The organism is Erysipelothrix urinaevulpis, from assembly GCF_009828835.1.
Lineage (GTDB): Bacteria > Bacillota_I > Bacilli_A > Erysipelotrichales > Erysipelotrichaceae > Erysipelothrix > Erysipelothrix urinaevulpis.
The window spans coordinates 1-115343 of sequence record NZ_WTTB01000004.1; the positions used below are offsets into that span (position 1 = coordinate 1).

A 115343-nucleotide genomic window follows, 5' to 3' on the forward strand; every position below is an offset into this window, starting at 1 on the left:
ACACCAAATGACCTAGAAGAAAAAATAGGAAGGCTTAATACAAGACCACGTAAGTGTATAAATTTCTATACACCTCAAGAAATATTATTTGAGAACGAAGTGTTGCGCTTAATTTGACAATTAATCAAATAAAAAAAACAAGGAATATATCCTTGTTAATTTGACGTTGGAAGCACGCGATTGACTTCGCCAGCTAGATTAGAAATTGGCAAGGTTTGTAGTTTAACAAGCCCAGGTCCAGTTAACTTAGCAAGGAAGAATCCTTCACCACCAAAGAGTTTATTCCCAAGTCCTTTTACAGTTTGAATATCAAATTTGACACTTTCTTCAAACATAAACAAGTTTCCTTGATCTACTAAGAGGACTTCGCCATCCTTTAAATTGTAATCAATCAAAGAACCATCTGCTTCAAGAAAAAGATGCCCTGTTCCGGAAAATTTTTGAAGTATAAACCCTTCCCCTCCAAAAAGACCAGTACTGATTTTTTTTGTAAAAAATGTATCAAATGTCACGGTGTCTTCAGATGCCAAAAAAGCACTCTTTTGAACAATGTAATTTTTCGTTCCATCCAAATAATGGGGATCAATGACGCCTGGCATCGTCATAGCAAAAGCAATTTCTTGATTATCGTCTTTCGCCGTGTACTGATTTTGAAAAAAACCTTCGCCTGTGAATGCACGGCCAAATGATTTTTTTATACCACCAGATTGTACTTTATAATCCATACCACTTGTCATCCACGACATATTACCTGCACTGGTAATAATTGTTTCATCACGTTCTAAATAACATCTCAACACTGGATATGTTCCTTCTATCTTATACTTCATAAAACCCTCCTTTTATATAGTATATCATTATATCGATTCACTCGATAACAGTTTTTGTGAGGAATGGTCAATAAAGTAAGCTGCGAGTGGTGCGGTTAAAACGATAGAAAAACTTGCTAATGCTAGGATATGCTCTCCTTTTGCTACACCATATGATAAAGGAATACCTGCTAGGGCTGCCTGAACAGTTGCTTTGGGTGTATTCGCAATCATAATAAATACTTTTTCCTTTCGGTTGAGATGACTTCCTAACAATGAAAGTGTAACGCCAATCATTCGAAATACAAGTCCAAAGATGATGAGGAATAATGAACTAAAACGAATCAAATGTAAGGATTCAAGATTAATGCTTGCCCCTAAAAGCATAAATAAAACGATTTCACCCACTGCCCAAATTGTATTCAGGTAATTTTTTAGTTCTAATGATTCAATAACTCTAAAATGATTGATCCCTAAGCCAAATGCTATGATGGCAAGATAGGAAGAAATAGGCAGATTTGTTTCCAACCATAATAATAAAAATGCAGACAATAAAATAAACAGTTTAGGTATTTTGAGAAAGTGTCTAAGGTGTTTTAAGCAAAATGCCAACAGCGAACCAATCACAATCCCCCCCATTACCGTCAATGGTACATGGAGTAAAGTTTTAGCGATTGATGATGATTGACCTGAATATATATTTAAAATGATCGTAAAAATAGTCATGACAAAAATATCATCAAGCGATGCTGCACCTAAAATAATATCTGGAATGTTTTTATTTGTCCCTAAGTTTTTATCTTTTAATTTAATCATTGCAGGAATGACGACTGCAGGTGAAACGGCTGAAATAATAAATGCTAACATTAAGCTTTCGATCAAACTAAACTCTGTTAGTAAGAGCATCGATAACGTGATCGCGAATGCTTCAAATAAAGCTGGAACAAAACTTAATAAAATGCTTTCTGCTTGCATTGCTTTAAGACTACTTATTTCTAAACTCGTTCCCGCACGCAAGAGAATAATGGCTAGAGCAAGTTTTCTAAGTGTATTCGATTGAGCTAGCACACCCCCTTCAAACACATTCAACCCAAATGGACCTAAAAGGATACCAACCAGCATATAAAAAATAAGTGGCGGAATTTTAGTTTTTGTTATTCCTTTTCGAACCCATAAACAAACGACAACTGCAAGGATAAATTTCATCTTTCTTACCTCCATAAAAAAACTCCTACACCAAAAATGATGTAGGAGTTATTAGCGTTAAGCGGTTAATGGAGAACCCCATCTCCGTTTTATTCTATTTGTATTATATCATACTGTTAATGTTTTTCATCATCAAATTGACTGTTATATAAATCAGCATAGAAACCACCTTGTTTGAGTAACGTTTCATGATTTCCAATTTCAATAATATTTCCATCACGCATAACTAGGATTTTATCTGCATTTTTAATGGTTGATAGACGATGAGCAATCACAAAGCTTGTTCTCCCTTCCATGAGGCGAGCCATCGCTTCTTGTATCATTGCATCCAAACGCGTATCAACAGAACTTGTCGCTTCATCTAAAATCAAGATACGTGGATCAGACAAAATTGCTCGAGCAATCGTCAACAATTGTTTCTCACCATTGGATATATTTGATGATTCTTCATTTAATTCCATATCATAGCCATTTGGCAATGTCGTAATAAAGTGATGAACATTCGCTTCTTTTGCTGCTTCAATAATTTCAGATTCACTCGCATTGGGTTTTCCATAAGCAATGTTATCCTTGATTTTCCCACTAAAGAGCCATGTATCTTGTAAGACCATACCAAATAGTGAACGCAAGTCATCACGTCTCATATCACGGATATCAGTCCCATCAATTAAGATTGAGCCAGAATCAACATCGTAAAAACGCATGAGTAGGTTGATAATTGTTGTTTTTCCTGCACCCGTTGGCCCAACAATTGCTACCATTTCTCCAGGTTCGATTTCAACACTTACATTTTTAATAATCGGTGTATCAGTGTATGAAAAAGAGATATCATCAAATTTAACTGATCCTTGATAATCTGTGATCATTGCTGGCTTACGTTGCTCAGGTACTTCATTTTCTTCATCAAGGTATTCAAAGACACGATCCATGGCTGCAATGGATGACTGAATTGTTGGCGCTAATTGAGTAATTTGAGTTAAGGGTTGATTAACTTGCCATATATAACGAACAAACGCTTGTAAGGCCCCAACAACTAAGATTCCTTGACTAACTTTTAATGCTCCAATAAAGACAGTGATTGCAATAACTAAATATGTCATCATTGATACTGAAATACTCATCAAACCTGAAACAAAATTCGCTTTAAAACCATTCTCGCATAATTTAGCATTGGCTTCAGCAAATTCTTCAATAGCATTTTCTTGATAATTATATAATTTAATTTCGTTAAACCCTGTGAATTTTTCTTGGACAATGGCATTCATATTCCCTAAAGATTCTTGTTGAACTGTAAACATTGATTGTGATTTTGATACAATGTATTTACCTGACAAATAGGTCAAAGGAATAATCATACTTGCGATCAGCCCCATTTGCCAATTAATGGCAAACATCATAATAACCGCCATGATCAGACTTAAAATTGCCATGACAATTTGAGCAAACGATTGTTGGAGTGCCATCGATAGGACCTCAATATCAGTCGTCATACGACTCATCAAATCTCCAGTAGAATGCTGATCAAAGTAGCGAATTGGCACTTTTGCCATTTTCTTTTTAACTGCCATTCTTAAATCAAAGACTGCCGATTGAATCGATTCAGCAATTAAGTACTGCATTAACATTCTTGAAGCGGCATTCACTAAGTACATGGTTAAGAGGATAATAATTATTTTCTTTAAAATATCATATTGAATATGCGCACCAGCAACACCATTACGAATATTTACAACATCATTGGCGAGCTGTGTGGTTGCCATCCCTTCAACAAACGGAGCTGCAGCAGTTAATACAGCCGCAATGAAAATTGCTGCAATAGCAACAAACAATTTCGATTTGTATGGTTTTACAAATTCAAACATTCTACGCAAGCTTTTCATATTTTTCCATCTCCTTTTCACTCATCTGCGATTTCGCAATTTCTTGGTAAATTTCGCAAGTTTTCATTAGGTCTAAATGTTTACCATGACCAACAATTTTTCCTTCATTTAAAACTAAGATTTGATCAGCATCAACAATTGAGCTAATGCGTTGAGCAACAACTAACATGATCGAATCTTTTGTTTCTTCTTTTAAATTTTTACGAATCATTGCATCGGTTTTATAATCAAGCGCTGAAAAACTGTCATCAAAAATATAGATTTCAGGTTTTCTGACAAGCGCACGAGCAATACTTAAACGTTGTTTTTGACCCCCACTAACGTTTGTTCCACCTTCACTTAGCCACTCGTCATATTGCGACGGTTTTTGTTCTATAAAATCTTTTGCCGCTGCTAATTCTGCACTTTCAATGACTTCAAAGTCTTCTGCAAATTGTTTTCCATAGCGAATATTTTCTGAAATACTGCCGCTAAACAACAATGCTTTTTGAGGTATAAAGCCAACTTTATTACGCAGTGCGTAAAGATCGTAATCTCGCACATCAACCCCGTTAACCTTGACACTTCCCTCACTTACATCATAGAAACGAACAATTAAATTAATGAGACTTGATTTACCACTCCCAGTTGAACCGATAAAAGCCACTGTTTGACCTTTGCTAACTGTAAAGTTTATGTCAGTAAGGACATTGGCTTCCCCATCTGGATACGCAAAGGTAACATGATCAAACTCAATTTCTGTTTCCTTCGTTCCATCCAACACTCCATTTTCTGGATTCATAATTAATGGCTCTTTGTTTAAGACTTCTTGAATTCGACGTGCACTGACAGACGCTCTTGGATACATCACAAAGACAACTGAAAAGAGTAGTAATGAAAACAGTGCGTGGAATTGATACTCCAAGAAAGCAACTAGATTTCCAACTTCCATTGTCCCCATATCAATCATTTGCGCTGCAAAAAATATGATAAATAGAACAGCAATATTCAAAATGCTGAAAAAGAGCGGCTCAGCACGGCTCATTAAAACAAACAAACGTTTCGATGTTTCTGCATAATCATCATTCACATCCTCAAAACGTTCTGTCTCATGTTTATCTTTTCTAAATGCACGAATAACACGCACTCCCGTAATATTTTCTCGTGTAATACGGTTTAGTGTATCCATTAATTGTTGTTGTTTACGACTAATTGGTGATGATAATTTTCCAGTAATAAAAACAACCAATAAAACAAATGGAATGCTCCCTAAAACGACCAATGCTAGGGTTTGATTGGTGTGAAAAATCATCCAAAATGACGATCCAATCATAATCGGACCTAACAACCCTAAACGAAGCAACATTTGAACAAACAATTGTAATTGGTAAACATCACCAGATACACGAGTTATAAGAGACGATACACCAAACTCATTGTATTCAGAGTGAGATAATTCTTGAGATTTTTTAAATAAATCATTTCGAATATCTTTTGTCATCCATGTCGCAATACGACTTGATGTAAAGTTTAATAATAAATTACCTAAACCTCCAATTACCGCAATCCCTAATAAGATCATCCCTTGTTGTTTTAAGAAATCATAGTTCCCAGTCGTGATTCCCTCATCAATCATTCTTCCCATAATCGTCGGAATCCCCAACTCCGTCACAACAAAGATTAAAACTGCTATGACATTAAGAAATAGCAATACTTTATACTTCTTCATATATTTTAATATTAATTTCATACGATACCTCCTCGACTTTATTGCTCAACTGAACTATAATAAGGTATAAGGTAACCTTACAGTCAAGCAGGAGGATTCAATGCAAGATACACTCGATAAATTAACCACGGGCCAATTTGCTAAATTAGCAAACGTTGAGAAACATGTTCTTTTTTATTACGATGAGATTGGTTTATTTAAACCAGAGTTCATTGAGAGCAATGGCTATCGATACTATTCCTATCATCAGTTCTATGCCTTCATGGTCATTATATTTATGAAAGACATGGGGATGTCCTTGAAAGAAATAAAAGAATACTTAGATAATCGATCATCCGAAGAATTTGAACAAATCATGTTAAAACGATTAAGTTCAATTGATCAAAAAATCAAAGAACTCGAAAAATCAAAACGATTTATTCGGCATACTTTGAAAAACATGAAAATTGCTAAAGAAGCGAAGTTGAACCAATGTGAGATCAATCATTACAATCAACAAACCTTAATTCTCAGTTTACCCTCTAATCCTGACACTCATCCAACCATCATTGATGAATATGTGCAATTTATTAAAGATCAAAATATTGTGTTTGCTAATTACGTTGGAAGTATTGTTTCAAAAGATGCAATAAGTGATGACACTTTACCACGACATCGTTATTTATATATCCATGACCTTGGTAAAACTAAACGAAACAATACATATGTGAAAGAAGCCGGACACTATGTGACATACTTTCATCATGGGAGTTTCGCAACTCTTCACAAGGCCTATCATGCAATCATCGAATTTGCGAAAGAAAACACGTTAACACTCGATAAATATTTCTATGAAGATTTATTAATTAATGAAAGCACCGTCATTAAAGATGAAGATTTTGTCATTCGCTTAAGCATTAAAGTCTTAGATTATCCTTAAAAAAATCACGGTACAAAAAAAGATTGCTTGTTAAGCAATCTTTTTAGCGAGGAAATGTTACTTTTTCTGGTTCGGGGTAAGTTTTTCCTTGTAAATTTACCGTAACTTTCTTCATAATTTGTGGTTGTTCATCGACGGGTTTATCTCCAAATGTTCTTGGAACCTCGACAATTTCATCCACAGTTTCCATACCTGAAATCACTTTACCAAAGCCTGCATAGGCATCATCCAGATATTCTGAGTTTTCGACCACAATAAAAAACTGAGAGCCAGCCGAGTCAGGATTATTTGATCGTGCCATTGATAAAACACCACGTTCATGGCTAAGGTTATTTTCAAAGCCATTTTCCTTAAATTCTCCAGCAATCGCATATCCTGGTCCACCCATACCCGTTCCTTCTGGATCTCCACCTTGAATCATGAATCCTGGAATAACGCGGTGAAACATAAGTCCATCATAAAATCCATCCTCAATCAGAGCAATAAAATTATTCACTGTATTGGGCGCAACTTCTGGATAAAGTTCAATCTCAATCTTTTTATCATTTTCCATCGTAATTTCTACAATTGGATTGCTGGCGGACTCGCTCCCGACCTGACCATCATTTTCCTCTTGTTTTGGTGCACTTGCGCATGCTGATAAGACAAACAAGCACAGGATTAGCACCACCATTTTTTTCCTCATACCTTAATCTCCTTAAATCTTTCTCTTCAAGCATAAGGATAAGGCATTTTTGCTTTTTTTGCAATCTTTCTTCTAAACAAGAAAAACCTAAAACATAAGTCTTAGGGTCTTTCTTGCTGTTTAATTGAAATACTTGTTTGTTCTGTATTGAATATGACATGATAATCCCAAAATCGCAGATGAAATTCAACATCATTGTCATAATCTAATAAGCTATCCATCCTTTGTTTTTCAACAATCAAATCAAGGCTATTTAGCGGATAACTTATCCTTTGTTCTATTTTAATACCTTGCACATTGTGAGTAAACAACCCTAAGATTGTCGCTGCAACAAGAGTAATTTTTTTAAGGGACCAATATAATTGATTACGCATCAATATCAACGATAATTTCAAATTTAAACAGGTCACCATCAATGCTAATTTTATAGCGATGGTCTAATATTTCTAAGATATTGCCGACAATTGAAAGTCCTAATCCACTTCCTTCTGTGTTTCGAGAACGATCTCCTTGAACAAAACGTTCCATTAACTCATCACTACTAATATTTAACTGTTCAGATGATGTATTTTTAATTCTAAACTCAAGGCTGTTTTCGTTGTGTTCAAGATCAACATAAACGCGTGTTCCCTCTTTTGAATAACGGTAAGCATTTGAGAAAACATTTGAAAACACACGCCACATCAAATCTGGATCTGTCATAATTTGTGGTAAGTTTTCACCAACACCCAAGATCAATTCAAGATTTTTCTCATCATATTTGTCTTGATATTCACCCACAACTTGATTGAGTAATAAGCCTAGATCTACGTTAATTTTATTAACAGGGATCGTTTTTGAACTGACTTTTGACATCTCGAGCAAGTCATCAATTAGCTTTTTCATTCGTTGTGATTGTTTCGTTAGGATTTCCATATACTCTTCAGTTTCCTTCGTATCCGCATGCTCAAGTAAATCCAAATATGAAATAATTGCTGTCAAAGGTGTCTTAAGGTCATGGGAAACATTGGTGATTAATTCAGTTTTTAAACGCTCATTCTTTAGTTCATTATCCACAGCAACTTTAACACCCTCTTGAATTTTTAATAAATTCTCTGCGAGATCTTTTAATTTAGGATCCGTATAAATTTGAACACCATGATCATCTAATTGCCCGTGCGCAATATTATGACCTAGTTTTTTTACTCGATCCAATTCTTCTAAGAAAATCATCAGCCGATACAAGCCATAACCTATTTCAATCATGAAGATAATTGGATACAGAAAACCTGTTAGTAAAAATAGTGGAAACTGTGCCAAGATAAAGATAATGATAAATAAGACGACTTTTTTACTATCTTGATCACGATAGACATTTTTAATCGATGTTGTGAAATCTGAAATCGATCCAAATATGTTTCTAAAAATCATGCCAATGATTGAGTTTGAAAGTAAATTTTTGTGTAAGATTCGAACAATTAAACTTTTAAACGATACGATGCCAATGAACGATACCGCAATGATATAATTAACAAACACATAAATCTCATAAGTATTATATTGTAAGTTTTCTAACACTGAAACCATAATCAAGGATAAGATTGTCACTAAGATAATGACCAATGTTAGATAAATATCTGAAGGGATCTTGTCGATCCATGTTAAGTCTGTTTTCGATGTGTACACATAGAGTGAGAAAAACAAGAGCGTTACAATACCCAATATGAATGAAATCATGACGACAAATTCTTTGATATCGTATCCAAACGTCATCAATTCTGTGGCAAAACGAAGCCCATCTTTAACAGGATATGTTTCATCAATCTCATAAAATACAGTTAAGAGTTCTTCATTCGCAATCTCACCATTTTTTTCTCGCACAAATCGCGAAATCTTGTAAGATGGCAGTTCATCTACTTTCTTGTCAATATTTGAGTAAAGAGGTTTATTCTTCTCATCTTGAACCTCTATTTTAAAGTTAACATTCATTTTTTCAAAGGAACTTTCAAAATCGTTTATCGACTCATTGTCAAAGATTCGATTGGTAGTCTTATCTAACTGTCTTTCAATCACACTTTCCTGCATTGATGCAATGTAAACTTCTTTTTTTGTTGTATAAGCATCACTTGCAACAAGCGTTCCAGCGCCTAATGTTGTTAAGAGTGTAAGAACCAAAAAGATCGTTGCAAAAAACAATGTTGTATATTTAGCTATATTTTTTTTCATTTTTTATTCACCTTTAAATTTATAACCTTGGCCCCATACAACCATAATATATTGCGGGTCTGAAGGGTTAATTTCTATTTTTTCACGTAAATGTCTAATATGTACCGCAACGGTGCTTTCGTTACCATATGATTTTTCATTCCAGATATTGTTGTAAATATCAGCTGGAGAAAAAACTTTGTTTGGATTTTTCATCAGTAATTTTAAAATATCATATTCAGTGGGTGTTAATTTAACCTCTTGGTCATTCACCACAACTGCCTTTGATCGATCATCAATCTTTATATCTCCAAACTCGAAGGTACTGTCATTGTGTTTGGGTACATATCTTAAATGGCGACGAATTTGTGATTTTACACGAGCAATTAATTCTATAGGGTTAAAGGGTTTTGTAATGTAGTCATCCGCCCCTAAATTTAAACCTAATATTTTATCCGTATCTTCACTTTTGGCCGTAAGTAAAATTATTGGAACAATACTTATGTCTCTTATTTTGGTCATTGCAGTGATGCCATCCATGACTGGCATCATAATATCCATCACAATAAGAGCAACCTCCGGGTATGATTTAATCAGATCAATGGCTTCTTGGCCATTTTCTGCTTTTAATATTTCATATCCTTCTGCATTTAAATAGATTGCCATTGCATTTAGAATATCTGGCTCATCATCACATAGTATAATTTTCATTCTCTCGCCCCTTTACACTCTTATTATAGGTTTTTAATTATTAAGATACTAGTTTCTAAATGTTTAAGATTTTATTAAGATATAAAAAAACTTAGAATATATCTAAGTTTACTTAATAATATGGAATCATTGTTCCTTCAATGACTTGATTTTGAATATCTTTTATCGTTTCAAGATTTAAATGTTCTTTTAGAACCAAACTAAGATCGGCTCGTTCTTGAGCGATGATAACAACCGCCTCTGTCATATCGTTTAATTCCTCGAAAGGTTCAAGTTCATGACTGATGAGAGAATCAAGTGCAAAGTTGATTTCATCGTAATTCCAAATGATTTCATCAATGATATCATTTGAGAACAATTGAAAGAGTCGTTGGCCATCAATTGGCACAAAATCAACATCTTCATCTTTATAGAAATTTTTAGAGAGCAAAACTTGATCCTCAATATGAAGGTCAAGCCCGACACGTTTCTTGGACTTTGTTTTTTTATTTATTTTTTCAATTCGTTTAATCTCTTTGACCAACGTTTCATTTCCCATTCGTAATAAAACATCAATTGAATAGGGATGCTCTTTCAGCCAATTAAGCGCTGAAGCATATGAAACAATTGCATAGTCATACTTGCCACTGAGTACTGCCTCTATACGGTTCTCAGAGCCTTTCATGTAAGCCATACTTACAGGCACTGGCAAACCAACACTTTTACTCGCTAAAACACCCGAAGCTAAACCTTCATAAACAGGTGAATAGGGAAGAGGCATGACGCCCATAATGAGATTAATACTGGCAAACTTCAATAATTTATCAACATCTTTATTCAAGAGAAAAGAACCAAGTTTACCACGCGATTCAACTTCAATCGCATTCACATCTTTTAAAATCTGCAACGAGTTTTGCACCGTTCCTCTTGAAACCGGTGCCAGTTCTAGAAGTTCTGAAATCGTTAAAATACGATCACCATGATTGACCTGTATAAAATAACGAGCGAGTTTTTCTAGCACAAAACTCGATTTGTTGGGATAAGTTTCCAACATATATACACCCCCTGTACTTCTATATTATAATTTTACTTCGCATGTTTGTCAAAGACATGAACTATACTATAGAAGCCGAATAACTAAATGATAAAACCTACTCAATAAAGCGTCTCTTAAGGATTTATTATTTCGTCAAATGTTAAATTACTACGATATACTTTTTCAGCATAGTCTTTACCAACATATCGTAAATGCCAAGCTTCAGGTGCATATTTTGTAATATGTTCTTTACCTTCTGGATAACGAATAATAAACCCAAAACGATGCCCATTTTCTTTAACCCATTGATACTGCTTAGTTTGCCCAAATGTCCACATGCTTCCACCAGGTGTTGTTACATCAACAACCAAGCCAGTTTGATGCTCCGAATGACCAGGACGAGCAGAAATTCTATCCGCTTCTTTTTGACCCAAATCATTTACATAGCCACTGTATAACCTATTTTGAAATTCATAATTTCGATACGATGACGTATTCAACATCCATAAACCAGTTTCTTGTTTCAAAGCATCATTCATTAACACAAAATGATCAACCATTTCTTTTACACCGCGATAGCCTGTATCAACAGAGTAACCATCAGGAAAGTAAACAATATTTGCTGGTACATAATTGGCATCAAAACCATATTCACGGTTAATATATACATAAGGTTTACCTAAATAAAGGGCTTGTTTCTTTTGATACTGAGGTTTGGTTTGTGAAGAAGTATCGTTGGTCACCTCATCAGGTTCTTCGTCCCTCACAACTTGCTTTAGTGTATAGGTAATCTCAAGTTTTTTTTCAACCTTTGTTTTTAAACCTTTAATTTGATAATTGACTGTTTGTTTTCCTTCTTTAATCTCTAAATTATTCTCTTCAATTTGTAGTTCATCCAACTCTTTACATTCTCCAAATTGTATTTGGCAAGGTTTAACACTTAAATTTTCTAATTCATCAAGGCTTTCGATTTCAAGCTTGTCATCATCAAGTCTTTCATTATCAAAATAGAAATGAATATCATATGCATTTTTATCCGATAGTTTTAAATTAATTTTTGTCTTTATAAATAAATTTTTATACATCAATGTCGCATCAGTCACAGCAATATATTTTCCTTCAACATAATCCAAACTATATTCTTTCGCAACTTCTTTTTGTTGGTGAACAAATGCTTCGTTTGTCAACGTCTTTTCATTAATTGTAACTGTCTTTAAATCTGTCAAAGCCAACCCTAACTCTTGATGATACGTTTCTAGATCAACAACTGTATAAGGATCAACCTCAACATCAACTTCATTAACCTTATTTAATTTGTAACCAATCCCTAATATGATGGATATAATTATGACAGTTAATGTTCCAAGCAGTACTCTTTTTTTTCTCATAGGATACCTCTATCTTCTTTTTTTCACTCTTCTTTATTATACACTTCTTTTTTGACTTTTCCTAAGAAAAAAGGGTATCCATTTGGATACCCTGACTGCCTACTTATTAACTCTATTAACAGTATCGCCTGTCTCTAAAACTTCTAAAACTGAATTCAATGCAATCTGCATAATGTTTCGAACCGATACATCAGTGTAATGAGCAATGTGTGGTGTGAATAATATTTTTTCGTGGTTTAGAACCTCTAAGAATAATTCATCCTCAATTGTTGTTTCACTGAAATCTTTAGGAATAAAGGTTGATTCATGTTCATAGGTATCAAGTGCTGCTCCTGCAATTAACCCTTCATCCAAGGCTTTGATTAAACCTTTTGTATCAACTACAGATCCGCGTGCAGCATTGACAAGATATGCACTTGGTTTGAATTGTTTAAACATTTCATAATCAAATTGATGATGATTATCTTTGGTTGCTGGGACATGCAAAGACACTACATCCGCGACTTCCACAACAGCTTCTACTGACTCTTTATACTCTAGATATGCTTTTGCATCATCATTTTCATATAAATCATACGCAACCACTTTTGCGCCAAATCCTGCAAATAATTGTGCAGTAACGCGTCCAATATGACCTGTTCCAATAATACCAACTGTCATTTCATTCAATAATCCTGCTCGAATTGATGGCTGCCAACGGAAATCGTGTGCTTGAGTTTTTTGGTCAATAAGACGTAATTTACGAATCATATTAAGGGCAGAGGTCACTGAAAATTCTGCAATTGATTCTGGTGAATAACTTGGAACATTACTGATAATAATGTCACTTGCACTCGCTGCCTCAAGATCATAATAATCAAAACCTGCACTTCGTTGAGCAATTTGTTTGATTCCATATTCTTTTAGAAGTGTATAAGCTTCCTTAGGAACCGGTGAATTTTGACTTGTTGATAAACCATCGAATCCTTTAACCATGTGAATATTATCCATGGTTAATTGATCATCAACAAATGTAATCTCGACATTATTAGCTTTAGCCCAATTAAGTGTTAAATCAACTTCTTCTTCTCTAACATTAAATACTATAAATTTATACATTCTAATCTCCTTTTCTTATTTACCTTCTGCTGCAAACTTGTACATTTCGTCTTTATATAATCCCATTTTCGTAAAAATTGTATGGGTGATGATGGCAATTCCTAATGGAACGACCAAGTATTGGACAATCAGAATTCCAATATTTACAATTGAACTTCCACTCATAAAACTGTATGCGTTAATCGGTCCAGCTAACCCTGTCAAACCAAACCCTGCTGAAGCAGTTGTTCCTTGAATCTTAAAGATAAAAGCAACGATTGATGTGACGGTCGCATTAATAACGATTGGTAAGGTCATGATTGGATTACCTAGATAATTAGGCATCAACATTTTAGGACCTGCAAAGAATAATGCAAACGTTGTTCCTTTGCTATTAACTTTTGATGATCCATATGCAAGCGTGAACAATGTTGCTGTAATCCCAACGTTAGCTGCACCTGAACCAAGGCCTGCCAATGAAATTGCATAGGCAATTGCAACGGTTGATAAAGGTGTAACAATAATCAACGCAAAAGCTATCCCCATAAGAACCATCATCATAAATGGTTGTAATGTTGTGAAGTTTTCAATCATTGCTCCCAATAACGCTGTTAATTGACCTACGAATGGTAAAGTCAATAATCCAAGAAATCCTGCAAAGACTCCCAATAGTGGAATAATAACAATTGCTAAGTTTTTAACACGATTATTGTATAACTCAATAATTAATACAGCGAAAGAAACGGTCAACATAATATTAATTAAATCACCAGTTCCCTTTAATAACCATGCTCCATCAACAAATTGCGCAGCTCCACTACCAACAAACGCTGCTCCAATAATCGATGCCATTTCAACACCTGTCTTTTTAAACTGAATTGCAACAAACATCCCAACAAGCACTGGCACTGTAAATGAGAATGCACTTACAATTTGTGACAACATCTGGAAAATTTCTCCATATCCAGATAATGCTTTAAATACTTCCCCCAGAATGGCGTTAGGAATTAATCCAACAACAATCCCCATTGCTGCACCATTTAAAATTTTGTTCATAAAATCTTTGACTGTTAAGTCTTTCATAAACTCTCCTCCATTTTCTAAACACATAACGGAACGTGTTCTACAAAAAACTTACCATGACAAAAACAGACGGTCAATTTTATTCATTAATCATGTGATAGATTTATGCTTCGAGTTTGTTAAATTAGTTAAACCATTCACAAACACAAAACTTACACTACAAAAACCCACATCATAAGTTGATATTTTTTATGGTGATAAATCTTGTGTATGACCCTTCAATAAGCCTTTAAAGAGTGTTTTATAAAATATATTATTGCAGAATCATTGAAATTTATAGTTGATTAATGACCTAAATATTCGATTTTTTCTTACACTTACAGTAAAAAAAAGAAAACCTCATCATTTTCTCAGTTGTTAACTTTGTGCACTTTCTCACAAAGTTATCTTGCTAATTCTTGATTATAGGGGTTTAAAAAAAACAATCTGACTCTCATTTATTTTCAATCCATTATTCATTGAAAACGTGTACATTTCATTATTTTAAATGTTATAATGTTTGAAGAAACACATATCTTTTTAGGAGGGATATTGATGAAAGTAATTATTAATGCTGATGATTTTGGTTTAAGTGAAGGAGCAAACAAGGCTATTATAGAAAGTTATAAAGCAGGTACGCTCCCATCAACATCATTAATGGCAAATACAGACTATACACAAGAGGCGATTGAACTTGCAAAAGAAAACCCTGGTCTAGGAATTGGGGTTCACATGGTCTTAACGACCCGTCGTCCTTTATTAACAACACACAAAACACTCATCAAAGAAAACGGAGATTTTAAGTATCGTCCAAACACACTTGATGAAGCAATTGATCTTGATGAATTATACGCTGAATGGGATGCTCAAATTGCTTCCATTGTATCAGAAATTGAGGTTGATCATCTTGATTCACATCACCATGTTCACCTTCACCCTTATTTAAGACCTGTTGCAGAAAAATTAGCAAAGAAATACAATTTACCGATGCGTTCAACTGTTACTCACTTGCCCAATGAGGTTATTTGTGATGGAAATTTTTATAAAGACGGCGTAACACTTGAATATTTTGAAAATTTATTTAAAGAAAATAAACATGAGGTCGTGGATGTCATGGCACACCCTGCCTATGTTGATGACCATTTAAGAAACATTTCAAGTTATACGGATGGACGATATAAAGAACTAGAAATCTTCTTGGATCCACAATTAAAAGAACTTATCAAAGCATATGATATTGAGTTGATTCGTTATTCTGACTTATAAGTGAATGATTGGCTTAAACATTGAGTTTAAGCCTTTTTCATGCTATCATTTGCATATCAAAACATCCAAATGGAGGCCATTATGAGTCACAAATATACAGTTATTGCTAGAGATATTGAATCAAAAATCCTTAATAACACTTACGCTTCTGGTAGTAAATTACCAACCGAAGAATCATTAATGAAAGAGTTTGAAGTCAGTCGCAACACAATCAGAAAGGCAGTTGATTTACTCGCAAGAAAAGGGTTTATCATGCCAGTACAAGGCAGTGGTCTCTTTGTTCGAAACAACACCACAAGTGATGCAGTAAGTCTTGAAAACTTCCACGGTCTTACCGCTGACAATCAACATAAACATATTGAGACCATTATCCTTGAATTCAGTGAAATTCAAGCAGATCAAGACATCGCTTCCAAATTAAATTGTGAACTTGGTCAAGCATTGTACTATGTCAATCGTTTACGAATTGTTGATGGGGAAAAATGGGTTGTTGAGTATTCTTATTTTAATAAAAAGCATGTTCCTTATCTTAACAAAGAAATTCTAAGTGAATCAATCTATGATTATATTCAGAAAGCATTAAAACAACAAGTTGGTTATGTTGATCGAATTATTGAAGCGGCACCACTGGATGAGAAAAATGCTAAGCTCTTAGGACTTAAAGTTGGAGATCCATGCCTTGTTTCAACAAATAAATCAATGTTTAAAAGTGGTGAAATCTTTGATTATTCCATTGACGTCCATCATTATAAGCATACAAAATTTTCACATCTTGCCAATTTAATGTATTAATAAAAGGAGTTGATTTTAAAAATCAACTCCTTTTATTATTTTTGTGTTACTGTAAAATATAAAGTTCTTCCTAACTCAGACCCTTTTACGCGATCTTTGACATGACGAATTGCTTTTTCAATGTCTGGATTTGTGCATTCAAAATATAAGTTCATCCCCTCAGATTTAACATATTTGAATTCAAAATCATCAATTTTATACCCATCAACCAGATCAATCATAAAATCTCGTTTCAAAGGTGATGCTATAACTATCATAATTACTCACTTTCTAACATTTGTTTCATAGTTTCTAGTTTACGACGAATTTTTTTCTTCGACCCTCGTCGTAAGATTGGTAGGGTAAAGACTGAGAAATTTAAACTTCTAAGTTTACTATCTTTCCCCACGCCTTCTTCACTAACAGATAAGAAAGTACCTTCATCATCCCTCTCAACATGGTAAGAACTGGTAATGATATCTTTCGAATTTTCTGATTTCATAACAAGTTTTTCCATCGATTTTAATTCTGTAATTTCTTGGTGTACTGTTGTTGTTTTACCTGTAAAATTAATCGTATCTGCAATGACTTGTTGATGCTCTAGATCATCAATATTACAATCAAAAGCCAACGCAAATTGTTCAACAATAAATGTCCATACTTCTTCAACTGGTCGATTAATATAAATTGTATCTTTAATCATTCTTATTCCAAATTAAACATCGCTTGGATTTAACTTCGCATCTGCACGGTTTGCTACAATGACAAATGGTAAGTAAATTAAGAACGCAATCACGAGGTTTAGGAATGCTATCAGTCCTGCTCCTGGATTAAAGTTTGTGGCGAGCAATGCATTTAGGACCGGTGGTGTTGTCCAAGGGACAGAGTTAACAATTGGTCCTGCAAATCCTGATTTACTTGCATAGAAAGCAATCATAGCCAAGATTGGCTGGTTAAGGACAAACGGAATAATATAAATAGGATTCAATACAATTGGAATACCAAATAAAACTGGCTCATTAATCATAAAGATACCTGGTGCTAAACTTAAACGTGCAACTTCTCTTTGATCTCTAACTTTTGAGAAAACTAAAATAGCAATGATTAGAGGTAGTGTTGCTCCTGAACCACCATGATAAACATACGCATCCCATGATCCACTGACCCAGAAAGCTAGTGTATTGGTTTCAAGAGGTCTTGCACCTACTTCTGTTATTCCTTCTTTAAATGCTTGAAGGTTATGATTTTGTAGGTTTCCATAAATTGGACTGGTTACAGCTGCTAATAGGTTAGCACCGTGTAATCCAAATGACCAAAGCATTGGCACTAACAATGAGATAATGAAGACTAACAACGGTCCTTGTGAAATATTAGCAAATGGCATGGCAATATAAACTTCAAATAACATGAAGATTGTCGTTGGAGCTTCTCCAAACATTGCTTCCATTCCAACAAAAGGAATTTTAGTAAGTGCAAATTTAATCGTTGCCGCTAACAATAGTACAATGGTTCCAGGAATAATTCCCATAAATCCACGGGTTACTGCTGGAGGCACTGTGTCTGGCATTTTAATTGTCCAGTTTTTATTAACGATACCAAAGTAAATAGCGGGCACCACTAATCCAACAATTAAAGCAACGAAAACTCCTTGACTACCAAGGTAGTGTCCTACCCAAGGTGCAACAATTAAATTCTCTCTTGATAAAGCACCCAGTGTAATATATGCTCCAACAGATATAATCCCTGTAATTAATGCATCTTGATCTTCTGCTTGGGCTCGTAAATATGCAATGGCAAAAGCCAAAGCTAATCCAAGAATTGACAATGTACCACTATCGACTGTACCTAAAATTGGTGAGATATATTCACCAAAGAATGTATAAATTCCTGATTCTTCTGCTTTCAATAAGGTTGCAAGTAATCCTCCTGGACTAAAGACAACATTATTAAGAAGTAATGCAATCGCACCTGCCATAACAAGTGGCATCAATGCAGCAAACGCATCCCGAATAGCAATCAAGTGACGTTGGTTACCGATCTTAGCAGCAACCGGAACCAAGTGGTCCTCAAAAAACTGAATTAATTTATTCATAAAACTTCTCCTCTCCCTTTCAATTGGCCTCACATTTATTCGTTGGTACCAATTATAATTGTATTGTAACCCGCAAACATTATAATGTAAAGGCTTACTTTTCTAGATTACACACATTTTAGGAGTGTTTATGTTGAATTCATCACTGTTAGAGCGGTTATTTTACATTCGATAACATTATAATCTTTTAGACTTCTTCTGTATTTCATAAGAAAAAAGACTGATTTTTCAGTCTTTTAACGTTCAACAATACCCCCATGTTGGGTTATCAATTCTTTTATTTTTTTATATGGTAATTGATCAATCGCGATATCTTCTTGGCTTGATAGTGAAGCAATCAGTCCAGCTGATTGTCCTATTGCCATACAAGTTACACTTACTCTACTTGCCGCATGAGCTTGGTGTGTTGCACTAATGGGTCTTCCAACGACGAGTAAATTATTAACCTCATCGGATTGTAACATCTCAAGATCAATTTCAAAATTTTTGAGTGTTTGATCTTCGACGTATTCCATCAATGACGAGTCTGGTGCATGAATATCAATAGGATAACAGCCCACTGCAATGGAGCGTTCTTGCTTATCCCCTCTGAGGACATTTAACTCAGTCAGTGTTTTCTTTCCTACAAGATGTCTTGATTCTCGTACACCAACACTTCCGATATTCTTTATTGTTGCATCTTTGAACGCTTCTATGTTTTCTTTTAGCCATGCAAACAATTTAGTAACTTGATCTTGCCCAATTATCTCAGCTTCACTTAATGATTGTGTATTAAGGCTTGTTTTGTCTAAAATTCGCGTGGTATTCATGCCCACATCATTCTTTGTAACACCTTGGAAGAAGAGAAGACGATCACGTTCAATTGGAAAATTTGAACTCTTGCTTACTTCATCAAAATAACCTGATATTGCGACGTAATCCATCCGTTTTCCTTGACGAATTTCCTCACTGACAACAAAATTATCGGGATTTTTCATGACATCATCGCGAACCATTTCTAAATTGACATTACTCAGGTTAAAACACATTGTCATGGGTTGGGACTTGTGATCACTTTTTCGTCCCACAAATAATTCACAACCTGCAAGCATTGCGACATCAGCATCACCAGTTGCATCGATGTATTGCTTTCCTTTAATTTCAAATCGTTGACCATTTAAGTCACTTACAACAACAGAAATAATATTAGTCTGTTTTTTGCTCACATCAACAACGGAATGATTGAGATACATTTCTACTTTCGCTTCGTTTGCCATTTGAATTAATTCAAGCTGCATCAATGAAAAATCGACTGGTGTTAATCCGTATGCAAAATCAATTGGATCATCAACATGACCGATTGCTCCACCTTTTTTTATTAATCGATTAATGAGTTCTTGAGGTATTCCACCAACTATGGGCTGTTTATCTTCACCAATAAAAGGAACTAACGGTCCGACAAGTGAAGCAGTATTTGTTCCACCTAAAATTGATTTTTCTTCTATTAAACAAGTTTTGGCTCCGTTTCTAGCACTTGCAATCGCAGCCATAGCCCCTGCACTTCCACCACCTACTACAACAACATCAAACATTACTTACGACCTTTCTTTTTCAGGAAACCTCCGACAACAACTAAACCTAAGGATGAATACAGCGCCATGTTCCCCATCCCTGTTGATGGAAGAACTCCTGGTTTGACTGGTTTCACGGGATCAACAGGATCAACGGGTTTGATTGGATCGATTGGATCGATTGGATCGACTGGGTCGACTGGATCAACCGGATCGACTGGATCAACTGGCTCGACCGGATCAACTGGCTCGACCGGATCAACTGTTAGATCTTTGTGTAGAATATCAATCTTTGATAATTCACGTGATCCATCTGTAATAAAATACACTGCTTCATTTCCTTCTTTTGTATCGCTGAGTTCAAAGAACCCAACTGTTTGCCCTGTTTTGACACTCTTTAGTGTATCTGGATTTGTTACTGTTAAATAACCACCTAAATTACTATAAATAAGTCCATCTTTACCAAAGCGAATTTTATTTGGATTCCAAAAGCCACGACTGGTAATTTCTGGGTAAACATTTTCATAAGCCTCAACTTCAAGTGTTTCAGGATTCATTCTAAAAATTACACCATTTGCTGTTCCCCATAATTTTCCATGATTATCAAATTCCAAGCCACTGATCATTGGAGCTGTTTTAATATTTGGAATATCAGGTTGGAATATTTTTTCGAGTGTTTCAGTTTTTTCATCCCATACAAACATAACTGCTGATGATTCAGTTGGGTCTAATCCTAATCCACCATGGATTGTTGTTGAACCATAAATTTTTCCATCTTTATAAGCTAAACCAACAATACTTTGATTATTAATTAGTTTTTCATACACTTTAACATCCTCTGTTTGCGGATCATAAATCGCGAGTGAACCGCCTTGGCGTTGATAATTAGGAATTGTTCCAATGTAGAGTTTGTCATTATAAAACTTCATAATATAGGGTCTATCTTGATCATACTTGTCCCCTAAATTAAACAATCGAACTTTACTTAAATCTGTTGTATTCATTTTATCAATATGAGCACCGGTATAGATTCCAAAGTATAGATCATCATTATTTCCAGCGACAATTCCTTCTGCTTGACCTTGATTAAAAACATCATATGTTTCGGTATCAATATTGAATCTAGCACCTTTAGGGCCACCTGGATATGTTGAAAGATAAATATTCTTATCATTACCAACTCCCACATTGTGGAGCAATAATGCTTTAGGCTTTAAAGCATTGTCTCTCACATGACCTTCCATGTTATCGAGGTTAACTTCTAAAATTTCACCAGTACGCAAGAATGTATACATCATGTTTTGTCCATCGACTACTTGTGATGTTGCGCCTCTTAATCCTAATGTTAACTCAATCCCTGTATCAATTGTTTCACCAGTTTCTGGATTTAGACTTTGAAGAGTTCCTTCATGACCTATCATTACGTTTCCATTATGTTTGACAAGTTGATTGAATCCACCTGCACCAGGTTTATCTGTTTTATGTAAACGATAAGGTTTCCACGTTTCATTAACTGTGTCATAAACAACCAAGGAATCTGATTTATCTTTATCAATTCTTACAAAGAGTAAATCATCAACCATTGCCATATCGTAAGCAAAATTCATTGTTTGGTAATCAATGCCAAGTGAATCATTAATTGTTGCGGTAATGTCTTTAATTTCACCTGTATTTAAATCACGTTCGTAAATATGGGGTACAACGCCTGTTCCATAGTATAGTTTATTATTATGAACTGTCATTGAACGAACATAATTTGAATCACGTCCCACAGCCCCTAAATTAATTAATTCTTTGCTTGATTCATCATATTGCATCACTGCAGATTCGTTTTTTGCTGGACTGTAAGTTCCTACAAATACTTTACCATTGGAATCCGTTGCAACACTCCATGGGTCTAAATTACCTGGAAGTACCGCTAATTTCACAAGCTCTTGATGTTCAGGGTAATAGCCCCATAATTGATTTTCATTGTTTGAGACATTTCGGGCTGCGAAATAGACTGATCCTGAAATTGGATCTGCTGCCATCGCCCACAACATTCTCATTCCATCGATATCTTCAGTAAAAATCAATTCATTTTTTTCAACATCAACAACACTGAATAAGCCATTGTCAATAACACCATAACCATAAGTTTTACCCTTATAGTTATTAAAGATTGCAGTTCTAAGGATCGAATCTTCAATGGCAACACCCATATCAATTTTTTCTGACAAATCAACTTTAGACATATCAATTTCTTTTGTTTCAGCATTCATATTTACTGGAAGTGACATAAGCATCAAGACCAGCAACACGAAGCTTGTAATTATTTTTTTCATTTAGTTTTATGTTCTCCTCTATTTTTATTGGGTGAATCCCACACCTTAATATATAAATTACGTACATATTTGCTGCCATTTCAGAACATGCTATCTTTCTTTCTTGGGCATAGGCCATATAGAAAGGTTTTTTATAATATTCATAGACATGATACAATTCATGAATTAAGTGTATTTTAAATGCCATTGACACACCTAATTTTTGTGCATAGTGATAGACCCACGCTGGATTGATCCAAATACATGAGACACTATCACAATTTTTGGTCATACCGTGCAAATGATTAAGTGACTGATTGTGTTCAAATTTTAAATGTACATTGTTAAGTTTAATCAAATCTAACCAAGTCACTTCATGGTTTATGATTGATTCCACAAATTCTTTAACATCGTTAAAATCCTGTTCAAAATAATATTGGATTGAGTGATAATATCGTTCAAAATCTTCTTTAAATTTATCCACGACGCGTCACAACAAAGATAAGCATCTCATCCTCATCCGTCATTTCTAAATCCAATGCAATGATGTCTTTTAACTGCTCAGTATTCATTAAACCTGAGTAATCATATGTTTGATAGCCGGTGTATAAGATACATTCGGGGATTGTTTCTCCTGCATCGGAAAAAATTGAGAAATTGTCGGTGATATGTTCTAGAATTGAGTGAATGTTTGACTTGGGACCATACACAATATTCCCATGTTTTCGGCGTAATTTTACAATACCATCTTGACTCATTACCACAATATATTTATTTTTTTTCTTAAGTTTTCTGAAAATACCTGTAATGTGTTCTTCAACTTCGATAAATTTAACATGGTAATTGCTGATTATTTCTTTGGCTAAACCATGTTGTTGTCCAACCGATTCTTTGGCTAAGTTTAATGCTTCAGTGGCTGATATTTCTTTTGCATTGTCTTTTTTATCCATTTCACTTGATCCCATTGCATTCGCAATCAACAAATGATTCAATGTATCGACCGTAATGGTTACTTCGATGGTCTCTTTGATGGCTCCCATCGAAAGCATTTTTTCGATAATTTCAGCTCGAATCTTTTTAATTTCATCCTCACTTGGATTGACAACACTTTTTTCAATTGTTTCAGAAATCATTGCTAAAGCAACACCAATCGTTGAAATATAAGGAGCATCTGTCACAATTTTTGTTTTATAATCAAAGCGTGTGCCAAGATGTTTCATAAAGACACCTGCACTACCGCCTCCACCATAAATTGTAAGGAATTCTCGATCAAGTTCATACTCTTGGATGAGTGATTCGATAATATCGTTGAGTTGATCACAGGCCTTATCCATACATTCATTCGCAACATCGACTCCATCTTTACCAAGATAATTCCCTAATGAAATCCAGGCTTTTTCAAAGTCTTTGCGATGACTATAAGAATAATCATCAGCATCGATATGCTCAAGAAAGTTTGCTGCTCCTGCTAAGGTGAAAGCAAGCTTTTTATTGTCAATATCAACTGTTAAATAATCTTGTGGATCTTCATCTTTTGGTTTTATTAAGTCAATAACACAGGAATCATTCTCTTTAATTTCATTAAAACATTCATATTCTAGACCTGCTAAATGTGATGATCGTGGACCAATCTGTATCTTTTCATCAAAGTAACGAATCATGGTACCACCAGCAATGGCTGTTGTTCTTACATCAACTGATTTTAAGTAGGTTTTATGACCACCAACCTCAGCATTTTTTATCATAACTTTGCCATCTTTAATGACCGAAATATCTGCGGATGTTCCACCAATTTCTATGAAGATACCATCTGATATTTTTTCATACATGATTGCTCCAGCAACACCTGCAGCTAAGCCAGATAACATAGTTAAAATCGGTCTTTTTCTTACTTCATTGATGGTCATGACACCACCATCAGCACGCATAATCATTAAAGGTTTTTTTATCCCTACATCTTGTACAACTTTTTCAGTTGTGTTCGATGTTTCTAACATTTTAGGAATCAAAGAACCATTAATTACTGCCGTTCTCGTTCTTAGTTTTAAACCAAACAACTGTGAAATTTCATGACCGCCTGTAACATTAATTCCTCGTTCTTTGGCAATTTCAATCACTCTATCTTCACGACTGTGGTCATCAACTGAAAATGATTCACTAACAACAATCACTTCGGCATTTTGCTCAATCAAACGATCAATTGCTGTATTAATGAAAGAATCAGAGAAATCTATGGTATTAATAAATTCATAATAGACATGAAGTCTTTTGTCATTGGCTAGGTTGATTGGTTCCAGATTTGTTTCTTGTCTTGCATTTTTCCCTTCACCTATTCCAATTAAACCAATTCTCGCGACATCACCTTCTAATAAAGCGTTTGTTGCTTGTGTTGTTCCATGTGATATAAAAATAACATCTTCTGCTTTTATGTTGACCTCATCCATCAATACTTGGATAATCTGATTGATTCCCGCAGCTACACCATCTTGGTGGTTATGACTTGTCGCTATTTTTCTTTTCGCAACAATTTTTTTAGTGTGGTTATCAATGACAACTGCATCTGTAAATGTCCCACCGACATCAATTCCAATTCTATAATTTCTCTGATTCATAATCTATCTCCTAAACAATTAAACAATAAGTGGTATTTTCGCAATTAACACAGCATAAGTAAGTATTAAAAATGCTTGAAGAATACCATAAATAAAGACTTCTTTCAAAATATCATTCACATCAACATTGACGAAATCAGCAATCCAAATATTGTGTGAGTTTGTTGGATCCCCAAATGCTTGCATATTTCCATCAGCACGTAATGCCCAAATGATCGCAACGGGTGAGAATCCTGCTGCTCCAAATAAACTTGGAAGTGCTCCACCAATTCCATAACTATTCATGGGCCCTCTATAGAGTGCAAGGACAGAACCAATCGTAAAACCAATTACATAAGTCACTGGATTTTTTAAGTATCCTGCAACCATTTCAATTGACGGTCCAACAATTGTTTGTACAGCTGGGTATTGGACTCCCTTAATTAAAATACCAAGACCCATCATTAATAGAATCACACCTGCAACATCTTGAGTCCCTTCAAGTAGTCCTTGTGATACAAGTTGCATTTTATTGTTTGATTTTGTTGTCAATAAAACAAAGAGTATCCCAATAATAATTGCAACCTCTGTTGGAATTGCAAGCTTAGTAAATTGTGCAACTAGAATAATTACAACAGGAATGATTGGAGCTAACATCGAAATTTTTGATGCTTCACTTCCATGATCAATATTTGATTGTTGCGCCCAATGACTTACACTAACCTTGCGATCAACATTTTTGAAAATATAAATAAATGGAACTAAAAATGTAATGACAAAGATTGGCCATCCTGATTTAATAATTGCCGCTTGCGCTTGTGCAAGGTCACCTCCAAATTGTGGTGCTAACAACGGAATATAAATTGAATAATTCATCGGATTCATAATAAGCCCTGATGAAAAACCAAACAAGAAAATAACAGCTGATACCAAAGGCTTAATTCCTGCAGACAACATGATTGGTAAGATAATTGATCCTACTAAAATTACGCCACCTAATCCCCCTATTGCCATAAACATAACTGAAACAATAACATAGAATACAATTGCAATCACAAATGGTTTATCACCAGCATATTCAGCAGCAGTTTTTATGATTCTTTCAATGATTTTTTGTTTCATCATAATTCGCGAAAATGCTGAAGCAAATATAACGGTTACGATGGCACCAGCCATCATCTTTGAACCATCAATCAAAACAAAACCAAAAATGCCAGGTGCCATTGCAGCTTCACCTTCAACCATAATTTCATACGGTAATAAACCAGCCAATGGTTCAGAACCAAATGCCGCAATCACGGCAACAAACAACCCTATCAATGGTAATGCAATAATTGTAGGAACTTTCTTCTTCATCATAGCAACAATGAATCCCACAATAACTAGAATAATTAAACTTAATTTGAGAATATCCATGTTCTCTCCTCCTCTTTTTAGTAAGCGCTTACCGGTGAGTCTAGAATATCATTATGAAAATTAGATACAATAGTTAAAAAACAACTTGAAAATGTTTTCATCATGTGAATAAGCGTTGATTCCAATTCTTTGGGTAATTTAACGATATATAATTTTGTATTTGAAAACACTTTCATATAGTTTATACTAAGCGTAGGTGATAACGATGAAGAAAGATGTATTATTTCACATTCAATATAATTTAAATTCATACAATAAAACAGAAGAATCTATTGCCTATGTTCTTTTGAACTTACAGCAAAGTGATGACTTAGATATAAAAACGATTGCTAAAAGATCATTCACTTCTCCGTCTTCTGTCACACGTTTCATTCAAAAATTGGGATTTAATAATTATAAAGAATTCCGATATTTATTAAAACAAAGTTTAGAAAGACCTGTTGATGATGATCAATCTATTGCTCAATCTCAGTATCTTTGGGATAACCACAATGCATTCTATGAGAATACGTATCGTCATATTGCAGCATTGGATATCAACACATTGAGTAATCGCATTGTACAATCTAAAGATGTCTTGTGCTTTGGTTTTGGGAAAGCACGGATTATTAGTGATATCTTTGAAAATCAATTAGATGAAATGAATTTACTGACTCGAAAATGTACGTATTGCGAGAGTTTAACTCAATTGATTAACACAAGTCTCGATTACAATTCACTGATTGTTGTCTTTATCAGCGATCCTCTCTATATTGATTTACTCAATGATATTATTAAAGCTTGTAAAAAGAAATACATCCAAATTGCTGTAATTAGTCTAAAGGACACGAGTGATATTGAAAAAGGTCATTCGATTACTTATAGTCTTCATCCAAATATCAACAATGCTGATATGTTTCATGCTGCAACCATGTATACTCCATTTCTTATTTTTAATGATTTACTCGTTAGTCTTGTTGGACAACGATTATCGACTCAAACACTTGCGTTTAATCTATAAAAAAAGAGAACGATTAATTTTCGTTCTCTTTTTCTTGTTCTAATAATTGTTGATCATATTTATAAAAGAATGGATAATAAACTAATAACGTTGATGCAAGAAGCATCAAGCCAAGAATAATACTACGCCAATCTCCCAATGTTGAAATAAAAATACCAAGTGGAACTGGAAATACCCAAGGAGCAACAATTGCTGGGGTACGAACATAGCCATAAGCAAACGCACTATACCCAATCACTGCTGCAATGATCGGTGCTAAAAAGAATGGAATGCTAAATAACTTATTGCCTACAATCGGTGTTCCAAAAATGACTGTTTCATTGATATTAAAAATACTGGAGTGAAATGTATCTTTACCGATCGATTTTAAATGTTGGCTTTTAGCTAAAAACTTCGATGCAAATGCTAAACCAAACGTTGCACCTGAACCACCAAGCCAAACTGCCCATTGGAAAAATGTTTCTGATCCAATATAAACAGCCGGTTGTCCTTGAAGTGCTAAGTAGGCATTCACTAACATCATATAGAACCAAAAAGGTCTAAGGATCGTTCCAATGACACCAACACCATGAACACCTAAAATCCAAAAACTACAGATTGCAATAATCGTAAGTAAAACAAAAATTGGACCTGATATAAAGTAGGTAAGCCAAATTAACCCTTGAGCTAAATACCCTACATAACGATGACCAAAATATGCAAGAATCAAAACAAGCATAAACATTAGCAATGTCGGGATTAATCGATTTAGATAATCGTTGACCGCTAATGGAAAAGATTTAACTTCAATTTTTAACTTTGAAAATTGATGCAATCCAATATAAATAAGAACGGAAAACAAGAGTGAATAAACAGTATATTCCATAATTATATTATTGGCATAAAAGACCAAGGCTAGAATTGTTGAAATAAAAACACCAGAATAAATTAAATGATTTTCATGATGTTCAACTAACTCTTCAAGTGTGACATATGTAAAAATTACACCAATTAAAATACAGTACACTTGATAAAACAACACCAAACCTTGTTGAATATTAGGGTTTATCGTTCCATATAACATAAACTGATAAACCACAAAAATAACAGCTGCTAACGCTAATTGAATATACGCTACTTTAATAACTGCTGTCTTAGTTGCATTAAAATAACGATTTTGTTGAATCATGTTGACAATTTTTTCTAAACTCATACCTAATTTCACCTATCTATCTCTATTTAAAAATTAAAAAGAAGGGTTACCCCTTCTTAGTCAATGCGAACAAATTGTATTTTAGTATTACGATCAATATAATCAACCAAAGATACAAAGTCAGGATGTATAAATCCTATCACATTTGTACGTGCATCCATAGGGAAATCTTTTTTTGTAATTTGAATTTCTCCACTATAGCGACCTGACAATGCATTCTCAATTGTAATTGATCCTTTAGGTCTTGCATTATTATCAGTGATAGCTATTTCTGGAATACGTGGTGTTGCCATACGAATGACATTTTCTGATAAATCTCGTCTTACATTATAAACTTCTTCATACATTTTTACATAGTCTTTATTGAAGTGAACTGGTATATGTAGTGTGTTGTCTTCCATGTATGCTTGAATATATTCTAAAGTTTTGTTGTGAGCTAATGAATCACCAATTAAAACATCATGGATGCCGCAAGCATGAATTAATTCAACTGCCGCAACATATGGATTAACTTGACGATGTTTTTCTACTGTTGGTAATCCTTCATACAATGGGAATCGTTTTAAACGATCTCCAGGCACGAATGCCATAATATGAATTCCATGTTTGATAAATGATGCATTACGTTTGTTGAAATAATCTAAACTTAACCCTGTTTCTGTTTTTGGGTAGAAGTTATGCATCACTGAAATATTCGTGAAGTCAACACCATTCGCTTTTGCATCAACAATGTACTCTTCGTCGACGACACTTGCATTTAATACAAGATCGAAGTCTTGGAGTAAGGCTTTGATGACATCATAGTCATCAAAACCGTAATCCAAACGAAGTACTTTAAATCCTTTTTCTTTTAGTGCTTGATAATCGTTTTCTTCAACCCCTAATTTCTCAAAAGTTGCTGGTGAAATATCAGGTACTAATTGTAAGCCTAAATCTAAACACGCTTGTTGAAACTTAGGTAACATTTCATCTAATTTTGACAAGTCCTCTTCTGGAATGTGCAATGATGTAAAGATATACTTTGCACCAATTTTTGCTGCATCTTCAAGGTACTTGTAATCTAAGTCTTTAAAGTAACTCGAAATCCCTAACATTATTCTACCTGCGCTTCTGCTGCTGCAATTTCTTCTAAGTCTTTTTTCTCCATTGCTTTAACGAATGGGTAGAAGATAAAGAACATGAAGACCCAACCTGCAAGAACAAATAGAACGGCTGGAATACTACCATTTGTTGCTGCCCATGTTTTAAATGGTGCTGGTGTAATCCATGAAATAATCATAACTGGCACTGGAATTGCTCCCACTGATGTTAAGATGATTGCAAAGATAGCAAGAACCATATATGACAAAATGAATGGAATCATCATTAATGGGTTTAACATGATTGGTAAACCAAAGATTAATGGCTCTCCAATGTTAAATAATGCTGCTGCAAGTGATAATTTACCAAGTCCTTTTAGACGTGGTGATTTTGATGTAATTAAAGCTAATGCTAATGGGAATAAGCCTGTCCAAATATAGTTATCCATCCAAACTGATGTATATGTATATTTAAGAGCTTCTAATGATCCTGTTGATTGGAAAATTGCTAAGTTTTCGTTTGTCATTTGTCCCCAGAATGTACCACCTACTGAGTTAACAATATTTGAACCATGAATACCTACTGACCATAATGTACGGTTTAAGAATGTTGCAATCATAACAACGATTGGGCTATCTCCAACTTGTACAAGTGGTGTAAATACTCCTGCTATAACTTCTGGTAAGTTAATGCTAAATACGTGTCCAACAATCCACCACATTGTGATAATAATGAATGTAGGGATTAAAGCGATAAATGATTGAGATACCATTGGTGGAACACCTTCTGGCATTTTAATAACAATATTTCTATTAACAACAAAGCGATAAACTTCGACTGTAATAATTGAAATAATTAAAGCTGCGAACACTCCAAGAGCTCCTAAATACATTGTTGGAACACCTGTGAATGAACCAGGTTCAGTAACTCCTTCAACTAATGTTGTCACTGTTTGTGCTGGGTTTAGTAATAAGAATGATGCTACTGAGAGAATCATTGGTTGAACAATATCGTGGTTTTCCCCTTCACGTTTATTGTAGTATTCAACTAAACCATATGACGTTGTAATAACTGTATATAATGCAATAAAAGATGTACCAACTCCAGCAACTGCTGCAATTGTCCAACGGAAGTCTCCTAAGAACTCTAACCATTGTGGATTAGGGAATGATGCTACAAGTAAGAAGATTGATCCTACGACTAGCAAACTCATAATTCCTAAACCTGTACGTTGCATGACTTGAACGTATTTAAGTTGTGAAAACTTAATTAGCGGCGGAGCTATACGTTCTTCGATAAACTGTGTTAATTTTTCCATTTTCTTTCCTCCCGCACTGGTAGTGCTTTCACCAATAGTCTACACCCATTGAAATTATTTTTCAACCTTTTTAGAAATATATCGAAAGTTTTTTTTAATTGTATTGAAAAACCATTGGGTTACTGCTATTATAATAAAGAATAAGAAAGGTGGTAAATTTATGAAGACAATTATTATTAACAGCCCAATTATGCAAGACAAAGTCCAAAAGATTGTTGAAGCTATTGAGTCACCTAAGTTTACGTTTGTGAAAAAAGAAGGAATCAAATTATACTTCGAAACAGATGCAGAGGATGTTGAAGCTGCATGTAAACTAGTCAAAGCAGAAATTAAAAGCGATCCGATTGCAGGAGCAATCATGTTCACTGTTAAATCAGAGGAATATATCTAAAAAACTGCTAAAATAATTAAGCCTAAGATTTAATCATCTTAGGCTTTTTTGTTTTTGTGTAATGTGTAATCATTGTTCATTTATTAAGCCATCAAGCCCATCGCGTAGATAACGATTAAAGCAACGATGATGACAACAATCGCTGTTAAAATTCCAAATATCATCGGTTTTAAACCAATTTCTTTCATATCTTCAAAATGAGTATTTAAGCCAATGGAGGCTAAAGAAACGACCATTAAAAACTTACTCAAATTTTTAATCGGTGAGACCCATTTTACTGGAATAATACCAACTGAATTAAAAATTGCTAAAGCAATAAAACCTAAAATAAACCATGGAAATAGTTTTATAACACTAACTTTATTACTTGTATCACTCACTTGCTTTTTAGCACTCAAATAAGTAAATATCAAAACTGTTGGAATAATCGATAACGTACGTGTCAATTTCACTGTGGTTGCAAAATCACCCGCAGCTTCTGAAAATGCATAGCCAGCCGCCACAACACTTGACGTATCATTCACTGCTGTACCTGTCCATAATCCAAACGCGACATCGGACATCCCTAATAGATGTCCCATCAAGGGAAACAATAAAATCATAGCAACATCAAACAGAAAGGTTGATGACATTGCAAATGCAACCTCTGAATCTTTGGCATCAATCACTGGTGACATGGCCGCAATTGCAGATCCACCACAGATTCCATTTCCTGCTGCCACCATATTCGCCAATCGCCAATTCACACCAAAATATTTGCGTGTCACATTCGCAAAGAGAAATGCTGCACCTAAAGTAAAGATAATAATCGACAATGACATCTTCCCAATACTCATAATCAAACCAATATTCATTGTCCCACCAAGCAAAATAATTGCAGCACGAAGAATATACTTAGATGTAAATTTGAATCCACTTTGATAATTCGAAGCTAAGTCAAGTTTCGAATTGAGTAGTATTCCTAAAATTAATGCAATAACCGATGCCCCTATGAATTCAACAGGAATAATCTTTTCAAAAAACACAGAAATAATCGCCAGTACTAATGCTAAACAAAATCCAATGATCGTATTTTTTTTCATGTTCGTCTCCTTAATATATACTATAATACTATATATTTAACATTGTTTTTTCAATAATTGACATAAGCTTTGTTTAATTGTTTAAAATCGACTTGATCTTTACCGTTGTAAAAGAGAATTATCCCCAAACTATAATTACAGTTTTTTCTTCGATATTTATGACTTTAAAAAATAGGTTTAACATAGATTTAACAATTCTTTATGCAATTTATTGTTATAATACAATTAAAGGATGATAATCATGAATTACAAAATTATTGGAATTGATGAAAAGGGATTTTCTGAAATTTATAACAATTATATGATCAAGGATTTTCCTCAAGAAGAATTAAGATCATTAGAGGACTTTCAAATTGCAATTAAGGAACAAGTTATTTACGCTTATGCCCTTGTCTTAGACGATGATTTCCTTGGATACGCAACCGTTGTGCGACTTGACGACAGTGATATTATGCTCTTGGACTATTATGCGGTGAGCGCCAAACAAAGAGGACTTGGCTTAGGTTCTTATTTCATTAAAGAATTATTCAACTTGCTACCTGCTAAAGCCTTTCTATTGGAAGTGCAAAACCCACAAAAAGTCTCCAAAAAAGAATTTGAAACAGCTGTTCAACGTGTACATTTTTATGAAAATAACGGTGCTCATCACACGAACTTAGAATGGACTTCTTTTGATAACAATTATATTATTATGTTTTTGGGTTCGGAAAATGCTTTAATTGATTTAGATTTCGAACATTACATGCGTAGTTTTTATCGCTTATTAATGCCCGACCATGTCGTTGATAAGTACACTCATGCAACACTTAATAAATCACGTAATAAGATTTAAACTTGAATTAGTCTTGTTCATTAATCCAGCAAACAGGGAAAACTCTCAAAGAGCTTTCCCTGTTTTTATTATATTTTACTTGATACTCAAACTATAAGAAGAGAGAGAATATCTAACGGTTCATTTAGAACGTAGGTTGCATCGAAAGCTTGAGTTTCAACACTTCCCCAGGTTGCAAACGCAAAATCAATACCACAATTTTTACTTGCTTGATAATCATCATACGTATCGCCTATATAAACAACTTCATCTTTCATTAATCCTAAACGAGAAATACATAAGTCCAAGGGTTCTGGATCAGGTTTGTGATTAAGGGTATCATCGGCTAAAATAACAACTTCCATATATTTATCCAAACCATTACCAACACAATCAATTTGATACTGCTCATTTGTTTTCGCACTAACAATTGCTTGTCGAGTTCCCATTTGATTCACATGCTCAAGAACCTTGTCAACATCATCGAATACAGTCGCACCTTCTTCATAATTGTTGACATATTTAACCCATCTTTTATACGTTACTTCAATATCTTCAACACCCAATTCTTCAATGACTTTCAACCCTGGATACGACGCATATTTCAAAACTTGATCATAGGTCCAGACTTCATCAAGTTCTTCTTCAATAATTTGTAAAAGTGGAATCATATTCATTTTTAATGTGTTTAATAAAGTATTATCGATATCATAAATAAACGCTTTGTATTTTTTCATATCTGTCCCCTCATTTATTTGATTATAACACACATAGTAGTTAATTATACAACAGCACTACGAATGCATTCATTAACTTAAAATAACGGCAAAAATATAAAAACTATAGCTCTTTTGTTTCCAAGTTGTTTGAAAACTTTATCCATAAAGCAATGGATACTAGAGCCGTTAATGCTTCAGCACCAATAATAGCAGTCCAAATGCTTGATGCTCCAAAAAGTAAAGGAAGGATATACAATAGTAAATATAAAGGTATTGTTGAACGTAAGAGTGATAAAACAGTTGATATTCTTTGCTGATTTAGTGCTTGAAACAGTGTTGCGAGAACAATATTGATTGCAGCAAACGGAAGGTTTAGAAAGTATATTCTAGAAATTATTAGAGTCTCGTTGATTAGCATTCTATCGTTGGTAAATAGTGAAATAAAAAAATCACCTTTCCATGAGAGAAGTGTCGTTAACACCAAAGCAACAATAAGGTTATACATCACAATTAACGTTGATAAGCTTCGTATTCGTTTATAATTCTTTTCACCTGCAAAGTAACTCATCGATGGTTGAAGTCCTTGCGATGACCCTAAAAAGGCTGTAATCGCAATCAAAGCAATGTAACCGATAATGACATATGAAGAAAGTGCTGTTTCTCCTAAATGATTTTTAACAATCGTGATGTTATATAAAAAAGTTACAAGTCCGATTGAAAAATTAGTGATAAATGCCGCCATTCCATTCCGACAAATTGTTATCATATCCTGAATTGAAAATTTAGTCCACTTAAAATGTGAACGACCTTTTTTCATCAAAAAATGTGGTAATAAAAGTAGAACACTGAAAACTGGTCCAATTGCCGTTGCTAGAGCAGCACCAGACATTCCCCAGTTTAAAGGGTACATAAATAACCAATCTAAAAATATATTTGAAATTGAACCAACAATCAATGCCCACATCGCTAACTTAGGGTTTCCATCATTTCTCACGTAGGTACTCAATGTAAAACTAAACACCAAGAAAGGTGATGCCGTAATAAAGTACCGCAAATAGATTAATGTATCATTCATGATTAAATCCGTCGCACCTAATATTTGGGCTAAGTCCCTCACAAAAACATTTCCCGTAATGACAATAATTAAAGAGACCAAAAGTGTGATCGCATTCGATTTATTAAACATCTGATTCGCTTCACTATATTTTTTTTGTCCATAGAGATTCGATATGACAACACCTGCTCCAACCGATATCATCATGGATAATGCTATCATGATTTCTACAACTGGAATTGCCACCCCTGCCGCTGCTAAAGCATCAGGACCAAGTCGCCATCCAATAAACATACCATCAATGATGAAATAAATTGAATTGAAAATTAAACCAATCATTTGCGGAATTGCAAATCGAACGAGTAATTTCAAATCACTGTACTTGTTATAATTCATAAATCCTCCTTGAAATATACAAAAAAAGGCCAAAGTAGCATTTACTTTGGCCTTGCATGCATCATTTATTCACATTTTATTTGACTCGGCAGTCATTAAAATGTTTCCAAACAATAATATCACATTAATCGTTTAAGTCAACTTTTTTTTAATGATGTTGATAACTTAATTTTCTTCCACAATATTCACATTCAGTTGTCATGTGTTCAATGACCTCATTACTTGCGCCACATCCACCACAGCGAATCATTTTACGATTAATCATTTCTTTAATTGAATTAACAAATGCGCCTGTGATTGTATTATCAGTTTCATTAACACGTATGTTTTTAAAATAACCGAGTTTAATGAGCATTTGAATTTCTTTTATAACTATTTTATTTTCTTTACCAACATGAGATGCAATTTCTTCAGTTGTGAACATTTCATTTTGGTAAATTATATCGTAATACTCGCGATAATTTTTACTTAAGATGTTTCGTTTAGTACCAATATATACAATAATTAATCCAATTACCATGATGATAAACGCCAAGACAAATTGAAAATTGCTATATCGATAATTGTTTTCTGTTTCGATAAACCACATGATAAATCCAAACAAATAAATCACTATTCCAAAATAAAATACAAATGTATTCTTAGGTTGAAACCCTGATTCACTTCGTTGAATATTTTTTTGTCGGCGTATTTTCCTCTCAGTTTTTTTCATGATATCCCCTTAAAACTCATCGATATTTTTCTTATTAAATGTTGATATAAGGATTAATAGAATAACCATAATTGTATGTATTAGAATTTGACTTATATGCAAATACTTTATTTCCCAGGAATTAAATAACAAGAATAACAGTGAATCAATAAATGAAAATAAAATATAAAAACTTGAGACCATTATTGCGGAAGCTTGAATAAATTCATTTCCTTTATATAAAACTCTTGCACTAATCAATGTTGCAATTACTTCCATCCCTACAATCCAAATGATACTAGGATGAGTTACGATACTCATAAGATAAGCGATGAATAACGTAGAGACAACACTTAAAAAACCAATCAAGATTACACTCAAACTCTTTTTCTCTTTCATTCAACAACCTTCTCTCCACAATCATGACAAAATTTTGCATTATTACTTAATACTGCTTCACATTGATGACATTTCTTTAACAAGCTGGATCCACATTCATCACAAAATTTTTGATTTTCATTATTAATGATTTGTCCGCACTGTCCACATTCTTTTTGAAATGTTTTGGAACAGTTACTACAAAATTTTGAATCTTTTGAGGATTCATAGCCACAATCAGGACACATAATATTGTCCTCTTTTTTTAAGTTTTCATTGCTTTCTTTTAATAGGGTTCCAAGTTCGTGTCCCATGACCGTTCCCATTCCTAAACCAATTCCAGCGCCAGCAACCGTACCTGCTTGTCCTTCGTTTTTTGCTGCACCAACCAATGCATCGTATCCACGTTCTTCTTTATAATCATAACCAACAATGTCCATTTCTGCTTTTTTATTCAATGCAGCTTTTAATCGACTGATACCTTCATCAGTCTCAGGTACACTTATATCTTCCACATAGAAGTTTAATAACTCTAAGCCGTACGAATTAAATCCTTCTGCCATGTCATTTTTCATATACTCTGATAATTCTTTTAAATGCGCTCCAAGCTCAAGAATCGTAATCTTTTTATTGACTAGATAGTTTGATATCTCATCCTTCACATTCGTTGTATAGAAACCTCTAAAGTAGTTAATCACATCGTGTTGACCAAAACTTGGTAACGTTCCCACTAATTTTTTTAGAAATTCTTTAGGATTATTAACTGTTATTCCAAATTGACCATAGGCGCTGATAGGGATATAAATACCATACTTAGGATCTTGAATATTTACAGGTGAAGAAGTCCCCCACTTAATATCCAATGAATGAGTCATGTTTACAAACCACACCTCTGCTTTGAATGGTGTTTCTCCACCAAATGGAAGGTTGATAAGTTTATTCAATAAAGGCATATTCATGGTCTCTAAGGTATGTCGTCCCGCTTCATACACATCATATGCTTTTCCCCCTTTAAATAAAACAGCAACCTGTGATTCGTTGACAATTAATTGTGTTTTAGTTGATAATTCATCATTGGGAAATCTCCAAGCAAATTCTTTTTCATTGCCATTATATTTAACGATATCAATTAGTGCCATAGTTTACCTCGCTTCTTTCATCTTAAAATTCGTTTCTAATAAATTGGTATTATTCATCGTACGGACTTTTATCTTCAATTCTTCTTCTTCATTTTGATAGATATAACCACCTCTAAACACATCAAAGACAAATGTCATTTTTTCTTTTTCATTGGGTAAAATTTTGTGTCTCCCCACTGTACTTGAGTAAGTATCGAACCCACTATCTCTAGGTTGCAATGAAATATCCAATGTTGAACTGTCAATTGTTTGATCTGTCTTATTTGTCAATGTCACTTCAATTGCTGTGTATTGTGTTTGACTATCATAAGAGCGACGATTTCGCTTATCGAAATAACTTGGTTTATGGGTTGCTACTCCATTTTCAATCTTATGAAGTTCTAATTCAATGAGCTCTCGATCGTCTTCTAGCATAAGATCTAACTCAATTCTATCAACAAGGCTGGTGTAACCATCCCCATGACCAACCATATGAACGGTCAAGTTTTCAACACTTGTTAAGTACTTATCGAGTACACTTGGAACAACAGGCATCTCTATTTTTGTATACTTAGAAAATAAATTATGAGAATCAAATTGTTTTTCATCTCTAATGTCAGGTCCTGTCATCATAAAAGACCCCTCAAAATAAAGCTGATTAAACGATGTTTGACTCAGTGGATAAACAAAATTACCACTCAATTCACTTTTCGGTTCAATTTCCTGCTTCCTAGAATTCGTGGTACTTTCGTCTGCTAAGTTCTGATTAATTTTAATTGCCTCACCTGATAATGGTCTAATGGTATGGAAAAGATTGTTTTCAGCATTACCCCAATATTCTGGAATAATTTTGGAGGAACGATTATTTTTAATCGTTACATTAACCATCATAAATTTATCAGTTGTAAAATTATTACGTAAATTCTCAACTTTAATTCCATCTTTAACTTCAAAAAGTTCATAACCATTGATGCAAAAATCCACATCATTTGATTCTAAACAATATGCTTCATCGAGTCTAAATAGTAATTCTTTCATTTCTGTTCCTAATGAGAACATTAATTCTTCTTGCTCTAATGAAAAATCATACGAACCAACGACATCTGTGTAGTCTTCATTAACAATATATCGGGGTGTTCTCATTGTATTGGGTCTATTTTCCCATACTGTGTAACCAACTAAAAAAGTCATTACTAAGAGTAATGATACAAATACTTTATAATTCATGAGCCATCTTGTTATGTTATTTTTATTCACTTCGCTACCTCTTCAATGATAATCGTATCGCCTGGCTCAAATAAATGGTCAGAATGTAACGAATGGGGGATATTATGGAATAAATTACTCTAAATATACCTTGAAAGTCCCCTAATGTATTTCTTAATAAAAAAACTTGGAAAAATTCCCAAGTTTTATTGAATATCTACTTCATGAACTTTTGAATGAACCATTGGTCTTTTCCACCAATACCTTGGTTTACCTCATCCACTCCATATTCTTCATATAAAGTCTTACTCTCAGAAAACATATCGGTTCCAATTCCTAATCGGGACCCTTTAACCTTAACATTTAGAGATGATAAAATCGTTGGAAAGACATCCATACTGTAATATTTTCTATTTTTATCCTGAACATTCTCAATCACTTGTTCATCAAGATTAATAAATAAATTAAATGTATTTCTTTTATAGTTCTCGTCTAAAGTCTTAAAATATTCTTTTTCCATACTTAAATGATCACCATGAATTACAATCACTGTATCCTTATAATAATCCTGAGATTGAATGTAACGAACAAATTCACTCGTCATTTTATCAACACATCGAATTGAATTTTCATAGGGCTCAGTTGAGTCTTTTGAGCAGGATTTGTCAGTATAACCATTTGGAAAATGAGTATCATCCGCTTCGATAATGATTGCGAAAGGTTCGTCTTTTTCTGAAAGTTCTTCGAGTTTGTTTCGACTGTATTCGAATAACTTTTTATCTTCAAAGCCCCACCATTCTTTGTAGTCTTTAGGAATCAAGCCTTGATCTTTTGCTCGATTATAATCTAAGATATTAAAATCTCCGTGTGTCTGATAAAAATTATCAACACCAGCAAACGTAGCATCCGCTCCAACCAAAAATTCTAAATTGTATCCTTCTTGTTGAAGTATATCACCTAATGTAATTGCGCCAGGCGCAAATCTATTTTGTTCTCCATATTTATTTCCATCCATGGTCACTTTAAAAGGTAAACCCGATTGTTGGGCGAACATACCTGCTATGGAATAACCTGTTGATGGCGCCTGGTATCCACCACCAAATGTATCCTTATCAGAAAAGGATACATTATTACTCTCATGGATAATTTTAGTCAATTCTGGAAGAAGGTTTTCATTAACATTGCCGCCCAACTCTTTTGAAAAATAGGTTCCCTCAAACGATTCTAAATAAATATAAATTAGATTCTTTTTATGTTGAGGAAACACAACATTTTTCTCACTTGGCTCAATGTAGTGCTGCTGGATAAATGTGGTTTCAGGCGCATTATAATAATCGGATATTTTTAATTTATAATTCATAAAAAAACCACTCGCTATAACAAGACAAACTGATAATCCCATCATCAATGTCTTGACGATTACTTTATTTTTCAACATCTGATTTATCTTAACCATAATAATTGTTAGTAAAACTCCAAGTAATATGACAACGACAATATAAAAAGCAATTTCAAAATAAAAACTAAGGGGTGTCCCTTGAGTTGGAGCGGTTAAAGTAAACCATAGCTGTTCAAAATCAATATCACCAAATACTTTTACACTCCATATCGATGTTACCGTAATTAAAATTGCGCCAACATTAAAAAGCAAGAGCATACTTTGATAGATTCTTTCTTTTGTTATTTTTTTCATCTGTTAATCACCGTTCTTATCGTATCATTTTCCGGTTGTGAATCCTAGAAAAAACCTCCGAGAACTCGTGTTCTGTGGAGATTTTTAGCTTTCAATAATTTTTGATAAGAGTTCTCTGTTTCCTTCATCCAATAACTCTAACGTTTCTACTACAAATATTAAAACTGAAAACAATTTATCTTTTCGTATTTCATAATAAATTCTGTTTGATTTGGTGCTTGCATTCACTTGGACTAACCCTTCACTGACTAACTCTTGAATATGATAAGAAATTGTTGCAGGCGTTAGATCTAAAGCATCGGCAAGTTCTTTTCCATATTTTTGAGTTTCCACCAACTCTTTTAAGATTAAAAATTTACTTTGGTCACCGATATTTTTTAAATTTTTACATGCTTCATCAATCGTCATGATGGATTGTTGAAAAAATTCTTTTGTAAAAGTAATTCCTACCACTGCAGTATCAGAGCGAATCGCTATTGCATTCATTCCCATGACTGATGCTTGTATATTTAACTCTTTTCCTTCATAACTTAATCCGACTTCTTCTTCTAAAAATTTATAAATTGTCTTATTATCAATTCGTTCTTGCCATTCAGTATGAATAATTGAAACTTCATTCGCGAATGTTGATAAAAGTGGGGTTAGAAGGGGCACTAAGCGTTGATATATTTCCCTTAAATCATCATAATACTGTTCAGTATTTTCCGAAATCAAAAGGACAAGCCATTTTTGTTCATGACTCAACGTCGTTTTTTCTAAGATACTTACAAGCGATAAATCATCGACAACATCAGATTCTTTATCTACATAAGCTGATAAGAGAGCTTCTTTTGTGAGTCTTTCAAATGATGACATATCCTTCTTCGTAAAATCAACATCAAAGATTGCTGAAAAACCAGTAAAGGACTGTTCTCCTTCGAAAACCTTAATGGCATCCGTGATTCTTGGAAATTCTACCATTAATTGATCCATTTCTTGAGAACAGGTATCATAAACAAAATCAATTTTTTCCTTCGTCGATTCCTTTGCTCGTGCAGCATATCGATTATCGCCACAAACATAACGACTATACATGATATAAGCTTCATAGTTGTAATTTAATTCTTTAATCATTTGCATATTTATCTACCCCAGTGTCTTTACATAATTATAATATATATTCTTATTATACATTAATTCTTCATGATTGCCTTGTTCAACAAGCTTGCCTTTTTCTAAAACGACGATTTCATCTGCATCGTTAATTGTGCTTAAACGATGAGCTGCAATTAAAACTGTTTTTTCTTTTCGAATGTTTTTCAATGCTTCTTGAACCAAATTTTCTGAATCACTGTCCAATGCTGACGTTGGCTCATCCATGATCAAAATAGAAGCCTTACTCATAAAGGCCCTAGCAATCGCAATTCTTTGACGTTGACCACCCGATAATCGACTTGAATTTTCACCAACGATTGTGTTATACCCTTCTGGTAACGTCATGATAAAATCATGGATCGCTGCTTTTTTACAGGCTGTTATGATGTCTTCATCTTTAACATGGTGATAATCTTCACTTCCCAAACGAACATTCTCTTTGATACTTACATTAAAAAGTGGTGATTCTTGTTGAACATAAACCATTTGCTTGCGAACACTTGCTAAAGTATGCTGATTAATATCTTTACCATCCAACTTAATTGTCCCATTGTCCAGGTCATAAAAGCCTAACAATAATTGAAATAAGGTTGATTTACCACTTCCTGATTCACCAACAAATGCGATTGTTTTTTTAGGTGGAATTTTAAGTGTGAAATTATCAATGGCTAAGGTTGAGTCAGTGTAGCCGAAAGTCACTTCTTCAAAATCAATGCTTCCATTTAACTGATTATCATAATCAGCGATCGTATCGAGTTCTTCTCGTTCATTTTCTAATTCTGTTTCCAACATCGTTAAAATGCGGTGAGCCGACGTTGAAATTTCTAGTAAAAAATTCCAAGATTGACTAAGACTACCAAACATTGTACTAATGTTGGGTTGAAGCATCAAAATCAACATTATTTTTGTAAATTCGAATTGACCTTGCATACTTAAATAAATACCAATAACTAAGAAAGAGACTTTTAACACTTGGTTGAATGAATCATTCCATAAACTAACTTTATGTTTCAAAGACTCTGCTTTTAAAATATCCTGTCCATATTCTTTATTCTTTTCATTGTATTTATGTGTGACTACCTTATCAATTGAATTCAAGCGAATCATTTCTTCGTTGCCTAAGATTTCAGATAATTGGTTCGTTGCCATATTTTGTGTTTGTCGTGCTTTAACGTACTCTTCTTGAATCGTCTTAGAATATCGACTCGATACCAATACAGAAATAATACCTACAAGAACAGAAACCAATGCAAGTCGAATATCAATAACTATCAACGTTATTAATGCAGCAATTCCTGATGCCAATGGGTGAAAAAACATGTAATTAATCCCTTGGAAATAGAAGTTATTAACAACATCTGTGTCACTGGTTAATAAGGTCATCATGTCCCCACTATGACCTTTTGTTATTTCTGATTCTTTTTGTCGTAGTATATGATGGATCATTTTCTTTTTCAGTCTCTTCTCTGCATACTGCCCTCCTGTGACATTCGCGATTTGACCAAAAATTAAAACTGGAATCATGCATAAAAACCATATACCGAGTAAAACAAAAGGATCTTTATCAAATATTCCTAACGAGGCTTGTTCAATTGCGGTTTCAGTAACTTTTCCTGCAAAATAAACAAGAGCGTAATTACCTAAGCTAAAAACAAGTGAACCAACAATAGACACAATAAACGCAATGGAGCCTATTTTAGAAATATTCCAAATAATTTGAAGTGTATTTTTAAACGTTTTGTTCTTCATTCTTTAGTTCCTCCATTTGGTTTTTATACATATTCGCATAAATCTTATTATGTTTCATTAAGTCGTCATGTGTTCCTTGCTCTCGCAATTGTCCTTGATCAAAAACGAAAATGACTGAACAGTGTTTTAATGTTCTCAGGCGGTGTGCAATAATAATTTGTGTTTTATTCTTCAAACCTTTGTAAAGTGTTTCTTGAATTTTTTTCTCTGTTTTGATATCTAATGCAGACGTTGCTTCATCGAAGAGATAAAGGGTTGACTCTTTCAAAAGAGTTCTTGCTATCATGATTCGTTGTCGTTGACCTCCAGATAATTTACTTCCACGTTCACCAATCAACTCATCTTTGCTTCTCGTATCAGCCCAATCTCCTAAATCAACAGAGTGTAAAAGTTCTTTTAAAGATTCATCGCTCGCATTGGGTTTAACATATCTTAAATTTTCATACACAGTATCATTAAATAAATAGTTATTTTGAGTCACGATAGCGATTTGCTCTCTTAAAGATTCCTTACTCCATGCTTGAATTGAAATTCCTTTATAGTAAATTGTTCCTTCTGTTGGTACATACATGCCCATTAATAATTTGAAAATTGTCGACTTGCCTGAACCACTGGTTCCAACCAATCCCACGGATGAGAACTCATCAATTTTAAAACTTAGATTGTCAATTACTTTTATAGGATTTTCTTCATCACTAGGATAACTAAATGAAACATTTCTGAATTCGATGAATGGTGCATTGTCTATTCCATCACCACTATAACTGCCAAACATTTCTTTTTGTGCATCCCAAATTGGAAATATTCGTTGTGTAGAAACAAGTAAATGCGGAATGTTTTGTAATGCATTCGTTGCATAATTAAATTCCATCATCGCTAATTGGATAATCGTAAATGCACTCACTAATTGGGTAATATTAATGATGCCTTTTTGTATCCATAGCGCACCAAATCCGCCTACAAAAAAGACAGGTAAAATAGCTAAGATAGCTGTTGGTGTTTGGATAATATACAATTTAGAAATTCCTTCAATCCCTGTTTTCGCAGATTTTTTCAATGCTTTCTCAACCCATGATTCTACTTGTTCATAAATTCTAAATACACGAATACTGGTCCTATTATTCAATAAATCTTGATTCAATGCATCTGTTTCCCCCATCGCAACTTTCCAAGGCATAATTAAGTCCAATGATTTTTTACTTGCATACACTTGGATTAAGACGATGAATGGAAAAGGCACTAAAAAGATAATAAAGAAACGCCAATTTGTCAGAAATAACGCCACCATTAGCATCACGATTATGATCAGTGATTTCAACAACATGATACTCGAATTGGACGCTGATACCAGACTCGAAACATCATTGTTTAAACGATTAATCAAATCTCCCTGCTCTTGATTTTGACTAAACTCATGACTGGACTCCAAAATACTTTCGACTGTTTTATATTTGAATTTAATCCGCATTTGTTCAATCACACGTGTTTGTAATAGATTTGTAACATAAGTCAACCCAAGAATTATGATTGCTAAAACAATAAGTAATCCTAGTATCTTCTTCGCAGTATCGACATTAAGGTTGATCATATTTTCTGTGATACCCCCTAATGCATTCGCTGATAATATATTCAATAATCCAATCATTGTAAAAAGAGAAACCAAGCGAAATAGGTTTTTTACCTCGCAACTTTCTTGCCATAATCTTTTTAATTTTTGAATCATAAGACCCCTTCTTTCATATGTATCTAACTTAACCTTAGATACATATTAACAAACTTCAAATACCATGTCAAGGAATATCTAATGTGTTGTTAGATGGTGTTCCAAGCAATAAAAAAAAACACCCTTTCGGTGTTTAGTTTAATCGCGTGACTGTATCAGTCATCGTATTATTTTTTATTGTTGAAAACATTTCTTCAAATTGACGAGGACCAATTGGTTCACAATTTAATGTAAGCGTCTGTTCACCTTTTGTGACATAGAGATTAATTGTATCTGTTGACCCTTGACTCGACACAGTTTTATAACCAAATTCATAGTCTTCAAATGAATAGAAATCTTCTTTTTTTCCTGATTTGTAGAATAACCCTTGATCAGTTACTCTGATCACCACTTTATCATCAACAAATAAAATTTTTAACATCCAAATAAAAATAAGTATCGACAGTGCGGCTGAAATAATCTCAACTAGTTTTTGATCCATTTTAAATAAACCTAAAACAAAATAAAGAAATAAAAATGCAACAGCCGGTGATAAAAAAGTATAAATTGTATTTTTAATGATGTTAATCACTGTACGTTTATAGATTTTTTCTTCCATAATTACTCAGCAACCTCCACACCAAATTGATGGGTATCTGTATTGAAATTCAAGCGATACCTTGTATTGGCTTTACATTCAATTTCTACATATTCTGGGTCTGAGTAGGTTGTAACGCTTTTATGCATTATACCAGGACGAGTGTTTTCATAACTTACAAGTAATTTATTAACGCCTGGTTTCAATAAAAGACCATGTGTCATCTTCTCTGAAAAATACTGTGATTCTTTCGTTTGTAGTTTTCCCATGACAGCAATATTTTCTTGTACTGCTTCATTATTGACTTCATGAACGGAAATTATGGTTGAGCTAATAAATCCTTTTTGATTAAGAATCAACCGTGCAGCATCGGGATGTAAATCAAGAAAACCATCCTTTTTAGCTTTCGCCTTTCTCATTGAAACAATACCAATGATAAGTGAAATCAACATTAACGCAACATAGTACCATATAAATGGATTTTCACGCATAAAACTGATTATTTTCTCCATATTTTTCTCCTATAATTCTATGGTTTGTTGAAGCTTTTTTTTTTGCATCAATCTGTACAATTATAGTATAGGAATTAAGTGTGGGTCAACTCATATTATCTCAGTTTTTTTACTAATCTCTCAATCTTTTTTGACCTTGAATTTCTTGGAATGGTTTGATATCCATAGAAGTTTCTAATGTTCCCATATAGTTCCCAAACTTATCACGAACTGCATAGTAAGCGATATAGATTAGCTTACCATTCATTTCGATCCAAAAGCTCTCCTCATCCTTAATATTTGCTTTGAAGTCATGCAAGATCCCTTCAACAAGATCAACTGATTTTGGGGGATGACAGTGTTGCACTTTACGACCAATTTGAGAAGGTGATCGGAAAAAGTGACGTCCTTTGGTTTGATTAAAATATTTGAATGTATCGTCTTTATCAACAAAAGTCACATGGATGGGCAAAAGATTTAAGATGGCTTCTAATTCTTCAAAATTAAGCGTTCCAACATTAAAATGAATGGCTTCTTCTCTTGCTGCTAGATCTTCTTTTACTTGATCATAAAATGATTTTCTTTTAGGAACCCACTCTTTTTTAGGACTCACTAAACAGTAGCCAATTTCTTGGCTTTCTTTCGCAATTTTCAACCAATCATCTTCTGTAATTTCTTCCACAATCATCGGTAGTAAAATCTTTTCTTCCTTAAATATCATGTCCTCAATACGTTTTCTAAGGGCGGAAAAATGATGAGATAGTTCAATTGGTGATTCTGATTTAAGTAAATCATAAAAGTTTTTTAGATCTAGACGAATTTCATCATGAACACCCCACATAACTTGTGATGGTGCAGTATATCCCTGTTTTTCTAAAAATGGAAAATAACACTCTTCTTTACGTTTATAATGCTTATCAAGATCATACAAGTCGTTTGTCAACGTGATTAAGCCAAAGCGAAGTTCACTTGAGTCTTGTTTTATTAACATGCCTATTGCTTTATCCATGTCTTCCAACAATTCTTCCAATGCTCTGTTTTCTTCTTTTAACACATGAACTGGATGACCCGGCACTTCAAATTCATCAACACTTGCATGAATCTCTTCAATAGAACCATTAAATACATCCGCGTGGATATCACATAAGCGTTGAATTTCACTGATAGGCATTCCATTTTTAACCAACTCTTGTTCCATCTCAATGATTTCAGCAGCAGAAACGCTACCAAACTGTTCTCTAAATGATTCCTTTACAATTTCAGGATCTCGCCCATCATGAAGTTCTTTAATAAGTTTACCTAAGCCTTCTGCTTTTTTTTCATCCACAAATGTAATCTCAAGTCCTTCATCAATTAAGTCCTGATTTAACTGATCAACATTTGTTCCAAGATGATCAAGACCCTTTCTTAAGGTGACTATTTTCCCCATGGTTTCTAAGGTTATTTTCTTTTTCATTGGTTTAAAACCAAAGTCAATCAAAAAATCTAATAAACGTTCATCTTTCGATACAACATCATAAAACGTTTCATCAATACTTATTTTCATTTTTGTACACCTCTCTTTTATTTATTATAGCACTCAATCATTCATTCCCTATTCTATTTATTATATAATTCTCACAAAAAAAGATTGAAAGACTAAGTGTTGTTTAACACAAAATATTTCAATCTTATTCTATTCTTATTGATTCTTTAATTTTGACTGAGCATTGGGCCATTTATCAAAGAAGGTATTCATAATTAACATCGGCATCATATAAACAAATTGTCCACCCATTAAACCTAACATTGGATGCTTGAGTCCTAAGTCATTTGATCCAAAAGGAATGAGATGGTGATATTTTATCCATACGATCCCCAAGATTGAACCAACAACCAAAACAGTGATTAGTCGCATCGACAGTCTTTTACCAAGACGAGCCTTGTCGCTTGATGGATAATCATAAAACAAATGATGCCACGTTAGCAATACATTAATAATTGTTAAAACAAATGATGCAACAACTAAATCATTATCTAAATTAACACTTGTTGCAAGTGGGGCTAAAATACTTCGTAATAGTGGTAAAAGTGTAAATGCTCCAATCAAAGCGATCAGTAATCCTACCATTCCTGAGTAAGGTTGCTTATCAGTGAATATCTTCTGTGGGTATAGTTCTCCACCTTCAGCTGGTAGCAGAAAAAAGAAAATAAAAATCTGAGCCCAAGCCAATGCAGTCGACCAACTACCAAACGGCTGTTGAGTTGCCAATACCAATATTTCTTGACCAGCAACTTGAACATTTGTTTGCAATTGGATGAAACTGGGAAGTATAAATGTATTCCAATTAAGTAAAGCAATAAAAAAACTTAAACCTAAGGTACCAAACCCAATTGACCAGTCACTTTTGGAATATTTAGAAAATGGGTATCTTTGAAATAGACTAACAATTGGAATTTGAGCCATGATAACCGATAAAGCAAAGAAGTTTATTGCACCCCACCCTTTAATCGCTAGAGCTGCTTCTACATTTGTTTGTGGCGTAAATAAAACTTTCCATTTGAACGGTTCCCACCATATCCCATGCAAACCTACAAAGATAATAAAGCCAACGAATCCGGCTGCAAGCGACAATAAGAAGTATCTAAAACCTGCTTGTGGTTGCTTTGATGTTTTAGCATATTTTCCATAGTTACCTAAATCTAGACTAAACCAAACCCACGATGAGATGACAAGCCAAAAGAAACTTCCTTCAACAGCATTTAATAAAAATAAATCTTGTAAACTCGAATCGATTGTTTTTAGACTATCCCCTGCAATGATTTTAAATAATAAATTAAATCCTTGTGACCAAACAATCCAGCCTATTGACGCTACGATCATAACAATAAGCACAGACACTAAACCATTTAAAATATCATTATCAAAGCGTTTTTCCATAATATATTCTTTCATAGTTCCTCTTCTCTAATTTATGCTAAGACCATTTCTTTAACATTATCAGCAACGATTACATTTGCTTCTGTTTTTTCAAGAACTTCTTCAACACTAACTCCAGGAGCAACTTCCGTTAACACAAGACCATCTTTGGATACAATAAATACTGCTAGGTTTGTGATAATCATATCAACTACACCAGAGGCCGATAATGGTAATTTACATTGTTTTAAAACTTTTGAATTTCCTTTTTTATCCGTATGTTGAATTGAAGCAATTACTTTGTTAGCCCCAACTAACAAATCCATTGCTCCTCCCATTCCTGGAGATAAAACCCCTGGAATTAACCAATTCGCAATATCCCCATTTTCAGAGACTTCCAATGCTCCCAAAACAGTCATATCGACATGTCCACCTCGAATGATCGCAAAGGATGTTCGCATATCAAAGGTTGATGCGCCTGGTAAAAGTGTGATTGGCATTCCTCCTGAGTTACCTAAGTCAGGATCTGAGGTTTGTGCAGTGGGTGTTCCCCCAAAACGGAGTGCCCCATTTTCTGCTTGTAAAACAACGTTAACACTTTCTGGAATAAAATCAGCTGAATGATTTGGAATTCCAAACCCTAAATTCACAACCATTCCATCCGAAAACTCTTGAGCAATTCTTCGTGCAATTATTTCTTTTGGATTCATCTTTATTCCTCCCTCAATACATTTGTACTTTTCCACAATTCATTAAAGTATGTATGACTTTCTTCAATATTCATACCTTGAACAATATAATCAACTAGAATACCTGGTACCTCAACATCGTCTGGCTCTATCTCGCCAACTTCAACAATTTCATTGACTTCCGCAATTACGGTTTTTCCTGCTAAAGCCATCGCTAGAATTGCTGATTTGGAAGTTCCACGTGTTGTTATATTGCCATATTTGTCCGCTTTAGCACCTTTTATAATTGATACTTCTGAGCCAATCGGACGATAATATAGATAATCTTTTCCATTAATCGTGACCTTTTTGTTTTCCGCTTCTTGTTGAGTACCAATACCAACAGGTGTTAGAACCCCGCCCAATCCAGCACCGGCTGCGTGAATACATTCCGCTAAAGTACCCATCGGAATAAACTCAACCTCTAATTCACCTTCCAAATACTGCTTACTTAATTCTTTTGAAGTTCCGATATGCGCTCCAATAAATTTTTTTACTTGTTTGTTTGCTACAAGTTTTCCAACATCATGCGTAACACCTGGGTAAGCAGAAACCGACATCACTAAGGTTAATTCGTCTTTATTACTCTCTGCAAGTGCATCAATTATCCCAATCGGTGACCCTACACCCAAGAACCCTGAAATCATCAAGGTGTCTCCTGAGTTTATTTTGTTTATTGCTTCGTCAATTTTAATAATTTCAGCCATATTTTCTCCTTTATTTATTTAAAAATGTTGCTTTACGTTTATCGATAAATGCACTCATACCCTCTTTTTGGTCTTCGGTTGAAAAACAAAGCCCAAATACTTCTGTTTCTAAATTCAATCCTTGCTCCAAATCAAGATTAATTCCTTGATTCATCGCACGTTTTGATGCTTGTACAGCATAAGGCGCGTTGCGATTTATTTTGCTTGCGAGATCTTTTGCAGCATTTAGAACGTCTCCTTTTGGAACTATCTGACTGATAAGTCCCATATCTAATGCTTGTTCGGCTTTAACATTTCGCCCAGTAAAGATCATTTCTTTTGCTTTGGATAACCCTATCGCTCGAGATAGCCTTTGAGTCCCACCAAAGCCTGGTGTTATCCCTAAACCAACTTCTGGCTGTCCAAACAAAGCATTTTCACTTGCGATACGAATATCAGTTGCTAGTGCAAGTTCACATCCGCCACCTAAAGCAAAGCCATTAACCGCAGCTATTGTTGGTATTTTCAAGTTTTCTAATTGACTAAATACCTTATTTCCAAGTTTAGAGAATATCTGGCCTTCCACAGCATTTTTATCTTTCATTTCAGCGATATCAGCGCCTGCCACAAATGATTTTTCACCTGACCCGGTTAAAATTAAAGCTAAGATATTATCATTCTTTTCAATTTCATTTAAAGCTAAAGCAAGTTCTTGTAGTACTTCTGTATTTAACGCATTAAGTGCTTTGGGACGATTAATCGTTAATGTCGCAATTTTATCTTCTATTAGTAATTCAATTGAATTTAATTTCATTTATAAGCTCCTTTTCATGATTGTTTATAGTCAAAGAATCCTTTACCTGATTTACGTCCTAACCAACCTGCTTCAGTGTATTTCTTTAATAGTGGTGCTGGTCGATATTTAGGATCTCCAAATCCATCGTTTAATACATTCATAATCGCTAAAACTACATCCAAACCAATTAGATCTCCTAATGCCAATGGACCTAATGGGTGATTAGCGCCAAGTTTCATCGCTTCATCAATTTCCTTGGCACTCGCAACACCTTCTCCTAAGACAAAAACTGCTTCGTTAATCATAGGAATCAGAATACGGTTTACGACAAAGCCATATGAATCATTGACACGAACTGGTGTTTTACCAATCTTCTGTGAGACTTCTATCACAGTTTCACTTGTTGATTTCGACGTTGTTAAAGCATTGATAACTTCAACGAGCTTCATCACTGGTGCTGGGTTAAAAAAATGCATCCCAACTACTTTATCGGGACGTTTTGTCGCCATAGCAATCTCCGTAATTGATAATGATGAGGTATTACTTGCTAGTATTGTTTCTTTTGGTGCAATACGATCGAGTTCTGAGAATATCTTTAATTTAATTTCTTTATTCTCTGTTGCAGCTTCAATCACTAAGTCAACATCTTTAGCATCTTCATACGATGTTGATTTGCTAATCTTAGCCATTGTTTCCGCCATTTGTTTTGTAGTGATTCGTTCTTTATCCACACTACGTTGTAATTGGCGATTGATGTTCTTAACTCCCCCCTCAACAAACTCCTCCTTGATGTCATTTAACACTACTTCAAATCCTGATCGAGCAAACACCTGAGCAATACCACTTCCCATTTGTCCTGCCCCAATAACCATTACTTTTTTTATAAGCATTCCATCATCCTCCTTCATCTAATTCCCTGATGTACGCAACCGCTTACAATTAGATTCTATCACGCATATTAGAATCACTTTATAGCCCTTAGTTATAGGCTTTATAAGCATTTACTATGGACACTATTCGTTAAAAAATTCACACTTGATCCCTTCATTTTAAGCATAAAAAAAACGAGAGAAAAACATCTCTCGTTGCAATAAATTTTTAAAATAATTAATGATTACTTTTAGAAAACTCGATCATTTCAGATGCAAATTTCTTTTCATTTTTGTCATTGGATTTCCTTTTCTGTGTCCATAAAGAAATTATAAATGGGATGGGATCCTCAAAGTGTCTTGAGGTCATTTTCTCATCTAAGTACTTATCTGCTACCTCCGATGCAAAAAAGCTTAACATATTACTTTTTTTACAGACATCCATAATAAAATTCCATGATGTTGAGGTTAATGAAATTTTATTTTTTATTTGCTTATCGGTTAATTTTGATGTAACCAGATCGTAAGTTTTAAATCCATTATTAAAAAGAGCGATATCGGTATAACACATATCTTTCCAAGTGAGTGTTTCTTTTTTACTTAGAATATTGTTGTTAGACATATAGGCAACTAATTCGTCACTCACCAACGTTGTCTTAGAAAATTTCTTCTTATTAAGCTCAACAGGTTCAACTAAAACAGCAAAGTCTAGTTCATGTCGTTGCAACATTGATGCTAAGGTTTTTGAACCTTCCTCATAGATTTCCAGTTTAATCGTTGGATTATTCTTAATGAATCGATCAAAAAAATCCTGGTAATAAATTGTGGTGATTTGTTCTGGGATCCCTATTTTTAAGACGGACATTTGTTCTTCTATTTGTTCATCAATTTTCTCAATCATGTGGTCATATTTTTCAACAATGTCAACAATTTCTTGATAGATTTCCTTACCGACAGGTGTTAATTCTTTCAAACGACCTTTCTCACGGTAGAATAAAATTAAACCATATTCTTTTTCAAACTTTAAAATCATTTGACTAATTGCAGACTGTGATGTGTATAACTTTTTCGAAGCAGCAGATATATTGTTGCCATTTTCAACAACTGCAATTAAATATCTTAAGTGCTCTATTCTCAAAATAGTACCCCTCTCTATTAGAGTTTGTTATCCATGTTTAAATTATAATCAGTCTCTTTCAACAACAACTGAAAACCCTTGTCCACCACCTATACAAAGTGTTGCTAATCCTTTTTTGCTGTCACGTTTGTTCATTTCGTGAATAAGCGTAACAAATATACGTGCTCCAGACGCACCAATTGGGTGTCCAAGAGCAATGGCCCCTCCATTAACATTTACTATATCACGATTTAGTTTTAAGTCAGTAATAACGCTTAATGCTTGAGATGCAAATGCTTCATTAGCTTCAATTAAATCTAAGTCTTCGACCTTCCATCCCACAGTATTTAACGCTTTTTGTGTTGATGGAATTGGTCCTGTTCCCATTATTTTAGGATCGACACCATGTGCAGAACCCGCTTTATAGGTTGCAAGAATTTTAAGGTTTAATGCGTCTGCTTTTTCTCGACTCATGAGTATAATTGCTGCTGCTCCATCATTGAGTCCTGATGCATTTCCGGCAGTTACCGTTCCATCTTTTTTAAACGCTGGTCTTAATTTCTCTAAGGTCTTCATCGTTGTATTAAATCGCGGGTACTCATCTGTATCAACGAGTAGATCATCCTTACGACGTTGCGGCACAGTGACAGGTGCTATTTCGTTTTTGAAACGTCCTGATTTTATCGCTTTTTCAGCCCTGATTTGACTATGATAGGCTAAATCATCCTGTTCTTCTCGTGTAAACCCGTATTTATCGGCAATGTTTTCAGCTGTAATTCCCATGTGAATATCAGTAAAAGCGTCCGTCAATCCATCACATAACATTGTATCAATTACGCTTTTATTACCCATTCTTGCCCCAAAACGTAAATCGTCTAAGACGTATGCTGCTTGGGACATATTCTCAGTACCACCTGCAATCATTACATCTGCCTCACCAAGCATAATTTGTTGAGCTGCAAGATGAATTGTTTTTAGGCCTGATCCACACACTTTATTAATTGTATAGGAAGGGACTTCTTTTGGTATACCAGAATGTATAGCAACTTGACGGGCAACATTTTGTCCGAGCCCAGCTGATAACACGTTTCCGAAAATTAACTCATCAACCTCAAATGGATCAAGATTAATTTCATTCATTGCTGCTTTAACAGCTGTAACACCTAAATCAACCGCACTCGTATTTTTAAATACACCACTATAAGAACCAAGTGCTGTACGCATAGCTGAAACAATAACTACTTCTTTCATCATTACCTCCTGAGTCGCTTATGAAAGCGCTTTACAAACTTTAATTTAAGACCCTTATCGTTTATAGTCAACCAATAGGCTTAGAAATAAGGGTGTTTTCGACCGTATTTCAATTACGAATTATAATAGACCTATAAGGTTTGCTTATAGATTGAATTCATGTATAAATAATAATGTCCATGATGAATAAGATTTGGATAATAGTCAAATAAAGGCATATTTTTTTCAAAGTATTGAGCATAGCCTCCCGTTAATATACGTTTGGCTTTTATCCCTAATTCTTCTTCTATTTCACTAATCATCGCTTCGATTTGAAATTTAATCCCATACATAAAACCTGAGCGAAGTGCGGTGTCTGTATCACGCCCCAATACAAACTCTGGGTACTCAAGATTGATCTTAGGCAAATGCTTCAGTGTTTCTTCAAATGTTCGTAAACCCAAACCAATGCCAGGAAAAATAATCCCACCTTCGTAAACAAAGTCATCGCCTACGACAATGATTTTATTAGCAGAACCCATATCAACGATAATAACTGCTTCTCCAACGAGCTGATATGCTCCATAAGCACAAGCGAGTAAATCTGCGCCAATCGCCTCATTTCCTTCTAATCTCGACTCCATCTTTCCAATTGTTTGCATATTTACATCTAAAAGCACAGATGAATAATAATGTTTAAGTATCACACGAACACTTTCATGAATACTTGGAACAACACAACTCAAAACAATAACATTTATTTCATATTCAATTTTTTTCAAACACTCCATAAAATATGATCCAAACTCATCTTCTTGATGTGTTAACTCTCTTTTATTGTAGACAATAGAACTTGTTTGATCATAAACCACAAAATGCATGGTTGTATTTCCTATATCAAGACTAAGTAAATTCATATAACCTCCATTTATAAAAATAAAGAAGTCTGCTGATTAGCTAAACTTCTTTACTTTAAGAACAAATAACAATGATAGGTTTTAAAAAAGAGATTTTCAGTAATTAAGGAATGCTTATCATCATGGAAGATAAATAGTTGTTGATATTTATACTGTCATAAGCACTTGGAATTTTTATTATGATAATTGGCTAGAAAGGAACCAAATTCACATCAATGGCTCTATCTGTTTGTTTGTTCTCGCCCTATTCGGCGCTTGATATCAATCAAGTAAGTTCACAATAATACAAGTAAAACCCAAAGTCAAACAAGGTACTGAAAGCGCATTCAAGACTATTAGTTAAGCTTATACCCTTCATTTTAATGATCACTTTTTAGTGTGTATTCAGTCGCTTTTTTCTTGTTAAACATTTCACAGAAATATGTTCTATAACTAAATCTAATAGCACAAAATGTTCTCTTTATCTCAATACAGTGATATCATTGATTTAAGAAAGGATGAATAAAATGTCAATTACAGAATTATTTGGTATTAAGTATCCTATATTACAAGGAGCAATGGCGCAAATCTCTACATCTCAATTAGTGATTGCGGTATCAGAAGCAGGAGGACTTGGGATTATCGCTTCTGCTGGAATGGATGCTGAGCAATTAAGATCAGAAATTAAGGAAGTTCAAAAACATACAGATAAACCATTTGCAGTCAATTTGATGTTAATGATGAGCAATGTTGACGAACTTGTTGATGTATTAATAGAACAAAAGGTAAAAATCGTTACGACTGGTGCTGGAACGCCAAAACGTTTCATGGATAAATTTAAACAAGCAAATGTAAAAGTTGTTCCTGTTGTCCCTTCTGTAAAACTTGCAGTTAAGATGGATGAACTTGGCGTCGATGCAGTCATCGCCGAAGGAACCGAAGCTGGAGGTCATATTGGAAAAACCACGACGATGTCCTTAATTCCACAAGTTGTGGATGCTGTTAACATTCCAGTAATTGCTGCAGGAGGAATCGCGGATGCAAGGGGATTACTAGCAGCTCAAGCACTGGGAGCAAGCGGTATCCAGGCAGGAACGCTTTTCTTAACCGCTCTAGAATGCCCGGTTCCTAACAGTTATAAACTAAAAGTTTTAGAGGCAAATGACACATCGACTGTTGTGACTGGACAACGAATTGGACGAATGGTCCGTGTGATTAACAATCCAATGTCCCAACAATACTTAGAAATGGAGTATAATAACGAAAATCAAGATAAACTCGACAGTTTAACCAATGGTTCTTTAGAAAGAGCTGTTCACAACGGTGATGTCGAAACCGGTTCAGTGATGGCTGGTCAAATATCTGGGCTTTTAACAGTTATTAGGCCTGTCAAGGAAATCATTGAAACGATTATCAATGACTATCAGACACTAAAATCAAACTTATAATAATCTCTACCACTAAAGATCAAACACAAAGTTTGATCTTTTTTTCATGTTAAAATAACTGGAATAGAATTGTTAAATATATCACTATTTAAGCCATCGTAACTGCTTATAGGTGGTATTATATTTGCCTATTATAATTCTCATCATATTCATTTCTTTCTCTATTTAAATTTGATTAAATGGATTTGTACATGAATGCGCTATCAGCGCTAGAGGAGGAAATATGTTAGATTTAGATTTTGGACCTGATTTACTTGCTTATTCAAACGACCTTACAGACGGTGAAAAAGAGGTTTTGGCTAAAGTACGAACAGTCTTAAATGAAAAGGTGAAACCTGTCATTAATCAGCATTGGGAAAATGCGACATTCCCCTACGAAGAATTTGCAGAGGTTGTAAACACTGGAATTATGAGTGACTCCAAATTATATGAAGGACGTGATGGCACATATTCACAATTATATAATGTATTTTTATACTACGAATTAGCCCGTGTCGATGCTTCGATTGCAACATACTATACAGTGCATGTCGGCCTCTATCGTACCGCTCTAAAAATCGGTGGTAGTCAAGAACAAATTGAACGATTTGAAGTTCCAGCCCGTACCCTTGGACTACAAGGATGTTTTGGATTAACAGAACCAGATTCAGGTTCTGACATCGCTGGCGGAATGAGCACAACCGCTGAAAAAGTTGGAGATCAATGGGTGATCAATGGAGAGAAGCGTTGGATTGGTGGAGCAGATACAGCCGATGAAATGATTATTTTTGCCCGGGATAAAGCAGATCAACAAGTCAAATGCTTTGTTGTTCCTGGAAAAGCCAAAGGGGTATCCGTTGAAAATATTTGGGGGAAAGTATCCTTAAGACCCGTACAAAACGGACACATTACTTTAAAAGATGTTCATATTGACGATGACCGTCGTTTAGTTAATATTAATTCTTTTAAAGACGTAAATAAAATTTTACAAAGAACACGAGCCGATGTTGCTCATATTGCGACAGGAATTCAAGCAGGCGCCTTAGAAGCAGCATTAAATTATGTTAAAGAAAGAAAACAATTCGGACGTCCTGTTGCTTCATTCCAAATTATCCAAGATAAAATTTCTAAAATGGCTGCAAACTTAACTTCATCACTTGCACTTTCAGTCCAACTCGCCAAACAGCAAGATGAACATGGAATTTATAGCAATGAAGAATCATCTCTTGTGAAAATGAATAATGCATTACGCATGAGAGAAACCGTCGCACTTGCACGAGAAATTGTCGGTGGTAACGGTATTACACTGGATACCGATGTTGCGCGATTCTTTGCAGACGCTGAAGCAATCTATACATATGAAGGCAGTCATGAAATCAATTCTCTTATTGTGGGACGTGGCTTAACTGATATCAGTGCCTTTGTTTAATCTTTTATACTCAAAAAGTTGGTTAATGACCAGCTTTTTTTATTCTTTAATTTGAATATTCCTAATTATTTCCCAGGCTATATCTTGATCTTCTATATATAAATTTTCACAATCAGCATAACCTGAAAAAACACCTTCTATAGTAGGATATAAACGATCTTTGTCATCGTATAAATTAAGTTGAATCGATACACTCTTTGTTTTTAAAAATGCAATTTGTAAAACATCATCTATTTCTGCTTGTGTCATTTGCGGAAGTTTTTTTCCCGTATCCATTGCATCGTTTTTATTGTCATCAATCACTTTCTTTAATTCGTCTAATGCAAACGCTGTCCCCCACTTTAAACCAAATGAACGATCTTCATAATCATTGTAGTTTACAAACTCTTTTTTAGTTCTTCGTCTCATCATTTAAACTCCTTATTTTCAATTCCACCCATACCACCTGCATGACCTCCCACTAAATTACTACGAGCAATAGCCCGCCCACCAGCAATCAAACTGCTTGCATAAACTAATTTTGTAAATCCATATCTATCTCTAATCTCATCAACAACTTCATCAAATTTATTTTCTTTATCTTTTACTTCAATACTTTCAAACAAATTGAGTTGTTCTAGTTGCGGTTCTTCTAACTTAGAACATGTTATTCCAACATTTCGTATGACTTGGTTAGTATAGAACTGATCAAATATTTTAAAAACTGCCTCCGCTATTTTTTTACTGTTATGAGTCGCTTCAATTTTCATTTGTTTACTAAACCCACTTTTTCCATGTTTATCAACATACCACAAGGAATAGCCAACCCATAAGCTAACACACGTGCATCGTTTTCCACTTCGTCTAAGACGAGTCGCAACTTGATCACTCATTTCTTGTAAAATAATTTCAATCTCACTACGTTTTTTATAATCACGATTTAAGACCTGAGAGTTACCAATAGATTTTGATTTAGGAATATAAACTTCTCCAAGAAAAGTACGATCAATACCCCAAGCATGAGCATAAAGTTGAGCTCCAATAACTCCCATTTCTTTTTTAATTTTATAATAATTGATGTGTGCTAAATCGCGAATGGAATGAATCCCCATTTTTTGTAAACGAAGGGCTGACCGTTGACCAATTCCCCAAAAATCAGTTAAATTAGGAATATTCCATACTTTCTCTTTAACATCGTCATACCGCCATTCTGCTTTCATATCCTGATTGTATTTCGCTTCATTATCAAGTGCCAATTTAGCGAGTAAAGGATTATCGCCGATTCCAACGGTAGTATAGATACCTGTTTCTTTAAAAACATCGATTTGAATTAATCGTGCGAGTTCATGGGCACTGTCACAATTAAAGTAACGCAGTGAACCTGTTACATCTAAAAATGTTTCATCCACTGAATAAACCGCTATGTTTTCATCATCAACATATTGGCGATAAATTGTATTAATTTTCTTTTGAATACTCATGTATAAATTCATACGTGGTGGAGCAATCACAAGATCTTTAGGATAAGGATATGGCAAGTCTCTAGCACGGCTAATGTTTGATATATGATACGCTTTTTTTGCTTGAGGACTTGACGCTAAAATTAAACCACTGCCACGTTCTTTAACATTATCACTAGGATAACTCATAACGACAAGCTTTACTTTTAAAGGATCGAAGCCCCGTGCTACCGCTTCACACGATGCATAAAAACTTTTACAATCAATACAGAGAATATCTCTTGAAGGTTCTTTATCATAATCAAATACTAAATTCTTCATGCTTATCATTCCTTTTCTTGTATTTATTCTATAATTAATAAACGACACTTTATGACATGTATTCACATTTCTTTATATTCATCCTCAAATAAGACAAAAAAATCTAATCCATGTCTAGGGATGTTTGCACTAAAAAGTTGTCACTCTATCCAAAAAGAAGCCATCATCATCCATTCATTTCGTAACTTTGTTATAATAAAGTTTAAGAGAGTATAACTCTTGAGGAGGAGTAAGAATGATTAAGTTTGGTACTGGTGGATGGCGTGCGATTATTGGCGACGAATTCACAAAAGAAAATGTTCAAATTTTAACCCAATCATTGGCTGACGAAATGACGTCAAAGGAAATTGTGATTGGATATGATCGTCGTTTTTTATCTGATGTGGCCGCAATGTGGATGGCTGAAGTATTTATTGCGAATGACATAGGTGTTTATTTTATTCCTAAAGCTGTACCCACACCCATGACAATGTTTGCAGTCAAAGAGTTAGGATTAGAGTATGGCGTTGCTGTGACAGCAAGTCATAACCCTGCCCTTTACAATGGGATCAAGGTCTTTACAGAAGGCGGAAAAGATGCCAGTGAAGACATTACAAATAAATTTCAAAAGAGAATTGATCAAGGGATCATTGTCAACTCAATCAGTACAGACGAGGCGCTAAAAAGTGATCTTTTTAAAGAATACAACCCTAAAAACAACTACATTGACGCAATCTTGAGTCATGTCGATCAACAAGCAATTCGCGATGCTGAACTTAAGGTAATGGTCGATCCTATGTATGGCGTATCGAAGACATCTCTATCCATTATTCTCAATACATTGCGTGCAGATGTCGATATGATCAACGAACGACACGATACCTTGTTTGGTGGTAAATTACCTTCACCTGCATCCGCAAACCTACACGAACTTGAAGAAAAAGTAATTGATGGAAACTATGATATGGGAATCGCTACTGATGGTGACGCCGATAGAATCGGAATCATTGATGAACTTGGTAATTTTATACACCCCAACATGCTTCTTTCACTCTTGTATTTTTATTTATTAGAATACAAAGGTTTAAAGGGAGATGTCGTAAGAAATATATCAACAACTCATCTCTTAGATAGAATTGCGAAAGACCACAATCAACAATGCATAGAAGTTCCAGTCGGTTTCAAACATATTTCCGAAAACATGGAAAAACACGATGCACTCATTGGTGGTGAATCAAGTGGTGGACTAACAATTCGTGGTCATATTCAAGGAAAAGACGGTATTTTCGCAGCAACCTTACTGGTTGAAATGGTCAGTGTCAGTAAGAAGAGCTTAAGCGAACTTGTCAAAGAGCTTGAAGAACGCTATGGAAGACTTTACAATGATGAACTCGACTATAGTTTCACTCAAGAAGATAAAGAACGAATTCAACAAGATCTCTTTGTAAAAAAAGACATTCCAAACTTCCACTTAGACATTGACCATATATCATACATGGATGGACTCAAGGTTTACTTTAAAGATGGGGCTTGGATTTCAGCTCGTTTCTCAGGAACTGAACCTTTAATCCGCGTCTTTGCTGAAGCAAATTCACAAGACGACATTATTAAACTAACGCAAACCTTCGAATCATTCTTAAACTTATAATCTAAACAAATAAACTGAACATCGTTCCTAACCATGGATACAGACGTTCAGTTTTTTCATAATAAAAATACCAATACCTTTTCATTTTACAATGAATTGATAGAAGTATTCTTTTTTATATTTATCATCTTTGTATAATCGACCATTTTATGTGCAACTACAGATTAGCATTACTACTACCGACAAGCTCCAACTTTTTAGCTACAGTTTAAAATAATGTCCCATAGTCTTCTTAATAGTTTCAAAAAAAAAAAGCTAATTACATTATCTTATATTAATGCAAATAACGATTAAATTTCATGCCTAAAGCTATATTCTTTACCTGCTCCCAAAGGCTCAACGGATACTTCAACACTACCGAAATCTGCAGGAAATGGCTCATTTTCCTCCCCGCTTATTAATACTTCAATTATAAAATAATTTTCAGTCTCATCTAAGTAAATACGGCCCAATGTTTTATATTTTTTTTGAATTTTAAAGTAACTGTCGATAATTTCTAAAGTCTTAGATAAATCATTAATCGCATTCATTTCCCATTTATCTAGACTTGATAAAATGATGTAGTTTATTTGGAGATTATTAACTGTATTTAAAAATTTTGAATACTTTATATCAGTCTTATATAAACAGAAATAAGGTATAAGTATAACTATTTCGTAGTAAACTATATCTGAGCATAATTCAATAAAACTAAATCCATAATTATATTGATCTTTAATGATTAATAATACAGCAATAAGTCGATAAATAATAAAAACGTATCTTGTACGTGAAAAATTTTTATTTCTTGAAAAATAATAGAAAAAATATAATGAAAAAATGTAAATAGTGGTTTCTAAAAGCATTAAAAACAATTCCATAAAGGACCTCTTTTCTTAAAGATGCTGAAGTGATAATGGAATGTCAACCTTGTTGTTGACACTCATCTATATAACATTTTCTAAACGATACTGTACAGGCGTTAAGTAATTTAACGTTTGATGGTATCGTTTATTATTAAACCACCACACATACACTGACAACTCTTGTTTCAATTGCTGTGGTGTTTCGAACCTATTTGGATAAATAAACTCTGTTTTTATTGACTTAAAGGTCGCTTCAGCGACCGCATTATCATATGGTACTCCAGTTTCACTCAGTGATCTGGATATCCCAAATATATTAATGAGGTCTTCTATAAGAGAACTCTTAAACTTCATGCCTCTATCACTATTGAAGTATTGCACATTGTTTAAACTTCCATTAACTGTTGCGAATGCTTCTTTTACGAGCTGGGCCGTTTTTCTTGGACCTGCACTGTAGCCTATTATTTCCTACCCCAACGTAGGTGAGCTCACTTACGATGACTTCTTTTTGCTTTCTACCATTGAACTCTTGATTAACGATGTTCATGATTGCTCTCGGTTAACATTTTGCCTTTCTGGCTTGAACTGAACTACTGTATAACGTGATACAAGGCCTTCTTCTGCCATGATATGACCAATTCTACGTCGTGATAAATTAATCCCTTGTTCCTGACAAGCACGCTTAATTTTGCGGGTACCATAGATTTGATTACTTTCATGAAATATCTTTATGACTAAGTCTGTATGAATATCTTTTTTCTTGGAGAAGTCTTTATCTCTATATTTATAATATCCGGATCTACTAATCTCTAAAATTCTACACATCTCGCTGACTGGATACTTGTGTTCATTTTATTTCATTACTTTGATTTTCGTCCCATAATCAGCGTCGCTTGCTTTAAAATATCGACCTCCATTCTAAGTTTTTGATTTTCTTCACGGAGTTTTCTTGACTCATCTATAGATTCTTTATTATCTACAGTAACATCATCATTTGAATTAGATCCATACTTTTTTTCTCCACTGATATATCGATGCGGGGACCAATCATACTCATCAATTAGTTCAGCAGGAGATTTTCCTGACTCATACAAAGAAACCATTTGTTTCTTAAAATCTTCACTGTAAGTTCTTCGTTTCTTTGAACTCATAGTATCATTCCTCACTTACTCTCATTATAACATTTCGTTATATAGAGAAGTGTCTACCTGAGTGTAACCTTTCCACAGTTCAAATAATTATATTGCGATAATCAAACATTATTAATTATTACGATATAATTATTTGTTTTGTTGATCAAAGTGTGGCCCATTCTTATCAGAATTATTATCATTTTTGATTAGTCATCGATTTATTTCTATAAGAATACAGTAATTTCAATTCCGTTTTTATATTGATCTATTTGTATTCTTAAATTTTCTTTATTAAAATCTAAATGGATTCGTTTTGCTTTTTCACCAATAATCCAAATTGTAATTTTTTCTTTACCTATATATCCTATATTAAGAAGTATTGGTGAAGTTATAATTTCATTTTCAACTACTTTAAGAGCTTCAATTACATCATAACAATCAACTTCTTCTAACTTGCTATATGATGTACTTAAAAAATAATTAATTACACTTGAGTTAATTTGATAGTATAATCTCTTTTTTTTCTTATCTTGATAATAGGTTCTACATAAAAAATATATATACGATAATTGTAGGTATGTAAAATACAGCACAAATTCGTAAGATATTTCATTTTTAAAAATTGACGTGAATAGCAATAGTAATAACAACAATTGTAGCACACGTGCATATAGCTTTGTAATATTGAAATTTATATTTCTTAAAATAAAATATATTAAAGTTAGTAACTTTTCAATCACAAATAATTTAATAAAAACAACTAAATAATATTGCATAATAGTCTCCTAGAAATCATTTAGGAATTTAATCCCTAAATGATTGATTTTACAATTTAATGTTGTACCCCGCTTTATTTCCTAGCCAAACAGCTCCTGCATATAGTGCAGTAACCACAAGTATACCTGCTAATGCAGAAGTTAGAGCTACAGTAACAAATGAACCAAATGTTCCTTTTAGTATTATTGCTTTTGCTATGGGTATAGCTTTTGAAGCAATTACACTTGCAACTTTAGCCAAAGATGCACCCGCTAATTCGCTGATAATTTTTCCACCAACAAACATTAGAGCTCCATGTAAAACGGCTTTATTTATTCTGAAACTTCTACCGCCATCCAAATACATCATTTCTTCCTGATCTAACACTTCATAATTCATTGGCATTACTAATTCCATAATATTAATCCTCCTTTTTTTATATACTTAATATTATGTGTCATAAGATAAACGAAATCTATATATACATCTTGCTCTATTTCCAAGCATCACCTCCTTTAAGTTTTCAATTTTTCAAGTTAAGCATATTAAGCATCCAGTCTAAATATGTTTCTTTTTCGTAGACTATTCTTGCTTCAACCGGCATCGATGAAATAATTTCGATTGTCTCATCTTTGCTTTTTAAAATATAAGAATCCGAGTTTATTTTAACCCTATATAGAAGCATATTGCCTTCTTGAGACTCCTGGGAAATTGTTCCTGAATCTATAAATACAAGTTTCCCTTTTAACGTGCCAAACTTTGTCGAATTAACTCCATTAACCGCTATATTTACATCATCATTTAAAGATATCTTCGAAATATCCGAAGCTAAAATATAGGCTTCAATAATGAACTTATCGATGTCTTGAGTAGAAACATCCGCAATAACTTGATTTTGCTGGAGTGAACTTCCAACCCTCATGGGATTTACATAATGTATAACTCCATCATGTGTAGCTTTAATTTGATATGTTTCTTTTTGTTCTAAAGAAAGTTTCAAGTTTGATTCTAGTTCAGTAATTTTTGTCTCAACTTGACTTCGATTTTTACCGAGTTCCATCATTAACTGAGATTTCATTTGGGATGTTTGATTCATTGGGTTTTCAAACTGGTCTTTTAAAGAATCAAGTTCTTCTTTCATACCTTTAATTTCGTTAATTTTATTTTCGAGTTCTATCTCTAAATCACTCATTTCAATAATTTGGGTTTCAATTTGTTCCAAGTCATTTTGATGTTTGTTATCTAAATCTTTATATTTCTGTAAACTCTTTTCAATTTCTGTTTTCTTATCTTCGTCTTGTTCTTGAGTAAATTCTTCGCCTAATTCATTAATCTTCTTCTGAGTGTTTTTTATATTCTTCTTTATTTCATTTTTTTTTATTCTATATCCTGAAGACTTAAATCTATGAATGTCATTTTCCAAATCTTTAACTTCTTGAGATACTTTACTAAGATGTTTCTCTTTATTTTTGATTTTCTTCGACTCAATATTATCAGAAAAATTATCAGATTCTTTTTGTTGTAAGTAATATTCCATATAACCAAAATATTCTTGTTCTAATCCTGAATTTTTCATGTAATTAACAGAATTAGTTAAAGACTCTTGATACTTATCCATTGCGTTGACCTTTTCATATGCCTGTTCCAATTGCTCAATGATTACTTTCTCTTGTAATGATTCTTTTCCATCAGATACTACAAGCAGAACATCATTTTCTTTTACTGTAGATCCTTCGCTTTTCATTACTTTCGTAACCATTCCATTGACATTTGAAGAAATATACTGAGCATCACTCCCTCTAACAACACCCTGTGCCTTTACTATATAGGTTTTTTTAATAATGCTTGAAGCAACAAGTGAAGCTATCAATAGAAATCCAATAAAAATAGAGAAATATGTTCCAAATTTTGGTGGTTCCTTATCAAAGAATATTCGACTATCTCTAAGTTCGTTTTTTGAATACAACTTCATAGTGTTTTTACCGGAACAAATAAGTCCATTATTAAGAGTTCTTCTTTTTCTTCAACGATTATGGAGTAAGTAACATCACTTGAAATGAGTTCTTTTTCATAGAAATGAAGATTTATCTTGTCATGAGCGAAATTTGAATATTGTGGGTGGTCAGAAAATCTAACGTATACACAATGTTCAGCAGTTAGTTTATCATAGGTTTTGTATATATTTTTATACTGAGTATAATCATGTGCTTGGATCATAAGATCATAATTTGTTGTTAAATAACCTTCATCGCTTATATTTGTTCCAAAGTTTTTTGTGATTAAGGGACCAAATCCTTGTACTTTCAATACGTCAAGTTTGTTGATGAATCTATTTATTTCATCTTCTAAAGAATCCAAGGAAATATCCCTCAATTCATGAACTAAAACATTTTTTAACACTAATTTTTTATTTTCTAATACTTCTAATTTAGCCATAAGTGATTTCTTCTCCTTCATAATTGTGTTCATCATATTTATTTTTAACTTCTTCTATATCCATATGTGACATTTGCATATTGATCATCGATGCATATTTACCATTTAAAGCCATAAGTTCATGATGATTGCCACTCTCAATAACTTTTCCTTTATCAAGTAAGTATATATAATCACTATTCATTATTGTCGAAAGTCTATGAGCGATAATAATTGTTGTTTTCGATGTAATTTTATTGAATATCAAATCATGTATTTTTCTTTCGCTAAAAGAATCTAGATTAGAGGTTGCTTCATCAAAAAGGAAAATCTCTGGTTCTTTTAAAAGTGCTCTTGCAATAGCTAATCGCTGTTTTTCACCACCAGATAGATTACTTCCACCTTCTTCAATGTATGATCCGTAGCGATTCGGCATGCTTTCGATAAAATCAGACGCGCCAGATAATTTGCATGCAGTTACAATTTCTTCATAGGTAGCAAGATTATTACCTACTTTTAAGTTGTCAATGATTGTTCCAGAAAACAATTCAATATTTTGAGGAATATAAGCAATCTTATTTCTTAAGAATTGATGTCCAATGTCTTTAATGTTGTATCCCGTTAGTGTTATTTTCCCAGATTCATTTTCAATGAACTTCATAATAAGTCTGGCTATCGTACTTTTACCTGCACCACTTTCCCCTACAAAAGCAACTTTTTTTCCACTTGGAATTGTTAAATTTAAATCGTTTATTACAGGTGGTCGTGATCCATAAGAAAAACTAACATTTCCAAAAACAATATCTCCATTAAGTGGAATATTAGTCAATAGATTTTTTGACTCGTCCTCTTCAACATCCAAGCTCATCAACTCACCTAAGCGTTTCATTGAAATTTGCGCTTCTTGAAATGTTATTTGTAATGAAACTAAATTTTGAATTGGTTCTGTAAAATATTGACTTAATGTTTGAAATACTAAAAGATCACCAATACTCATTTTTCCATCTATAATAAATAGTGCTCCTACCCCCATAAACAACACATTTCCTAACGCACCAACAAAATTTGCAAGAAACCCTTGAAAATTTTGTAGAATACCTACTTTGTATTCAAGTTTCAATGCATTTACATATCTTGATTCTAGTTTACTTATTTGAGAAGATTCATCTGACATTGATTTAATCGTCTCGATATTTTCTACTGATTCAATTAGTTGGGCATTCAACATTGCACTTGATTCCATTTGTTCATAATTATATTTTTTATAAGGTTTCTTAAAGACATAAATTAAAATTATATTAATAATTACTATCAAGAGTAAAATGCCGAATAATTTCGAATTCAAATTCCAAAGTACAATTGCAGATATTACCGAAAGGAGTACATCCATAACTAACGAGATTGATAAAGAGGTGAATATTTCTTTAATTGTCATAGCATCTTGAAAACGCGTTAAGATATCTCCAACTTTTCTTGTAATAAAGAAAAAGTAAGGTAATCTTATAATATGATTGTAATACCCAAGTAATAAAGGTATATCAATTTTTCTTGACAAATATAAAAGCACATGTTGACGAAATGCCGAAAGTAAATTTTGAACTAGCGAAACAAGAATAAAAAACAATAAAAATACATACAGACTCTTCTTTAACTGAAATGGAATAATTTCATCCATTAATACTTTAGAAAACAAACTAGATAAAATCCCTAATAGACTTAATAATAACGAAATCAATATTGTTGTAAATAGAAGTCTCTTTTGTGGAAGTATCAAAACTTTAAATACTTCAAACATTGATTTGTCTTTTAAAGTTGACTCCTCAAATTCGCTCGTTGGAATGAGTACAATAAAAACGCCAGTAAACCACGAATCAAAATCTTCGTACGTTTGCTTACTGACTTCATTTGCTGGATCCGATATTATAAACTCATTCTTCTTAGTGATTTTGTTAAGCACAACAAAATGGTTAAGACCCGATTCTGTCTTAACTTGAGCAATTGCTGGTAATGTGATCTCTCTGGTTAAATCTTTTGTTGAAGTTCTAACCGCCTTAACATTGAACTTAAGCTTTTCAAAACCCTCAACGATACCTTTTACACTGGTACCATAAGCATCAGTTCCAATTATTTCCCTAACCTTCATGAGTGATATTTCTTTTTTGTATTTTAAAAGTATCGTAGAAATTACTGCTGCAGCACAATCAGACGAATCGTGCTGTTTAACATTTGGATACTTTTTTAGTCTTATTTTTGATAACATAAAAATCGCATTTAACCTCCCCCCGGAATTAAACTACAATTACATATTCACATTTATTTTAAACTATTTTAAATTTAGCATACATTACTTAGACTGTCAAATGTTTTCTATTTTTGATTGTGTAAAATGAATGGGGGAATACAAAAATAGCGATTCCGTAGATTTCGCAAGTTGCTGGTAGTTTTTTCTCATCACATGGAGAGGGTTTACCGAATCAATAATAACACTCATACCTAAATTCAGGTTCTCCTTATGCCAGGTTCATTATGGCTTCGTATCGTTCTCCTCTTAATCCTGTATCCACGTTAAGTTTATTAAAAGGTACCACTATACAATCTAACCGGAGGTAAACAAGTGATAATTCTTTTGCTAAGCCTTCGCTACCGTTGTTTTTCTTCTGCCCGGAAGCTCGGCCTTTATTATAAGTAAAGGACTTTTATTTCCAAGTTTAACGTTTGGTTGCATTCGTATCATAGCTCTTCTTTCATAACATTTTACTAAACATACTACGTAGCATTATTTTTTGATTTAATTGATTTCATTTTCTAATCCTTTGGATTAATATTACTTTTGTACCTTTTTTATGCTTACTATATTCATTCAATTTGTAGACTTGTGTTATAAACATATCATAATTTATAACCCCTTTTAAATTACTTACCTATAAAAAAAACAAGATGAATTGATTCATCTTGTCGTTATTTATACATTGGCTGGGCCACCTGGGATCGAACCAGGGAATGTCACAGTCAAAGTGTGATGCCTTACCGCTTGGCTATGGCCCAATGTCTTTTCCTCTTGCTGCGAATTTAATTATAACACAAGGAAAAATGAATGCAAGGCTTTTTTAAAACTTTTTTAAAAGAATAGGCCTCAAGTTGATTTGAGGCCTATAGAATGCTATTTAATAACGTTTTCTGTTTCTTTATCAAAGAAGTGTCCCTTGCTAATATTGAATGCTAACTCAACTTTTTGACCTGGTGAGTATGATTCATTGACACCCACCTTTGCAATAAATTCATGGTCGCCAATTGTAACATACAACATTGTTTCAGCTCCTAATAATTCCGCAACTGTAACTTCAGCATTGACAAGTGATTCAGTCATAGAATCTAACACTAATTGCTCATTGTGAATATCTTCTGGTCTAATTCCAAAGATGACATCTTTACCAACGTATCCTTGTTCCTCCAAGACTGAATATTTTCCTTCTGGAATTCTTAATTTAACACCATCTGTCGTAATCAGATGATGATCTTCGATCTTGCAATCAAAGAAATTCATTGCTGGTGCACCAATGAATCCTCCAACAAAAACGTTGTTTGGATTATTATAGACTTCTTTTGGTGAACCAATTTGTTGGACAAATCCACCTTTCATAATAACAATTCTGTCAGCCATTGTCATCGCTTCAGTTTGGTCATGGGTAACATAAATTGTTGTTGTTTCTAAACGATGGTGTAGTTTTGTGATTTCTGCACGCATAGCAACACGCAATTTAGCGTCTAAGTTACTCAATGGCTCATCCATCAAGAAGACTTCTGCATCACGAACAATCGCACGACCTAAGGCTACACGTTGACGTTCTCCACCAGATAACGCGGATGGCTTACGATCAAGATATGTTGCTAATCCTAAAATATCTGCTGCATTTTTAACAGCCTTATCAATCTCATCTTTAGGAACTTTACGGATTTTTAATCCAAAAGCCATATTATCATAGACTGTCATATGTGGATAAAGTGCATAGTTTTGGAAAACCATGGCAATATCACGATCTTTAGGTTCTACATCATTAACAATACGATCGTTAATATAGATTTCACCTTCTGTAATATCTTCTAATCCAGCAATCATACGAAGAGTTGTTGATTTACCACAACCAGATGGACCAACAAACACGATAAATTCTTTATCTTCAATCTCTAAATTAAAATCTGTTACTGAATAATTTGGGTTTTTATCATAACGCTTATAAATATTTTTTAATACAATTTTCTTTGTCATAAAATATCCTCCCTATGTAATTCCATTATAATAAAGCGCTACCATATATGATATAGTTAAAGTGACCAAAGTTATTGTGCAAGGAGTAATAAATATGAAAATTAAAGATTTAAAAAAAGTTTACCCAACGGCCATTGAATCAACAATGAGTAGTCCTAACCCTGCTCTTTTTAACTATTATGACGGATTTAAATATTTGCATATATATAAGGATACAATGAATGAGAGCGAACAAAAAATTCTTACACTCTTAATGCAACCTGAAGAATCTCGATCGGTATGGTATCAATATTTGATTCAAGACTCCAATATTCTTCCAGAAATAGATGGTGATTTTATGACCATTCATTTTCATGTAAAAAACTTAAATGAACAACAGGATGCTTGGTTAACATCATTTGAATCTTTCTTCCCTGGTGCTCGTGATACTTTTTTTGTGGATCGTGAGTATGGTGTTCTTATTGCTGATCAATATAATCAAAACATGGATCAGCTTTATGGTTTTATCTCGATGTTAGACGATGACTTCTCAACAACAACAACCTTATTTATTGGTATGATGTGTTCAGTTCATGTGCTTCGTGATGTTTTCAATGAAGAACGAATTCTATTTTCAAAAAATATTAAAAGCGAAAGAGTCATTCAATACATTGATGCTTATGTTCCTTATTATATAGCCCCTAGTTTAAGTGAGAGCATCATCGCCCAAGAAATTAAACAGAAACTTGGACATGATGATGAATTGATTGCTCTTATTTCATCGTTATGGAAACATCAAGGGAACATTAGTGCAACGGCCGATGAGCTTTTCACCCACCGTAATACTATTAATTATCGTATTGATAAAGTAAGTAAAGATACAGGTCTTAACTTGAGAAACATGCAACAATTATTACTTTGTTATTTGTTAACACTTTAACTTGTGCAAACTAACACAAATTTCCTCAATTCATGTATAATAAGGAATGTATAGGAGGAAATTATGGATTTATTTGAAGGTTTAAAACAAAAGATCGTTGGGAAAAAGATCAAAGTTGTTTTCCCCGAAGGAAATGATGAGAGAATTATCGGTGCGGCAGTTCGTTTAGCAGCAGATGACTTAGTGCATCCTATTGTACTTGGTGATGAAAAAGAAATTAATGAAATTGCTGCGAATATTGGGTTCATGACAGATCGTCTTGAAATTATTAACCCTGAAACATATGACAATGACAAAAAAGAAGCAATGGTTAATGCTTTAGTTGAACGTCGTAATGGTAAACTAGATGCTGCAGGTGCTGCAGAATGGATTAAAAATGTTAACTATTTCGGTACAATGTTAACTTATATGGGTGAAGCTGATGCCATGGTATCAGGAGCAATTCATTCAACAGGTGATACAGTACGCCCTGCATTACAAATTATTAAAACAAAACCTGGTATTAGTCGAACAAGTGGTGCGTTTATTATTTTTAAACGTACTGAAACTTATTTATTTGCCGACTGTGCAATTAACATTGATCCAAATGCTCAAGAATTGGCTGAAATTGCAGTTGAGAGTGCAAAGACAGCTGAATTATTTGATATTGAACCAATTGTTTCATTAATGAGTTTCTCAACAAAAGGATCCGCAGCTGGTCCTCAAGTTGATAAAGTTGTGGAAGCAACAAAAATTGCTCAAGAGTTAGCTCCTGAGTATAAAATTGATGGTGAATTACAATTTGATGCCTCATTTGTTCCTGCTGTTGCTGGTTTAAAAGCTCCAGGTTCAGATGTTGCTGGAAAAGCACGTGTCTTTATCTTCCCTGAAATTCAATCAGGTAACATCGGATATAAGATTGCTCAACGTCTTGGTGGTTATGAAGCAATTGGACCAATCTTACAAGGTTTAAACAAACCAGTGTCTGACTTATCACGTGGATGTGTTGAGGAAGATGTTTACAAACTTGCGATCATTACCGCAGCTCAAACATTGATCTAAAAGCCTAGAAATAGGCTTTTTTATTAGGTTTTAAGAGCTTTTTAAAAAGTTTTTGAAATAATTGCATTTTAGTGTTGACACTTCATTGATACTCATGGTATATTATTAAGGCGTTAAGGAAACGCATCAAGCAAATGGAGATTTAGCTCAGTTGGGAGAGCATCTGCCTTACAAGCAGAGGGTCAGCGGTTCGAGCCCGTTAATCTCCACCATTTGCCGACTTAGCTCAACTGGTAGAGCAACTGATTTGTAATCAGTAGGTTGGGGGTTCAAGTCCTCTAGTCGGCACCATTTAAAATATATGACATTTATCGGGGAGATAGCGAAGTGGCTAAACGCGGGTGACTGTAAATCATCTCCTTAGGGTTCGGCGGTTCGAATCCGTCTCTCCCCACCATGGGACCCGTTAGCTCAGTCGGTAGAGCAACTGACTTTTAATCAGTGGGTCGTAGGTTCAATTCCTACACGGGTCACCATTCTGTCATATGCGGGTGTAGTTTAATGGCAAAACTTCAGCCTTCCAAGCTGACTATGGGAGTTCGATTCTCCTCACCCGCTCCATTAAACATTGAACACAACCAATTTGGTTGTTTTTTTATTATATTTTAAAGGAGTTACTATGAAAATACTTGAACAATTACTTATAATATTTATATTCTCAATTATTGGAGATTTGATAAGTTCCGTTTTACCTTTTCCAATACCTGGAAGCATCATTGGACTTATTTTACTTTTTGTCTCTTTAAATCTAAAGTTGTTGAAACTCGAAGATATTAGCGGAAGTGGTGAGTGGCTTAAAAATAACATGGCAATTTTGTTTGTGCCTTTGTCCGTTGGCATCATGAACTATTTCGATTTATTGATCGATAACGCTATAGCTTTAACACTGATCACAGTTCTTTCAACACTTGTAACTTATTTTGTGAGTGCAAAGGTCAGTGAATATATCTTAAAGAAAGAGGTCCAGTAATGATAGAACATCCTTTATTCGGTATTTCGTTAACCATTCTAGTCTTTAGCCTATTTAGGAAACTGCAGGTTAAAACTAAAATCAGTCTATTAAATCCACTGCTATTCTCATCCATCTTAATCATTCTAATACTCATTGTCTTTAATATTTCATATGATGATTATAATGGTGGTGCCAAGATTTTTACATCGCTTATTGGTCCCGCTACCGTTGCATTAGCAATCCCTTTGTATAAACATCAAGATTTATTCTATAAGAATATTAAACTAATCTTAATAAGCGTTTTAAGCAGTGCTATTGCACATGGTTTGGTCATTACATTATTAGTTTACCTCTTCAAATTAGACCTTAAATTAGGGGCTAGTTTGATCCCTAAATCAGTCACAACAGCTATTGCGGGTGATGTTAGCACTGCATTAGGAGGCTACACAAACGTTACCGTCGCAATTGTCATTATTACAGGAATTATAGGTGCAAGCTTAGCACCTTTGCTTAACAAAGTCTTTAATATCAACTCTCCTATTGCTCAAGGACTAGCCTTAGGATCCAGCGCCCATGCCGTAGGCACATCAAAAGCAATTGAACTGGGTGAGACACAGGAAACAATGGCCACCTTGGCTTTGATTTTAACGGGTATTCTAACCGTATTCCTTTCACCATTTATCTACTCTGCTCTCATGTATATCATTTAAAACACCAACATTTGATGGGTTAATATCTAACTTTAGATATAGCCTTTCAACGTGTTGGTGTTTTTTTAATATTCAATATTCTTTAATGCTAAGAAAGCCATCTGCTCATAATCATATTTTTTTATAATTGACATCGCAATTCCAGATGATATATGATCAAACGCTTCTTTTTCTTTAATATGGGATTTAAACTCAAACATTTCTTTATAATCATGACTCATAATAAATAAACGATTGGAGTCATTAACACAAACCAGTACAGTTTTCGTGTTTAATAATTTTTTCATCTCTTTAAAAACACTCGACTCGTGTGTATCAACTAAACTAACCTTCTTTAATACCTCGATTGAACAATGAACAACATTTGCCTTTTCCATTAATAAAATCATTTTTTCATTATCAAAACCTTCGTAAAAACTCAACATTATTTTCTTGTCAGAATATCTCTCCAAAGCATATTCCGTTGCCTTAATATTAAAGTAGGAACCGATTAGGATCAAACTCGAATCTCTTAACAATCTATCCTGATTTAACAAATGATTAATAGGTAACGCATCCATCGCCTTATTATCATGAATCACTTGATGATAATCCCCTTCTCGGTCTAAACTCATACATAAATTATTGTAATCTTCTTTGGAAAAATATGAATACTTTAGATCAATCCCAATGCTGCTGCACCAGTTTTGAACTAATGTCCCAAAAAAACTATTTGGAACCGTAGTGATTAAATGACTTGTTATATTCTCTTGATGAAAATTTTGAGAAATTGTCATTCCACTTCCTTTAACACTAATATCGATTGTTTCTTTATTGCTTTCAACACTTAACATCCCATTTATTTCAACAATACTCTCTCCTAAAATGACAATATAACCTGTATCCTGGACAACATAACTTCTCCCTACAATTATCCCTTTACTCATTAAATTTGATATATGAACAGACACGGATGATCGAGACATGTTAGCCCTGTAAGCAATTTCTTCTTGAGATAACATTGGATTTTCTAATAAAATATGATAAATTAACTTTTCTTTATTTGTCATATTATTTGAGTCATTTATTTTCATAATGGGTCACGATTACTTTCTATACTCTTTTAGTTGCATGTTGATATCTTTAGTGTTTGAATAGATTTGCTTATATATTTTATATAGCTCATTATATTTTTTATGATTGGAAGGTGATGGAACATAGGACTCTCCATAAGATATGAAGCTTTTACCACATTCTTTTGCACTCTCAAACCATCTCAAACCCAACGCTGCAATCATAGCTGCTCCCATTGTCGGCCCTTCTGCACTTTGCAAAGTTTTAATTTCTACACCTAAAATGTCAGCTTGAATTTGCAACCATTCAACACTTCTCGCTCCCCCTCCAGTCGATACAATTCTTTCTAACTCTATTCCATTCTCAAACATAATATCATAAGATTCTTTTAAAGAAAACGTAATTCCTTCAACAACAGCACGGGTGAAAGTTTTTAAATTATGTTCGGCACTCACACCAATAAATGAACCTCTAATCGTCGCATCTGTATGCGGTGTTCTTTCTCCATTCAAATACGGTGTAAACAATAAACCCGAAGAACCAATCGGAACTTCCGATATTTCATTCATCAAATCTGTGAACGAAATACTTTTAGCAAAGTTGTTTTTAAACCAAGAAAGACTATGGCCTGCCGAAAGAGTCACTCCCATCGAATAATAACTTCGTTCTATACTGTGGTGGAAATAGTGCAATTCTCCTTTATAATCAACATCAATATCATCTTCAAAGGCTAAAATAACACCTGAAGTCCCGATACTTAACAATGCATCGCCTTTCTTAAATATCCCTGCCCCTAAAGCTGCAGCCGAGTTATCACCCGCTCCTGCAAACACTTTAGGAATGGTGAGTAAGCCTAGTTTTCTACATAATAATGCATCCATATGCCCAACAAAATCTGTCGAATTAACAATTTTTGGCATAATCCCTAAGTCTAAATCAAAATGATTTAAAATTTCCTCACTCCAACATTCATGCTTGAAATCATAGATTAGTGTTCCACTTGCATCTGATTTATCCATTACTTTATTTCCTGTTAGCCGGTAAACCATATAATCTTTTGGTAATAAGATTGTTTTCGTTTTCTTCCAGGATTCGAAATCATGTTCTTGTAACCATAAAATCTTGGGCAAAGTAAAACCTTCTACAGCTTTATTCTTTGTAATCTTTATAACATCTATTTCTTTTGTTATTCGTTCACATTCTTGTTTTGTACGTGTATCATTCCAAAGGATTGCATTACCAATCGCATTACCTTCATCATCCAATCTTACTAAACTATGCATCTGTCCTGCAAATGATATACCTTCAATATTTCTGGATATATCAGGGGCATAGGATATCAATTCTTTGGCCACTTTACAAAATGCGTTATACCAGTCCACCGGATCTTGCTCATTATAACCACTTTTAATCGTAATTATACGATAGCTTTCACTTGCAGATGTTAGAACTTCACCTCGTTCATTAACTAAAATACCACTGAGTGAACTCGTGCCTACATCAATTCCAATTACATATTTCATTTTCGTTCCACATCCTTTTATACGTCAATATATTTACTCTAGGTTTCTATGCTGTGCTTCTAATTCACTTGGGGTTAAATCAAGTGCTTCTTGAAGATCAATAATAATTATGTCAAATAATATTAACAATGTTTGTTCAAACAAGTTACCCATTGGTTGATAGGAATCAACAACCTTCGCATCACCAAGGTAGACTGCCGCTGGATTAAAAAGAATAAAATCAACAATCTTTGCTGTTTTCTTATACGGATCCCCTGTTACTAATGCTACTTTTGCTTCACTTTCTTTTGCTTTTTCCACTACATAATGAATGTGACCAATCTCTCCACAACCACTTGTCGCAATGAGTAAATCGCCTTTTCTTATAGAAGGTGTTGTTTCGTCCCAAATCCAATGGACATCTAATCCCAAATGCATCAAACGCATTGTAAATGCTTTCGTCATCAATCCCTCACGACCTACACCAATTAAAATAATACGATTTGCATCTAAAATCAATTGTTTAAAAAGTTCGACATCTTCCCAATTAATCTCTTCAACAACTTGTTTATATTCTTCAATGTTTTTCAAGTAATTATTTTTCATATTATTCCCCTCTTAGATAAGCCAGTGATTTTTTTACACCTTCATATACAACTTCATCAGTTTCTTCAAATGCGTAGACAAATTCAAGGAACTGTACTAAATCACTTGTGTTTGAATTGTTTGCAACTTCCTCAACAAGCTCTCGTGTAATGATACCCTCTTTTGTAAAATCCCAATGACGATCATAAATCCCATCGGTCTGTTGTAAGTGAACACCACCAACATTTCCTTTACAATCAATGAGCCACTTTTCCATATCTGCTTCTTCTTTTAAAATTGGCTCCATAATAGCGTGACCCCAATCTACAATTAGTTCAAATGGAATGGGTGATGTTTCATTTAAATCATCAACCAATTTATTTGATACTTTTGGACTGTGTGGAAATTCAGTCAGTAAAGGTGTCGGTTCAATTAGAAATTTTTTAATCCCTTTGGCATGGGCATATTCTGCTAAATCTAAAAGTAATTTTAAAGCTTCGTCGTATCTTAGTTGTCGTAATTTTGGATCATTGGACTCAAAATTTGACATGCCACCAATCGGACTACCAATTACATCAACTCCCATCAACCGTGTCATATCTACAGCACGTTTAAAAAATTCTAGTGCGGCGAGACGTTGATTTTCATCAGGAGCTAAAAAGTGTGCGAATGAGTATGATGCTAATCCACCAAAACTACTTTCAATTTTGACATTATTTTTCTCAAATGCTTCTTTATATTTCAAGACCATTGGATCTCTATACTTTTCTGGCCACCAAGGGTCAATTAAATCCCAGGTAAATTGTACAACATCCACATTAAAATCGTCTTTGCACATGGCGGCTAATATTTCTGGTTCTAACCATCGTTTAACGGCAAATGATAAATTTAATCCATACTTCATTTTTCTTTTCCTCCTGTAATTTTATTTTTTCTCATTAATGCAATAGAGCTGAATGATATTGCTGCAACAACCACAATCCCACTTACAGCCGTTTGCCAATAAATATTTACACCGAATAATACAATCATATTCTGTATAACAGAAATAATGGTTGCCCCTAATAACGCACCAGCTGGATTACCAATTCCACCGGTTAATGCTACACCACCAATAACAGACGATGCAATTGAATTCATAGGCCAATTCTCACCAATCGCAGTTTGAGCAGATCCAAGTCTTGCAACATAAAGTATTCCTGCCAACGCAGATATCGTTCCAACAATCATATAAATTTGTACTCGTATTTTATCAACATTAACACCCAATAAATCGGCAGCCTCTTTGTTATTACCGATAGCATAAATGTAGCGACCCGTCTTAGTTTTAAATACAATAAAAAGGATAATCCCTAAAACGATGAGTGTGAATATAAATGGAATCGGAATACCGAGAATATTTCCTTTTCCCAAGAAATGAATTTGTTGAGGAATATTTGAAATTGCCTTCCCTTTGGTTATTACAAGGTTAATTCCACCATAAACTCCTGTCATTCCAATCGTTGCTACCATCGCATTTAGCTTTAATTTCGTTATGATGGTCCCATTCACAAATCCTAAGAATGTTCCTAGCAATATTGCAATTAAAATTGATAAATATGGATTTAAACCCATTGATGTCATAAGGATTGCGCCAACAACTCCAGATAATGATGCAATCTTTCCTACTGATAAATCTAATTCACCAACTAATAGTGTCAATGATTGAGCGACACCAATCATTCCTATAAACGCTAAATCACGGATTAACGCTTGTAAATTATAAGGCGTTAAAAAATATGGCGATATGATTGAAGTCGCAATAACTAAAATAACTAAAACAATTGATATTGTAAATAAACTGCTGTGTCTGATTTTATTTATTAATGTTTTCATTTTCTTCCCTTCCCAAAATAGATGAAATTATTTTTTCTTTACTTACGCCATGATTGAAACTACTGATTGTCTTGCCATCATAGAACGTAACGATTCTATTTGAACATTTTATTAACTCATCCAGTTCAGAAGAAATCAAAATGATTCCAACGCCTGATTCTGCTAATTCTTTCATCATCTGATATATTTCATTTTTTGTACCAATGTCGATACCTTTTGTCGGTTCATCTAAAACTAAAATTTTTGGTTTCGTATTCATTGCTCGTCCAATAATAACTTTTTGCTGATTACCACCACTTAAAAACTTTATTTTTTGATCATAACTAGGAGTTTTTACATTATATTCAGCAATGATTTTATTTATTTCTACAACTTCTTTTTTTGAATTAACTTGACGTTTATCAATAATATCATCAAGATAAGCTAAACTTGCATTTTCACGAACGGATAAATTTTCAAAAATAGCTTGCTGTTTGCGTTCTTCTGGAATATATACAAAACCGTTCTTAATATTCTCCTTGACACTTGAACTCATAGGTTTTTCTTCAATTTCAGCATGTCCTTGGACTATAGGTTTTGAGCCTAATAAAGCTTGCATCGTCTCACTTCTCCCAGATCCAACTAATCCATACAACCCAAGTATTTCTCCTTTAAATAATTCAAGGTTAACATTGGAAAATCCTACTCCCGCAAGATTAGTACACTTAAAAAGAAGGTCTTCACTTGTCTTTCGAGAAATATATACCTGTTCATTATCAATGCTTCTTCCTGTCATACTTGTAATAATCCAATCATGGTTAACTTTTTCTACAGCATCATAATTGGAAACTTTTCCATCTCTTAAAACAAGAATGTCATCACTAATTTGCATAATTTCATCTAACTTATGAGAAATAAAAACAACCGATTTCCCATTTTTAGCAAGTTCTTTAATTATTTCAAAGAGATGTTCAGTATCTTTACTCGTTAAACTAGTCGTCGGTTCATCGAGTAATATAATTTCGTAGTCTTTCTGAATCATTGCGCGTGCAATTTGTAGTAATTGTTTTTGAGAAATTGATAACGATGAAACTAATTGTTCTGGCTTAACATCGATCTTATACTTCTCTAAAATTGGTCTTGCTGTTCGTTTTAGTTCCTGGTTATTAATTAAGCCTGAGAACCCACTTCTCTCGAATGGCATAAATAAATTTTCCATAACCGTCATTTCTTCAAATAAATCTAGTTCTTGAGGTACGTAGGCAATTTTATTAAATAACTGTGGATTTGTTGAAACATCTTTCCCATCAATCGTTATCGTTCCGTCATTGGGTTGATAAACATTAGTTAAACATTTAATTAGAGTACTCTTACCTGCACCATTTTCACCAATTATTGCGTGAATACTTCCTTTTTTAAACGTACATTCTACATTATCTAAGGCCATAACGCCTGGAAATTCTTTTGTTATATTTTTTGCTTCTAAAATCATAATACTCACCCTTTTTATCTATTAAAGTAAAACAAAAACCAAAGGTTTTTGTTTTACTTCATAATTTCAATCCACTCTTTTACGTTTGATTCATCAATGAAATCAATTCCTGTATCAACAACTTTAGGAATTTCCATTCCCATTGCTTTTTGTAACAACATAACAATTGTCATTGAACCTTGAATATGAGGTCTTGTTGATGATGATGCTTGAATGATCCCACTATCAACAAGGTTTAAAATATCAATTAAATTCTCTAATCCAACAACTTTAATTTCACCGACTTTACCTGCTTCTTCAACCGCTGCTCCGATTCCTACAGGTGCAGCTGCATCAGACATTAAGTATCCCTTTAAATCCGGATTAGCTGCAATAATTGATGCTGCTTGTGTTTTGGCCTCTTCAATGCTGTCATTACTAATTCCCCCTTCAATGACTTCAATATTAGGAAATTGTTTTAGATATTCAAGCATTGATTCGTAACGTTCGTTATGATTTGGTGCCGATGGGACACCTTGCATAACCGCAATTTTTCCTTTTTCATCAAGTAATTCAACCAATCGCTCTGCCGCTAGAACTGCTTGTTCACCAAAATCATTTCCCACACTACTTAAATGTGAATTTTCTGGAGCTGGTGCATCAAAGATAACGACTGGGATACCTTTCTTTTCAATTTCTTCTATAACCGCTTTATTTCCTTCGTAGTCAATCGGATCGAGTGCAATTCCGTCAGGATTTGTTGCTGCCGCTTGTTCTAAAACTGAATTTTGTTCAGCAACATCAGCTGTACTTGGAGCACGATAATCAACTTTAATCTCTACACCCAAGTGTTCAGACATTTTCTCTGCTTGCTGTTGTGCACCTTTATTTACTTCATCGAACCAAGCATGGACAGCTTTTGGTACAATAACAAAAGTGTATGAATCTTTTTTCCCATTTGCTTCTGGACCCTTTGTATCAGGACTACAACCAACTAATGTAAGGACCAACATGACTGCTAATAATAAACTACTGAATGACTTTTTCATTTTTCCTCCTGTAAACGCTTTCGCTTGACTCTATTATATTCTCTGCATTCTCAAATAAATTCTATAATCTCTAAATTTTGTTTGCATTTGCAAAAGATAGTGTAAGCGCTTCCCTACTGTGTTATTATCGTGAATTTGTGAATATTTCTTCTTTTTCATCATTATTTTATAAGTTTTTAATGAATTTCCTTAGTTTTTGCAAATAAAAAACCAGTCGGTGACTGGTGTTAAACTTTATAAATCAATATTCAAGGACAACAATTTCTGGTCTAGCAAAGAATCTTAATGGAAAGAAAATCACTTTTCCACCAACACCTGAACTAACATAGACATCTGTTTTTTCTAATGCAACATGACCATATCTAAATTTTTGACCATATTTGCTTGTAACGGCAGGTGCAAATAAACCAAAGAACGTAATTTGACCTCCATGGAAATGTCCTGATAAAATTAGGTCAACTTTTTCATCGACCTTCATCGTAAAGTCTGGATTATGAGCAAGAAGAACTGTATAGTCATCACGAAGATCTTTAATAAGGGGTTTTCCTTCTTTAAAATCATCAATGCCATATATATTTAGACCAAACAGATTGATTGACTCATTTTTTAGTAAGTGTATTTTCGCATCTTCCAAACCCTTTAAGACTGTTTTTAAATCTCTATAATCATGATTACCCAAAATTGCATACTTTTCAATATCCATTTTTTCTAAATAATCAAAAATCATATGATTACACGGAGAATGATTATGAATAATATCTCCTCCCAATAATAAAACATCTGCTTCTTGTTTTTCAAGATATCGAATTAAACGACGGGCAGCAAGATGATCAAAACAACCGATATGATGATCAAATTGAATATCTGATATAAATATTATTTTTTTACCTTTAAACTCTACAGGTACTTGATGGTATCGTTGGTAATCACTTAATTTAATCGTTGTGGTTTTAAGATTATAATATTCAAACATTGAGTAAAAGAAAAAAATGATAAAACCAAAATAAAAATATTTCATGAAGTCTTAATCCGATTCAAAGCCGTTGTAATTGGAACTGCAATCACAACACTGGCAACAACCTCCAAGAAACCATTTGTGACAATAGTCCCCCAAATGAATACTAAAACTGATGCTGGCATCGCAGACGTTAGATTGACATCGCCAGATTTCAAAATTAAGAAATACAATGGAATCAACACAAATACAGTATGTGCAACAGTGGACAATGATGCCGTTAAAGCGGCTCTTAATGAATAGTTAATGGTTATTTTTTCTAATAAATTATTGATAATTACGATTGTAAAACCAAATAATAGTCTCGGCAAAACTGAGACTAGAGGATTGACGAAGAATACATCTAAAGGCATCGTTGGTCTAATCGCTGAAATAAATAACGATGACAAACCAAATGCTAAAGCATTAATAATCGCTCCTTTTGGCCCTAAAACTAAACCTGCAACAATCACAGGTATGTGCATGATTGTGATTGACACTGCACCTAAATGAATCATACCTAAGTTGGGTACTAAGGCCATTACGACAGTAATCGCAATAAACAATGCATTCATTGTCATATCTTTTGTTTTACGATTCATATAAACACTCCTTTTTATAGATAGCATAGAGTCCGTCATTGAGCAAGAAAGGATCATAAATAAACCCTTCCAATTCATTTTCAATCAAGGCTCCATACCCTCCTGTAACTATTTTAACACACTTAATGCCTCGTTCATCTTCCATACGCTTTGCAATTCCTTCAATTTGCCCTATCAATCCATACATAATTCCAGATTGAATCGCATCAATAGTACTATTACCGATTGCATTCTTAGGAAGTTTAATGTCAACCATTGGCAGATGTGGAATAAAATCATGCAGTGATTTAACAGATGTTCCAAGGCCTGGAAGAATTGCACCACCACAAAAATTACCATCTTCATCGGTATAAGTTAATTTTGTGGCACTGCCAACATCAGCAACAATAATAGGTTTATTGTATTTTTCCATTGCCCCCATACTTGTCGCAATAAAATCAGCACCAATATCCATCGGATCTTCTAATAGAATAGTTAAGGACTTAACCGTCTTGGCACTCACAACAAACACAACCGATGCAAAAACAGACTTAAGTGCCTTCATGAGACCATCGTGAACATGCGGAACTACACATGATACGACAACTGCCTCAACCTCAACCTCTATCCGTTCAAACATTTCTTTATAATATGTTTCGACTTTGTTTTTTTCAGTGATAATCCTTTGTTCATAAACTCGCGTTCCTTCATCATTATAGGCAACCATTACAGTATTAGAATTACCAACATCAATTGTTAAAATCATAAAAACACCTCTTTTCAATCCTACAAAAAAGTGCAGGACCTTCCTGCACTAGAATATCATATTTGTGAAGCTTTTTAAATGGATTGGAATTTTGAAATTAAAAAACAAAGTCTTAATTTCACCCTTTATTTCAATCTTATAACGATTTTCTTCTTTATAAACTACACTCTCACACCATTGACAAACGGGATTATTAATGGCAGATTTTTCAATTGTTTCATTATAGCCATGGTGATTGTCTATTTCATAAATTAAGTAATTTCTAAATTGATGAGCTTGATTTAATTGCTGGGTCAATGACGCCAAGTTAATCCCTGTTAATAAAAAGACACAGATGAGTAGCCATAGACCATAAAACTCAAGTGTTGCTTTCATTCTACTTCAGTCATCTCTTCCCATTGATCTAAAAGAGTGCCTTTTAAAATATCTTTAAATTCATTTGAAAAGACAATCATTCCAGTCGCAATAATTGTTACAACGAGCACTAAACCATACTCTTCAAAAAATGCCTTCATTAACAACACCCCCCTTCCATCATTTGATGCATAACCAAGTACATCATAAACATGAATAAAAAACTTACGATGAGCATTGGAATAAAAATAATGAATGTTTTTTGATTTATCGCTTGCTTTTGCTTCTTTTTACGAGAAGTGTCCAACCATTCGCTGATTAATTTTGTAAGATTCAACAACCCTTCATCATCCTCACTTGCAATAAAATTGTGACGATAAAGATAATGCATAGCAGTTTTAATATTCCAGTTATCGAAATCTTTGAGAAACAACTCAAAAGCGGATAAATCGTTAGGAAAATCGTGAAGTTTTTTTATCAGTATTTCTAAATCATTTGAAATAATTACAGGCGCCCTACTCACTGATTTTTCCAATGCGTTCAAAACAGTATTAGATTGAAGAAGACAATGAACTTGATTCATCCAAATTGGAAATTCATAATCAATTTTCTCTTTAAGCACCTTGACCTTACTCTTTATTTTTAAATATGGAATCATCATAACAAAACAAGCAACAAGCAAGGAATAAAGACCCATCTTAAAACTTGTCACTATCAAAACAAAAAGAGACAAAATCCAGAATGTTATCAGAGTGTGATCACATTTTTTAGGCTCTTCATTCAGCAAGGTTTGATGACGTTGAAATTGTTCCGTTCTCAGTATATTAAGGATGAGTTTTCTTCTAAAACCTGTTAATACGATTAGAAATAATCCAACCATTGCAATCATAAACATTCCTCCTTAAAAACTGCCTTCGTCTTAAACACGGAGTGGTTTAATAACAAAATCATTAAATTGGATAATAGAAATAAGGTCATTGCCGTTTGATAGGAAGAATTTGAGTCCAAATTAATTGTTTGATTCAACATATTTTTACTTAAGAGTGCAAGGATTGTACTTAAGCCTGTAGCTATGTCTAATTTCTTAACGAAGCTAAACAAATCTTTTTGAAAACTTCTAACGTTTTGACTTAACTTTAATATATCAGCCGTAACACTTTCGATTCTTAAATCTAAATTTTGATCTCCATATTCTTCATGATTAAGGATAATGGTAACCAACGTCCGCCATAAATAATGGGAGTGAAATTGCAAGAGCATGCTGGTCTTATCTTGACTACAATCAAGGTCTTTCATCAATCTTTTTATTGGCTGAATTGTCCTGGTGAATTCATGACACCGTTTTAATGATGATTCTAACCGTTGTTCTTCTTTAAAATAAAGACTAAGATGGATCATGAAATCATTAAAGTTTAATTGTCGATTAAAGTCATCGTTCCAAGCATAATACCAAACCAGTGACTTTATTAAAATCAAACCATAAGCGATTAATACTACGACCATATTTTGATATTTTAACTTAAATTGCGTTACGAATACAATAAATAATATACTTAACAAAACTAATTTAATTGCTAGACCTTTATCCAGGATTTGTTTGACGTTTTCTTGCCAAAAACGTTTCGTAAAAAGATCCTTACAAAAATAAACTAAACAAAAAAGCAAGATACAATTTACAATCAAGATTTCACCCCATAGAGTAATGCTTTCTCTTTAATAATTTGAGGAATTTTTCGTGCATCTTTTTTTTCACGATAGTGGTAGACCAAGTTAATTTTATCTTCCTCATAAACCACAATTTCTCTAATTCTTCTTTGAATTCCTTCTTCATCGATATACATATCAATATGCACTCCAACATCTAGCATCGTTTTGACGCTCTTCCTTAAGCCTGATGCTGCATTGGGAACCATTGACTCTAGTCTTTTAGGTATATCTTTTGCTGATTGGGCATGAATTGTACTGATTAAATGAGTGCCCGAATTGACGGCATTAAGAAGATCAATAACTTCATGACCGCGAACTTCGCTTAGTAAAATCCAATCTGCTCGTTGTCGCAAACTCGCTTTAATCGCTTGATGATAAGAGAAATGGTTGTTGACTTTTAGCATAATGGCATCACGGGTTGGGTGCAAAGATTGATAATGTAGTTCATAGCTATCTTCTATTGTAACCACTCGTTCATTTTCATCAATCGCATCGGTTAAAAATTTTAATAATTCTGTTTTTCCTGCTCCAGGAAGTCCTGAAATCATGATATTAGCACGCGCTTGAATTGCATACTCTAAAAATTTTAACGCAGAACGACTGATATAGTTGTTGTTTAGAATCTCATCTGCTTTAAATCGTGTTTTTCGATAACTCTTGCGAATTGAAATGCTGACATTACCACACACTGAAGGGTGCAGAATACTAACCCTTAACACATCTAAATCAGCCTCTAATACAGGATTTTGACCATTAAACTGTTGATTGACACAATTAGCAATTCGTTCTGCCAAATGCAATGCTTCCTTTGCATCTAGCATATCACCATAAGTACAGCGTCCTTTGTCTAAATGATCGATCCAAACATCCGTTCCATTAAAATTGATATCTGTTACGTTTGGATCCTCCACAAAATCTTTTAATTTCCCAAAATCAATCAACGTATCCCACCTTATCTAACACGACCCACAACAACAAGTCTTCCATTATTTTGCGCTGCAATAAAATCCTTTACTTTATCTTTTTTAACCGCCAATAAAACAGTTTTCGCACTTGTTTTTCCTGCTTCTACAGTCATTCCCTTCCGATCTTTGACACCAATCACTCGAATATTTTCAGCTACCAAGTCTTCTTTTTGATTCTTAGTATTTTTATAACTTGAAAAGATATCCACACGGTGTCCTTTCTTCAATGTTCCGCCTAAACTTTCTAAACTTCCCGCTTCAACACCAATCATACTCTCATCTGGTTTTAAACCTAAGAGGATATCCTCTTCATTGTTTTTCTTAATGATATTTTGTTTACTTAGCACATCTCCTGGGTAAATATGATGTTCTAAACGAACATATTTATTGAGAACTTCTTCACGTTTTGTGTACTGGTTGTCATTCTTCATTGCCTTAGGTATTTCTATTGCAACAAGTTCATCAACCTCTATTTTTTCTTGTGGCTTTAACTCTTTGTTTACAGAATAAACAGTGATAGTTTGCACGTGATGATCAAAAATTACTTTGAACACTAACAATAACATCACCACACTCAATCCAAGTAAAGCAATCGACTTAATTTTTTTCTTCATCAGCAATCTCCTCTACAATCGTTTGGTCAAATTCATAATCAGTATCTTTGTATTTAATTTTAAATTTTACACGTAATAGTCTTGGATTCATATGAAATCCTTTGACATCAATCCAATAACGACTATTTTTAGGCAAATACTCTTTTATCTCTTGGTCAAACATCTCTCTGATTGTTTCCTTATCCTTCAGATTTTCATGAACGGTTGTTTGAAGTGTTCGATGATAAAGGTGACTAAAATTATTATATAGATGTTGATGGTGTGCATAGTTATTAATTTGAACTAAAATTGTGAGTACATAAATGATACACGCATATACAAGAATACTAAGTTTCATCTCTATCACCTCTACCAATTACTTTTCACTTGTATTTTTCCCTAAAAAAAAGCAAACCTGTATGGTTTGCTTTTCATGACAATTCTTATTTAACAACTAAATTAACAAGTTTATTCTTTACTAATATTTCTTTAACGACTGTTTTTCCTTCAATATGACGTTGAACAGCTTCATGCGCATACACTGTTTCTTTGATAATTGCTTCGTCTTCATCACGATTCATGGTTATTTTTGCTCTTAACTTACCATTCACCTGAACTACTAATTCAATTTCATTCAATACTAATTTTTCAGGATCAAATGTTGGCCATTCTTGATAAGTAATCCCTGTTTCACCACTCATCATTTCATATAACTCTTCGCCCAAATGTGGTGCGAATGTCGCTAACATTTTAATAAAGCCAAGTGCATAGTCTTTGTAGATAACTTTTGATTTATATGCTTCATTAACAAAAATCATCATTTGAGAAATTGCAGTATTCATCGCAAACGTTTCAATATCGTGGCTAACTTTTTTTACTGTTTGGTGATAGACAAAATCAAGTGACCCATCATTTTCCTCAACAATTTTTGCTTCTTCTGTAAATAAACGCCAAACACGATCTAACCAACGACGTGTACCATCTAAACTTTCTTCCGACCAGGATACAGTTCCATCAAGTGGTCCCATAAACATCTCGTAAACACGTAATGTATCTGCACCATGACTCTCTACAATATGATCAGGGTTAATGACATTACCACGTGACTTACTCATCTTCTCATTATTAGTTCCCAAAATCATTCCTTGATGATAGAGTTGTTTAAATGGTTCTTTCTGCGAAACAACACCCAAATCATACAGAACTTTATGCCAGAAACGGACATAGAGTAAGTGAAGAACGGCATGTTCTGCTCCCCCTACATACAAATCAACCGGCATCCAATGATCCAATAGTTTTTCATCCGCAATAACATCTTCATTTTTGGGATCTAAATATCTTAGGTAATACCAAGAAGAACCTGCCCATTGTGGCATTGTATTGGTTTCACGACGTCCCTTACTTCCATCAGAAAAAGTTACTTCAAGCCAATCTTCTGCCTTAGCAAGTGGCGATTGACCATCACCAGCTGGTTTATAGTCCTCGATGTTAGGCAACTCTAATGGTAATTCATCTAATTGAATTGCACGCATTGTTCCATCTTCCATATGAATAATTGGAATTGGCTCTCCCCAGTAACGTTGACGTGAGAATAACCAGTCTCGCAGACGATAATTTACTTTCGCATTCCCTTTGTCATTATCTTCTAACCACTGATTCATTGTTTTAATTGCTTCATCTTTATTCATGCCATCTAAGAATTCTGAATTAATATGAATGCCATCACCTGTAAAGGCTTCTTTACTAATATCTCCGCCATCCAAGACAGGAAGAATTGGTAAATCATATTTCTTCGCAAATTCATAGTCACGCTCATCATGAGCAGGAACTGCCATGATTGCTCCAGATCCATAGGACGCTAAAACATAATCCGCAATATAAATTGGTACTTTTGAACCATTCACTGGATTAATAGCATACGCTCCTGTAAAAAGTCCTGTCTTTTCTTTATTAAGTTCCGTACGTTCCAAATCACTTTTGTGTGAAACGACTTCAACATAGTGATCAATTGCTTCTTTATGATCTGCTGTCGTAATTAAGTCAACAAAAGGATGATCAGGTGCTAACACACAATATGTTGCCCCAAATAGTGTATCAGGTCGTGTTGTGAACACTGTAAAATCTAAATCATGGCCTTCAACACCAAAAATTACTTCTGCACCTTCTGAACGACCAATCCAATTGATCTGCATTTCCTTTGTTGAGTCTGGCCATTCTACTAAATCTAAATCTTCGAGAAGACGTTCAGCATATGCCGTAATTCTTAACACCCACTGACGCATCGGTTTTCGAATAACATCAAAACCACCCACTTCACTTTTGCCATCGATGACTTCTTCATTCGCTAACACTGTTCCAAGTTCAGGACAGTAATTAACAGGCTTTTCATCAATATAGGCAAGATCCATCTCAAAGAGCTTTGTGAAGATCCATTGCGTCCACTTAACAAATGATGGATCTGTTGTATCGATTTCTCGATCCCAGTCAAATGAGAATCCTAGTGATTTTAATTGTTTTGTAAATACTTTGATATTTTCTTGAGTAAATGTTCCAGGATGATTCCCTGTCTTAATGGCAAACTGTTCAGCTGGCAATCCAAACGCATCCCATCCCATCGGATGAAGAACGTTGTAACCTTTCATCCGTTTATAACGTGATAAAACATCAGTCGCTGTATATCCTCGTGGATGACCTACGTGTAGACCATTACCTGAAGGGTAAGGGAACATATCTAAAACATAATATTTGGGCTTTGAAAAGTCGTATGTATCTGTTTTAAACGTCTTATTTTCATCCCAATGCTTCTGCCATTTTCTTTCTATTTTTAAATGATTATACATATTTATCCTCCTAAACATAAAAAAAAGTACCATCTAAGGGCGAATCATTCGCGGTACCACCTTAATTCTCAAATTTACTTTGAGTTCTCAACCTCTTAACGCGAGTCACGAAAAAGTCTACTTTATTCAACCTTTTAGCTCAAAGGCGAGTTCTCAATCAGATCCTTAACGATTTTCACCAGCCACCGTCTCTCTAACAAGGTTCTTCTTAATACTACTCCTTCTCATTGCTTTATCCCTATTATTGTAAAGTTATCTCATAAAAAAGTCAATAGGAATACATTGAGTGAAAATTCATTCACATAAAACCTTTTCGATTGACAGACGGCATAGACATACTATAATAGTTACAGTAGGAGGTTTTTATGAAAAAACTATTAACAATCTTAAGTGTGCTTGTTCTTCTCACTGCATGTGGTCAAAAAGACATCATGAAAGGCTACAAAGGTCTTAAAGGTCCTGATCATCAATTCGTAAGTGAAGACTATAAAGCCGTAATGAAGAAAATTGAAAATAAAGAACCAGGATTATACTACTTTGGTTTTTCAGATTGCCCATACTGTCAAGATCTTGTCCCAGTACTCAATGAGACTTTAGTTGAACTTGATCAAAAAGCAATTTATATCGATGTCAAAAACTCAAGTTTCCAAGGAATATCAAAAGCATTCCAAGACTTTGAAGCGACATTACCACAAGACAAGCAAAGTGGTGGAGCATTCCCATATGTCATGGGCATTGATAAAGATGGCAATGTCAATACACACAAAGGAACCGTCCAAAGTCATAACCTTGATACGGGCTTAACAGAAGACGAAGCAAAATATATTAAGCTTAAGATTAAACAATTAATCGGTCAATAAAGTAAAAAACCTAGATCATCTAGGTTTTTTTATTGCCCTAATTTAACTAAACGTTTATAAAGTGGTGGAATGATCATCAACGCAATCAGTGCTTCAATCATTCCATTGGTGAACACAATTCCCACTATGATTTTTATCAAGGATGAAGCGTTAACGTTCATCGCACTTGCATAAGCATTGGTAAATAAAATTCCAATAAGTGACAACACAAGTATCGTATTCAATAACGACCCACTTAAAACTGAGACAGATAAGGACTTCGTTTTATGGTATAAATAACCAGGTATCAAACCGACTATAATCCGTGGTATAAATACAATAATTAAAGCCAACCAACTCCCACTGCTCGTTCCAATAACAGGAATCATGGGTGAAAACGCAAAGGACAGTAAGCCTGGAGCCATGGTATTTTGAATTAAACTCATGAACCCAAAGATAAACCCCATCATCCCACCAAACTTAGACCCAAGCAAAAGGGAGGCAAAGATTACAGGAATATGAACAAGTGTTGCTTTAATGGGTCCAACTTGAATAAAGCCCAAAGGCGTCAAACTCATCACTACAATGATCATTCCAAAAAAACTTATTTGAACAAGTTTTTTATTTGTTTGATTTTTCATATAAAATTTACCAATCCTTTTAATAACAAATCTTTATCAACAATGTGTTCTAATTTTAAATGTTGGTGCATCAATCCTGCATTACCCCCCGTTATAATAATTGTTTCAATATCATGAACTTTAACGATATTTTCCAACAAACTTAACTGTGATAAAATGACACCTGAACGTATATTATCAACACTGTTATTGGCTTCATAACCAACATAACCATTCTTATTAATAAATGGGAGTTGACCTGTATTATGAGCCAGTGCTTTAATACTCATCCCAATGCCAGGTAATATCATCCCACCCTTTAAACCATCATCCTGACCAATGATATTAAAAGTTGTTGCCGTGCCAAAGTCACACACCAAACGATTCCCATGGTACCTCATAACAGCAGCATCAACGACCAACATACGATCAACACCCAGTTGTTCAAAATTGTAGTTGGACTGTTCAATATTGATATATTTACTATCATGAGACTTAATTTCTACAACTTCTAAATGTTTAAACGATTCAATTCCTTGAATAAATTCAGCATGCTTAGATGGGACAACAGAGGCAATCATAATTTTATCAATTTTGTTATAATCATAATAAGTCAAGAGTTCTTTCACTTCTCGGTGCTTTTTTGATGGTTGAACTTGCTTATTTTGATAGATTGCCGACCAAAGACTTGTATTCCCTATATTTAACAATAAAATCATTGTTTAACCTGTTCAACTACTTTTACAATATCTTCAATCTCTGCTAAAGCACCAATCCCCACATCTTTACAAGCAAGCAGACTTTCTTTAGGCTCTATTTCTTGCCAACCTTGCTCTTTTAGTGCTTTGATATTTTCTTGGACCAGTGGATTTAAGTACATTTGTGTATTCATAGCAGGTGCAATAATTTTAGATTTTTGATGAGCAACCAACGCAATATTACTGAGCATATTATCAGCTAAACCATAACGAAGTTTCGCAATCGTATGGGCAGTCGCTGGTGCAATTAAAAAGACATCAATTTTCTTAACAATTTCAACATGATAAATACTATTTGGTACTTCTTCATCAAATGTATCGACTAACACCTTATTTCCCGATAATATTTCTAGTGTCAGCGCTGGAATAAATTGTTGAGCGGACGCAGTCATGACAACATGTACATCCCAGCCTTTTTTCTTCAATTGACTCACCAAATCTGCTGCTTTGTAAGCTGCAATACTCCCTGTAACACCAATTACTATTGTTTTCATTGCATTGTCCCTCTTTTCAAATATACATCAATAATTCCTTGAGCAATCTCTTCTTTTGTCGTAAAAGTTTGTATAAACCCTGTTTCGTCACATAAATAAGCTTTATGATTTTTTACTGAAACAAATTCTTTATGGTTAGCGATAACAAAGTCTGATTTTGCCTTTTTAATTTGTTCTATGCTTGCATTCAATAAATCTGAATCACTGGCATTCGCAAGTAATTTAAAACCAATCAAGGTTCCTTCAGAATATTGTTTAAAGTGATTTATAATTTTAGGTGCTGGTGCAAGTGTTAATTGTACAGGATAATCACTGGATATCTTTCCACTACCAACAGGTAGTGGGTCATTGTTTTGATACATTGATTCGATGTAAAAATCAGAAATCGCCATGGCATGAACAATGAGACTAAATTGTTCTTGTTTTAATATTTTTAGGATTTCAAGCTCTAAATCTTGAACTCCATAAACTTCTATTGTTTGACAAGATAAGGTCGGAAGAGCAGCATTGCTTCCATGAACATAGACAACATCATACCCTAATTCAATAAAACGATCAGCAATTATCGACCCTAAGGTTCCACTCGCTGTATTTGTGATTGAGCGGACTGCATCAATTTTTTCTTCAGTACCACCTGCTGTAATTAAAATTTTACGCATTATAAATGACCTCTTTAAGCGTATCCAGACTCGAGTCGATATCTGATTCTCGAATTGTATTAATAAGCAAACTGATGTTCAACCCCTCAATATAAATTAAAATATGTTCAACGAGTTCATTAGGATTGGTTGGCGTTAGTTCACCCTTTTTTTGTCCATATAAAATAATTGATTGTATGGTTAGACGGGCATTATTTGCTTTTTGTCGATTAAAATCTGCATTGGCTTTCGTAAACTGATACTCATAGGATGCTTTTAAAAATGAATCATGAATGTTTTTTAAACGATCAGCCTGAATTTTTAAATAAGCATCAAGCAATTGATGAAAACTAACATCTTTCTTCATGAGTTGTTCAACATCATCAACTATCTTTCGTTCCCGTCGAGCAATAATCTCAATAAAGACTTCTTCAACAGATTGAAAGTAGAGGTAAATTCCACCTCGACTAATCGCTGATGCTTCAATGAGGTCTTTCATTTTAACATTACTGTAACCTTTTCGACTGAAAACTGGCTTTGATGACTCAATGATATGCGTTTTTTTTGTTTCTCTCATTAGTTCGTTGTGTGACATTTTCCCTCCGATGACACTTGTGTCATTGAGTAATATAATACTATATCTAAACTATTTGTCAAGAAAAAAAGCGCCTAAGCGCTTTTAACGTTGACTGCAGGTAAAATTATTGTTTCTAAGTTCTTTCGTAATCGAGTCTAAACTTGCGTTTGATTGTTTTGGTCGAATTGTTTTCATCACCGATTCATCAATCACACCGTCTTTTAACACTAAATTTGTGTACCCATAATTATCAGCAAAGGCTTCGCCATCTAAATCGAATGAGAAGATAAACATCAAGGAACCTTGCTCATACCGTTGATTTGAGTTCGCATCTTTCGCGTTATCTTTATTTTGTGGTTCAGCAGTAAAGCAAACTGAATGCGTCACAAAGTTTTGATAATTTCCTTCTCGTGCTTGGTAATCACTGATAATTTGACTCTTTGCCATTTCTTCTAATTCACTAAGATTACTGATTTCTTGTGTGTTTTCTGGAACTCTTTCTTTACTCTCAAGTGTTAACTCAATGCTTGTTCGTTTTAATTTCAAGCCATGATCAACAAGATACTTATCTAACTCTTTGGTTTCAATTACTTCAATGGTATAGTTTTCATTTGCTTTGACCAAGTTTTTTGGTAGTTTAAATGCCAAGAGTTCTTTTAATTCAAGATCAGATAACTGTGCTTCGACCGACACAATTCGATAACTATTTTTTTCTGATACCGTTTCTACGCTAAGGTCTGCAAGAACATCAATTTCTTCAACCTCATTTAACGCACCAACTTCATACTCTAATTTCATTGGCTTTAAACGAATTTTTTTATTACTTAATTCCTTTTTATCATCATCACTAATCAAGACCTTAATGTCTCGTTTATCACCTTTGCTCAAGTTTTCATTTTTATGAATTTCAAAATCAATCTTTGCCATGATCTCTTCATCATCTTGAGTTTCATACGATTCAGGTTTAATTATTTCAAGGTATGCTTGGCCATCTGCTCCGATTTCTTTTATTTCAATGATATCAAATGGATTCACCGTCGTGTATGAAAAATAAAATCTCCAAGATAGAAAGAGTCCTAAAGAAACAACAAGCAATAAACCAATTGCAATCAAGCCATTTCGTTTTGACTGTTTTGTTTTAGTTTTAACTGTTTGCTTTCCTTTTTTTCCATTACTTCTTTTTTTACTTTGTTTTTCAACGACTTTTTCAACGATGACCTCTTCAATTTCTTGAGGCTCTTCAACAATAATCTCTTCTAACTCTTCAATTGATTCGTCTAATTCATCATAATTTTCTTCATCCACTGATGAACCAAAGATAATTGTTTCATCATCTTCCTTTTCAGGTAAGACATCGTCAGTTTCAATTTCTTCAAGGTTTTCTTCATTCTCAATTTCTAATTTCTTTTTCTTCATTGTCCTCACCTTTCTTTTCGCTACCTTCAATATACCATTATTTTTGCATAAAAAAAGTGTGAAATCCCCCACGATTCAAACAAGTAAAAAGGATAGCTTGGTTAAGCCATCCTTCTTTTAATTATTGGTTAATGTCTTTATGAATAAACCACCAGTCAAGATACGTTACATCTTTACTGTCTTTTAAAGCTTTTCTTTCGTTTGCTAAATCAACATTATTTGCTGGTTTCATAATGACTTGATCTCCTAAGAAATCATTGTGTGGCCAGTTTTCTGGTATTGCAACTTCATGAATATCAGCTGCTTGCAATGCTTTTGTAGCACGCAATACTTCATCAATGCTACGACCAACTTCTTGTGGATAGTACATAATTAAACGTAAAATTCCTTTGTCATCGACAATAAAGACTGCACGAACGGTGTTGGTTCCTTTTGCTTCATGAATCATACCTAGTTCCATTGCTGTGCGTCCTAATTCATCAGCAATCACAGGGAAATTAACATCAACGTCAACTTTTTCTTTGATCCATTCAATCCATTTCATATGTGAAAATACACCATCAATTGAGTGACCAATTAATTCAGTGTTGATTTCTTTAAATTTATCGTGTGCTTTCGCAAATCCAATAAATTCTGTTGTACACACTGGAGTAAAATCACCTGGATGGCTAAATAGTACGAACCATTTTCCTTCATAGGCATCAGGTAAAATCATATCACCTTTTGTTGTTTGTACCTTTAATGTTGGTAATCTTTCTCCCAATACAGGGAATCCTTTATTCATTGTCAAAATAACTTCCTCCTCGTCTACTATCAGTATAAATGATAATGATTATCATTTCAAGGGCAAGTGTGGTTTTTACAATAAATCTTTAATTAATGTTGAGCGTGGCTTATCACTTAAATCAGTTAAACTTAAATCAAAAATTGTGAATGCACCAAATCGTTTACTTTTGTTCATTTTAAAAGCAGCTCGAGCACAAACAATTAATACGGTTGCTGTGAAGGAAGGATTGTCCTCTAAATCTAAGTTAAAACTCATCGTTTGGTTAAAGTCACCTGTTTGGCCATACCGTGTAACAATTCCGCCGTGAGGTTTTCCATGATGGTTTCTCTTTAGTTCTTCTTCACTAACAAAATAAACCAACGTTTTTGTGCCCGCGAAATAGTGGGGCATTGTGATGATGTCTTGTTTAATTCGATCATGATCTTTTTCATCTGCCACAACATAGCAATGACGTTCATGTTTTTCTTCTTTATCGTATGATAAGCCGGCCTGAACTTTTTTTAGTGTTTCAGTGTTGGGAATCGTATATTGAACAGCTTTTTTAACACCTTCGACATTGAGTATCGCATTACTGTGTCCTTGACTTACTCCTTTACCCCAAAACGTTTCGCTAGTACCTATTGGAGTAATTGTTTCAAACAAAAGACGTTGCCAACTGAATAGACCTGGATCCCAACCAACAGAAATTATCGATGTCTTTTTCGCACGTTTGCTTGTTTTGTCAACATTGTCTAAATGTTCTGGAATTAAACGATGAATATCAAAACTATCAATGCAATTATAATACTGACTTAATTCTTGAGTTTGACTCATCAAATCTTGATCAGAACTTCCACATAAAATACAGACGTCAATATCATGCTCACCGTTAAGCAACTCATCATAATGAAAACTTGGATAAATTTGTGTTTTTAAATTATCTCGGCGGCTAAAAATTCCGATACATTGTAAATCTGGATAATTTTTTAAATGTGCTTCCACTGCTTTTCCAAGATTACCATAACCAACAATAGCTATTTTTATCATTTGAAAATCACATCCTTAAAATCATAACGTCCACAAGGAGCCTTAAAAATAAATTCAGCTGCTTCGTAAGCGCCTTGAGCAAATACAGCTTTTGAATTGGCGTGATGTTTTATTTCAATTTGCTCATTCTCTCCAAAAAAGAAGACTTGATGATCCCCCACTACATGACCACCCCGTAGTGAATGTATTCCAACTTCATTGACAAAACGGATTTCATCGTCCAAAGTTCTATCATAAATTGCGACTGCATCGTTTCGTACTCTTTTAACAGCATTAAATAACATCTCTGCACTGCCACTTGGTGCGTCTTTTTTGTATTGATGATGGGTTTCCGTTATCTCAATATCATAATTGGGTAAGCTTTGGGTCAACGTTTCTGTTATGCTCGCTAAAATATTCATACCACGACTAAAATTACCTGTTTGTAGAATTGGAATGACTTCAGCTGCTTCATTAATATAGTTATGATGAATATCACTCAGCCCTGTTGTGGCAATAACAAGGGGTGTTTTTGTTCTAACTGCATAATCTATGATACCTTTCGTAAGAGAAAAATGACTGAAGTCAATGATGACATCAACATCAACATTCACCTCATTAAGGTCATCAAACACTGGATAAGTGCTTGGTGATTTGCTTGGTGCATACCCTGCTGTTACATCGTAAAGTGAGGAGAATGTTTTTCCCATAGCACCATCGTATCCACAAAGTAATAGCCTCATTTTATCTGGTACTCCTCTAATAATTGATTCATAATTTCAACATTCGTTTCCTCGAGTGGTAAAAGTGGTAAGCGAAGCACATTATCAATATAGCCCATTTCTGCGAGTACATATTTTACAGCTGTTGGACTTGGTTCAATAAACAAATGGTCAATAAGAGCTTGGTAATGTGTTTGCATTCTTTCTGCTTGAATCACATTGCCTTCAAGATAGTGCTCAACCATACGATGAGTTTCTTTCGGTAATATATTGGCTAAAACTGAAATCACACCCACACCGCCTAATGCTAAGAAGGGAACGATTTGATCATCGTTGCCTGAGTATAATGCGAAATCATCATCACATAAGCGACGAATTTTTAAGATTTGAGAGAAATCTCCACTTGCTTCTTTTAAACCAACAATTCGCTCCATTTTTGATAACTCATAAACAGTTTCAGGTTCGATATTTACATTTGTTCTTCCTGGTACATTATAAAGTAAAATTGGGGTAGAAGTCTGATCGTGAATCGTTTGGTAATGGGCAATTAATCCTTTTTGAGTTGCTTTGTTGTAATAAGGTGTAACAATTAACAAGCCATCTACACCCATTTTTTCTGCTTCTTGGGATAAATAAAGGCTGTGCTGTGTATTATTGCTTCCAGTTCCAGCTATAACGGGAATTCTTTGATTCACTTCCTTGACAGTAAATCGAATAATTTCGAGTTGTTCTTCATCACTTAAAGTCGCCGTTTCTCCGGTTGTTCCAGCAATTATAATTGCATCGGTTTCATTGTCAATATGGAATTCGATTAAGTTTTTCAATGCACTGTAGTCAATACTACCATCTTCATAAAATGGCGTCACGATTGCTACGCCTGATCCTGTAAATAACATTTTATATCCCTCTTTCTTTTAATAATAATTGTAATATATCGACTGAATTACTGGCTGCACCTTTTCGTATATTATCAGCAACGCACCAAAGGTTTAGCCCATTTTCAACTGAATAATCTTCACGTATTCGACCAATGAAAACATCGTCACATCCTTGGGCTTCTGAAGCAAGTGGATAAACATTATCCATTGGATTGTCCCTCAATTCAATGCCCGGAAATTGTTTGTATGCCTCTTTCAATCGTTTTAAATTGATGGATCTTTCGCATTCAACATTGATGGATACAGCGTGGGTATTAGGAAGTGGTACTCGTGCGGTCGTTGCGGTAACAGGTAATGTGTCAATCCCTAATATTTTTTGTGTTTCTTCAATCATTTTCATCTCTTCTTTGGTATAGCCATTATCTAAAAAGGAATCAATATGAGGAAGAATGTTCTCATGAATAGCATGAGGATAATTTTCTGACACTTTATTTTCTAAGTCATTGAGTCCTGCATACCCTGAACCTGAAACTGATTGATACGTTGTATAAATAACTCGTTTCAAACTAAATAAATCATCAATGGCTTTTAAAGCCAGGACTGATTGAATCGTTGAACAGTTTGGATTAGCAATAATCCTACATTTATCATAGACTGCTTCAGGATTAACCTCTGGGACCACTAAGGGCACTGAAGTATCCATCCTAAATTGTGATGTATTATCAATAACAGTAGCACCACTATCAACAAATACAGGGCTATATTGTTTGGATAAATCTCCTGAAGCTGCGAAAAAGACATAATCAACAGGATTGTTTTTTATCGCCTCTTCCGTTAATTCTAAAATTATATGCTCTTCTTTGCCTATAACTTTTTTTGAACCTGCTGACCGTTTTGAAGCAAACAATACAAGTGTGTCATATTGAATATTTCTTTCTTCTAGTATCTTTAAAATTGTTTCACCAACTAAACCACTTGCACCAACGACGGCTAAATTAATACTCATGATGATCCCCTTTCTCTAAATCAAATGTCTTTGCTAAAGCAGTGACGATTTTTTCTTTATTACACTGATCAACAATATAAGAAATACTTATTTCTGAGGTTGAAACTTGATAAAACTTTACATCTTCATTTGTAAACACTTCATATACTTTGGCTGCAACACCAGATTGATATCGCATACCATTTCCGATAACTGATACTTTTATCACATCGTCTTTATATTGGTATTTATGATCTGTAAATTTTGAAATGACTGTTTTAACGTCTTCAAGATCCTCTTTCTTACTTGTGAATGAAATATCATCATTAAAGTTTTGACTAATAACATCGATATTAATGTCATTATTTGCGAAATATTCAAATAATTTTAGGACTTGTCGTGGTTCTTTTCCGAAGTTATTAACATTAAAAAGAACAACATTATCTAGAACTGATACATTATTTATTACATTTTCTTCTAACATGTCTTTTTTTCCTTTCTCTATGATTGTGCCTTGGCCCTGTCCTGTGTTGAGAGCAATCTTTATAGGAATACCAAATCGACTTCCTAAATCAACGGCGCGTGCTTCAATGACTTTAGCACCTAAACTTGCCATTTCCATACATTCTTCATAGGATATCCGTGAAATAACCTTGGCATTTTTCACAATTCTTGGATCTGCAGTATAAATTCCATCAACATCAGTATAAATCTCACACGGACAATTCAGTGCTACTGCTAGCGCAACTGCGGATGTATCGGATCCCCCACGCCCTAATGTCGAAATGTTATCGTCTTCGTCATAGCCTTGAAATCCGGCGACAATCACAATTTTACCTCGTTGATGTTCTTGACTGATGCGGGATGTATCAATATCTTTGATGCGCTGTTTCATGCTGTTTCCGTAAGTTTTAATTCCAGCTTGCCATCCTGTTAAGGAAATACTTTCTTGATCTAGAGAATGCAATGCCATGGAAAGAAGCGATATACTTACCTGTTCACCACTTGCCAAAAGAACATCCATTTCTCGTTTATTAGGGAGCAGTGAAATTTCATTGGCCATTTCGATTAATTGATTGGTTGTTTTCCCCATTGCAGAGACAACAACCACAACATTTTTCGTTTCTTTTTTTCTTTCGATAATCAATCGAGCAACCTCTTTAATTTTTTGGGTATCAGCAAGGGATGATCCACCAAATTTCATCACAATATGAGTCATCTGATCACATCCAAACGAACTAAATCTTCGAGTGTCTCTCGTTTGACCATCACTCTACTTTGTTTATTTTTCACGCCAACAATCGCTGGTTTTAGAATCTTGTTATAATTTGAACTCATTGAGTAAGTATAGGCACCACTTGCTGGTATAAGAAGTAAATCATCGGGCTGGACTTGTGGAAGTTGAGCCGTCTCTATCAACACATCGCCAGATTCACATAGCTTCCCTGCAACTGTATAATGTTCCAATTGTTTGCTTGCACTGCTTGTCCATGTCTCATAAACAGCTTCATAAAGAGCAGGACGAATATTTTCTGACATACCACCATCAACAAAGACATAGTTTTTACCACCAATCGTATACTTACTTCCTCCTACAGTGTACAAAGTTGATACAACATCATTAATGATTGAACGGCCTGGCTCAATAATCACCCGTTCAAGTTTTAAATGATACTTTTGCATTGCATCTTCAATCACATCAATATATTCTTTTAAAAATGAAGCCATTGCGAAGGGGGAATCCCCTTCGCTATAATAGACCCCGAACCCTCCACCTAAGTTAACCCAAGTTAAAGATGTTTTTAACTCTTTTTCAACCTTTGCTTGAAAATTTAGAACTGCATCACACGCTGCATAAAATGATTTTTTATCAAATATTTGTGAGCCGATGTGTGAATGAAACCCTCTAAAATCTAGCTTGGGATGGTCTATTAATTCTTGTATAAACATCATAATACGCTCATCATGAATTGATTCTCCAAATTTAGATGTGTTGGTACTTGTTTGAATATATCGATGGGTGTCTGTTTCAATCCCAACGTTTATTCTAAATAATACAGTTTGTTTGATTTCTTTGGTTTCAAGGACTTTACTTAAGCGATCAAGTTCATCGTAATTATCGATCACAATTACACCTACACCACTTCGTACCGCATATTCAAGTTCTTGACTTGTTTTATTATTTCCATGGAAATAACAATGCTCTAGGTTAATTCCAGCTCGCTTTAAAACATAAATCTCTCCCATAGAAGCAACATCAAAGTGTAAGCCTTGTTCATCCAAGAGTTGTGCAAGTGGCATATTTAATAGTGCTTTTGAAGCATAAGCAACTATTGTTTCAAATTGATTAGATTGGAACTGGTTTATAAATGTTTTGGCAGTTGTTTCTAACGCTTCTTCATCGACAATAAACAATGGTGTTCCATACTCTTTTTTTAGTGTCTTGAGTGCTACCCCACCGATTAGTAAATCATTAACTTGTGTTGTCATGGTTCCTCTTAATTTCATTTTATGACTCCTTCTATCCCTTAAAAAACAGAAAAAACTATAAGCAAAAGAGCCCATAGTTTAAAAAGTCGTCTTTTGCCCCAACATGAGAAGCGCTTCTAGGATAAGATTGGGCAACCTTATCAAGACAGTGTTGGACCTTTCGATACAACCCCAACATCCTTATGGATGCTTCGGCAATGAACCCTTTCACATTACATGCTACTTTTGTTCACTGCGGCCTCTTCCTCATATTGTTTGTTTATTCAATTTTATATTTACAGTATAACACACCCACTTACAAACGCAAATTATTCGCTATACTGGTAAACTAATGCCGAATAATATGGTGATTAAAATTAGGAGTGGTGCTGGAATTTTCTTACTTGCCAAAGAAATTGCTGAAGCAAATGTTATGACAAGCATTGGCAATGATAATGTATTCTCAATAGCCATCGTGATCGCAGAACTCAGAATCATACCCGTTGCAACAGGCATAATTCCCATAAGGGCAGCTTGTAAATACGAAAAGGTTCTAACCTTTAACCAAAGAGGATAGACAAAAAGGATAAGTAATGTTCCTGGAATAAAAATAGTAAGACCTGAAACAAGGCCTCCGATAATCTGTTTCAAGCTTCCCAAATCACTTGTTGCCATAGCGCCAAGGTAAGCACTAAAGCTAAACATCGGACCAGGCAGCCCTTGAACCAAACCATAACCATTCATAAAATCTTGATGACTCAATATTTGCGTCACCTCCACAAATTCTTGATACATCATTGGAATAACGACCTGTCCACCTCCGATTACGAGTGTTCCATATCGATAAAATGTTTCAAATAAATTCAAGAAAGGATTTTGTGACCATGCCTTAAACAAGATACTTAGAACAAACAATCCTAAAAAAATCAATAGATATCTCCATTCAATTTCAAGATCCATCGCCAGTTTAAGTTCTTGACGTTTTGTTTTCAACAAAGCCAACAAACCACCGACAACAATAACAACTGGGTAGATCCATATTTCTTTAATAAAATAGGTTGCAAGAGTTCCAAATACCAATAAAAACAAACTGAACGTATCAACAATCGTTTTCTGTGACATGCGATAAAGGGCTAATACAATAAACCCTAATGCTACTGGACCAATGAATCTGAGTGCTTTATTCACAGTTGAAAGTGGTAATAAATTGGCACTTAGGAATGATATACCAATCATCATCAAAACAGCTGGAACAATCCAAACAAGAAGTGTTTGGAGCACAAGTGCCAGACCACCAACTCTATATGCAATAGCTGTTAACGTTTGGGTACTGCTTGGACCTGGTAAAACTTTACTCAAGGCAATCAACTCAATAAATTCTTCTTCGCTTAAATAATTTCTTTTCGTGACAAGTTGATCATTAAACACACCAAAGTGTGCTTCTGGACCACCATATGAACCCAACGAACAAACAACGACATCCTTAATAAATTGACGATTTTTCATTCTTTCCTCATCTTTCTAAAATCTATTTTACCATAGCTGTTTATGATGTATGTTAACAATGATTAACATTATAAGTTCTTGCATCACTTTTTTTATCGTGGCATAATCAAGAAAAAGGGGGATGTCATGAGAATCGATAATCAACATGTTAATAAAGGATTGAACTATATTCTAAACAATTTATATCACGATTTGTCAGTCGATGATGTTGCAAACTACTGCAATATCTCCAAGTATCACTACAATCGTTTATTTAAAAAATCTACTGGCGAGAGTGTTTATGCCTTTATTCGACGCTTAAAAATAGAGAAGAGTACATTGCAAATTAAAATTGACCCTCACAAATCATTGACACATATTGGTTATGATTTTGGTTATAGCCCTGGAAACTACAGTAAAATTTTCAAGAATCTTATGGAGCAAACACCCTCTAGTTTTAGACAAAAAACACTCGATTACACCGTGAAATCTCCCTATAATAGAGGAACAATCCACTCGTTATATTCCTACGATGACTACAATAATTTAATCGAGATCAAAGAATTTCCTGACACAAAGGTTTTATACCATCGTTACTTTGGTTCATATCAAGATATAAAATCTAAATGGAAAATTTTTACAGATACCTACAAAGAGTATTTAAGTAGTGATTCGCTTCTAATTGAAAGAACTTATGATGACCCAACAGTCACCAATAAGCAAAAATGTATGTATGATATATGTATGAGTATCCCCATGAATCTAGACCATGAGGACAGCCAAATTATTCCTGGAGGACTGTATGCAGTCCTTCATTATGATGGTCCTATTGATCAAATGTATCTATCTTTTCAAGGTCTGTTTAGAGTTTGGCTCCCTAAAAGTGGTTATTATTTGGATAACCGCTATGGTTTTGATATTTATCGAGCTCATAATTCTAAAGCGATGACCATTAAATTTGATCTATGCATTCCTATTTCAAAGAGCACGTTTTGATAAGTTTTTTTATCCTAAACCCCATAAACTTAAAGATGTAATATCATTACAGATTAAAAGAAAGGGGTTTTTATTTTGAATAGTCACGATCTTCAAAACAAGTTAAGTAAAACAATCTTAGTGTATTCTATACCATCAATCATCGCTATGCTTCTTACATCCTCCGTATCATTAGTTGATGGTTACTTTATTGGCAACTATGTGAGCGAAGATGCACTTGCAGCCATCAATATGGGACTACCAATTTTATATTTATATCTCGGAGTTGGTTTAATGATTTCTGTTGGAGGTATCGCAATTGCAGGGCGCTATTTAGGGGCGAACAATATTGAAAAAAGCAATCAAGTTTTCAATCAAACCTTTGTAACTGCTTTGCTTAGTTCAATATTCGTTAGTTTATTATTTTTCATATTTCTACCAGTAATCACGCGTTTTCTCAATCCTACATTACAAGGTTATTTTAAAGACTATTATCTACTCATGTTGCTGGCCTACCCTATGATCATTCTTATCACTGGTTTTGGGATGTTTATTCGAGCAGAAGGTAAGCCGCAATTCATCATGTTCGTCAATGCATTTATGCTATTAATTAATATAATTCTAGACTACATTTTTACACTAAAATTAGAATTGGGTATAAAAGGGGTTGCCTATGCTTCGATTATCTCTTTGTCCTTTGGAATGATCTTACTTATTTACTATATCCTAAAACTGTCAACTATTTTCAAGTTTAAGAAAACCGTATTTGATCGCTCTATATTAAGAGAGACACTCTTAAATGGTGCTTCAGAGTTTATTGGACAAATGTCAATGGTTATTTCTATGCTTGCATTTAACGTTTCAATCATGAACTTGGAAGGAGTACAAGGGATCGCAGCTTTCACTGTCGTTGGTTATCTATCCTATATATTTAATATGATTGTCATTGGTTTTGGTCAAGGAGCCAGTCCGCTTATCAGCTTTTCATTTGGGGCAAATGAAAAAGAGTTAAGTATGAAAATCCGAAAAAAGACAACACAGTTTGTTTCGCTTGTTGCTTTTATTATGATTCTTATCGTTTATATTTTTAATCAAAGCTATGCAACATTTTTCGTAAATAACCAAGAAATTGTGAATTTGATTCGACCTGGTTTGAAATTATTTGTCTTGTCGTTTATCTTTGCTGGCCTTAATACTCTTGCTTCTTTCTATTTTACATCGATTGGTAAAGCGAAAGAATCAGCAATCATTTCATTTGCAAGAGGTTTAGGATTTTTACTTTTGGCTATCTTAATTCTCCCTAGACTTTTCCAAATGAACGGTATTTGGCTTGTTCCGTTAGTCACTGAGTTTTTAACAAGCATCATCGTAATCTATTACTTAAATAACGATAAAAGAAGTATCAGCTTTTAACTGATACTTCTTTAGTCATCTAAAAACCCCACAACCTTTTTTATCAAGAGCATCTTCTAACCAAGATGGATCCATCGTCAAAAGATTATCAGGGAGTTCATTTGGTTTAAAAAATCGGATGTCTACACTTTCTGATTCATCAATTCTTAATTTACCCCCGATAATTTCAGCTTCAAAATAATTTGTTATAAAATGGGTCGTTTTTCCATTTGGGTAATGAATAATTTGGCTGGTTGGGTCTGAATACACACCAATCATTCTCGTAATGTTTACGATAAGCCCTGTTTCTTCCTTTACCTCACGAATGACAGCTTCCTTAACCGTCTCGCCAATCTCAATATGTCCGGAAATTAATCCCCATTGGTTTAAATCTTTTCTTTTTTGCAGTAGAATCTCATGGTTCTCGTTAAAGATTGCGACAGCAATAGCTGGATATACCCTATCAACATCATTGTACACTTTTTACATCTTCACCTTCATCAAAAAATAATGAATGAAACATCTTTATATTATCGTCTACAAAACCAACTTGGTGTTTATTTTGAGCATGCATAACAAACTTAGCGAAGTTTTCTGGTTCGACAAATCCGTTTTCATCGTATTCATAGATTAAATCAAGTGCTGTAATTTTTCTTCCACGTTTCTTCTTTCTTTCAGGCAATGGTTGATTTCCTATGAAGAGCATAAAAAGATGATTTGATTCTAAGAGATTGATCAAAAGTTTTTCATCACTTTCTAAGCGATAATACATACCAAGGTGACGTAAATAAGCCTGTTCATAATTTTTATTCATTGCATCATGCAAACTTAGATATGCACTTGCCGTAACCTGTAAGAAATCTTCAGGTTCCAAATCAAATTGATCTATCTTACTCATATCATAGGAGCTCAAAGAATGCCCTCTGAGTATCCATAATTCCAGCCTTGATAGTTCATAGAACAACTGTCGATGCTTTAAACTGTGCTTCATGGCACGATACCGTGCGCCATCTAAATTACTCTGTTCATTGGAAAACCAATTGGTATAGACTAACAATAGATTGATAAACAACATGATATAAAGAAAGGGTGTACCTTTGTGAAATATAATTATACCTGTCATAACAACACTCGTAATTATGTTAAATAAAACACCACCAAATAAAAATTGAAATAGCGGAGGATTATCCCTTTCCTCATGGATCATCCTGCAATGCCCCAATAAACCCTTAATCGGCATTATTCTAATGCTAAAATTACCAAACTCATCTTTAAAGAGTGTCCAAATCAAGATCCCAAAACCAATAAATTCATAGCCATTAAGTAAGCCCATCACTAGATGACCCATTTCATGAATCCAGACAGTTAGTAAAAGCGCTGAAAAAACCAGCCCAACATTATTGATTATTGTATCGATGATTGTATCTATCATAGTGTCAATATCGACATCCATAATTGGCGTAAGCACAGATAAGCCAATCCCAATCATGACGCCAATAACTATCGGAACCAATTTACGTTTATCTTTTATTTTCTTTGCCATTGCATTGTCATCTCCACTTCGTTATTTTCCTTATCAAGAGATTCGTTGATCACCATAAACCCTTGTCTATCATAAAACTCAACAGCTAAGTTATTATTTTTATACACATCTAAGCTTAAACAATCACGCTTACGTTTGACATAGTCAATTAATTGGTAACCAATCCCTTTATTTTGAGCCTTGCTGCTGACAAAAAGACCGGCAATGTATTCATTGACAAGTCCTATAAAACCAAGTATCTCATGATCATTTTCATAGACGTAAAGCTCTGCTTGAATGAGTGCTTCTTTAACCCTTGAATAGTTTTCTTTCCAATAAGACTCATTCACAAAATTATGGGCTTCTATATTACCATCTAACCAAATTTTCATGATTTTTTCTAAATCACGTTCTCTAAATTTTCTTATCATAATCTAACCTTGAGTTCCTTAGTCATTATATACTCCGTTTCTTTCTCAATGTAAATTGTAAATCCTAGGATTTAGTTAATAATTTTTGAACCTTCTAGATACTTATCAAAATCATCTTTGTCACCTTTCCAAGTAAGCAATCCCATATTATCTTTACTTGAATCAGCTCTTTGTTCAATAAGTTCTGCAGCGGTGTAACCATGAATTGCATAATGCATTTTATTCTGTACCGTCGCGAAGAAATCTTTAGTTGTTTTACTATCTTTTGAATAGTCGACAGCCGTTGCATAAATATCCGTAATCTTTTGATAAAAGCGTCTTTCACTGGCTCTTATTTCTTGAATTTCAGCAATTAAATGTTCAAAATAATCTTCATCGAAAATTTGTCCATTAATTAATCTGTTTTTATCTAAAATATATCCTTGCTTTGTAAAAGTATTTAAAACTTTAGTTGCCCACTGCCTAAACTGTAATGCTCTTTCAGAATTTGTACGATAACCAACGGCAATTATGGCTGATAAAGAATAGAATTTATATTGATAAGTTTTACCATCATCCGCAGTATGTGCAAATTTTGCACATACTGAATCTTCTTCTAGTTCATCTGTTTCAAATATGTTTTTTAAATGCTTTGACACTACAGTTCTATCCACATCAAATAACATAGATATGGATTTTTGGGTTAACCAGACATTACCATCTTGTACACGCACTTCTATGGAGTCACTTCCTGCATCTTTGGTGAAAACCATAAAATCTACAGTACTATTGCGTATTTGTATCGTCTTACTTTTCATCGTTCAATTCCTTTCTAAATAAATATATTTTTACATGAATGCATTTGAATATTCCCTATTATTTAGGACAAACTCTTTCTCTTTTCTAGCTTAATTTTTGCTTACTCAATGAGCTTTTTGTTGTAACAACACCACTGTTTCCACATGCAGTGTATGTGGAAACATATCGACAGCTTGAACCTTAACGACATCATACTTTTCACTCAGTTGTTTTAGATCATTGGCTAAGCTTTTAGGGTTACAACTCACATAGACAATTCGCTCTGGTTCAGTTTCTAAAACTGCTTCAATAAATGATGGATGTAATCCTTTACGTGGGGGATCAACCATTAAGACATCCATGGCTTGTGTTTTAATATATTCTTTCATAAAATTCTCAGCTTTATCTGCTACAAAACTGACATTATTAATCTTATTCAGGCGAGCATTTTCCTTGGCCATCTTGACAGCATCTTCTACTATTTCAACACCATAGACATGCCTTGCTTGTTTAGCCATCATTAAGCTAATGGTTCCTATTCCTGAATAGGCATCCACAACGACATCCTCTTCTTTAAGTTCAGCAAACTCAAGTGCAGTTTGATATAGAACTTCTGTTTGGTCACTGTTCACTTGGAAAAAAGATTGACTTGATATTTTAAACGTTAAATCAAGTATCTTATCTTGGTAGGTATCATCGCCAAAAAGAACTCGTTTTTTTGTTCCTAAAATTACATTTGTTTGTTTAGTGTTGATATTTTGCACTAGGCTTACCAAATTGGGAATTGTATCAATGAGCTCGTTAATAAAATCTTGATTTAAGCGATCTGTTGTATTCGTGACTAAAATAATCATTTGCTCATCGGTATGTTGGGCTTGTCTCACAACAATATTTCGTATTATTCCCTCATGAAACGTTTCATCATACGCTGATATATTATATTTTCTTAACAAATCACGAACAAGGAGCACGGTCTTGTCAATCCGTTTGTCTTGAATATAAAATTCTTCAATTGGGATCAATTGATGACTTCGTCTTCTAAAAAAACCAGTCTCTAAAACGCCATTCACTTCTCGAACTGGAATTTGTCCTTTATTTCGGTAGTTCCATGGATTTTTCATACCAATAATTGGTAAAAACTCAATCTTGTCATCGACTATGTTCGTCGTGATGAGATCTTTTACTGTTTTTTCTTTAAACTTAAGTTGCGCTTGATAGGTCATATGTTGAAGGGGCATTGTGCCTGTAATCGTTGCTTTTTTATCTAAAATATCGATACGATCATCGGATTGTTTTAATACTTCAACAAGAATTGCGATTGCAAAGCGTTTTTGGACGTTTATAATCTTTGCAATTACTCTTTCATTTGGTAATGCTGATTCAACAAAAACTGTAAAACCATCCACCTTAGCAACACCAAATCCTTGATCACTAAGATCTATTATTTCTAATTCTATTTGCTCATTTTTTTGTAACATTGTGATTTCCGCCTATCTATACGTACTATTATACTAAAAATTAGGTTCTTTTTAGTACTTCTTTAACATTTTTGCTTCTTTTTAAAATATTATCTTTTATATACGGTATAATACTAACATAGAATGCATTAGAAAGTTAAAAGGGGTGAATTGTTAATGCAGAAATATGCAATTGGTGTGGATATTGGTGGTACCGGAATGCAGATTGCTTATATTGGGGAAAATGATGGAATTATTAAGAAAGTTCAGATTCCTACAGAAGCTAAAAATGGTGGCGCTGATATCATAGAGCGCTTGTCGATTGAAATAGAAAATCTTTTGGATGAAAACATCATGGGTATTGGTGTTGGTACAGCAGGTCAGATTGATAATGAAGGTGTTATTCGTTCGTGTACTGCTAACTTTAAAGATTGGAAAGGGATTAATTTAAAAACTGAGTTAGAAACTCGTTTTAACCTTCCTGCTCAAATTGTAAATGATGTTCAAGCGATGAGTCTTGGTGAAATGATTTATGGTTATAGTTATCCTAATATGATCTCATTAGCACTTGGTACAGGTGTTGGTGGCGCTATTATTAACAATGGTAAATTATACCGTGGAACAAATGGATCAGCAGGTGAAATGGGACATGCTGTGCTTGTTCCTTTCGGTAAAGAGTGCCCGTGTGGAAGTCAGGGTTGTCTTGAAACTTATTTATCAGGAACAGCCATTGAAAAAAGATATCTGGAATTAAGTGGTGAAGAGAAAAAGGGACAAATCATTTTCAAGCAAGACGATGAATATTCTAAACAGGTTGTTGATGAGTTTTTAGATTACTTAGCAATAGCAGTCGCTAATATTGCTAACACATTTGCACCGGATGCTGTTGTCCTGAGCGGTGGTGTTGTTGGTTCTTTAGAGCCTTTTATGGATGACATAAGAACACGCTCGTTACAATTTACACTTGAAGCGAATAAAGAGGTCAAAATCTTACGATCTAACCTTCTAAGCGATGCCATGATTTTAGGTGCTGCAAGTACAATTTTTACTGAGGTATAAAAATCACATTAGTAGTATTAAATCAAATCACTCCTTATAATGAATAGGAAAAGGAGTGATTTTTTATTATGCAAATTGCTAGAAAAGGTGTACCAACTACAATCGATGGGATTCAGTTAACTGTCGGTGACAAAATTAAACCATTTAACCTTGTCAACCGCGAAGGAACAAAGGTGAGTGAGAAAGATTTTGAAGGTAAAAACCTCTTAATTTCTGTATATCCTGATATCAACACTTCCGTATGTGATCGTCAAACACGACAATTTTTCGAACTTGCAAGTTCGGTAGAAAACTGTGAAATTCTCAACGTATCAAATAATAGTTTGGATGCTTTAAATGAGTGGTGTGCTACCAGTGGTTTAGATGTTCAAATGTTATCAGCTCAAGATACAACATTCCAAGAAGGATTTGGCTTATGGATGCCTGAATTTGAAGTCTTAGCACGTTCGATTTTCGTTGTTAACAAAGATGGAATCATTACATATAGCGAAATTGTTCCTGATATGGCTCAAGATCCTGATTACGAACAAGCCATTAAGGCAGCCAATAGTTTATAATCAAAAAAGATTGCTTACATTAAAATGTAAACAATCTTTTTTTTCGTATTTTTTAATCTTTTTTTAACTTTGAAACAACAAGAAGAATCATTCCAATCATTGTTAAAGCAAGACTGATATACAATGTTGTATTACCTAAACCTGTGCTTGGTAATGATGGAGTTTTACCTGCTCCTAGTGCTTCTTCAATTGAATGGTTAACAAATTCAAGGGTTTCTGCTTCATAGACTCCTTCAAACGATTCTTGAATTTCAAATTCAAGGAATTCTGTTGAAAGTTCAAACCCTTCTGGTGCTTTTACTTCTTGTAGGAAGTAATGTCCAGGGGCTAAATTTTCAAGATGCAATACGCCCTCTATTGTGACTAGATTTTCGGTAATTATCTTCTTATCACGATCGAGTAAATTAAATTCTGTGACATAGTCCGTAATTAATTCACCGTTTTCATCAACCTTTTTAATGTGAACTGACCCTTGATAGTTTACAAAATCTTCAAGTTCAATTTCTAATTTTCCAAGGTTTCGATCTGTAACTTCAAACGGTATTTCTTGACTGTTAAGAATATAACCTTCTTTAGCTTGGAGTTCTTTAAATACATAGCTTCCAGGTGCTAAACCGTCGACTTTAACAAGTCCTTGTTCATCGGATTCGACTTGAGTTAACAATGTGCCTTGAGCATCATATAAACCAAAGACAACACCATTTAAGCCATTACCATTTTGATCAACTTTATTAAACTGAACCATTGCCGTGTAGTTCATAAAGTCAGAAAGACTTAGGGTTAATTTACCTTCATGTTCAGTAGGGACATCCACCTCAATGACTTCTTCATTCACTAAATAACCATGACTTGCATGAGTTTCCTTGATTGTGTAATGTCCAGGAGCAACATTATTGAATAAAACTTTTCCAGTTTCATCAGAAACTGCTTCACGTACAATTTCCTGGGATTGATTTATTAATACAAATGTACTTTCCGCTAATATTTCTTTATTTTCATTAACTTTATTAAATTCAATACTTGCTTGATAGTTAATGAAGTCATCCAGTTTAATACTTGCTTTTCCTTCATTTTTTTCAGGAACTGTAAATAAAACTTTATGACGATTTAATAAGTATTCACTTGGTGTTTTTACTTCAGTTACTTCATAATCACCTGGACTTAATTCAGTAAACTGGACCAAGCCATTCTCATCAGATTCACTCGTTTGAAGTAGGTTTCCTTCTGAATCTTTAAGTTCGAAGATCGAGCCAGCGATTGCCGTTCCTGCTTCATTTACTTTATTAAATTGAACATTTGCTTTGTGATTAATGAAATCAGCAATTTTAATGATTGGATTTCCATTGAATGTTGATGGGACTTCCACACTGACAACAGTTTCGTTGAGGAGGTAATCAACACTTGCTTCAAGTTCTTTAATCGTATAAAGACCTGGTTCTACATTCTTGAATGTTACTAAACCATTAACATCACTGATTGATTCAGTAACAATGTCACCTGTAGCATCAATCAATGCAAATTTATTATCACTCAATACTTCGCCTTGACTATTTTTCTTCGTAAATTCTATTTGAGCCTTGTAATTAATGACATCATCAAGTTCTTTGATAAGTTTCCCTGAGAAAGACTCTGGGATTTCAAAACTAATTTCATTTGAATTTAAGATATAGCCTGAAACTGTTTCTAACTCTTTAATTGAATATGAACCAGGTTTTAAGCCATCAACCTCAACCCGTCCTGCTTCATTGGATGTTAAAGTATCAAGCAATTCATCTTGTTGATTGTATAAACCAAAGACAACATCTTTAAGTGGATTTCCTGAAGCAGATTTCTTGTTAAAGCCAATCTTGGCTTGATAGTTTATAAAGTCATTTTCATTCAGTGTAATTTTTCCAGAAAATTCTTTAGGAACACTGACCTTGACGGTTTCTGTATTGATTAAGTAGCCATCACTTGCTTTCACTTCTTGAATTTCATAAGATCCAGGTTTAATATTCTCAAACAAGACCTTACCATTTTCATCAGATGTTGCTGTTTTAACTGAATCACCTTGTTCATCAATAAGTTCAAAGACACTGTTTGCTAATGCTTTTTGCTCTTCATTCACTTTCATGAATTCAATGCTTGCTTGATAGTTCACAAAATCTTTAAGATCGATAATAGGTTGCCCTTCAAATTCTTTGGGTACAACAACATTGATTTTATCTAAGTTAATTAAATGATTCTCATCAGACTTTGTTTCGCTGAT

At 34.1% G+C, this 115343-nt stretch carries 110 protein-coding genes, 6 tRNA genes, 1 pseudogene, 2 riboswitches and 1 other annotated feature (1 of these 120 running past the window's edge); of the genes and pseudogenes, 23 read left to right on the forward strand and 94 right to left on the reverse strand.

Annotated features, from left to right (window positions below; genetic code table 11):
• Positions 1–155 precede the first annotated feature (155 nt).
• From GVV10_RS05325 to GVV10_RS05340, 4 genes are all read right to left on the reverse strand, one after another.
• Entirely contained in the window at positions 156–830 is a 675-nt protein-coding gene (locus tag GVV10_RS05325) for a TIGR00266 family protein (protein ID WP_159520362.1), read from the reverse strand.
• A gap of 27 nt (positions 831–857) precedes the next feature.
• Entirely contained in the window at positions 858–2030 is a 1173-nt protein-coding gene (locus GVV10_RS05330) for a cation:proton antiporter (RefSeq protein ID WP_159520364.1), read from the reverse strand.
• A gap of 20 nt (positions 2031–2050) precedes the next feature.
• A riboswitch (Fluoride riboswitch) is annotated at positions 2051–2110 on the reverse strand.
• Between the two features lie 21 nt (positions 2111–2131).
• Positions 2132–3895, reverse strand: a complete 1764-nt coding sequence (locus GVV10_RS05335; protein WP_159520366.1) for an ABC transporter ATP-binding protein — start codon at positions 3893–3895, stop codon at positions 2132–2134.
• Positions 3879–5624, reverse strand: a complete 1746-nt coding sequence (locus GVV10_RS05340; protein ID WP_159520369.1) for an ABC transporter ATP-binding protein — start codon at positions 5622–5624, stop codon at positions 3879–3881. The genes GVV10_RS05335 and GVV10_RS05340 overlap by 17 nt, the downstream gene beginning before the upstream one ends.
• Before the next feature lie 79 nt (positions 5625–5703).
• On the opposite strand from GVV10_RS05340, the gene GVV10_RS05345 reads away from it, so the two are divergent.
• The gene (locus GVV10_RS05345; RefSeq protein WP_159520371.1) at positions 5704–6522 is read left to right on the forward strand and encodes a MerR family transcriptional regulator; all 819 of its coding nucleotides are present in this window, start codon (positions 5704–5706) and stop codon (positions 6520–6522) included.
• 43 nt (positions 6523–6565) lie between these two features.
• Here the strand turns inward: GVV10_RS05345 and GVV10_RS05350 are convergent, their stop codons facing one another.
• The 8 genes from GVV10_RS05350 to GVV10_RS05385 form a co-directional block, all read right to left on the reverse strand.
• On the reverse strand, positions 6566–7207 hold the full coding sequence (locus GVV10_RS05350) for a peptidylprolyl isomerase (protein ID WP_159520373.1): 642 nt from the start codon (positions 7205–7207) through the stop codon (positions 6566–6568).
• A 101-nt stretch (positions 7208–7308) separates the two neighbouring features.
• Positions 7309–7581, reverse strand: coding sequence for a hypothetical protein (locus GVV10_RS05355; protein ID WP_159520375.1), 273 nt, complete (start codon positions 7579–7581; stop codon positions 7309–7311).
• Positions 7574–9412 (reverse strand): sensor histidine kinase, encoded by a 1839-nt coding sequence (locus tag GVV10_RS05360; protein WP_159520377.1) that lies wholly within the window; start codon positions 9410–9412, stop codon positions 7574–7576. The genes GVV10_RS05355 and GVV10_RS05360 overlap by 8 nt, the downstream gene beginning before the upstream one ends.
• A gap of 3 nt (positions 9413–9415) precedes the next feature.
• On the reverse strand, positions 9416–10102 hold the full coding sequence (locus GVV10_RS05365; RefSeq protein WP_159520379.1) for a response regulator transcription factor: 687 nt from the start codon (positions 10100–10102) through the stop codon (positions 9416–9418).
• A gap of 112 nt (positions 10103–10214) precedes the next feature.
• Positions 10215–11135: a GntR family transcriptional regulator YhfZ gene (gene yhfZ, locus GVV10_RS05370; protein ID WP_159520381.1), complete on the reverse strand. Its 921-nt coding sequence runs from the start codon at positions 11133–11135 to the stop codon at positions 10215–10217.
• Positions 11136–11251: 116 nt separating this feature from the next.
• On the reverse strand, positions 11252–12505 hold the full coding sequence (locus tag GVV10_RS05375; protein WP_159520383.1) for a M15 family metallopeptidase: 1254 nt from the start codon (positions 12503–12505) through the stop codon (positions 11252–11254).
• Between the two features lie 99 nt (positions 12506–12604).
• Positions 12605–13603: a D-2-hydroxyacid dehydrogenase gene (locus GVV10_RS05380; protein ID WP_159520385.1), complete on the reverse strand. Its 999-nt coding sequence runs from the start codon at positions 13601–13603 to the stop codon at positions 12605–12607.
• Between the two features lie 15 nt (positions 13604–13618).
• Entirely contained in the window at positions 13619–14665 is a 1047-nt protein-coding gene (locus GVV10_RS05385; protein WP_159520387.1) for a PTS transporter subunit IIC, read from the reverse strand.
• 534 nt (positions 14666–15199) lie between these two features.
• Between GVV10_RS05385 and GVV10_RS05390 the strand changes: the two genes are divergently transcribed.
• Positions 15200–15910, forward strand: coding sequence for a carbohydrate deacetylase (locus GVV10_RS05390; protein WP_159520389.1), 711 nt, complete (start codon positions 15200–15202; stop codon positions 15908–15910).
• 81 nt (positions 15911–15991) lie between these two features.
• A complete protein-coding gene (locus GVV10_RS05395) occupies positions 15992–16702 on the forward strand; it encodes a GntR family transcriptional regulator (RefSeq protein WP_159520391.1) in 711 nt (236 codons plus the stop codon).
• Between the two features lie 35 nt (positions 16703–16737).
• On the opposite strand, the gene GVV10_RS05400 is transcribed toward GVV10_RS05395, so the two are convergent.
• From GVV10_RS05400 to GVV10_RS05435, 8 genes are all read right to left on the reverse strand, one after another.
• Entirely contained in the window at positions 16738–16959 is a 222-nt protein-coding gene (locus GVV10_RS05400; RefSeq protein WP_159520393.1) for a hypothetical protein, read from the reverse strand.
• Positions 16960–16961: 2 nt separating this feature from the next.
• Entirely contained in the window at positions 16962–17384 is a 423-nt protein-coding gene (locus GVV10_RS05405; RefSeq protein WP_159520395.1) for an SRPBCC family protein, read from the reverse strand.
• A 12-nt stretch (positions 17385–17396) separates the two neighbouring features.
• A complete protein-coding gene (locus GVV10_RS05410) occupies positions 17397–18773 on the reverse strand; it encodes a PTS sugar transporter subunit IIC (RefSeq protein WP_159520397.1) in 1377 nt (458 codons plus the stop codon).
• A gap of 236 nt (positions 18774–19009) precedes the next feature.
• Entirely contained in the window at positions 19010–20344 is a 1335-nt protein-coding gene (locus tag GVV10_RS05415; RefSeq protein WP_159520399.1) for an FAD-dependent oxidoreductase, read from the reverse strand.
• Entirely contained in the window at positions 20344–22647 is a 2304-nt protein-coding gene (locus tag GVV10_RS09485) for a hypothetical protein (RefSeq protein ID WP_236261870.1), read from the reverse strand. Before GVV10_RS09485 ends, GVV10_RS05415 begins: the two co-directional genes overlap by 1 nt.
• Positions 22574–23110: a hypothetical protein gene (locus GVV10_RS05425; RefSeq protein WP_159520401.1), complete on the reverse strand. Its 537-nt coding sequence runs from the start codon at positions 23108–23110 to the stop codon at positions 22574–22576. Before GVV10_RS05425 ends, GVV10_RS09485 begins: the two co-directional genes overlap by 74 nt.
• Positions 23103–25238: a hydantoinase/oxoprolinase family protein gene (locus GVV10_RS05430; RefSeq protein ID WP_159520403.1), complete on the reverse strand. Its 2136-nt coding sequence runs from the start codon at positions 25236–25238 to the stop codon at positions 23103–23105. Before GVV10_RS05430 ends, GVV10_RS05425 begins: the two co-directional genes overlap by 8 nt.
• Positions 25239–25256: 18 nt before the next feature.
• On the reverse strand, positions 25257–26633 hold the full coding sequence (locus GVV10_RS05435; RefSeq protein WP_159520405.1) for a transporter: 1377 nt from the start codon (positions 26631–26633) through the stop codon (positions 25257–25259).
• Between the two features lie 205 nt (positions 26634–26838).
• On the opposite strand from GVV10_RS05435, the gene GVV10_RS05440 reads away from it, so the two are divergent.
• Positions 26839–27633 (forward strand): MurR/RpiR family transcriptional regulator, encoded by a 795-nt coding sequence (locus GVV10_RS05440; protein ID WP_159520408.1) that lies wholly within the window; start codon positions 26839–26841, stop codon positions 27631–27633.
• 13 nt (positions 27634–27646) lie between these two features.
• Here GVV10_RS05440 and GVV10_RS05445 read toward each other — a convergent pair whose 3' ends face one another.
• From GVV10_RS05445 to GVV10_RS05455, 3 genes are read right to left on the reverse strand one after another with little or no spacing between them, the layout of a single operon-like run.
• On the reverse strand, positions 27647–28825 hold the full coding sequence (locus GVV10_RS05445) for a PTS transporter subunit EIIC (protein ID WP_159520410.1): 1179 nt from the start codon (positions 28823–28825) through the stop codon (positions 27647–27649).
• 56 nt (positions 28826–28881) lie between these two features.
• On the reverse strand, positions 28882–29919 hold the full coding sequence (locus tag GVV10_RS05450; protein WP_159520412.1) for a MupG family TIM beta-alpha barrel fold protein: 1038 nt from the start codon (positions 29917–29919) through the stop codon (positions 28882–28884).
• Positions 29919–31223 (reverse strand): PTS sugar transporter subunit IIC, encoded by a 1305-nt coding sequence (locus tag GVV10_RS05455; RefSeq protein WP_159520415.1) that lies wholly within the window; start codon positions 31221–31223, stop codon positions 29919–29921. The genes GVV10_RS05450 and GVV10_RS05455 overlap by 1 nt, the downstream gene beginning before the upstream one ends.
• A 160-nt stretch (positions 31224–31383) precedes the next feature.
• Between GVV10_RS05455 and GVV10_RS05460 the strand changes: the two genes are divergently transcribed.
• On the forward strand, positions 31384–31614 hold the full coding sequence (locus tag GVV10_RS05460) for a hypothetical protein (protein WP_159520417.1): 231 nt from the start codon (positions 31384–31386) through the stop codon (positions 31612–31614).
• Between the two features lie 83 nt (positions 31615–31697).
• Here GVV10_RS05460 and GVV10_RS05465 read toward each other — a convergent pair whose 3' ends face one another.
• On the reverse strand, positions 31698–32696 hold the full coding sequence (locus tag GVV10_RS05465; RefSeq protein WP_159520419.1) for a YeiH family protein: 999 nt from the start codon (positions 32694–32696) through the stop codon (positions 31698–31700).
• Between the two features lie 241 nt (positions 32697–32937).
• On the opposite strand from GVV10_RS05465, the gene GVV10_RS05470 reads away from it, so the two are divergent.
• Positions 32938–33528, forward strand: coding sequence for a GNAT family N-acetyltransferase (locus tag GVV10_RS05470; protein WP_159520421.1), 591 nt, complete (start codon positions 32938–32940; stop codon positions 33526–33528).
• Between the two features lie 86 nt (positions 33529–33614).
• Here GVV10_RS05470 and GVV10_RS05475 read toward each other — a convergent pair whose 3' ends face one another.
• The 21 genes from GVV10_RS05475 to GVV10_RS05575 form a co-directional block, all read right to left on the reverse strand.
• Positions 33615–34244, reverse strand: a complete 630-nt coding sequence (locus tag GVV10_RS05475) for an HAD family hydrolase (RefSeq protein WP_159520423.1) — start codon at positions 34242–34244, stop codon at positions 33615–33617.
• A gap of 103 nt (positions 34245–34347) precedes the next feature.
• On the reverse strand, positions 34348–35676 hold the full coding sequence (locus tag GVV10_RS05480) for an MATE family efflux transporter (protein WP_159520425.1): 1329 nt from the start codon (positions 35674–35676) through the stop codon (positions 34348–34350).
• 148 nt (positions 35677–35824) lie between these two features.
• On the reverse strand, positions 35825–36388 hold the full coding sequence (locus GVV10_RS05485; protein WP_159520427.1) for a hypothetical protein: 564 nt from the start codon (positions 36386–36388) through the stop codon (positions 35825–35827).
• A 9-nt stretch (positions 36389–36397) separates the two neighbouring features.
• Positions 36398–36766 carry a hypothetical protein gene (locus tag GVV10_RS05490; RefSeq protein ID WP_159520429.1) on the reverse strand — a complete coding sequence of 123 codons (369 nt, stop codon included), beginning with the start codon at positions 36764–36766 and terminating at the stop codon, positions 36398–36400.
• The gene (locus tag GVV10_RS05495) at positions 36763–37884 is read right to left on the reverse strand and encodes an SPFH domain-containing protein (RefSeq protein ID WP_159520440.1); all 1122 of its coding nucleotides are present in this window, start codon (positions 37882–37884) and stop codon (positions 36763–36765) included. Before GVV10_RS05495 ends, GVV10_RS05490 begins: the two co-directional genes overlap by 4 nt.
• Positions 37885–37887: 3 nt before the next feature.
• Positions 37888–39120 carry a hypothetical protein gene (locus GVV10_RS05500; protein WP_159520442.1) on the reverse strand — a complete coding sequence of 411 codons (1233 nt, stop codon included), beginning with the start codon at positions 39118–39120 and terminating at the stop codon, positions 37888–37890.
• A 166-nt stretch (positions 39121–39286) separates the two neighbouring features.
• The gene (locus tag GVV10_RS05505; RefSeq protein WP_159520444.1) at positions 39287–40762 is read right to left on the reverse strand and encodes a sulfatase-like hydrolase/transferase; all 1476 of its coding nucleotides are present in this window, start codon (positions 40760–40762) and stop codon (positions 39287–39289) included.
• Between the two features lie 84 nt (positions 40763–40846).
• Positions 40847–41881 carry an ArsR/SmtB family transcription factor gene (locus tag GVV10_RS05510; protein ID WP_201290001.1) on the reverse strand — a complete coding sequence of 345 codons (1035 nt, stop codon included), beginning with the start codon at positions 41879–41881 and terminating at the stop codon, positions 40847–40849.
• A gap of 6 nt (positions 41882–41887) precedes the next feature.
• On the reverse strand, positions 41888–43645 hold the full coding sequence (locus GVV10_RS05515; protein ID WP_159520448.1) for an ABC transporter ATP-binding protein: 1758 nt from the start codon (positions 43643–43645) through the stop codon (positions 41888–41890).
• Entirely contained in the window at positions 43626–45368 is a 1743-nt protein-coding gene (locus GVV10_RS05520) for an ABC transporter ATP-binding protein (protein ID WP_159520450.1), read from the reverse strand. The genes GVV10_RS05515 and GVV10_RS05520 overlap by 20 nt, the downstream gene beginning before the upstream one ends.
• Before the next feature lie 133 nt (positions 45369–45501).
• The gene (locus tag GVV10_RS05525) at positions 45502–45966 is read right to left on the reverse strand and encodes a hypothetical protein (protein WP_159520452.1); all 465 of its coding nucleotides are present in this window, start codon (positions 45964–45966) and stop codon (positions 45502–45504) included.
• Positions 45967–45968: 2 nt separating this feature from the next.
• Positions 45969–46457, reverse strand: a complete 489-nt coding sequence (locus tag GVV10_RS05530) for a hypothetical protein (protein ID WP_159520454.1) — start codon at positions 46455–46457, stop codon at positions 45969–45971.
• 112 nt (positions 46458–46569) lie between these two features.
• Positions 46570–47982 (reverse strand): DUF438 domain-containing protein, encoded by a 1413-nt coding sequence (locus GVV10_RS05535; RefSeq protein ID WP_201290002.1) that lies wholly within the window; start codon positions 47980–47982, stop codon positions 46570–46572.
• Between the two features lie 135 nt (positions 47983–48117).
• A complete protein-coding gene (locus tag GVV10_RS05540; RefSeq protein WP_159520456.1) occupies positions 48118–49371 on the reverse strand; it encodes a hypothetical protein in 1254 nt (417 codons plus the stop codon).
• Positions 49372–49388: 17 nt separating this feature from the next.
• On the reverse strand, positions 49389–50045 hold the full coding sequence (locus GVV10_RS05545; RefSeq protein ID WP_159520458.1) for a 3-oxoacid CoA-transferase subunit B: 657 nt from the start codon (positions 50043–50045) through the stop codon (positions 49389–49391).
• 2 nt (positions 50046–50047) lie between these two features.
• Positions 50048–50770, reverse strand: a complete 723-nt coding sequence (locus tag GVV10_RS05550; RefSeq protein ID WP_159520460.1) for a CoA transferase subunit A — start codon at positions 50768–50770, stop codon at positions 50048–50050.
• A gap of 10 nt (positions 50771–50780) precedes the next feature.
• Positions 50781–51563 carry an enoyl-CoA hydratase-related protein gene (locus GVV10_RS05555; RefSeq protein WP_159520462.1) on the reverse strand — a complete coding sequence of 261 codons (783 nt, stop codon included), beginning with the start codon at positions 51561–51563 and terminating at the stop codon, positions 50781–50783.
• Positions 51564–51577: 14 nt separating this feature from the next.
• The gene (locus tag GVV10_RS05560) at positions 51578–52435 is read right to left on the reverse strand and encodes a 3-hydroxybutyryl-CoA dehydrogenase (RefSeq protein ID WP_159520464.1); all 858 of its coding nucleotides are present in this window, start codon (positions 52433–52435) and stop codon (positions 51578–51580) included.
• 217 nt (positions 52436–52652) lie between these two features.
• Positions 52653–53552, reverse strand: a complete 900-nt coding sequence (locus GVV10_RS05565) for a LysR family transcriptional regulator (RefSeq protein ID WP_159520466.1) — start codon at positions 53550–53552, stop codon at positions 52653–52655.
• A 48-nt stretch (positions 53553–53600) separates the two neighbouring features.
• Positions 53601–54782, reverse strand: a complete 1182-nt coding sequence (locus GVV10_RS05570) for an acetyl-CoA C-acetyltransferase (RefSeq protein ID WP_159520468.1) — start codon at positions 54780–54782, stop codon at positions 53601–53603.
• 131 nt (positions 54783–54913) lie between these two features.
• On the reverse strand, positions 54914–55678 hold the full coding sequence (locus GVV10_RS05575) for a type III pantothenate kinase (protein WP_159520470.1): 765 nt from the start codon (positions 55676–55678) through the stop codon (positions 54914–54916).
• A gap of 506 nt (positions 55679–56184) precedes the next feature.
• On the opposite strand from GVV10_RS05575, the gene GVV10_RS05580 reads away from it, so the two are divergent.
• Positions 56185–57105 carry a DUF561 domain-containing protein gene (locus GVV10_RS05580; protein WP_159520472.1) on the forward strand — a complete coding sequence of 307 codons (921 nt, stop codon included), beginning with the start codon at positions 56185–56187 and terminating at the stop codon, positions 57103–57105.
• A gap of 223 nt (positions 57106–57328) precedes the next feature.
• The gene (locus GVV10_RS05585; protein ID WP_159520474.1) at positions 57329–58513 is read left to right on the forward strand and encodes an acyl-CoA dehydrogenase family protein; all 1185 of its coding nucleotides are present in this window, start codon (positions 57329–57331) and stop codon (positions 58511–58513) included.
• A gap of 39 nt (positions 58514–58552) precedes the next feature.
• On the opposite strand, the gene GVV10_RS05590 is transcribed toward GVV10_RS05585, so the two are convergent.
• Complete coding sequence (locus tag GVV10_RS05590; protein ID WP_236261871.1) at positions 58553–58921, reverse strand: hypothetical protein; 369 nt, start codon at positions 58919–58921, stop codon at positions 58553–58555.
• Positions 58921–60273 (reverse strand): Y-family DNA polymerase, encoded by a 1353-nt coding sequence (locus GVV10_RS05595; protein WP_236261872.1) that lies wholly within the window; start codon positions 60271–60273, stop codon positions 58921–58923. The genes GVV10_RS05590 and GVV10_RS05595 overlap by 1 nt, the downstream gene beginning before the upstream one ends.
• Before the next feature lie 235 nt (positions 60274–60508).
• Here GVV10_RS05595 and GVV10_RS05600 point away from each other — a divergent pair, with 235 nt between their 5' ends.
• On the forward strand, positions 60509–61900 hold the full coding sequence (locus GVV10_RS05600; RefSeq protein WP_159520478.1) for a phosphoglucomutase/phosphomannomutase family protein: 1392 nt from the start codon (positions 60509–60511) through the stop codon (positions 61898–61900).
• Positions 61901–62190: 290 nt separating this feature from the next.
• On the opposite strand, the gene GVV10_RS05605 is transcribed toward GVV10_RS05600, so the two are convergent.
• The 9 genes and pseudogenes from GVV10_RS05605 to GVV10_RS05645 form a co-directional block, all read right to left on the reverse strand.
• The gene (locus tag GVV10_RS05605) at positions 62191–62760 is read right to left on the reverse strand and encodes a hypothetical protein (RefSeq protein WP_159520480.1); all 570 of its coding nucleotides are present in this window, start codon (positions 62758–62760) and stop codon (positions 62191–62193) included.
• A 66-nt stretch (positions 62761–62826) separates the two neighbouring features.
• Positions 62827–63896 (reverse strand): annotated as a pseudogene (locus GVV10_RS05610) (IS3 family transposase).
• A gap of 206 nt (positions 63897–64102) precedes the next feature.
• Positions 64103–64654, reverse strand: coding sequence for a hypothetical protein (locus GVV10_RS05615; protein ID WP_159520482.1), 552 nt, complete (start codon positions 64652–64654; stop codon positions 64103–64105).
• Positions 64655–64703: 49 nt separating this feature from the next.
• A complete protein-coding gene (locus GVV10_RS05620; RefSeq protein WP_159520484.1) occupies positions 64704–65051 on the reverse strand; it encodes a hypothetical protein in 348 nt (115 codons plus the stop codon).
• 106 nt (positions 65052–65157) lie between these two features.
• On the reverse strand, positions 65158–66606 hold the full coding sequence (locus GVV10_RS05625) for an HlyD family efflux transporter periplasmic adaptor subunit (RefSeq protein WP_159520486.1): 1449 nt from the start codon (positions 66604–66606) through the stop codon (positions 65158–65160).
• A complete protein-coding gene (locus tag GVV10_RS05630) occupies positions 66603–67070 on the reverse strand; it encodes an AraC family transcriptional regulator (protein WP_159520488.1) in 468 nt (155 codons plus the stop codon). Before GVV10_RS05630 ends, GVV10_RS05625 begins: the two co-directional genes overlap by 4 nt.
• Positions 67063–69309: a peptidase domain-containing ABC transporter gene (locus tag GVV10_RS05635; protein ID WP_159520490.1), complete on the reverse strand. Its 2247-nt coding sequence runs from the start codon at positions 69307–69309 to the stop codon at positions 67063–67065. Before GVV10_RS05635 ends, GVV10_RS05630 begins: the two co-directional genes overlap by 8 nt.
• A gap of 710 nt (positions 69310–70019) precedes the next feature.
• Positions 70020–70094 (reverse strand) — tRNA-Gln (locus GVV10_RS05640).
• A 115-nt stretch (positions 70095–70209) separates the two neighbouring features.
• A complete protein-coding gene (locus GVV10_RS05645; RefSeq protein WP_159520492.1) occupies positions 70210–71316 on the reverse strand; it encodes an ABC transporter ATP-binding protein in 1107 nt (368 codons plus the stop codon).
• A gap of 94 nt (positions 71317–71410) precedes the next feature.
• Between GVV10_RS05645 and GVV10_RS05650 the strand changes: the two genes are divergently transcribed.
• From GVV10_RS05650 to GVV10_RS05690, 9 genes are all read left to right on the forward strand, one after another.
• Positions 71411–72235, forward strand: coding sequence for a helix-turn-helix domain-containing protein (locus tag GVV10_RS05650; RefSeq protein ID WP_159520494.1), 825 nt, complete (start codon positions 71411–71413; stop codon positions 72233–72235).
• A 63-nt stretch (positions 72236–72298) separates the two neighbouring features.
• Positions 72299–73276: a phosphate acetyltransferase gene (gene pta / locus GVV10_RS05655; protein WP_159520496.1), complete on the forward strand. Its 978-nt coding sequence runs from the start codon at positions 72299–72301 to the stop codon at positions 73274–73276.
• Between the two features lie 136 nt (positions 73277–73412).
• Positions 73413–73488, forward strand: a tRNA-Val gene (locus GVV10_RS05660).
• Positions 73489–73491: 3 nt separating this feature from the next.
• Positions 73492–73567 (forward strand) — tRNA-Thr (locus GVV10_RS05665).
• Positions 73568–73589: 22 nt separating this feature from the next.
• Positions 73590–73673 (forward strand) — tRNA-Tyr (locus GVV10_RS05670).
• Positions 73674–73676: 3 nt separating this feature from the next.
• Positions 73677–73752, forward strand: a tRNA-Lys gene (locus tag GVV10_RS05675).
• A gap of 11 nt (positions 73753–73763) precedes the next feature.
• A tRNA-Gly gene (locus GVV10_RS05680) sits at positions 73764–73837 on the forward strand.
• Between the two features lie 58 nt (positions 73838–73895).
• Complete coding sequence (locus GVV10_RS05685; RefSeq protein ID WP_159520498.1) at positions 73896–74246, forward strand: CidA/LrgA family protein; 351 nt, start codon at positions 73896–73898, stop codon at positions 74244–74246.
• Positions 74246–74938, forward strand: a complete 693-nt coding sequence (locus tag GVV10_RS05690; protein ID WP_159520500.1) for an LrgB family protein — start codon at positions 74246–74248, stop codon at positions 74936–74938. The genes GVV10_RS05685 and GVV10_RS05690 overlap by 1 nt, the downstream gene beginning before the upstream one ends.
• A 65-nt stretch (positions 74939–75003) precedes the next feature.
• On the opposite strand, the gene GVV10_RS05695 is transcribed toward GVV10_RS05690, so the two are convergent.
• The 18 genes from GVV10_RS05695 to leuS form a co-directional block, all read right to left on the reverse strand.
• On the reverse strand, positions 75004–75987 hold the full coding sequence (locus GVV10_RS05695; protein WP_159520502.1) for a winged helix-turn-helix transcriptional regulator: 984 nt from the start codon (positions 75985–75987) through the stop codon (positions 75004–75006).
• A gap of 36 nt (positions 75988–76023) precedes the next feature.
• Positions 76024–77514, reverse strand: coding sequence for a xylulokinase (gene xylB, locus GVV10_RS05700; protein WP_159520504.1), 1491 nt, complete (start codon positions 77512–77514; stop codon positions 76024–76026).
• 33 nt (positions 77515–77547) lie between these two features.
• Positions 77548–78099 (reverse strand): 6-phospho-3-hexuloisomerase, encoded by a 552-nt coding sequence (hxlB, locus tag GVV10_RS05705; protein WP_159520506.1) that lies wholly within the window; start codon positions 78097–78099, stop codon positions 77548–77550.
• A 1-nt stretch (position 78100) separates the two neighbouring features.
• Positions 78101–78982 carry a sugar phosphate isomerase/epimerase family protein gene (locus GVV10_RS05710; RefSeq protein ID WP_159520508.1) on the reverse strand — a complete coding sequence of 294 codons (882 nt, stop codon included), beginning with the start codon at positions 78980–78982 and terminating at the stop codon, positions 78101–78103.
• Entirely contained in the window at positions 78979–79953 is a 975-nt protein-coding gene (locus GVV10_RS05715) for an ABC transporter permease (RefSeq protein ID WP_159520510.1), read from the reverse strand. Before GVV10_RS05715 ends, GVV10_RS05710 begins: the two co-directional genes overlap by 4 nt.
• Positions 79934–81424: a sugar ABC transporter ATP-binding protein gene (locus tag GVV10_RS05720; RefSeq protein ID WP_201290003.1), complete on the reverse strand. Its 1491-nt coding sequence runs from the start codon at positions 81422–81424 to the stop codon at positions 79934–79936. The genes GVV10_RS05715 and GVV10_RS05720 overlap by 20 nt, the downstream gene beginning before the upstream one ends.
• 53 nt (positions 81425–81477) lie before the next feature.
• Positions 81478–82452 carry a substrate-binding domain-containing protein gene (locus tag GVV10_RS05725; protein ID WP_159520512.1) on the reverse strand — a complete coding sequence of 325 codons (975 nt, stop codon included), beginning with the start codon at positions 82450–82452 and terminating at the stop codon, positions 81478–81480.
• Between the two features lie 241 nt (positions 82453–82693).
• A complete protein-coding gene (locus GVV10_RS05730; protein WP_159520533.1) occupies positions 82694–83470 on the reverse strand; it encodes a metallophosphoesterase in 777 nt (258 codons plus the stop codon).
• A complete protein-coding gene (locus GVV10_RS05735) occupies positions 83467–84048 on the reverse strand; it encodes an ECF transporter S component (RefSeq protein ID WP_159520535.1) in 582 nt (193 codons plus the stop codon). The genes GVV10_RS05730 and GVV10_RS05735 overlap by 4 nt, the downstream gene beginning before the upstream one ends.
• Positions 84038–84793, reverse strand: coding sequence for a type III pantothenate kinase (locus GVV10_RS05740; protein ID WP_159520537.1), 756 nt, complete (start codon positions 84791–84793; stop codon positions 84038–84040). Before GVV10_RS05740 ends, GVV10_RS05735 begins: the two co-directional genes overlap by 11 nt.
• Positions 84794–84841: 48 nt before the next feature.
• A complete protein-coding gene (locus GVV10_RS05745; protein ID WP_159520539.1) occupies positions 84842–85168 on the reverse strand; it encodes a hypothetical protein in 327 nt (108 codons plus the stop codon).
• Positions 85165–85308, reverse strand: coding sequence for a hypothetical protein (locus tag GVV10_RS09450; protein WP_201290012.1), 144 nt, complete (start codon positions 85306–85308; stop codon positions 85165–85167). Before GVV10_RS09450 ends, GVV10_RS05745 begins: the two co-directional genes overlap by 4 nt.
• Complete coding sequence (locus tag GVV10_RS05750; RefSeq protein ID WP_159520541.1) at positions 85308–86036, reverse strand: hypothetical protein; 729 nt, start codon at positions 86034–86036, stop codon at positions 85308–85310. The genes GVV10_RS09450 and GVV10_RS05750 overlap by 1 nt, the downstream gene beginning before the upstream one ends.
• Positions 86033–86650, reverse strand: coding sequence for a hypothetical protein (locus tag GVV10_RS05755; protein WP_159520543.1), 618 nt, complete (start codon positions 86648–86650; stop codon positions 86033–86035). The genes GVV10_RS05750 and GVV10_RS05755 overlap by 4 nt, the downstream gene beginning before the upstream one ends.
• 176 nt (positions 86651–86826) lie before the next feature.
• On the reverse strand, positions 86827–87795 hold the full coding sequence (locus tag GVV10_RS05760; protein ID WP_236261873.1) for a CpaF/VirB11 family protein: 969 nt from the start codon (positions 87793–87795) through the stop codon (positions 86827–86829).
• A gap of 11 nt (positions 87796–87806) precedes the next feature.
• Positions 87807–88433, reverse strand: coding sequence for a Flp pilus assembly protein CpaB (cpaB, locus tag GVV10_RS05765; protein WP_159520546.1), 627 nt, complete (start codon positions 88431–88433; stop codon positions 87807–87809).
• Complete coding sequence (locus tag GVV10_RS05770; RefSeq protein ID WP_159520548.1) at positions 88417–88770, reverse strand: hypothetical protein; 354 nt, start codon at positions 88768–88770, stop codon at positions 88417–88419. Before GVV10_RS05770 ends, cpaB begins: the two co-directional genes overlap by 17 nt.
• A gap of 85 nt (positions 88771–88855) precedes the next feature.
• Positions 88856–91252 carry a leucine--tRNA ligase gene (gene leuS / locus GVV10_RS05775; RefSeq protein ID WP_159520550.1) on the reverse strand — a complete coding sequence of 799 codons (2397 nt, stop codon included), beginning with the start codon at positions 91250–91252 and terminating at the stop codon, positions 88856–88858.
• A 32-nt stretch (positions 91253–91284) separates the two neighbouring features.
• Positions 91285–91489: a binding site (T-box leader), on the reverse strand.
• Between the two features lie 128 nt (positions 91490–91617).
• Here leuS and GVV10_RS05780 point away from each other — a divergent pair.
• Positions 91618–92112: a thioredoxin domain-containing protein gene (locus GVV10_RS05780; RefSeq protein WP_159520552.1), complete on the forward strand. Its 495-nt coding sequence runs from the start codon at positions 91618–91620 to the stop codon at positions 92110–92112.
• 29 nt (positions 92113–92141) lie between these two features.
• On the opposite strand, the gene GVV10_RS05785 is transcribed toward GVV10_RS05780, so the two are convergent.
• From GVV10_RS05785 to chrA, 14 genes are all read right to left on the reverse strand, one after another.
• Positions 92142–92732: an ECF transporter S component gene (locus GVV10_RS05785; RefSeq protein WP_159520554.1), complete on the reverse strand. Its 591-nt coding sequence runs from the start codon at positions 92730–92732 to the stop codon at positions 92142–92144.
• A complete protein-coding gene (locus GVV10_RS05790; RefSeq protein WP_159520556.1) occupies positions 92729–93430 on the reverse strand; it encodes a type III pantothenate kinase in 702 nt (233 codons plus the stop codon). Before GVV10_RS05790 ends, GVV10_RS05785 begins: the two co-directional genes overlap by 4 nt.
• Positions 93427–93963, reverse strand: coding sequence for a flavoprotein (locus GVV10_RS05795; RefSeq protein ID WP_159520558.1), 537 nt, complete (start codon positions 93961–93963; stop codon positions 93427–93429). Before GVV10_RS05795 ends, GVV10_RS05790 begins: the two co-directional genes overlap by 4 nt.
• Complete coding sequence (locus tag GVV10_RS05800) at positions 93960–94622, reverse strand: phosphopantothenoylcysteine decarboxylase domain-containing protein (protein WP_159520560.1); 663 nt, start codon at positions 94620–94622, stop codon at positions 93960–93962. Before GVV10_RS05800 ends, GVV10_RS05795 begins: the two co-directional genes overlap by 4 nt.
• Positions 94615–95196: a TetR/AcrR family transcriptional regulator gene (locus GVV10_RS05805; RefSeq protein WP_159520562.1), complete on the reverse strand. Its 582-nt coding sequence runs from the start codon at positions 95194–95196 to the stop codon at positions 94615–94617. The genes GVV10_RS05800 and GVV10_RS05805 overlap by 8 nt, the downstream gene beginning before the upstream one ends.
• 84 nt (positions 95197–95280) lie before the next feature.
• Positions 95281–96594: a hypothetical protein gene (locus GVV10_RS05810; protein ID WP_159520564.1), complete on the reverse strand. Its 1314-nt coding sequence runs from the start codon at positions 96592–96594 to the stop codon at positions 95281–95283.
• 121 nt (positions 96595–96715) lie between these two features.
• On the reverse strand, positions 96716–97378 hold the full coding sequence (locus tag GVV10_RS05815) for a peroxiredoxin (protein WP_159520566.1): 663 nt from the start codon (positions 97376–97378) through the stop codon (positions 96716–96718).
• Between the two features lie 75 nt (positions 97379–97453).
• Positions 97454–98407, reverse strand: coding sequence for a diaminopimelate dehydrogenase (locus tag GVV10_RS05820; RefSeq protein ID WP_159520568.1), 954 nt, complete (start codon positions 98405–98407; stop codon positions 97454–97456).
• Complete coding sequence (gene dapB / locus GVV10_RS05825; RefSeq protein WP_159520570.1) at positions 98404–99129, reverse strand: 4-hydroxy-tetrahydrodipicolinate reductase; 726 nt, start codon at positions 99127–99129, stop codon at positions 98404–98406. Before dapB ends, GVV10_RS05820 begins: the two co-directional genes overlap by 4 nt.
• Complete coding sequence (dapA, locus tag GVV10_RS05830) at positions 99126–100004, reverse strand: 4-hydroxy-tetrahydrodipicolinate synthase (RefSeq protein WP_159520572.1); 879 nt, start codon at positions 100002–100004, stop codon at positions 99126–99128. Before dapA ends, dapB begins: the two co-directional genes overlap by 4 nt.
• A gap of 1 nt (position 100005) precedes the next feature.
• On the reverse strand, positions 100006–100992 hold the full coding sequence (locus tag GVV10_RS05835) for an aspartate-semialdehyde dehydrogenase (protein ID WP_201290004.1): 987 nt from the start codon (positions 100990–100992) through the stop codon (positions 100006–100008).
• Positions 100982–102190, reverse strand: a complete 1209-nt coding sequence (locus GVV10_RS05840; protein ID WP_159520574.1) for an aspartate kinase — start codon at positions 102188–102190, stop codon at positions 100982–100984. Before GVV10_RS05840 ends, GVV10_RS05835 begins: the two co-directional genes overlap by 11 nt.
• Entirely contained in the window at positions 102187–103479 is a 1293-nt protein-coding gene (gene lysA, locus GVV10_RS05845; RefSeq protein WP_159520576.1) for a diaminopimelate decarboxylase, read from the reverse strand. Before lysA ends, GVV10_RS05840 begins: the two co-directional genes overlap by 4 nt.
• A gap of 82 nt (positions 103480–103561) precedes the next feature.
• Positions 103562–103713: riboswitch (Lysine riboswitch) on the reverse strand.
• 63 nt (positions 103714–103776) lie between these two features.
• Positions 103777–104946, reverse strand: a complete 1170-nt coding sequence (gene chrA / locus GVV10_RS05850) for a chromate efflux transporter (protein ID WP_159520578.1) — start codon at positions 104944–104946, stop codon at positions 103777–103779.
• A gap of 126 nt (positions 104947–105072) precedes the next feature.
• Between chrA and GVV10_RS05855 the strand changes: the two genes are divergently transcribed.
• Together GVV10_RS05855 and GVV10_RS05860 are read left to right on the forward strand one after the other, a co-directional pair.
• Entirely contained in the window at positions 105073–105921 is an 849-nt protein-coding gene (locus GVV10_RS05855) for an AraC family transcriptional regulator (RefSeq protein WP_159520580.1), read from the forward strand.
• Between the two features lie 75 nt (positions 105922–105996).
• A complete protein-coding gene (locus tag GVV10_RS05860) occupies positions 105997–107313 on the forward strand; it encodes an MATE family efflux transporter (protein WP_201290005.1) in 1317 nt (438 codons plus the stop codon).
• A 15-nt stretch (positions 107314–107328) separates the two neighbouring features.
• On the opposite strand, the gene GVV10_RS05865 is transcribed toward GVV10_RS05860, so the two are convergent.
• The 5 genes from GVV10_RS05865 to rlmD all read right to left on the reverse strand — a co-directional run bounded on the left by GVV10_RS05865 (position 107329) and on the right by rlmD (position 111500).
• Positions 107329–107772 (reverse strand): NUDIX domain-containing protein, encoded by a 444-nt coding sequence (locus GVV10_RS05865; RefSeq protein ID WP_159520582.1) that lies wholly within the window; start codon positions 107770–107772, stop codon positions 107329–107331.
• On the reverse strand, positions 107762–108835 hold the full coding sequence (locus GVV10_RS05870; protein WP_159520585.1) for a site-2 protease family protein: 1074 nt from the start codon (positions 108833–108835) through the stop codon (positions 107762–107764). The genes GVV10_RS05865 and GVV10_RS05870 overlap by 11 nt, the downstream gene beginning before the upstream one ends.
• Complete coding sequence (locus tag GVV10_RS05875; RefSeq protein WP_159520587.1) at positions 108820–109245, reverse strand: N-acetyltransferase; 426 nt, start codon at positions 109243–109245, stop codon at positions 108820–108822. The genes GVV10_RS05870 and GVV10_RS05875 overlap by 16 nt, the downstream gene beginning before the upstream one ends.
• Before the next feature lie 71 nt (positions 109246–109316).
• Complete coding sequence (gene rhuM / locus GVV10_RS05880; RefSeq protein WP_201290006.1) at positions 109317–109997, reverse strand: RhuM family protein; 681 nt, start codon at positions 109995–109997, stop codon at positions 109317–109319.
• Positions 109998–110147: 150 nt separating this feature from the next.
• Complete coding sequence (rlmD, locus tag GVV10_RS05885; protein ID WP_159520591.1) at positions 110148–111500, reverse strand: 23S rRNA (uracil(1939)-C(5))-methyltransferase RlmD; 1353 nt, start codon at positions 111498–111500, stop codon at positions 110148–110150.
• 156 nt (positions 111501–111656) lie between these two features.
• Here rlmD and GVV10_RS05890 point away from each other — a divergent pair, with 156 nt between their 5' ends.
• The gene (locus GVV10_RS05890) at positions 111657–112538 is read left to right on the forward strand and encodes an ROK family protein (RefSeq protein ID WP_159520593.1); all 882 of its coding nucleotides are present in this window, start codon (positions 111657–111659) and stop codon (positions 112536–112538) included.
• A gap of 68 nt (positions 112539–112606) precedes the next feature.
• Positions 112607–113095, forward strand: coding sequence for a thiol peroxidase (gene tpx, locus GVV10_RS05895; protein WP_159520595.1), 489 nt, complete (start codon positions 112607–112609; stop codon positions 113093–113095).
• A 52-nt stretch (positions 113096–113147) separates the two neighbouring features.
• Here tpx and GVV10_RS05900 read toward each other — a convergent pair whose 3' ends face one another.
• Positions 113148–115343, reverse strand: partial view of a SpaA isopeptide-forming pilin-related protein gene (locus tag GVV10_RS05900; RefSeq protein ID WP_159520597.1) — the 3' portion only. The gene runs 4227 nt beyond the window's last position; the window shows 2196 of its 6423 coding nt (coding positions 4228–6423); the start codon falls outside the window, past its right edge; the stop codon is at positions 113148–113150.

Bases quoted from the DNA above. Each gene is read 5' to 3' on its own strand.
- GVV10_RS05575 (WP_159520470.1), bottom strand. From the start codon at position 55,678: ATGAATTTACTTAGTCTTGATATAGGAAATACAACCATGCATTTTGTG.
- GVV10_RS05400 (WP_159520393.1), bottom strand. From the start codon at position 16,959: ATGATAGTTATAGCATCACCTTTGAAACGAGATTTTATGATTGATCTG.
- tpx (WP_159520595.1), top strand. From the start codon at position 112,607: ATGCAAATTGCTAGAAAAGGTGTACCAACTACAATCGATGGGATTCAG.
- GVV10_RS05615 (WP_159520482.1), bottom strand. From the start codon at position 64,654: ATGCAATATTATTTAGTTGTTTTTATTAAATTATTTGTGATTGAAAAG.
- GVV10_RS05390 (WP_159520389.1), top strand. From the start codon at position 15,200: ATGAAAGTAATTATTAATGCTGATGATTTTGGTTTAAGTGAAGGAGCA.
- GVV10_RS05475 (WP_159520423.1), bottom strand. From the start codon at position 34,244: ATGAAAAAATACAAAGCGTTTATTTATGATATCGATAATACTTTATTA.
- GVV10_RS05725 (WP_159520512.1), bottom strand. From the start codon at position 82,452: ATGAAAAAGTCATTCAGTAGTTTATTATTAGCAGTCATGTTGGTCCTT.
- GVV10_RS05645 (WP_159520492.1), bottom strand. From the start codon at position 71,316: ATGACAAAGAAAATTGTATTAAAAAATATTTATAAGCGTTATGATAAA.
- GVV10_RS05600 (WP_159520478.1), top strand. From the start codon at position 60,509: ATGATTAAGTTTGGTACTGGTGGATGGCGTGCGATTATTGGCGACGAA.
- GVV10_RS05485 (WP_159520427.1), bottom strand. From the start codon at position 36,388: ATGAAAAAAACTGAGAGGAAAATACGCCGACAAAAAAATATTCAACGA.
- GVV10_RS05530 (WP_159520454.1), bottom strand. From the start codon at position 46,457: ATGGAGAAAATAATCAGTTTTATGCGTGAAAATCCATTTATATGGTAC.
- GVV10_RS05840 (WP_159520574.1), bottom strand. From the start codon at position 102,190: ATGACTCATATTGTGATGAAATTTGGTGGATCATCCCTTGCTGATACC.
- GVV10_RS05750 (WP_159520541.1), bottom strand. From the start codon at position 86,036: ATGATTGCAATGGTTGGATTATTTCTAATCGTATTAACAGGTTTTAGA.
- GVV10_RS05435 (WP_159520405.1), bottom strand. From the start codon at position 26,633: ATGGATATTCTCAAATTAAGTTTAATTATTCTAGTTATTGTGGGATTC.
- GVV10_RS05365 (WP_159520379.1), bottom strand. From the start codon at position 10,102: ATGAAAATTATACTATGTGATGATGAGCCAGATATTCTAAATGCAATG.
- GVV10_RS05375 (WP_159520383.1), bottom strand. From the start codon at position 12,505: ATGAGAAAAAAAAGAGTACTGCTTGGAACATTAACTGTCATAATTATA.
- GVV10_RS05590 (WP_236261871.1), bottom strand. From the start codon at position 58,921: ATGAGACGAAGAACTAAAAAAGAGTTTGTAAACTACAATGATTATGAA.
- GVV10_RS05855 (WP_159520580.1), top strand. From the start codon at position 105,073: ATGAGAATCGATAATCAACATGTTAATAAAGGATTGAACTATATTCTA.
- rlmD (WP_159520591.1), bottom strand. From the start codon at position 111,500: ATGTTACAAAAAAATGAGCAAATAGAATTAGAAATAATAGATCTTAGT.
- GVV10_RS05480 (WP_159520425.1), bottom strand. From the start codon at position 35,676: ATGAATTATAACAAGTACAGTGATTTGAAATTACTCGTTCGATTTGCA.
- GVV10_RS05620 (WP_159520484.1), bottom strand. From the start codon at position 65,051: ATGGAATTAGTAATGCCAATGAATTATGAAGTGTTAGATCAGGAAGAA.
- GVV10_RS05730 (WP_159520533.1), bottom strand. From the start codon at position 83,470: ATGAAATATTTTTATTTTGGTTTTATCATTTTTTTCTTTTACTCAATG.
- GVV10_RS05780 (WP_159520552.1), top strand. From the start codon at position 91,618: ATGAAAAAACTATTAACAATCTTAAGTGTGCTTGTTCTTCTCACTGCA.
- GVV10_RS05625 (WP_159520486.1), bottom strand. From the start codon at position 66,606: ATGAAGTTGTATTCAAAAAACGAACTTAGAGATAGTCGAATATTCTTT.
- GVV10_RS05800 (WP_159520560.1), bottom strand. From the start codon at position 94,622: ATGCGTAAAATTTTAATTACAGCAGGTGGTACTGAAGAAAAAATTGAT.
- yhfZ (WP_159520381.1), bottom strand. From the start codon at position 11,135: ATGTTGGAAACTTATCCCAACAAATCGAGTTTTGTGCTAGAAAAACTC.
- GVV10_RS09485 (WP_236261870.1), bottom strand. From the start codon at position 22,647: ATGAAAAAAATAATTACAAGCTTCGTGTTGCTGGTCTTGATGCTTATG.
- GVV10_RS05415 (WP_159520399.1), bottom strand. From the start codon at position 20,344: ATGTTTGATGTTGTTGTAGTAGGTGGTGGAAGTGCAGGGGCTATGGCT.
- GVV10_RS05755 (WP_159520543.1), bottom strand. From the start codon at position 86,650: ATGGTCGTAGTATTAATCGCTTATGGTTTGATTTTAATAAAGTCACTG.
- hxlB (WP_159520506.1), bottom strand. From the start codon at position 78,099: ATGAAAAATAATTACTTGAAAAACATTGAAGAATATAAACAAGTTGTT.
- GVV10_RS05340 (WP_159520369.1), bottom strand. From the start codon at position 5,624: ATGAAATTAATATTAAAATATATGAAGAAGTATAAAGTATTGCTATTT.
- GVV10_RS05445 (WP_159520410.1), bottom strand. From the start codon at position 28,825: ATGAGTTTAGAAAAAATTGTCAACATGATTCAACAAAATCGTTATTTT.
- GVV10_RS05770 (WP_159520548.1), bottom strand. From the start codon at position 88,770: ATGAAACTTAGTATTCTTGTATATGCGTGTATCATTTATGTACTCACA.
- dapA (WP_159520572.1), bottom strand. From the start codon at position 100,004: ATGTTATTTACAGGATCAGGCGTAGCAATCGTGACGCCATTTTATGAA.
- GVV10_RS05535 (WP_201290002.1), bottom strand. From the start codon at position 47,982: ATGAAAATAAGTATTGATGAAACGTTTTATGATGTTGTATCGAAAGAT.
- GVV10_RS05710 (WP_159520508.1), bottom strand. From the start codon at position 78,982: ATGAAGTATGGATTAAATTTATCATTTGCCGTTAAACGATGGTTAGAA.
- GVV10_RS05380 (WP_159520385.1), bottom strand. From the start codon at position 13,603: ATGTATAAATTTATAGTATTTAATGTTAGAGAAGAAGAAGTTGATTTA.
- GVV10_RS05790 (WP_159520556.1), bottom strand. From the start codon at position 93,430: ATGATTTTATTGTTAAATATAGGGAATACAAGTCTTTGGTCGGCAATC.
- GVV10_RS05870 (WP_159520585.1), bottom strand. From the start codon at position 108,835: ATGGCAAAGAAAATAAAAGATAAACGTAAATTGGTTCCGATAGTTATT.
- GVV10_RS05385 (WP_159520387.1), bottom strand. From the start codon at position 14,665: ATGAAAGACTTAACAGTCAAAGATTTTATGAACAAAATTTTAAATGGT.
- GVV10_RS05835 (WP_201290004.1), bottom strand. From the start codon at position 100,992: ATGAGTATTAATTTAGCCGTCGTTGGTGCAAGTGGTTTAGTTGGTGAA.
- GVV10_RS05735 (WP_159520535.1), bottom strand. From the start codon at position 84,048: ATGAATCGTAAAACAAAAGATATGACAATGAATGCATTGTTTATTGCG.
- GVV10_RS05795 (WP_159520558.1), bottom strand. From the start codon at position 93,963: ATGAAAACAATAGTAATTGGTGTTACAGGGAGTATTGCAGCTTACAAA.
- GVV10_RS05815 (WP_159520566.1), bottom strand. From the start codon at position 97,378: ATGAATAAAGGATTCCCTGTATTGGGAGAAAGATTACCAACATTAAAG.
- GVV10_RS05685 (WP_159520498.1), top strand. From the start codon at position 73,896: ATGAAAATACTTGAACAATTACTTATAATATTTATATTCTCAATTATT.
- GVV10_RS05430 (WP_159520403.1), bottom strand. From the start codon at position 25,238: ATGAATCAGAGAAATTATAGAATTGGAATTGATGTCGGTGGGACATTT.
- GVV10_RS05715 (WP_159520510.1), bottom strand. From the start codon at position 79,953: ATGAAAACATTAATAAATAAAATCAGACACAGCAGTTTATTTACAATA.
- GVV10_RS05455 (WP_159520415.1), bottom strand. From the start codon at position 31,223: ATGGAAAAATTAACACAGTTTATCGAAGAACGTATAGCTCCGCCGCTA.
- GVV10_RS05335 (WP_159520366.1), bottom strand. From the start codon at position 3,895: ATGAAAAGCTTGCGTAGAATGTTTGAATTTGTAAAACCATACAAATCG.
- GVV10_RS05595 (WP_236261872.1), bottom strand. From the start codon at position 60,273: ATGAAGAATTTAGTATTTGATTATGATAAAGAACCTTCAAGAGATATT.
- GVV10_RS05570 (WP_159520468.1), bottom strand. From the start codon at position 54,782: ATGAAAGAAGTAGTTATTGTTTCAGCTATGCGTACAGCACTTGGTTCT.
- GVV10_RS05355 (WP_159520375.1), bottom strand. From the start codon at position 7,581: ATGCGTAATCAATTATATTGGTCCCTTAAAAAAATTACTCTTGTTGCA.
- GVV10_RS05360 (WP_159520377.1), bottom strand. From the start codon at position 9,412: ATGAAAAAAAATATAGCTAAATATACAACATTGTTTTTTGCAACGATC.
- GVV10_RS05580 (WP_159520472.1), top strand. From the start codon at position 56,185: ATGTCAATTACAGAATTATTTGGTATTAAGTATCCTATATTACAAGGA.
- chrA (WP_159520578.1), bottom strand. From the start codon at position 104,946: ATGAAAAATCGTCAATTTATTAAGGATGTCGTTGTTTGTTCGTTGGGT.
- pta (WP_159520496.1), top strand. From the start codon at position 72,299: ATGGATTTATTTGAAGGTTTAAAACAAAAGATCGTTGGGAAAAAGATC.
- GVV10_RS05465 (WP_159520419.1), bottom strand. From the start codon at position 32,696: ATGAAAAAAAATACGATCATTGGATTTTGTTTAGCATTAGTACTGGCG.
- dapB (WP_159520570.1), bottom strand. From the start codon at position 99,129: ATGAGGCTATTACTTTGTGGATACGATGGTGCTATGGGAAAAACATTC.
- GVV10_RS05560 (WP_159520464.1), bottom strand. From the start codon at position 52,435: ATGCTTATAAAAAAAGTAATGGTTATTGGGGCAGGACAAATGGGAAGT.
- GVV10_RS05450 (WP_159520412.1), bottom strand. From the start codon at position 29,919: ATGTTAGGGATTTCGAGTTACTTTAAAGACTTAGATTACAAGTACCTT.
- GVV10_RS05875 (WP_159520587.1), bottom strand. From the start codon at position 109,245: ATGATAAGAAAATTTAGAGAACGTGATTTAGAAAAAATCATGAAAATT.
- GVV10_RS05330 (WP_159520364.1), bottom strand. From the start codon at position 2,030: ATGGAGGTAAGAAAGATGAAATTTATCCTTGCAGTTGTCGTTTGTTTA.
- GVV10_RS05605 (WP_159520480.1), bottom strand. From the start codon at position 62,760: ATGGAATTGTTTTTAATGCTTTTAGAAACCACTATTTACATTTTTTCA.
- GVV10_RS05650 (WP_159520494.1), top strand. From the start codon at position 71,411: ATGAAAATTAAAGATTTAAAAAAAGTTTACCCAACGGCCATTGAATCA.
- GVV10_RS05635 (WP_159520490.1), bottom strand. From the start codon at position 69,309: ATGTTATCAAAAATAAGACTAAAAAAGTATCCAAATGTTAAACAGCAC.
- GVV10_RS05490 (WP_159520429.1), bottom strand. From the start codon at position 36,766: ATGAAAGAGAAAAAGAGTTTGAGTGTAATCTTGATTGGTTTTTTAAGT.
- GVV10_RS09450 (WP_201290012.1), bottom strand. From the start codon at position 85,308: ATGAAGGCATTTTTTGAAGAGTATGGTTTAGTGCTCGTTGTAACAATT.
- GVV10_RS05740 (WP_159520537.1), bottom strand. From the start codon at position 84,793: ATGATTTTAACAATTGATGTTGGTAATTCTAATACTGTAATGGTTGCC.
- leuS (WP_159520550.1), bottom strand. From the start codon at position 91,252: ATGTATAATCATTTAAAAATAGAAAGAAAATGGCAGAAGCATTGGGAT.
- GVV10_RS05460 (WP_159520417.1), top strand. From the start codon at position 31,384: ATGAAGACAATTATTATTAACAGCCCAATTATGCAAGACAAAGTCCAA.
- GVV10_RS05550 (WP_159520460.1), bottom strand. From the start codon at position 50,770: ATGGCTGAAATTATTAAAATTGACGAAGCAATAAACAAAATAAACTCA.
- GVV10_RS05695 (WP_159520502.1), bottom strand. From the start codon at position 75,987: ATGACAAATAAAGAAAAGTTAATTTATCATATTTTATTAGAAAATCCA.
- GVV10_RS05555 (WP_159520462.1), bottom strand. From the start codon at position 51,563: ATGAAATTAAATTCAATTGAATTACTAATAGAAGATAAAATTGCGACA.
- GVV10_RS05495 (WP_159520440.1), bottom strand. From the start codon at position 37,884: ATGGCACTAATTGATATCGTTAAATATAATGGCAATGAAAAAGAATTT.
- GVV10_RS05810 (WP_159520564.1), bottom strand. From the start codon at position 96,594: ATGAAGAAAAAGAAATTAGAAATTGAGAATGAAGAAAACCTTGAAGAA.
- GVV10_RS05890 (WP_159520593.1), top strand. From the start codon at position 111,657: ATGCAGAAATATGCAATTGGTGTGGATATTGGTGGTACCGGAATGCAG.
- GVV10_RS05325 (WP_159520362.1), bottom strand. From the start codon at position 830: ATGAAGTATAAGATAGAAGGAACATATCCAGTGTTGAGATGTTATTTA.
- GVV10_RS05515 (WP_159520448.1), bottom strand. From the start codon at position 43,645: ATGAAGAACAAAACGTTTAAAAATACACTTCAAATTATTTGGAATATT.
- GVV10_RS05395 (WP_159520391.1), top strand. From the start codon at position 15,992: ATGAGTCACAAATATACAGTTATTGCTAGAGATATTGAATCAAAAATC.
- GVV10_RS05785 (WP_159520554.1), bottom strand. From the start codon at position 92,732: ATGAAAAATCAAACAAATAAAAAACTTGTTCAAATAAGTTTTTTTGGA.
- rhuM (WP_201290006.1), bottom strand. From the start codon at position 109,997: ATGGTTTTCACCAAAGATGCAGGAAGTGACTCCATAGAAGTGCGTGTA.
- GVV10_RS05545 (WP_159520458.1), bottom strand. From the start codon at position 50,045: ATGAATCCAAAAGAAATAATTGCACGAAGAATTGCTCAAGAGTTTTCG.
- xylB (WP_159520504.1), bottom strand. From the start codon at position 77,514: ATGAAATATGTAATTGGAATTGATGTAGGCACGAGTTCACTCAGTGGT.
- GVV10_RS05510 (WP_201290001.1), bottom strand. From the start codon at position 41,881: ATGCAAATGATTAAAGAATTAAATTACAACTATGAAGCTTATATCATG.
- GVV10_RS05585 (WP_159520474.1), top strand. From the start codon at position 57,329: ATGTTAGATTTAGATTTTGGACCTGATTTACTTGCTTATTCAAACGAC.
- GVV10_RS05720 (WP_201290003.1), bottom strand. From the start codon at position 81,424: ATGATTTTAGAAGCAAAAAATATAACAAAAGAATTTCCAGGCGTTATG.
- lysA (WP_159520576.1), bottom strand. From the start codon at position 103,479: ATGAAATTAAGAGGAACCATGACAACACAAGTTAATGATTTACTAATC.
- GVV10_RS05345 (WP_159520371.1), top strand. From the start codon at position 5,704: ATGCAAGATACACTCGATAAATTAACCACGGGCCAATTTGCTAAATTA.
- GVV10_RS05350 (WP_159520373.1), bottom strand. From the start codon at position 7,207: ATGAGGAAAAAAATGGTGGTGCTAATCCTGTGCTTGTTTGTCTTATCA.
- GVV10_RS05820 (WP_159520568.1), bottom strand. From the start codon at position 98,407: ATGATAAAAATAGCTATTGTTGGTTATGGTAATCTTGGAAAAGCAGTG.
- GVV10_RS05470 (WP_159520421.1), top strand. From the start codon at position 32,938: ATGAATTACAAAATTATTGGAATTGATGAAAAGGGATTTTCTGAAATT.
- GVV10_RS05405 (WP_159520395.1), bottom strand. From the start codon at position 17,384: ATGATTAAAGATACAATTTATATTAATCGACCAGTTGAAGAAGTATGG.
- GVV10_RS05520 (WP_159520450.1), bottom strand. From the start codon at position 45,368: ATGATTCAAAAATTAAAAAGATTATGGCAAGAAAGTTGCGAGGTAAAA.
- GVV10_RS05540 (WP_159520456.1), bottom strand. From the start codon at position 49,371: ATGAAAGAATATATTATGGAAAAACGCTTTGATAATGATATTTTAAAT.
- GVV10_RS05630 (WP_159520488.1), bottom strand. From the start codon at position 67,070: ATGGCTAAATTAGAAGTATTAGAAAATAAAAAATTAGTGTTAAAAAAT.
- GVV10_RS05505 (WP_159520444.1), bottom strand. From the start codon at position 40,762: ATGAAAAAAATAACAAAAGAAAGAATCTATCAAAGTATGCTCTTGCTT.
- cpaB (WP_159520546.1), bottom strand. From the start codon at position 88,433: ATGAAGAAAAAAATTAAGTCGATTGCTTTACTTGGATTGAGTGTGGTG.
- GVV10_RS05525 (WP_159520452.1), bottom strand. From the start codon at position 45,966: ATGGAAGAAAAAATCTATAAACGTACAGTGATTAACATCATTAAAAAT.
- GVV10_RS05410 (WP_159520397.1), bottom strand. From the start codon at position 18,773: ATGAATAAATTAATTCAGTTTTTTGAGGACCACTTGGTTCCGGTTGCT.
- GVV10_RS05440 (WP_159520408.1), top strand. From the start codon at position 26,839: ATGAAGAAAGATGTATTATTTCACATTCAATATAATTTAAATTCATAC.
- GVV10_RS05745 (WP_159520539.1), bottom strand. From the start codon at position 85,168: ATGAAAGCAACACTTGAGTTTTATGGTCTATGGCTACTCATCTGTGTC.
- GVV10_RS05690 (WP_159520500.1), top strand. From the start codon at position 74,246: ATGATAGAACATCCTTTATTCGGTATTTCGTTAACCATTCTAGTCTTT.
- GVV10_RS05805 (WP_159520562.1), bottom strand. From the start codon at position 95,196: ATGTCACACAACGAACTAATGAGAGAAACAAAAAAAACGCATATCATT.